Below are 115343 nucleotides of genomic sequence, written 5' to 3' on the forward strand. Positions count from 1 at the left end.
CGTATAACCGGCTTGTGTTATCCCTACCTATACATTCCAACTCGTGACCATGAGCCAGATGATCGCGAAAATGCCGGTGGGTATCCAGCTACTGCTTGCTGGACGATGGAGTAGTTTGGTCAGCCCTTGTATGACAGCCCAAAGAATGATGCCTCCAGCGATAACCAATAGTGTTCTCATGCTTGCCTCCAATCACTCCGGGTACGGACCATTCGGATAAAAACGTCGCCTCCGGTAAATACTACCGGAGGCGATCAGGGCCAGGCTTATTATCGGGTAGTGTAGCCGCCATTGGCGAAGAGGGTTTGACCGTTTATCCACCAGCCTTCTGTTGCCAGGAATTTCACAATGGGAACGATATCCTCAATCATCGTGAGTTGGTTACCCATAGCCTGTGACTTGTGGTAAGCCACGCGCTCCGGGGTTTCCTGGCCATAGAAGAACGGTGTGTCCATCGGGCCGGGGCCAACATTGTTGACCGATATCCCCCGCCCGGAAAGCTCTTTTGCTGCGGCGCGCGTGAAGTGTTCAACGGGCGCTTTGCCACCGGCGTAGGTTGAGTAGCCATCAGTGAATGCGGCCAACAACGACGTCAAGATGGTGATGAGCTTGCCGTTGTCGTTGAGGTGCAGGCCAGCTTCTTTGATAAAGAAATACGCAGACTTGGCATTAATGGCCATCATCTGGTCGAACTCTGCTTCCGTCGTTTCAATGATGGGTTTGCGCAGCACTTTCCCAACGGTGTTAACCGCTACGTCAATGCCACCGAAGTGGTCCTTCGCCTGTTGGAAAAGCGCCGCTACATTGGCGGCTTTGGTGAGGTCGCTCTGGATCGCAATTGCGTTGCGGCCCAAAGCTTTGATGGCATCTACTGTTGCGTCTGCATCTTTTTCAGTGGCATCGCTGTTGTAGTGCACGACGATGTCCATTCCACTTGCAGCGAACTCCCGGCTGACAAGGCCGCCGAGGTTCTTGGCGCCGCCAGCAACAAGAGCCACTTTCCCATTAAGATCGATCTTTGCCATGGTTTCTCTCCTGCGGTTAGTGAGAGGGCTCGGTCCTGTTTGGAATGCCGATTACCCTGGATTCAGACTATGCAATTGATCGAAAAGCAGGAAGGGTGTTAATTTGCATTAATTAATTGCATCGAGCGCAATAAGTATGGGTGGTGTCGAGCACGTATTTGTTCGGGTGGTGGAATCAGGCAGTTTCAAAAAGGCTGCAGAATCCCTGAACCTTGAGCCTTCCTCTGTCAGCCGGCAGATTGCTGCCCTGGAAGATCGCCTTCAGGTCAGGTTGCTGCGTCGCTCCACGCAACGGACCACAACGACGGAGCTTGGGCAGCGCTATTATGAGCGCCTGCGCGTGATCATTGACGATCAACTAGCACTGGAAGAGGAAATCAGAAGCGGCGTGTCTCTTCTCACCGGTAAATTGCGTATCACTGCGCCGGTGGATTTTGGTACCAGATTTGTGGTTCCCGTCGCTTGCCGACTGCAGGAGCTGGCGCCGGATTTGTCGGTAGAAATGTCACTGGGCAGCCCCTTTGAGAGCCTGCTTGAGAGCGATCTTGATGTGGCAGTGCGAATCGGCGACCTGCCCGATTCCAGCCTGATCGCAAAACATCTGGGCCACAATAAACGAGTGCTGGTGGCAAGCCCTGAGTATCTGGATAAACACGGCACGCCCACATCCCTGGAACAACTGGAGCAGCACAATTTCATTCTGTACTCGTCCAGTCAGGCAAGAAGTGATATTGAATTTGCCGATGGCAGTCGCTATTCGCATTTGAAGATAAAAAGCAACATGACAGTCAACAGTGTCGCTGCAATCCGCAGACTGGTGCTGGAGGGCAATGGCATACACCTTGGCCCCTTGTGGGTATTCGCGGAAGATATTGAAAGCGGCAGGCTGGTTCGTTTGATGCCAGACAGACCTCTGCGAAGTTTTCCGGTGCATGCAGTTTATCCAGCACGCTCCTATCTGCCGGTTAAGGTGAGGGAGTTTATAAGACTGTTGTCTGAAGAACTGAATTCCGCCGTTTATAACAGCCGCTTTGTATTTTTGGAGAACTAACCCGGATTTCTCATAGGTCCCCGGCAAGTCTCGCAGACTGTGCAGGTTACCGCCATTACCGCTCATTTGCGGCCGAGATTGACTAATAACCGATCAATTTCTGTTGTCCGGACACACGACCCCCTTTCCCCCATTGCATCGGGCCGGGGGAGCCCGGGCTTCTATCCCGGAACCAGTTGACGTACCAGGTCAGAGAGTTCGTCTTTGTAAGGATAGGCATCGCTCATCAACACCCGTATGCGCCGAGTGTTGCGAATGATGACCGCGCCCACCTTGATCAGTTTCAGCCGCAGGTTACTGGCGCTCATTCTCTCGAAGGGCGTCTTCTTCAAGTGGGCCCGTAATCGCTCGAACAACGTGTAGGCAAAGCCCGATAGGAGCAACCGCCACTGATTGGTCCACCACCGCGTGCTGGAGGTGCGATCTGCGAACAGACACAACTGCTGATCCTTGATCCGGTTTTCCATATCGCCACGGGCGCAGTACTGCTCGTAGTAGAGCTTGAGGCCGTCGTCATAGCGGGAACTGATCACGAAGCGAGGGTTCGAGCCAAACTCACCTTCTTCCAGGCGAGCCACCACCCAGCGAGGGTATTTCCAGGTGTGGGCCTGGTACTGGAACCGGTAGGTGGCAGAGACTTTTTCTCCCAACTCCCCGTGAGCCCTGCGAACCAGCATCGAGGGCACGTCCACCTCCTTGAGCAGCCGGCTGTTTTTGCTGATGCCCACAAGGTAATCCACGTTATTCCGGTCGCACCAGCTCAGCAATCGGGGGCGATAGAAGCCGCTGTCACCCCGGAACACGATGCGGGTATCCGGCCAGTACTGCCGGATGAACTTCACCAGCAGGGCCAGAATGGCCCAGCTGTGGCGGCTGTCGCTTCGATTGCTGGTGCGCAGGTAGCTCACCAACAGGTGACGGCCGCAGAACACGTACAGCGGGAAGTAACAATGGTGATCGTAGTAGGCGTTAAAGAACTTGCCGGGCTGGTCGCCATGCACTGGAATGTCAGTGCCATCAAAATCCAGCACAATTTCCTTGGGTGGAGTCTCGTGCTGTTCAATGAAGTGATGCCACAGCAGTTCGTGGGCGTTGATCACCGCCTGCCGGTCCACGCGCTGTTCCATCCGGCACAAGGTCGATTTGCCCGCCAGAATGGCATCTTCACCGGTTGCGGTCTGAAGTGCCTGATCAGCGCGTAGCGCCTCGTGATCGTTGAGGTCTTCGTACCCGGCAGCCACGCCAAAGACCCGCTGCCGGACCATGGTTTGAAGCTTGTGGCGAACCAGCACGGGATTACGGGCATCGTCCAGCACCGTAGCCAGGCGCTGAGTGAGCTGGTGTTGTTTGTCGACTTCGCGAAGCAGGAGCAATCCGGCATCGGAGGTGATGTGGCCACCGGAGAAATCGGCTTCAATTTGGCGGCGAGAGAGTGGCGAGAAGGTCAGTTTTTCAGGTACCATTTCGGATAGCGGCTGTTGGTGCTTAGTGAACGGTGTAAGGTCCTGAAATTATACCGCTTTCAGCCGCTTTCTTTTATCCCCTCGTGAGAAATCCGGGCTAAGTGAATATCGGCATTTATATCTACCCTGACGCTGAAGTTCTGGATTTTTCCGGACCATTCGAGGTTTTCTCAACAGCGTCGCGCCTGTGTGAGGCGGAAGCGCCGTTTTCTGTGTATTTGATTGCTGAGAACAGCGAAGCTGTGCCGGCCCGCGGTGGCTACAGAGTCCTCCCAGATTATTCAATCAAAGATCACCCGCCGCTGGATGTCCTGATTATTTCTGGCGGTGTTCATACCTCAGAAATGAAAAATAAGACGGTGGCCAACTGGATTGAGCGCCAAGCTGAGTCTGTCGAGCTTATGGCTACCGTTTGTACCGGCGTCTTTCTATTGGCCAATGCCGTTCAGTCCTTGTCATGCAAGGTGACGACGCACTGGGAAGACATTCCGGAGCTCAGAAGATTGTTCGGTCAACTCGATGTGCTTGAGGGTGTCCGGTGGGTTGATGAGGGAGGAATCGTAAGTTCTGGTGGTATATCCGCTGGTATTGATATGAGCCTGCATCTGGTGAGTAGATTGCACAGTGATGAATTGGCGGAGAAGACAGCGCGTCAAATGGAGTTCACATGGACGAAAAACGTATAACGCAAACCATAGTCTCAGCAATGTGTGCCTGGTGGTAATGCGGTTAGTGCCTGAGATCGCCCCTTCTAACCCTCCCAAATAATGACCGCTTCCGATGTTATGCGGCTCTCTTTTAGCCAAAAGTTTACCTTTACGTAAAGTGAAGGCTGTGCTACACCTGATTGAAGTTTGTACAACCAACAACGACAACAAACGGAGTGTACGATGAGCCTTCCGCAATACAATGACGTGTATAACCAGTTTGATGCGGCCGCACTGGAAGCGGAGATCCTGGACGGACGCCTGGAGAGTGGCCTGAACGTATGCCACGAAATTTGTGACCGATGGGCCGTTGACCCACAAAAGGTTGCGCTCTACTACGAAAAAATCGGCGGTGGCGACGGCACCCTGACCTTCGCTGAGCTCAAAGCCGCGTCTGCACGTTTCGCCAACTACCTGAAGTCTCATGGAGTCACCAAGGGTGACCGGGTAGCCGGACTTTTGCCCAGGGGGCCGGAGCTGTTGATTGTGATTGCCGGAACCCTGCGCCTGGGCGCCGTGTACCAGCCGCTGTTTACCGCCTTCGGTTCCGGCGCTATCGAGTATCGTCTGGAGAAGGCGAGCACCCGGCTGGTGGTGACCGATCCAGATAACTACCCCAAGCTGGAAGAAGTCAAAAATTGCCCGCCGGTACTGTGCCTGAACGCGGCGGCCACCGGTGCGGATGTGCGCGATTTCGATGCGGTGTTGGCGGAGCAGTCAGACCAGTGCGAGCCGGTAATGATCACCGGCAACGATCCGTTCCTGCAGATGTTTACCTCTGGTACCGTTGGCAAAGCCAAAGGTGTAGCCGTGCCCGCCAAAGCGTTGCTGGCGTTCTACGTTTACATGAAATACGCCATCGACCTGCGCGATGATGACGTATTCTGGAACGTGGCTGATCCCGGTTGGGCCTATGGCCTCTATTACGCAGTCACCGGCCCGCTGCTGATGGGCCACGCCACCCATTTCAATCCCAACCCGTTCACCCCGGAATCCACCTACGAGATGATCCGCAAGTACCGGATCACCAACCTGGCAGCGGCGCCGACTGCCTATCGTCTGCTCAAGGCGAACGATCAGGTTCTGCCGGAAGGGGAGAATCTTGGCCTGAGGGTGTGCAGCAGCGCCGGCGAGCCCCTGAATCCGGAGGTGGTGAACTGGATTGATCGTCGTCACTTCTGCCCGGTGAAGGATCATTATGGCCAGACCGAAACCGGCATGACCTGTTGCAACTTCCACGGCCTGGACCACCCGATTCGCCAGGGCTCCATGGGTTTCTCATCGCCAGGCCACAGAGTAGTGGCGTTGAACGAAAAAAATGAAGAGGTGGGAGAGGGCGAAATCGGCCAGTTGGCAGTGGATCTCAAGGCGTCGCCGCTGTTCCATTTTGATGGCTACACCTGGGGCGAGAAAGACCCGTTCGTGAACGGCTACTACCTGACCGGAGATATGGTGATCTGCCATGGTGATGGCAGTTTCTCCTTCAGCGGCCGTGACGACGACATTATCACCACAGCAGGTTACCGCGTGGGGCCAGCGGATGTGGAAAGCACGCTGCTGGAGCACGCGGCGGTGGCCGAATCCGGTGTGGTGGCCAAGCCGGACGAAAAGCGTGGCTCGATCATCAAGGCTTATGTGGTGATCAAATCCGGTAAGGAGCCGGCTGACGACGCTGTGCTCAAAGAAGAGCTTCAGGAACTGGTTCGCCACCGCTTGTCGACCCATGCTTACCCGCGGGAAATCGAGTTTGTGGACGAGTTGCCGAAAACACCCAGCGGCAAGATCCAACGCTTTGTGTTGCGCAACCGGGCCAAAGAGGAAGTCGCCGTATGAAGATTACCTTTGAGGAGCTGCGTTATTTCCTTGAAGAGCAGTTTCCGCAGGGGGCCTCATACGGCACCCTGCAGGAGCTCGGAGATGGCTGGGCAGAAATGAAGCTGGAGGTAGACGAAGAACACCTGCGCCCCGGGGGAACCGTGTCTGGTCCCGCCATGATGGGGCTGGCCGATGTGGCCATGTATGCCGCGTTGCTCAGCAAGATTGGCCTGGTGCCTTTGGCCGTTACCACCAACCTGAATATCAATTTCCTCAGGAAGCCGGCGGCGCATGCGCCTATCTGGGCCAGGGCGACCATTCTCAAGGTGGGGCGAACCATCGGTGTGGGCGAAGTGTTTGTGTATTCCGAGGGCTCGGAAGAGCCCGTTGCGCACTCCACCATGACCTATTCCATACCGCCGGAAAAATAACCAAGTTTATTCTTGACGTTTACGTATACGTCAATCTAATCTGTGGGTTGATTGTTAAATACAACAATAACAAAAGGTGAAGTGGCTCATGAGTGAACAGTTCGTTCTCGAGACCCGTAACCTGGTCAAGGAATTCAAAGGGTTTGTAGCGGTTGATAACGTCAACCTGCAGGTCCGTCAGGGTGATATCCATGCACTGATCGGGCCCAATGGCGCGGGCAAGACCACGGTCTTTAACCTGCTGACCAAATTCCTGAGCCCGACCAGAGGCCAGATCCTCTACCACGGTGAAGACATCACCTCCCTGAAGTCTGCGGCCATTGCCCGTAAGGGTATCGTCCGCTCGTTCCAGATCTCAGCGGTGTTTCCCCATATGACGGCGCTGGAGAATATCCGCATTGCGCTGCAAACCGCAGAGGGCACGTCTTTCAGCTTCTGGAAATCCGGTGCCTCCCTGAACCGGCTGAACCAGCGCTGCATGGAATTGCTGGATTCCGTCGGCCTTATCGAGTTTGCCAACACCACCACCGTAGAACTGGCCTATGGCCGCAAGCGTGCGCTGGAACTGGCCACCACCCTGGCGATGGAGCCCAAGCTGCTGTTGCTGGACGAACCAACCCAGGGCATGGGATCGGAAGACGTAGACCGGGTAGTAGAGTTGGTTCGCAAGGCCGCCGCTGGCCGCACCGTCTTGATGGTGGAGCACAACCTGAGTGTGGTCAGCAAATTGTGCGACCGCATTACGGTGCTGGCTCAGGGTGCTGTGCTGACGGAAGGCGATTATCAAGCTGTCTCTGCAGACCCGAGAGTCCGTGAAGTGTACATGGGCAGCGATGGCAGCGGAGAACGCGGTGGCAAGAGTCCCGCCGAGCAGGCGGAGGCAGCACAATGAGACAGAATCCCCAGAAAGACTACGAACAGTTGCGTGTGTCTGGCCTGCACGCCTTTTACGGCGAATCTCACATTCTCCATGGCGTTGACCTGGTGGTTAAGCGTGGCGAGCTGGTCACCCTGCTTGGCCGCAACGGCGCCGGCCGCAGCACCACCCTTAAGGCCATTATGAATATGGTGGGCCGCCGGACTGGTTCCATCATGATCAACGGCGAAGAAACCATGCAGTGCGCGCCGCACCATATTGCGAGGTTGGGAGTGGGGTATTGCCCCGAACACCGGGGCATTTTTTCCTCTCTCAACGTCCAGGAAAACCTCACCTTGCCGCCGGTGGTGCGCAGTGGCGGTATGAGCCTGGAAGACATCTACAACATGTTCCCAAACTTGTATGAACGTCGGTTCAGCCAGGGCACCAAGCTGTCCGGTGGCGAGCAGCAGATGCTGGCGATGGCCCGCATCCTGCGCACCGGCGCCAACATGCTCCTGCTGGATGAGATCACGGAAGGGCTTGCGCCCGTGATCGTAGAGAAGTTGGGCGAGGTGCTGATGGCGCTCAAAGAGAAAGGCCTGACCATCATACTGGTTGAACAGAATTTCCACTTTGCAGCCCCGCTGGCTGACCGGCATTACGTGGTTGAGCATGGGCAGATTGTGGAAGAAATCCACGCCGATGAACTGAGTGCCAAACAATCGGTGCTGGACGGCTATTTGGGGGTCTGAACTCCGGATAGAGCGAAAGTAATAAAACCAACAACACTAACCAACGCAAGACAGTAGCGGAGATACAACAATGACAATGACCAAAAAGCTTCTGACCTCAGCCGTTGCATCAGCTCTGATGGTAAGTGGCGCACAGGCCGCCATTTCTGACAACACGGTCAAGATTGGCTATCTGGCCGACATGTCTGGCACCTATCGTGACCTGGCAGGCCCGAACGGCCTTAAGGCTCTTGAAATGGCGGTCAAGGATTTTGGTGGCACTGTGAACGGTGCCAAGATCGAAGTCGTCAGTGCCGATGACCGTAACAATCCGGACGCTTCTTCCAGCACCGTTCGCCGCTGGGTGGAAAACGACAAGGTGGATATGGTCGCGGGCATGGTGGCTTCGTCTGTCACCATCGCGGTCAGCAAGATCCTTGAGGAGAATGACCGGCTGGGTATTGTCTCCGGCTCTGCCGCTTCCAGCATCACCAACGAACATTGTACCGCTAACCACATCCACTATGTGTATGACACCTATCCGCTGGCCAACGGCACCGCCAGTGCGGTGGTTAAAGAGGGCGGCAAGAGCTGGTACCTGATGACCGCAGACTACGCCTTCGGCCACGCCCTGGAAGCAGACGTTACCCGCGTGGTGGAGGCCAACGGGGGTGAGATCGTCGGCTCTGTGCGCCATCCGTTCCCGACCCAGGATTTCTCCTCCTTCGTGCTGCAGGCCCAGGCTTCAGGTGTCGATGTCGTTGGCCTGGCCAACGCCGGTTCCGACACCACCAACGCCATCACCACCGCCAGTGAATTCGGTGTTACCCAGGCGGGCCAAACCCTGGCAGCCTTGCTGCTGTTCCTGACCGACGTGCACGCGCTGGGTGTCGACACAGCCCAGGGTATCCAGCTCACCACCGGCTGGTACTGGGACATGAACGATGCCACCCGGGAGTGGTCAGACCGCTTCATGAAAGAAACCGGTGTGCGCCCCACCATGGTGCATGCGGGTATCTATTCCAGCACCCTGCATTACCTGAATGCCGTGGCCGCGGCAGGGTCGGACGATGCCCAAACCGTTCGCAAGCAGATGATGGACACACCCATCAACGACATGTTCGCCACCAACGGTCGTATCCGTGCCGACGGCCGGATGGTGCACGACATGTATCTGGCCGAGGTGAAAACACCGGCGGAATCCAACAACGAATGGGATCTGTACAAGATCCTGCGGACCATTCCGGCCGACGAAGCCTACCGCCCACTCTCTGAGAGCAAGTGCAAACTGGTGACTAACTGAGGCTGAGCAAAGCTGAGGCACGCCCTGCAAAGGGCAGGGCGTGCCCGGCGTGTCACTGAGCCGACAAGCTCAATACCAATGTACGTGTTGCTTGTGGAGTTAAACCCATGACCATGATTTTCGGCGTCCCTCTTGCTGTGCTCTCCGGTCAGCTTTTGATCGGGTTCATCAATGGCGCCTTCTATGCCCTGTTAAGCCTGGGCCTTGCCATCATCTTCGGCTTGCTGAAGATCATCAACTTCGCCCACGGTGCCATGTATATGCTGGGTGCCCTGTTGACGGTGGTTATGTTCAACACCCTGGGCGTCAACTATTGGGTCGCCCTGTTTATGGCACCGCTATTGGTCGGCGTGTTCGGGGTGCTGATTGAATACTTCCTGCTCCGGCGAATTGCCGGGCAAGATCACATTTACAGCCTGCTGCTCACCTTCGGGGTGGCGCTGATTATTCAGGGCGTGCTCACCAATATCTACGGTGTGTCTGGCCTGCGCTATGCCATGCCCGATATGTTCAAGGGCGGCATTAAACTGGACTTTATGTTCCTGCCTTATTACCGGGCCTGGGTGATTGTGGTGGCGCTGCTAGTGTGTTTCGGCACCTGGTTCATGATTGAAAAAACCAAACTTGGGGCCTACTTGCGCGCCGGCACGGAGGATTCCCAACTCATGCAGGGCTTTGGCATCAACGTGCCCTTGCTGGTCAGCCTCACTTACGGCTTTGGTGTGGCGCTGGCGGCTTTTGCCGGTGTGCTTGCCGCACCCATCTACTCAGTCACGCCTGGCATGGGCGCCAATACGCTGATCGTGGTGTTTGCTGTCGTAGTGATTGGCGGTATGGGCTCCATTGGCGGGGCGATTATCACCGGCATTCTGATGGGCGTGATTGAAGGCCTCACCAAAACCTTCTATCCACCCGCATCGTCTGCAGTCATTTTCCTGGTCATGGTGGTGGTGTTGATGTTCCGACCCTCCGGCCTGTTCGGTAAGGAAGCATAATCATGAGCCAATCCTTTAATCCCGCCGACGTGCGAAAGGCGATCATCGACCAGCAAAAGGCCCAGGATCGCCGGAAAATGCTCCTCAACGGCGTACTGCTGCTCTTGCTGCTGGCGGCGCCATTCGCGATGTATCCGGTCTTCCTGATGAAGATCCTGTGCTTCGCACTCTTTGCGGTGGCCTTTAACCTGCTGTTCGGTTTTACCGGGCTGTTGTCCTTTGGCCATGCCGCGTTTCTCGCCACCGGCGGCTATACCACCGGTTACCTGCTCAGCAACTACTCAGGCCTGACCACAGAAATGGGTATCATTGCAGGCACCCTGGTCGCAACGGCCCTGGGCCTGGCGTTCGCCTTGTTGTCCATTCGCCGGCAAGGCATCTACTTTGCCATGGTCACCCTGGCCCTGGCTCAATTGGTCTACTTCTTCTTCGTTCAGTCGGAATTCACCGGCGGCGAAGACGGCATGCACGGCATTCCCCGGGGCCACCTGTTCGGGCTGATTGACCTGTCGGAAAACCTGAACATGTACTACTTCGTGCTGGCCGTGTTCATCGGTTGCTACCTGCTGGTCCAGCGCATTGTCAGCAGCCCCTATGGACAGGTGCTCAAGGCCATCAAGCAGAACGAACCCCGCGCGGTGTCACTCGGCTACAACGTGGACCGCTACAAAGTACTGGCGTTCGTGATCTCAGCGGCGCTGGCAGGTCTGGCTGGTTCCATGAAATCGGTGGTATTCCAGCTGGCGTCACTCAACGACGCCCATTGGCATATGTCCGGCGAGGTCATCCTGATGACACTGGTCGGCGGCATGGGCACCTTGCTTGGCCCGGTGGTCGGCGCCACCTTTGTGGTCAACATCGAATACCAGTTGTCCCAGGGGCCACTGCGGGATTGGGTAGACCCGATTCTCGGTGGCATCTTCGTGCTCACCGTACTGGCGTTCCGCAGCGGCATCGTCGGCGAAATCCAGAAATTCCTGCGCAAAAACCTGGGGTGAGTGCGATTGGACCGGCTGTTGGCAACGAGGTGTGCCAACAGCCGGTATGGGTTTAGAGCCAGGTCAGGCCGATGCTGATGATGGCGCCGGTAATGAACAGCAGCATCAGACAATAGCCCATGATGTCTTTGGCTTTTAGCCCGGCAATCGCCAGCACGGGCAGGGCCCAGAAAGGTTGCAGCAGGTTGGTCCAGGCGTCACCCCAGGCTACCGCCATGGCAACCCTTGGGATATCGGCACCCAGTTCCTGGGCAGCTGGCAGCATAACCGGCGCCTGCACCGCCCATTGCCCACCCCCAGACGGCACAAAGATGTTCACCAGGCCCGCGCTGATAAAGCTCCAGAAAGGCAGGCTTTGCGCGCTGGCGATGGAAACGAAGCCCGAGGAAATGCTGGCGGCAAGGCCGGATGCAGTCATAACCCCCATGATGCCTGCATAGAAGGGGAACTGAATCACGATGCCGGAACCACCTTTAACCGCCTCGTTCAGGCTGGCCAGCAGGCGTTTGGGAGTCTGGTGCAGAATGATTGCCAGGAACAGGAACATGAAGTTGACGATGTTCAGGTTCAGGCCGCCACCGTTAATAAAATACTGGAAGATGAACGCGATGCCGCTGAAGCCAATCATCCACGCCAGAATCCTGCTGTTTTCCAGGTGGTCCGCCGGGCGATTGATCACAACGGCGGTGTCTGGCTCGTCGTCCAGCACTTTCGGGTCTGCGTACACGCTGTTTCGTTCCTCGGGCAACATGAGCCGGTTAACGAGCGGCACCACGATAAACAGGGCCACCACGATGGCCAGGTTGAAAAACGCGAAAATGGTTTCGCTGGTGCCGATAACGCCGATCACGTTCTCCGTGAAGTGGCCATCGGTGGCAATCACCAGCGGAATGGACCCCGCCAGCCCGCCGTGCCACACGATAAACCCGGAGTAGGCGCTGGCGATCAACAGCGGATAGTGCACACGAACCTGCCGAGCCAAGGCTTTGGCAAACAGCGCTCCCACCACCAGGCCGAACCCCCAGTTGATCCAGCTGGCAATCAGGGCCACGAAGGTAACCAGCACAATCGCCTGTCCAGGCGTTCTTGCCAGGCCCGCAATCCGGTTGAGTATGCCGCGCACCAGTGGTGTGCTGGCCAGCATAAACCCGGTGACCAGCACCAGCAGCATCTGCATGGAGAACGTCAGCAGGTTCCAGAAGCCATTACCCCACATCTCGATCACCGCCAACGGGCCATGGCCTTCAAAGACCATAGCGGCGATGAACGACAGTAGCGTGAGGATAATAACGAACAGGTAGGGGTCTGGCAGGTACTTCTCCACCAGACTGACAAAGGGTTTGGATGCTCTGTCTAACATGGTGTTCTCCTTTATTATTTTTGGGTCATCATAAGCTTAGCAATCAAACGGAAAAACGCATGCTGCAGGGATCATTCTTTTGTCGGATGTGCTCCTCACGCGCGCCAGATGAGTCGCTCAAATAGCACTGACATGTTGATGTACTAATTTGGTAGATTCAGGTACTGAATCCTCTCTACTCTGAAAACGGAGTCTATTCATGCAGCCCAAAGACATCGTGGCGCAGTTCATTTCAGACATTCAGGCCCAGCGTTTTGATGAGGCAAAGGCCTTGCTGATTGAGGAGGGGTTTGAATATGTGGGGCCGAACATGCGTTTCCTCCGGCCCGACGACATGCTGGCGTACCAGTTCGGCATGGCGGCCATCCAGAAAGACCTGATTATTCGCCAGCTCAGCGCTGACGGCGAGCACGTATACGCCATCCTGGACTACCAGACCCACTTCAAACCGATCGGAGACGTGCGGCTTGCGGTCTGGTTTCGTGTCCGGAATGACAAAATACACACGGTTGAGACGTTCTATAACGCCGCCGTGGTTGAAAACATGCTTGGGGGCAACCTGCCGTCCGCCAGTTGAAGGGCTGAGAATAGGCGGGCTTTGTGTGTTTGCCCTTTGGCGGCTAAGTGGCTATCCGTTGCGCCCATTCCCGATTATGCTAGTGAAATAGACTTTCACATGTGAAGTAAATAGCTGCGCCTATGCCTGTCGATCTTGAAACCCTGTATCCCAAGCTGGTGAACCTGTTGCTGGATCCGGTATTTGTTGTGGATGAATCCGGGAATATTGTGTTTGTCAGCGACGCCTGTGAAGCGCTGCTGGGGTACACCGCCTCTGAAATGATCGGCACGCTGATTTTCGATTACCTTCATCCTGATGACCGTGAGCGCACCCGCGCAGAAGCCAAGCGCGTTATGCAGGGCCAGGCCCATACAAACTTTGAAAACCGATACCTTCATAAGGAGGGCCATGCGGTTCACATATTATGGTCCGCGCGCTGGTCAGAAGACGACCGGTTGCGAATAGGCCTGGCCCGTAATGTGACGTCTCTGCGGCGCGCCAATCAAACCCGGGATGCGCTCTACCGAATATCGGAAGCCACACACGCTGCCGATAGCCTGCGTGGGATCTGCGACGGTGTGCGGCAGGTGATTACAGAGCTGTTTCCGCACAACGATCTACACCTGGTTTTGTATGATCCGGTGAAGGCGGTGTTGACCGCTCCGGACTGGTCAGCTGATCGCGCAACCGACTGGATTGAAGGTTCGATGCAACCCGGCACCGCCCTGGCGGAGGTGATCGGCTCCGGGCGGGCCTTGCTGACCTCTCGGGACCCCTCCCAACCGGGGCTTGGGGCGAAAACGGCGAATGGATTGAAATCGCCGGGCCCCTCGAACTGGTTGGGTGTGCCCCTAATCTTAAACGATTCGGTATTAGGCGCGCTGGTGATTGAGAGCCCATCAGAGCACACCCATTACCGCGATGCGGACCAGGAGCTGCTTCAGTTCGTTGCCACCCAGGTTGCGACCGTTGTCGAGCGTAAGCGCGCGGAAGATCACTTGCGTTTTCTTGCACACCACGACCCACTGACGGGTTTGACTAACCGATCACTGTTTTACGATCGGCTGGAAACCGCCCTCAAATCAGCCAGCCGGCATAACAGCCATGTGGCGCTGTTGTATCTGGACCTGAATGATTTCAAACAGATCAACGACAACCTGGGCCACGAGGCAGGCGACCAGTTGCTGATCGAAACCGCCCGCCGGCTGGAACAGTGCACCCGCGAAACAGACACCGTTGCGCGCATGGGCGGTGACGAGTTCACCGTGTTGTTGACCGACATCGGCGATCTTGCCGCAGCGGAGGCTGCCGTTGGCAAAATCCGCGAGGTAATGGCTGCGCCCATGGTGCTGGAAGGCCAGAGGGTGCTGATTTCCTTCAGCGTGGGTGTTGCCTTGTACCCGGAAGACGGCCACACAGCGCGCAATCTGCTTGGCCGCGCCGATTCGAAAATGTACGAGCAAAAACGGAGTCTCTGAACGGGCTTCTTCACTGCAAAGCCTGCTCAGCTGCCGACCTGTCTCCGGATGTGATCAATCACCAACCCGTGCTCATGCTGCGGGCTGAACATCACAATGTCGGTGTCTTGCTCGGCGCGCACACTATGCCCGGGTGGCCAGTAGAACAGATCCCCGTTACGGGAGGTTTCTTCACTGCCATCCAAATACAGTGCCGTGATTTCCCCTTTCACCACATAACCCCAGTGGGGGCATTGGCAGCGGTTGCCCTCAAGCCCGTGTAGCAACTCGGTGATGTCGGTGCCAGCACCAAAGGAGAAGTATTCGGCCCCCATGGTGTTGTAACCGGATACATCGCCAAAATCGGTTTGTTGTCGTGCTTTTGCCCCCGGAACATCAATTCGAACAGGTATATCCTCTTTTGCGATACGCATAGAAATCACCTCCGTGGTGCTTCTTTCTGGCTGCTCCTACCTCATACATACATCCCGGCAGCTATTTATAAAGGTAGCAGAAAGAACCGAGGCGGGATTAATGCTTGCCCGTCAGAAAACAAACGAATCCATTGAAAGCACCCCGTGCTCAATCCCGCCTTCTATAACGGTGCCCCGGGCACCGGAACCAGCAGCCCCAAGGGCCACCAGCAGTAGCAGGAAATGCTCAACGGTGGGGTGTGCGCGGCGAGCGTGGGGAGCCAGGGTCAGGGCGTTTACCAGCCGCTCGTGATCGCCTGCAATCACCGCTTCCCGAATCCAGTGGCTGAAGTCCCGGGCGTATTCGCTTGCCTGTTCGTCGCGCCAGCGGACCTCATACAGGTTGTGGGTCAGGCTACCGGAGCCGACGATCAGAACACCTTCCTTTTCCAATGGAGCGAGCGTCTGGCCCAGGCGCCAGGCAGAGTGGCTGTCGAGCCAATCCGGCAGGGATACCTGAAATACCGGCACGGACGCATCCGGGTAAAGGTGCCGCAACGGCACCCAGGCCCCGTGGTCGAGGCCGCGTTGGGCGTCGGCGACCGGTTTCCAGCCCGCTTCCTCAAGCAGAGAAAGTGCCATTCTGGCAAAATCCGGGTGGCCGGGAGCCGGGTATTCGAGCTCATAAAGCGCGGGTTCAAAACCGTTGAAGTCGTGGATGGTTGCCGGCGTTTCGGCAAGGCCTACCCGCACCTCGGGTGTCATCCAGTGGGGCGACACCACCAGCACAGCTGCCGGCCGCGGAAGTTGCTGCCCCAGCCGGGTGAGGGCCGGGCCTGCCAGGCCCGGCTCCAGCGCAAAGGTGGGGGCGCCGTGGGATACGAACAGACTGGTCATGGCGCGTTGCTCCTTTGGGTTGAGTTCGGTGTACTGTTTAGCGAGCGGCCACAAGCCGGTCAACCGATGCGCGCCCGGCTCCGCTGAACATCAGCGAAACAGACGCCGCCAGCAAGGCCAGTCCGAATTCGTAGCCATTGTTGCTCATAAACAGGCCGTTCTGGATGTGCACGCTGAAAATGGCAATCACCATGGCGAAGGCCAGAGCCGCGCTGGCAGGGCGAACCAGCAGGCCGATGATCAGCGCCAGACCGCCGAAGAACTCGGTACCGCCGGCCAACAGGGCCATCAGGTAGCCCGGGCTTAAACCAATAGAATCCATCCATTGCCCGGTACCTTCAAGGCCGTAGCCTCCGAACCAGCCGAACAGCTTCTGCGCACCGTGGGCGGCGAAGATAATACCTACCGGAATACGCAGGGCGAGGGCGCCCCAGCCAGCGTTGGTATCGAGCAATTTGTTGATGAGTGCGTTGTTCATAATCGTGTTTCCTTCTGTGTGGTTGAGTATGGGGCTACTTTACGGGGATCTATTTTCGGGATAAATATGCGTTTAATAGATTGACTGTTTCAAAAAGTGGAACAATAAGATGGATCGATTACTGGAAATGCAGACCTTCTGCGCCGTTGTGGAAGCCGGCAGTTTTGTCGCCGCCTCCGAGACCATGGGTATGTCCAAGGCTGCGGTGTCGAGGTACATCAACGAGCTGGAATCGCGCCTTACCGTGCGGCTGCTACACCGCACCACCCGGCGGTTGTCCCTGACAGCGGAAGGGGAGGTGTTTTACGTTCGTTGCCGGGAACTGCTGGCGGGGGTGGAAGAGGCCGAAGCAGAATTGACCTCGCGCACCAGCGTGGCCAAAGGGGTGCTGCGCATCAACGCACCGGTGAGTTTCGGCATTCGACACCTGGCCCCGCTGTGGGGCGAGTTCCACGCCCGGTTTCCGGATTTGGAACTGAACATCGAGCTGTCTGATCGCATCGTGGATATCGTTGAAGAAGGCTTTGACCTGGCTATTCGGATTGCCAGCCTGCGAACCTCCACCCTGGTGAGCCGTCGCCTCACCAATACCCGGCTGATGGTGTGCGCCTCTCCCGAATACATCCGGGCGCACGGTGCACCCGAAACGCCGGAAGACCTGATGCACCACAAGGTCATTGCCTACAGCAACCTAGCCAGCGGTAACGAATGGCAGTTTCAGGGGCCGGAGGGGCTGGTTAGCACGCGGGTGCGCCCGTGGATGCACGCCAACAACGGTGACACCTGTTGTGCCGCCGCCGTGGCCCACCAGGGAGTGGTGTACCAGCCGAGCTTCCTGTTGCGTGATGATCTGGACTCGGGCAGGCTGGTGGAGTTGCTGCCGGAATACTGCTCTACCGAGCTGGGAGTGTATGCGGTTTATCCCACCCGCAAGTTCGTTACGCCCAAGGTGAGGGCACTGGTGGATTTCCTGGTGGCAACGTTGCCAGACGCTGTGTAGTGCCGCCGTAAATTTACAGTAGCCTGCCGGAGGTGACATGAAGTTTCCTTCAAGTACCTCGTTTGCCCTCCTGGGTGCCGCCCTGATTGCCATCAGCTTCGGGCTGGCTCGTTTTGCCTTCGGCTTGTTCGTGCCGCCGATCCGGGCAGAGCTGGAACTCTCGCCAGACATGATCGGCATCATCGGCGCGCTTCCCCTCATCAGTTTTATCCTGGCTACCCTGGTCGCGCCGCTGGCGGCTGATCGCTTGGGTGCCCGCAACACGGCGGTGCTGTCTGGTGGCTTTGGTGCGGTGGGCCTGGTGTTGATCAGCCAGGCGGCGGGCGTTTTGTCGCTGGGTGTGGGCGTAGTCGCTTGTGGTATCTGCACTGGCCTGATGATGCCGGCACTGACCGCCGCCATGCAGGCGCTGGTAAAACGCTCTCTGCATGGGCGCGTGAGCTCGGTGATGAACGCCGGTACCAGCGTGGGTGTGGTGGTTGCCGCGTCGGCCATTCTGTTACTGGCCGGGGCCTGGCGTTATGCCTATTTCTCTTTCGCGGTTTTGGCGGTTATCGGGGTGTTGGCAACCTGGTATTTAATCCCCTCGGTTTCGCGAGTCATGCCGGCGAACGCAGCGCCGCCGCCTGCCATCACTACCCTGCAGTGGGTACGCCTGCTGCGGCTCTCATTGTTCGCCTTCGTGATGGGCTTTGTGTCTGCCGCGTACTGGATTTTTGCACCGGACCTGGCGGTTACCGTGGGTGCCTTGCCATCGGGTTCCACCGGCTGGTTGTGGCTGGGGGTAGGCCTGGCCGGGCTAGGCGGTGCTGTGGTTGCAGACCTTGCCGATCGCAACAACCCACCCATCACCCAGGCGCTGATGCTGATGATGCTGTCTGCCAGCCTGGCCCTACTGGCCGCCAGCCCCGGCAATATAGTGATTGCGGTGTTTTCCGCCCTGATATTTGGCCTGGCCTACATGAGCCTGACCGGCCTGTACCTGATGACCGGCATCCGCCTGCTACCCGGCCGGTTGTCTGTGGGGCCGGTGCTGCCCTTTATATCGGTATCCCTTGGCCAGGCCATCGGCTCGCCCATCGTGGGTATGTTGGTGAACGAATTCAGTTATGCGGATGCGTTTGCCATGTTTGCCGCCATCGGCATACTGGCGGCACTGCTGTCGCCGCTTTACCCGCGTTCCCTTGAACAGGGCGCAGAAGAGCAGGGCGAGGACGAAACCGGCTTGCAGGCGGCTTATGATTATCAGTTGCAGACTGAGGAGGGGGAGCCGTATCGGGCCGTCAAAATCGAGGCTCCGAGTGAGGGCGACTAACCATGATCCTGAAGTCGACTAAGGTAAAACGTCTGCGCCATGTTGTTATCTCGGTTTCAGTGAACCACTACAATGGCCTTGTGACTGGAGTGACCAGCTTGATAAAGACATCTTTATAAGGCGAATCTAGCAGAGTGCGCACCTATTGGCATCCCGGCATGGGTTTCTGCGCCATCTGTGAAGCGGAGAAAGCGTAGAGGCTTTCTTGAAATCGAGTGCTGCTGATACACTTTCACCACATATGGAGCGCATGCAACTCTGAAGAGGGTAGGCATAGGGGGCAGAGTTGCCCATCAAGGAGAGTTCGGGATAGTTTCCCGGGCATCAAGGAAGAAGCAAGGAGCAAAGCCATGAGCGGCAAGAAAGTTGTGCTGTTGGGGGATCTAGGTACCGACCATGAGGGTTTCCCGCCCACCCCGGTAATCAATGGTTCCCCGAATGTATTCATCGACGGCAAGCCCGTCGCTCGGGTAGGCGATCAGCTTGCCCCGCACTCCAAACCCAAGCATTCCCCTCATCCGCGTACTATCGCTTCCGGTTCAAGCACGGTTTTCATTAACGGGTTACCCGTTGCCACAACCGGTGGTGCGATTTCCTGTGGTGGCGTCACCATTGGCAGCAGTAGCGTGGTGGTAGGCGATACCCATGCGCCATTGCCATTCTCTGGTGTTTCGGGGGCAAATTCTCACTCTGCGCCTTTGAGCTCAGAATCCAGTACAGCAGAAACACACACAAACGGCATGCAGGCCTCTTCCGGGGCGCAGCTGCGCAGTAGCACCTCCAGCCACGCAGGTGGAAGAGGTGGCTCAGCCGCAACCCCTTCTCAGGCCTACAAGGATATTGATGAGTCTGGCAAAACCCTTCGCCTGGGGGTGTTTTTTGATGGCACTGGCAACCATCGGGGCAATGACCAGATCCTGGCGAACCGCGATGTGACGAATGTGGCGAAGTTGTATAACTTATACCGTGACGATGGCGTTGGTAGTGGCCATCGGGCGATTTATATTAAAGGCCCTGGGACTATCGACGGCAAGCACACTCCGGATGGCTTTGAGGCCTCGGAGGACCTCATGGGCCTGGGTTTGGGCATTGGGCCCGAAGGGGGCCATGACAGGATAGAGATTGCGATTACAAGGATGCGAGATGAAATCCATGCTGGGGATTACAACGAAGTGGTCTTCGATGTATTCGGCTTCAGCCGTGGCGCGGCCCTGGCCCGGCATTTTGTCAATCTGATCAATGAACAACCGGAAACGGTCCTGCTGCCCCAGTTTAAGGGTGCCTCTTTGTTCTCCCCAATGGTTGGCGTTACACCCGTACCCGCTTTCCCGTCTGGTGTGAAGGTGCGGCTCAATTTTGTTGGCCTGTTTGACACTGTGGGTAGTTTTTACCTACCTGGAGACAACGCCAACCTGGACTTTAACCTGAACCTTTCACCCGGCAGTGCAGACCAAGTGGTGCACCTTACGGCCCATCATGAGATCCGCAAGAATTTCCCGTTGAGTAGCATTATGGATGCCAACGGTAATGGGCCATCACACTTTACAGAAATTGCAGTACCGGGTGCCCATTCCGATGTGGGTGGCGGTTATGAAAACCCGGACAAAGGCTTCGAGAATATTGAGAAGATCGTTCTGGGCATCCACTCGGGTCTTGCGGACGGCGGCCATACTCAGCGCACAGCGATTCCACAGCTTGAGGCGAAGTACGCGCGCCCAGGCCGGACTGTGGTGGCGGTGCCACAGCCAAACGGCGATATCCACGTGCAGGAGCGTAGGCGTACCCGTAAGGAATTGGCTATCTATAACCTGCATCGGATGTACGAATTCGCGTTGCAGAGCGACGTGCCACTCAGGCAGATGAATACCAACAATAAGGACTTTCAAATCCCCCAAGACTTGCGGGCCGCGCTGAGCAGTTGGCATACAAGTGAGGGATCACTTTCTGCGTTAAGAGATTACCTGGGTGGATATATCCACACTTCTGACAGCATCTACCGGCTTGGTTTGGAGCCGGAACCCTCCGGTAATCGAAGTGTGTTTTTCAACCGGCCAACTAAAGCCATAACCCCGCTCAGGAAAGGAGTTGCTCATGCGCAATAACATCACGGCAAGGGTAGCCTTTTCATTTCTATTGCTGGTCTTGGTAACAGCTTGCTCCTCGGAACCTCGCGAGTACGACTTTGCCGTGTCTGTGGCGGGAGGGCCTGAAGGGTGGCCTGTTTGGGTAAAGCAAGTTGAGTTCGATGGAGTGTGGACTGTTGGCGCTGGCTCCTTGGGTGGAGGCTTTGACCAAAGGCCTCCTGGAGGGAAGGTGTCAATTATCTACCCCAAAAAGGCGCCTCGTTCCGTATATGCGCAATGGTTTTCCTACCGGACTCAGACGTTCTATGAAGTTACCTTCTCGCTACCCGAGGATCTTGATGACAAGTTGCGTAAGTGGTATCGGGACTACCCGCTTGATGACTACAACCATACTCTGATTGTTGGGTTTTCGGGTAAGGGGGAAGCGCTTGCTTGGTGGAAAGCTTTCTGCTCTACCTGCAACTATGATCGCAGCCACGATTTCCACACGCCGCTGGTCGAAAACGTCCAAGCCGAAGTGGCCGAAGGGGACCCAAGCGGCTACCGATTGCAAACTCAGGAGTTGATTGATGAGGGAAGTATGCCGTCGCCGTGGTAGTCGTTTCATCGGCAACAGTCCCTGACCCACCGATGGAACGACCGGTCAGGGTGTGGTTTAGAGCCACGTAAGAGAGTCCGTTTCTGCCGTGAGTGCCCGACAGCTCGGCGAGGCTGAAGAAGCAGGCGCTCTCGCTCATGATCTTAGTGTAGCCGCTGCCGCGGTCAAGAAAACACTATTGCCTATCGTTTCCGAGAAGGCTCATGTGTGTTAGCAGATTCTGCCTGAAGGCGCTCCACCAGCCACACTTTGATGATTGATTGGCGGGTAACGCCAATGCGCGCAGCCTCACGATCCAAAGACTCGACAACCCAAGCCGGGAAATCGACGTTGATTCGCTTTTGTTCCTGATTAACGCGGCGAGCAGAGGACAGGTCCAGATCATCAATAATATCTTCCTGACCTTCCTCAAATTTTTTGTCGAAGTCTTTAGCTTTCATAGAGCTCAACCTCCTTCTTGCGGGAACGCCTGACTGAAATCAGACGAATACGAGCATCCCTGTATGTGACGACAGCCGACCAGTGCTTTTCACCAATCTTGCCGATTAGCAAAAACCGCTGCTCATCCTCTGATTTTGCGCGGATCTCCAGCAGGTATGGATCTTTCCACAGCCTCTGTGCAGCAACGAAATCAATACCGTGCTTATCCAGATTGGCCTGGCTTTTTGCTTCGTCGAATTCAAATTCACCCATGAGTACAAATTATTCCTTTTTTACTCAGACAGCAAGATCTGGAAAGTAGCTGTAGATCTGAGCCCGCAGCATGCGCGGCCTTGGAATGAAGGCGAAGCCGCATAGGAAAAGACGTCGTCGCACCTGCGATGGTTATACCGATTCATAGTCACTCGGATGATTAAGCTCACGCTTTTTCCCCTTGAACGCCTCATAGAGCGCCCGATGGCGACGGAGCCCGTATTCGTCTGAACGGGTTTCATAGGCAGCCACCCATTCGATTAGATTATCCAGGTTTTCATCCTGCTCTTCCTTCGAGCTGAATTTCTCTGGCTCCCAGGGGCGTGAGCGACAATGAGCGATACAAACCTCAACCCCGGGATTCAGAAAAATGAGCTCGTCACACTCGCACAGAATCGGCTCGATGATGTCTGCGTAACAGCCTTCAATTATCCAGCACTTATTATCGGCAATAAAATGCCTTACATCCTTGATGCTATCTTGGATCGGGCGTCGCTGCGCCCCATTGTGAAATGCCACTTCATCAAGAGAAAGGCGAGGGGCTGGGTGTTTGGCAATTAATCTCTTCGCGAGAGTGCTTTTACCAGAGCCAGCATTTCCAAGAAGTATCGTTCTCACGGCGCTGTTCCTTCCTGGGTAACGCGTCGGTTTGGAGCCGCGGAGCGGCGGAAAATCGGTTGGACTTCCCCCACTGGTTATGAGTTGTTTCGATTTCTAGCGGCAATGCTTTTACATTCTGCATGAATTTCGACCAAGTTAGGCGGAACCTTGTACGAAATTGCAACCTTTTTGTCGAATGTAGGCAGAGGGTTATAAATAGGTCCTATCAAATGGTCAAATTCAAGACTAAGCAATAATAATGCTCTGTACGCTTTGTGAACCGACGCCTCGAATTCTCGTGATCGTTTCTCTAAATGTAGTGGTTCAATGATTCCGGACACCAACGTAGGTGGTAATATCACCACCATAAACGAGGTGTCTGATGACCAGAAAGCGACGTTCTTTTTCTCCTGAATTCAAACAGGAAGCAGCCAGCTTGGTGCTGGATCAAGGTTACACGATTCCGCAGGCCAGTGTGTCCCTGGGAGTCGGTGAAAGCGCTATTCGGCGCTGGGTTAACCAACTGGCCGAGGAGCGTGACGGTGTCACCCCGAAGGGCAAGGCCTTAACCCCGGAACAGCGCCGGATTCAGGAACTGGAAGCCCGCTGCAATCGACTTGAGCGGGAGAAGGAGATACTAAAAAAGGCTACAGCTCTCTTGATGTCGGACGAGATGAATCGTACGCGCTGATAGACCAGTTGGGGGAGCAGGAGTCAATTGAACTGGTCTGTGAAGCGTTTGAAATCAGCCGTTCCAGCTATTACGAGTACCGCCAACGGCGGAACCGTGTGGATGTAGAACGCCTGGCCCTGAAGGCTCAGGTAAACCGCCTGTTTACCAAGAGCCGTAGCTCTGCTGGCAGCCGGACAATCAAAGGCTTGCTCAGCGAGCAAGGTGTTGTCGTCGGTCGCTTCAAGATTCGACGTCTTATGAGCGAACTGGGCCTGATCTGTAAGCAGCCAGGCCCTCACGCCTACAAGCACGCCACAGTTGAACGACCGGATATCCCGAATCACCTGGATCGTGAGTTTGCAGTAGAGCAGCCCGACCAGGTCTGGTGTGGTGACATTACCTACATCTGGAGCGGCCAGCGATGGAGCTATCTGGCTGTGGTACTGGATCTTTACGCCCGGCGAGTTGTTGGCTGGGCAATGTCATCCAGTCCGGATGCGGACCTGGTTGTAAAAGCTCTGGATCACGCCTGGGAACAGCGTGGTCAGCCAGAGAAAGTCATGTTCCACTCGGATCAGGGAAGTCAGTATGCCAGCCGTAAGTTCCGTCAGAGGCTCTGGCGCTATTGAATGACCCAAAGCATGAGCCGGCGTGGCAACTGCTGGGACAATGCCCCGATGGAGAGACTGTTCCGAAGTCTGAAATCTGAGTGGGTACCGGCCCTGGGGTATCGGAATCTGCCTGAGGCCCAAAAAGATGTAGGTGGCTATCTGATGGACTACTACAACCGGCAACGGCCTCATACGTTCAACGGTGGCATTTCTCCCGTTGCGGCTGAGGAAAACCTTAAAATACTGTCCGGGATTAGTTGACCACTACACTTGCAATAACGCTACGCAAAACGAAGCGCGCTACATGATCACGAATTCCCCAGAGCGCAGTCTGCCTACACGACAGAAAAACCCGGCACTAGGAGTCTGCGCGGCAGAAGCCCGTTTCTGGCATAATAAACCGAAAATTTTTCGGCAACAGGACGTCTGATGGGAACCACTTTCCGCCCGTACTCGCCCGACCAGGAATTGCTCCTTCCCCCAAGCCTGAACGAGTGGCTGCCTGATGGCCACCTGGCCTATTTTGTCAGTGATGTTGTCGAGGAGCTGGATTTGAGTGCGTTTTACGCCCGCTACGAAGGCAACGGTCGGCGTAACTCGCCGTTCGATCCGCGGATGATGCTGAAGGTTCTTATTTACGCCTACGCCACCGGCGTATTCTCCTCACGCAAGATTGCCCGGAAGTTGGAGGAAGACGTCGCCTTTCGGGTTCTGGCTGCGGGTAATTTTCCCAAGCACCGCACGATCTGTGATTTCCGCAAACACCATCTGGTCGCCTTCAAGGCCATCTTCATTCAAGTCGTACGGATTGCCCGGGAGGCGGAGCTGATCACGCTGGGAACACTGGCGATTGATGGCACAAAGATTCGGGCTAATGCCAGTAAGCACAAGGCCATGAGCTATGGCCGCATGGGCGAGGAAGAAGATCGTTTATCGAAAGAGATCGATGGGCTATGTCGTCAGGCCCGTCGAACGGATGAGTCGGAAGATCGGCAGTTCGGCCCGGACCAGCGGGGTGATGAGCTACCTGAGGAGTTGCAGTACCGACAGGCGCGACTGGACAAGATCCGCGCTGCCAAGGAGAAGTTGGAAGCGGATCAGAAAGCGCGGGATGCCGCCAAAGGCCGGCACCCGGACGATGACCGCCGCCCACCCCGCGGTGGCCGGAACTTCAAGCGAGATTACGGGGTGCCGGACGACAAAGATCAAAGCAACTTTACCGACCCGCAAAGCCGGATTATGAAAACGGCGGATGGGTTCCAGCAATGCTACAACGGCCAGTTGGCCGTGGACGGTGAATTCCAACTGATTGTCGCTAATCATCTGGGCAGCAATGCCAGTGATCAGGGGCGCCTGATACCGCTACTGGATGACGTGAAAGACATCCTGAAAACCTATCCGAAACAATGCCTGGCCGATGCCGGTTACCGTAAAGAAGACGACTTACAGTCCCTGGAGGACAAAAGGATCGACGGTTATGTTTCGCTGCGTCGGGAAGGGAAAAAGAGCGCAGAGATAGACGCGAGCGGTTATCCAGCCACGTCACGGATGGCCGAGAAGCTGGCCACCGCGACGGGGCGTTCGGTTTACGCCCGGCGCAAGCATCTGGTTGAGGCGGTTAATGGCTGGATCAAGCATATTCTGGGCTTCCGGCAGTTCAGCCTGAGGGGGCTTAATGCCGTGCAAGGCGAATGGGATCTGGTCTGCCTGTCGCTTAACCTCAGGCGGATGAGTTCGCTGATGAGGCTGACATAGGCGATCTGAGGCGGCGTGCTGGGCCGTGCTGAGTGGTCGGGCTACGGTTGTGAGCTTGCCTATAACCGTCTTGATTGCCTGAATAGAAAATCGTGACTCTATCCGGTTGGATACTGCGCCTATACTCTCGGGCACAACCGTGATTCGGCGCGGCGGAGGCACTTGCTCAAAACACTTCTGCCGCGCAGACTCCTAGGCCGGGTTTTGAGGGGTGCGAATGGAGTTACGGAGGGCTACTTCTTCAACCCCATCTCCTCAATCGAAATCTCCCGCATCTTGAACTTCTGAATCTTCCCGGTCACGGTCATCGGGAAGGCATCCACAAACTTGTAGTTCTTGGGGATTTTGAAGTGGGCGATTTTGCCTTTGCAGAAGGCCTGCAAGTCCTCACCGGTCACCGGGTTTGTGTCTGGGCGCAGTTTTACCCAGGCAATCAGTTCTTCGCCGTATTTTTCATCGGGTATGCCGGTTACCTGCACGTCTTCGATGGCGGGGTGGGTGTAGAGGAATTCTTCGATTTCTTTCGGGTAGATGTTCTCGCCGCCGCGAATCACCATATCTTTGATGCGGCCGACGATCTGGATGTAGCCGTCTTCGTCCATGGTGGCCAGGTCGCCGGTGTGCATCCAGCCGCCGTCGTCTATGGCTTCACGGGTTTTCTCTTCGTTGTTCCAGTACTTCAGCATCACGCTGTAGCCACGGGTGCAGAGTTCGCCAATTTCGCCACGGGGCACCACGTTGCCGGTGCCGGGGTCGACAATCTTGGTTTCCAGGTGGGGCTGTGTTCGGCCAACGGTGGTGACCTGTTTCTCGAACGGGTCTTCGGAGCTGGTCTGGGTGGAGACCGGGCTGGTTTCGGTCATGCCATAGGCAATCTGCACTTCTTTCATGTTCATCTTGCCGTTGACCTTTTTCATCACTTCCGCCGGGCAGATGGAGCCGGCCATGATGCCGGTGCGCAGGCTAGAGAGGTCGTAGCTGTCAAACTCCGGGTCGGCCAGTTCGGCAATGAACATGGTGGGTACGCCGTACAGGGCGGTGGCTTTTTCCTGGTGCACGGCCTGCAGCACGGTTTTGGGGTCGAAGCCTTCGCCCGGGTAGATCATGGCGGTGCCGTGGGTAATGCAGCCCAGGTTGCCCATCACCATGCCGAAGCAGTGGTACAGGGGCACCGGGATAACCAGGCGGTCGTGCTCGGTCAGGCGCTGGCTTTCACCCACAAAGTAGCCGTTGTTGAGGATGTTGTGGTGGGTGAGGGTGGCGCCTTTGGGGTTGCCGGTGGTGCCGGAGGTGAACTGGATGTTGATGGGGTCATCAAACTGCAGTTCGCTCTGGCGTTGGCTGAGATCGGCTTCGGAAACGTCACCGGCAAAACCGATGAACTCTTTCCAGGTCCACATGCCGTCGTGCTTGTCTGAGTGCATGTTGATCACGGCGCGTAGGTCTGGCAGGTGATCGGCTTTGAGTTTGCCGGGGGCGCTGCGTTTCAGCTCTGGGGCCAGCTCGTAGAGCATTTCCCGGTAGTTGGAGGCTTTGAAGCTGTCTGCGGTCACCAGGGTGGTGATGCCGGCCAGATTGAGGGCGTATTGCAGTTCGTGCACGCCGTAGGCCGGGTTGATGTTCACCAGGATGGCGCCCACTTTGGCGGTGGCGAACTGGGTAACGGTCCACTCGTAACGGTTGGGGGACCAGATGCCGACCCGGTCGCCGCGTTTGACGCCGATGGCCATAAAGGCCCGGGCGGCTTCGTTGACCTTTTCAACGAACTCTTTGTAAGTCCAGCGGATGTCCTGGTGCAGACACACCAGGGCGTCGTTGTTGGGGAATTTTTCGGCGGTTTGGTCGAGCATGTCGCCGATGGTCATGCCCAGTAGCGGCTTGTCGGCGGTGCTGCTGGTGTAGCTTGGGAGAGTCTTGCTCATGTCTCTGCCTCCATTTGTTTTTGTAATTGAGGGCTGGCAAGTCAATGCACTTGCTAGCGACTCTGGCGGTGGTATTCCGGGTTGGGTTGCATGTCGCTGGCGATGGCCACGCGGTTACTCATGTTGTAAAAGCCGATCAGGTTGCTCAAGTCCCAGATGCCCCGGTCGCTCAGGCCGGCGCCTCGCAGGGCTTGGGTGTGTTCTTCGGTCACCAGGGCGGGTGTGCGGGTGAGCAGGGAGGCGAAATCGAGCATGGCCCGCTGGCGTTGGTCGAGTTTGGCGCTGCGGTAGTTCATCACCATGTGTTCGCCCAGGACCGGGTCGTCGCTCAGTACCCGCACGGCGGCGCCGTGGGCGACCAGGCAGTAGAAGCATTTGTTCTCTGAGGAGACCACAACGGCGACCATTTCCCGCTCGAGTTTGTTGAGTTCGCTTTCGCCGAGCATGAGTGCGTTGTAGAGGCGGGTGAAGCCTTCTAGCTGTTTTAGGTTGTGGCTGTAGGCGGTGAGTACGTTGGGGATCATGCCGAGTTTTTCCTGGCAGATCTGGAAGTACTTTTGGGTGTCTTCGGGCATGTCGCTGATCTCCGGGATGGGGAGATCCAGGGCCACTACGTTTTTGTTGCTCATTTTTGGGCTCCTAGCCTGCTTGATTCTGTGTGGTGGAGGGCGGGTACTCCTTCCCGGGACACGCTGTGAATACGTCCTTGTACGCTTGACTGCAGCATCCATGCTGCAGACAGTCCCGGGAAGGAGTACCCGCCCTCCACTTCAATCATTGGCAGTTTCCGCCTAATGCATGGCCGACTTTTGAGCCGTTGTGGCGGTTCAGTTGGCTGCTGATCCAGTCGCCGGTGGCGACCAGTTTGTTCAGATCCACGCCGGTGTTGATGCCTAGGCCGTTAAGCAGGTATAGCACGTCTTCTGTGGCGACGTTGCCGGAGGCGCCTTTGGCGTAGGGGCAGCCGCCGAGGCCGGCGACGGAGGCGTCGATGATCGAGACGCCTTCTTCCAGAACGGCGTAGAGGTTAGCCAGGGCCTGGCCGTAGGTGTCGTGGAAGTGCGCGGCCAGTTTGTCCATGGGTACGTGGGCGGCGACGGCTTCGAGCATGCGTTTGGCTTTTAGCGGGGTGCCCACGCCGATGGTGTCGCCCAGGGAGATTTCGTGGCAGCCCATGTCGTACAGGGCTTTGGCCACGGTGGCGACTTGTGCCGGGGCGATGTCGCCTTCGTAGGGGCAGCCCATCACGGTGGACACGTAGCCGCGCACGGGGATGTCGTGTTTTCGGGCTTCTTCCAGCACCGGGGCGAAGCGTTCCAGGCTTTCGGCGATGGTGCAGTTGATGTTCTTTTTAGTGAAGCTTTCGGAGGCGGCGCCGAATACGGCAACTTCATCTGCTTTCGCGGCCAGGGCACCCTCGAGGCCTTTCAGGTTCGGGGTGAGGGCGGAGTAGCGTACGCCGGGTTTGCGGGTGATGCCGGCCATCACGTCGGCGGCGTCGGCCATTTGTGGCACCCATTTGGGCGACACAAAGCTGGCGGCTTCGATGTGGCTCAGGCCGCAGTCGGCCAGTCGGTCGATCAGGCCGGTTTTGATGGCGGTGGCGATCACCGCGCCGGGCTCGTTCTGCAGGCCGTCCCGGGGGCTCATCTCAACCAGGCGCACCTGTTTTGGAAAGGCCATCAGCCGGCCTCCTCTTCGGTGACTTCGATGGCGATCAGTTCGGCACCTTCAGACACCTGGTCGCCTTCGGCGAAGAAGATCTCGGTGACTACGCCGTCGGCGGGGGCTTTGATGGCGTGTTCCATTTTCATGGCTTCCATGATCACCAGGCTCTGGCCCGCTTTAACCTTGTCGCCGACTTTCGCTTGCACCGCCACAATGGCGCCGTTCATGGGTGCGGCCAGGCTGCCTTCGCCGGCCATTTCTTCAAAGCCGTAGCTCTCTTTGTAGAGGGTGCAGTTGAAGGTGTCGCCTTCGTAGAAGAGCACCAGCTGGTCGTTGTGCAGGTTGCCGTGAACGCTGATGCGATGGCCGTTAATCACCGCCTGCAGGTAGTCGTCATCCAGGCGCATGGTGAGGTTGTACACGCTGCCGCCCACGTACACCTGGTAGCGGTCGTCCCGCTCCAGAATTTTCAGGTCGTGTATGTCGTCGCCTACCTGTAACTGCAGCGGCTGGGCGTATTCGGAGTTCATGCGCCAGCTGTTCTGGCGGGCGAAGGGCGACCAGGGGTCTGTGCTGATCACTTCCCGGGATTTGCGTTGTTCCAGCACAAATCCGGCGGCTAGCACCAGGGCCTTGTGGGTGTCCAGCCTGGATTTCGGGAACAGCAGTTCCCGGTGGTCGTCTATGAAACCGGTGGTCAGGTCCGCTTCCCGGAACGGCTGGGCGTCGGCCAGGGCGTGCAGGAAGCGGATATTGGTTTTCACGCCGGCAATGCGGTAATGCTCCAGGGCCTGGACCATGCGGTTGATGGCCTGGTCCCGGGTTTCATCCCACACGATGAGTTTGGCGATCATCGGGTCGTAGTGGATGCTGATGTCGTCGCCCTCGGTGACGCCGGTATCCACCCGCACGTGGGCGCTTTCATCCGGGGTGCTCAGGTAGCGCAGGTTGCCGGTGGCGGGCAGGAAGTCCTGGTCCGGGTCTTCGGCGTAGATGCGCGCTTCCAGGGCGTGGCCCCGGGTTTTGACCTGGGATTGCTCCAACGGCAGGGGCTCGCCCCAGGCCACTTTCAGCTGCCATTCCACCAGATCCTGGCCGGTGACCATTTCGGTGACCGGGTGTTCCACCTGCAGGCGGGTGTTCATTTCCATGAAGAAGAAGGAGCCGTCTACGTCGTAGAGGAATTCCACGGTGCCGGCGCCCACGTAGTTGATGGCCTGGGCGGCTTTAACGGCGGCTTCGCCCATGGCTTTGCGGGTTTCCTCACTCAGGCCCGGCGCCGGGGCTTCTTCCAGCACTTTCTGGTGGCGGCGCTGCACCGAGCAGTCTCGTTCCGCCAGGTACACGCCTTTTCCGCTCTGGTCGCAGAACACCTGGATTTCCACGTGCCGTGGCTGGGTCAGGTAGCGTTCGATGAGCATGTCCGGGTTGCCGAAGGCGTTCTTCGATTCCCGTTTGGCGGCGGCCAGGGCGTCGTCGAAGTCTTCCATGCGTTCCACCACCCGCATGCCTTTGCCGCCGCCACCGGCGACGGCTTTCAGCAGCAGCGGGAAGCCGCATTTCTCGGCCTCCTGGCGCAGAGTGTCCGGAGACTGGTCGTCGCCGTGGTAGCCGGGCACCAGGGGCACGCCGGCTTTTTCCATAATGGCCTTGGCGGCGGATTTTGAGCCCATGGCAGCGATGGCCGAGGAGGGCGGGCCGATGAACACGATGTTGTTGGCTTCGCAGGCTTCGGCGAACTGGGTGTTCTCAGACAGGAAGCCGTAACCGGGATGGATGGCCTGGGCGCCGCTTTCTTTGGCAATTTCGATGATCTTGTCGGCTTTCAGGTAGCTCTCGGAGCTGGGGGCCGGGCCAATGTGGAAGGCTTCGTCTGCCATGGCCACATGCCGGGCGTCTGCGTCGGCATCGGAATACACGGCAACGCAGCGGATGCCCATGCGATGGGCGGTATGTATGATCCGGCAGGCGATTTCGCCGCGGTTGGCGATGAGTATCTTACTGAACATTATTATTCCTCCGGAACCCAGTTGGCCTTGCGTTTGTTCAGGAACGCGTTGAGCCCTTCCTGACCTTCTTCACCCACCCGGATGTCCGCGATGCGTTGTGCCGTGTCGTCGATCACGTCCTGGCTGATCACCTTGTGGCTGACGGCGAATACCAGATCTTTGGCGGCTTTCATGGCTTCTGGCCCGTTGAGGGCAAGCTGCAAAAGCAGTTCGTCGCAGCGGCGTTCCATGGCGTTTTCGTCTTCACACACTTCATGCACCAGGCCGAAGTGCTCGGCTTGCCGGGCGGTGAAGACTTCGGCGCTGATAAAGTAGCGCCGGGCCTGGCGCTCGCCGATGGCGCGTACCACGTAGGGGCTGATCACGGCGGGAATCAGGCCGAGTTTGACTTCGCTCAGGCAGAAGCTGGCCTTGTCGGTAGCCAGTACGATGTCGCAGCAGGCGGCCAGGCCAACGGCGCCTCCGAAGGCGGCACCCTGTACCAAAGCAATCACCGGCTTGGACAGGTGGTTCAGCACGTTCATCAGCCGCGCCAGTTGCCGCGAGTCGTCCAGGTTTTCCTGGCGGCTGTTGTCGGCCATGCGGCGCATCCAGCCGAGATCGGCACCGGCGGAGAAGTGCTTGCCTTCGGAGCGCAGGATCACGATGTGGGTGTTGTTGTCTGCGTCTACCTGTTCCAGCGCCTTGATCAGTTGCTGGATGATCACATCATCAAAGGCGTTGCGTTTGTCCGGGCGGTTGAGGACCACTTCGGTGACACCCTTGGTGCGGTGATTGAGGCGAACCGCTGGTTCCTGATCGGTCATGGCGATGTCCTCCATCACATCCGGAACACGCCGAAGCGTGTTGGCTTGGCGGGTCGGTTTAGGGCGGCAGACAGGCTCAGGGCAACCACTTCGCGGGTCTGGGCCGGGTCGATCACGCCGTCGTCCCACAGGCGGGCGCTGGCGTAGTAAGGGTGGCCCTGTTCTTCGTACTTGTCGATCACCGGTTTCTTGAACTCGGCTTCTTCCTCGGCGCTCCACTGCTGGCCTTTGCGTTCCATGCCTTCACGTTTAACCGTGGCAAGCACGCCGGCGGCCTGTTCGCCGCCCATCACGGAGATTCGGGCGTTCGGCCACATCCACAAGAAGTCCGGGCTGTAGGCGCGGCCGCACATGCCGTAGTTGCCCGCGCCAAAAGAGCCGCCGATCAGCACGGTGATTTTCGGTACGTTGGCACAGGCCACGGCCATGACCATTTTGGCGCCGTGTTTGGCGATGCCTTCGGCTTCGTATTTCTGGCCCACCATAAAGCCGGTGATGTTCTGCAGGAACAGCAGCGGGATGTTGCGCTGGCAGCACAGCTCGATGAAGTGCGCGCCTTTTTGCGCGGACTCGCTGAACAGGATGCCGTTGTTGGCGATGATGCCGACCGGGTAGCCGTGGATGTGGGCAAAGCCGGTGACCAGGGTCTGGCCGTAATAGCGTTTGAATTCGTCAAATTCGGAGCCGTCGACGATGCGGGCGATGACGTCGCGCACGTCGAACTGTTTGCGCAAGTCGGTGCCGACGATGCCGTAGATTTCGTCGGCGCTGTACAGCGGCGCTTTCGGTTTGCGGATCTCCACGTCCACCGGTTTGCGGCGGTTGAGGTTGGAGATGCAGCGCCGGGCGATGTCGAGGGCGTGGGCGTCGTTTTCGGCGTAATGGTCGGCCACGCCGGAGACTTTGCAGTGCACATCGGCGCCGCCCAGGTCTTCGGCGCTGACCACTTCACCGGTGGCGGCTTTCACCAGCGGCGGGCCGGCCAGGAAGATGGTGCCCTGATCGCGCACGATGATGGATTCGTCCGCCATGGCGGGCACGTAGGCGCCGCCGGCGGTGCACAGGCCCATGACGACGGCGATCTGGGGGATGTCGTCGGCAGACATTCTGGCCTGGTTGTAGAAGATGCGGCCAAAGTGGTCGCGGTCCGGGAAGACTTCATCCTGCCGGGGCAGGTTGGCGCCGCCTGAGTCGACCAGGTAGATGCACGGCAGGCGGTTCTCCAGGGCGATTTCCTGGGCGCGCAGGTGTTTTTTGACCGTGAGTGGGTAGTAGCTGCCGCCTTTGACGGTGGCGTCGTTGGCGATGATCATGCATTCGGTGCCAGACACGCGGCCAACGCCGGCGATGACGCCTGCTGCGGGGACTTCTTCGTCGTAGACGTTGTAGGCGGCGAACTGGCCGATTTCGAGGAACGGGGAGCCGTCATCGAGGAGGCGGTTGATGCGCTCTCTGGGCAGCAGTTTGCCGCGGGCGATGTGGCGTTCCTGGTAGCTTGGGCCGCCGCCTTGCTGGATGGTGGCGACTTTTTCTTTCAGGTCTGCGACGGCTTTGGCCATGGCGTTCTGGTTGGCCAGGAATTCGTCGGACCTTGGGTTTATTTTGCTTTGGAGTATCGTCATTTGTTCTCGTCCCATTATTTGGGGGCGCGGTGTTGGCAGGATGCCCTTCCGGAAACCGCTACGAGCACATCCATGTGCGCTTCTCTCAGGCCATCCTTGGCCTTCGAAATTTCCGGAAGGACATCCCGCCAACCCCTCGGCATGCTTTGGGTGCGGGATTCTCGGAAAGGACACCCCGCCAAACCCTCGTCCAACCTCTTCAGTGGATTCGTCGGGGGCGCTTACTTGTTCAGGAACAGCTCCCGCCCGATCAGCATCCGCCGAATCTCAGACGTGCCCGCGCCGATTTCATACAGTTTGGCGTCTCGCAGCAGGCGGCCTGTGGGGTATTCGTTGATGTAGCCGTTGCCACCGAGCAGCTGGATGGCGTCCAGGGCGATTTTGGTGGCCATTTCGGCGGAGTAGAGGATGGCGCCGGCGGCGTCTTTGCGGGTGGTTTCGCCGCGGTCGGCGGACATGGCGACCATGTAGACGTAGGATTTGGCGGTGTTCATCCAGGTGTACATGTCGGCGACTTTGCCCTGTACCAGTTCGAATTCGCCGATGGCCTGGCCGAATTGTTTGCGTTCGCGGATGTAGGGTACGACCACGTCCATGGCGGCTTGCATGATGCCCAGCGGGCCGCCGGAGAGGACGAGGCGTTCGTAGTCGAGGCCGCTCATGAGAACGCGGGCACCGTTGCCTTCGCCGCCGAGGACGTTTTCTTTGGGTACTTTGCAGTCTTCGAACACCAGTTCGCAGGTGTTGGAGCCGCGCATGCCGAGTTTGTCGAGTTTCTGGTGGCGGCTGAAGCCGGGGTAGTCGCGTTCTACGATGAAGGCGGTGACGCCTTTGGAGCCGGCTTTGACGTCGGTTTTGGCGTAGATCACGTAGGTGTGGGCGTCCGGGCCGTTGGTGATCCACATTTTGTTGCCGTTGAGGACGTAGTGGTCGCCTTCGTCACGGGCACTGAGTTTCATGGAGATGACGTCGGAGCCGGCGTTGGGCTCAGACATGGCGAGGGCGCCGATGTGTTCGCCGCTGATGAGTTTGGGCAGGTACTTCTGTTTCTGTTCTTCGGTGCCGTTGCGGTGAATCTGGTTTACACACAGGTTGGAGTGGGCGCCGTAAGACAAGCCAACGGAGGCGGAGGCGCGGCTGATTTCTTCCATGGCGATGACGTGCGCCAGGTAGCCCATGTCTGAGCCGCCGTATTGTTCGCCCACGGTGATACCCAGCAGGCCCATGTCGCCCATTTTTCGCCACAGGTCCATGGGGAACTCGTTGTTGCGGTCGATCTCTTCAGCGCGCGGTGCGATTTCAGCGGCGGCGAAGCCGTTGATCTGTTCGCGCAGCATGTCGAGGGTTTCGCCGAGACCGAAATTGAGTTCTGAGTATTGTGATTTCATCGTTGGCTACCTTGTTGTTCTTGAATTGGGTCTGTGTGCTTCGTCACGCTCAGGTGACGGTTTGTTTGGATGCTTTTTGCCCTGCGTCCTGTTGTTTCTTTTTCTTCTGCAGCTCTTCAAGTGCTTCGCGGCATCGGGTTTCGGCGGTTTCAATTTCCATCTCCGCCTGGGCGATGTCGTTTTTCTGTTGTTCGAGCTGGGCGCGCCTGTCGGCGAGGATTTCCAGCATCTTCAAAAGCTGTTTTTCGTTACCGGTGAGGGTTTCGTCCCACAGGTCGAACAGTTCCCTGGTTTCTGCCAGGGAGAAGCCCATGCGCTTGCCCCGGAGAATGAGCTTTAACCGAACCCGGTCTTTGGTGCTGAAGATCCGGGTTTGGCCCCTTCGGGTGGGCTTGAGCAGGCCCTGATCCTCGTAGAATCGGATGCTTCGGGTTGTCACGTCGAACTCCTGGGAGAGCTCGCTGATGCTGAAGGTTCTTTTTTCGTTCATCACGATTTCCTTTTTAGACCAAGGTTAGATAAAGTTTACGTAAACGTAAAGTAGTTTTCGGGTCCGATTTTCAACAAATACAATCCTGAGAATAGGAGTGCATGATGGAATTCAAGAATGTGGCGGCCATCGCCCCTGGCCTGTTCATGACTCCGATGATGGCCGGTATGCCGGAAGAAGTGCAGAACAGCCTGGCGGCGACACTGCCGTTCCCCAAGTGAATTGACGCAAACCACCCGTCACAAGCGGGTTCAGGCAACAGGATTCGCCACAAGCGAACCAACAATAACAGGTGAATGATATGACCAACCACGTCGATCAAGAAGAATTGGCCATGTTTCGGGAGTCGGTGATCAAGGCTCTGGAAGCCGAGGTGAAACCGCACTACGAGGCCTGGGAGAAAAGCGGCATTGTGCCACGGGAGCTATGGAACACCCTGGGCAACGCCAGTTTACTGTGTGTCGACGTGCCGGAAGACTTCGGCGGCATTGGTGCGCCTTTCCAGTTTTCTGTGGTGGTGGGCGAAGAAATGGCCCGCATGGGCTTCGGGGCGTTGTCCACCAATGTGATGGTGCATTCCGACATCGTGGCGCCTTACCTCAGCCACATCGGCAACGAGGCCCAGCGCCAGCAATGGTTGCCAAAAATGGTCTCCGGCGAAGCCGTCGGCGCCATCGCCATGACCGAACCCGGCGCCGGCAGCGACCTGCAGGCCATGCGCACCAGTGCGGTAAAGGATGGTGACGATTACATCCTCAACGGCTCCAAAACTTTCATCACCAACGGCCAGCACGCCGACATGGTAATCGTCGCCGCCAAAACCGACCCGAAAGCCGGCGCCCGGGGCATCAGTTTGTTCCTGGTGGACACCTCATTGCCGGGCTTCAGTAAAGGCCGCAACCTGGACAAAATCGGCCAGCACTCGGGTGATACCTCCGAACTGTTCTTCTCTGACATGCGCATTCCCTCATCGGCTTTGCTAGGCGAGGAAGGGCAGGGCTTCATGTACCTGATGCGGGAACTACCCCGCGAACGCCTGGTGATCGGCGCCTTGGGCGTTGCCGCCGCCCGAGGCTCTCTGGACCTGACCATTGCCTACGCCCAGGAGCGGGAACTGTTCGGCCAGAAACTCAGCCAGCTGCAAAACACCCGCTTCGAAATCGCCCGTATGGAGACGGACTACCGCATCAACAAGGCGTTTGTTGACCAGTGCATCCGCGAATACGAAGACGGCAAACTGGATGCGCCCACGGCGTCCATGGCCAAGTACAGCGCCACGGAGATGCAGTGCCGCGTGGCCGATGGTTGTTTGCAGTTATTTGGGGGCTACGGTTATACCACCGAATATCCGATTTCCCGGAACTTTATCGATGCTCGGGTGCAGAGGATTTACGGCGGTACTTCAGAGGTGATGAAGGAGATTATTGCCCGTTCGGTACTTGGGCGCTGAGGGGGCTGGCTTGGGCCCCCAGCCTTCCGGTTTGCGGGCGGGCTTGCGGGGTGGCTGTTGGATTTTTTTTGGAAAAACAACTCGCTTCGCTCAGACATCTTTTTCCGGCAAAAAATCCAACAACCACCCCGCGCCGACGGGCATTGGCGGGTAGTCGCTTGATAAAAACCGTTGTAGGTTTTGCGCTTAGAAAGGGAAAGGATAGATTCAGTGCAACACTCACACTTACCCCAGGGTACTTTCTTTGTTTTTACCCTTGGCATTCCTGTACTGCACGTCGGTAGGGGGGTATGGGGTATTTTTCTGGCAGGGAAAAAGATGTCTGAGCGAAGCGAGTTGTTTTTCCCAGAAGAAAAATACCCCATACCCCGCGTACCCGCCCGCACACCCGAAAGGCTAGGAGCCCAAACAAGACCGATTAACAAAACCAGAAAACCAATCAGATTCCGTTGAAGGAGAACAAAGCCATGAACAACGATATCGTAATAGCAGGCTCCGCCAGAACCCCGATGGGGGGCATGATGGGCTCTTTGAGCTCTGTGCGTTCACCGGAACTGGGTGCCGTTTCCATCAAGGCGGCCATTGATCGTGCCGGGCTGCAGCCGGCCGATATACAGGAAATCATCATGGGCTGCGTGCTACCCGCCGGCCTCGGCCAGGCACCTGCGCGGCAGGCATCCCGCGCTGCCGGTATTCCGGATAGCAGTGGCTGCACCACCATCAACAAAATGTGCGGCTCCGGCATGCAAGCCGTCATCATGGCCCACGACCAGATCAAAGCCGGCACCAACAACATCATGATCGCCGGAGGTATGGAGAACATGAGCCAGGCACCGTATCTGTTACCGAAAGCCCGCGTCGGCATGCGCATGGGCCACGGCCAGGTGATGGACAGCATGTTCCTGGATGGCCTGGAAGACGCCTACGAAGGCGGGCTGATGGGCGTATTTGCCCAGCGCACCGCTGATAAATACAACATCACCCGCCAGGCCATGGACGAGTTCGCCATCGGTTCCCTGCAAAAGGCCCTGGCGGCCATCGAAAACGGCTGGTTCCGGGATGAAATCGTTCCGGTTACCGTCTCTGGCCGGGGTGGTGACACGGAAGTAGACACCGACGAACAACCGGGCAACGCCAAACCCGAAAAAATCCCCCAGTTGAAACCCGCCTTCGCCAAAGACGGCTCGGTAACCGCCGCCAACTCCAGCTCCATCAGCGATGGGGCCTCCGCGCTGGTGTTGGCATCTGCCGCCGAAGCCGATGCCCATGGCCTGATTCCCCAAGCCAGAATCGTGGCCCACGCCACCCATGCCCGCTTGCCGGCAGAGTTCACGCTGGCCCCGATTGGCTCCATTGAGAAAGTGGTCAAAAAAGCCGGTTGGACGCTGGATGATGTCGACCTGTTCGAGATCAACGAAGCCTTCGCAGTGGTCACCCTGGCCGCCATCAATGAGCTGAAATTACCTGCAGAAAAGGTCAACGTGCACGGCGGCGCCTGCGCCCTGGGCCACCCCATCGGCTCCTCTGGCTCCCGTATCATCATTACCCTGATCAACGCCCTCAAACAACGTGGCCTGAAGCGTGGTGTGGCATCGCTGTGCATTGGTGGTGGTGAAGCAACTGCGGTGGCCATCGAGGTGGTCTGAGTTCCGTTCTGAGCCTTCTGGTTTTGGTGTGGGGTTTGGTTTGGGCTCCTGGCCTTCTGGTTGTGGGGGCGGGTACGCGGGGTGTGGGGTATTTTTCTTCTGGGAAAAACAACTCGCTTCGCTCAGACATCTTTTTCCCTGCCAGAAAAATACCCCACACCCCCCTACCGACGTGCAGCACAGGAATACCAAGGAAAAAACAACGAAAGCACCCTGAAATAAGCGCGACCATCGTACTGAATCGATCTTTTGCAATTTTAAGTGCCAAATATATTGGCTCTGTTATCAAGCGAATACCCGCCAATGCCCGTCGGCGCGGGGTGGTTGTTGGGTTTTTTGCCGGAAAAAGATGTCTGAGCGAAGCGAGTTGTTTTTCCAAAAAAAATCCAACAGCCACCCCGCAAGCCTGCCCGCACATCCGGAAGGCTGGGCGCCCAAGCCCAAGCCCAAGCCCAAGCCCAAGCCCAAGCCCGATGACCAGGAACCAAGAACGCGTTGACCCCAGTCATGAACCGTAACGGCTGATTTGTTAGGCTTCCGTGCAAATAAGCCATATCACGGGGAGCCAGGTACCGTTGAACAAGCGCCACGAGTTTATCGAGGAATCCCGAAAACAATGGAGTTCCGAGCCCGCATTTGTGTTCTCCATGGCCGCTGCAGCCGTCGGCCTCGGGAACCTCTGGCGGTTTCCCTACATGGTTGGGGAGAACGGTGGCGGGGCTTTCGTGGTGGCCTACTTGCTGGCGCTTGTGGTTGTCGTTCTGCCGATCATGATTCTGGAGGTCGCAGCTGGTCGGCTGTCTGAGGGCAGTACCGTTCAGACCTTCCGGCAGGTGAACCGGTTTGGGGCCATCTACGGCTGGTTTGTGGTGCTGATCACCATGGCCATCACCAGCTATTACCTGGTGATTACCGGCTGGACGCTGGGCTATGCGGTGGATGCTGCCACGGACGACCTTCGCGTGTTCAGTGAATACAGTGCCGGTTACAACTCGCTATGGTACTTCCTGATCGTAACGGTACTGGCTGCCATCATCCTGGCTCGGGATGTGAAGGCTATCGAGGTCTTCTCGAAAATGCTGATGCCCGTGCTGCTGTTGGTGATGATAGGGCTGATGCTGTTTGCCTCGACGACGCCGGGTTGGGAGCAAACCAAGTCCTTCTTTTTTGACGTGGACTGGACCCGGCTTGCAGACGGTCGTCTGTGGGCGTTTGCCTTCGGGCAAGCCTTTTATACTCTCGCCATTGGGCAGGGATATCTGGTCACCTATGGCAGTTTTATTCCCCGCAAAACCCACGTGCCCCGAGCTTGCCTGGTCGTTGCCGGTACCGAGACCAGTGTTGCCTTGCTGGCGGGATGGATGATTTTCCCGTTTGTGTTCAGTCTGGGCATGGAGCCTACCGAAGGCAGTCAGCTGGCGTTTGTGACCATGCCGCAAGTGTTCGAAGACATGCGTGGTGGTTACTGGGTTGGCGTGCTCTTCTTCGCGCTGTTCTTCATGGCCGCATTCAGTTCCAGCCTGGCGGGTCTGAAGGTGATGATTGCCGCGGTGGCGGAGGAGTTCCGGCTGAGTAACGTGGCCGCAGTGAGTATCGTAACGGTTGTCATGCTAGTGCTTGGTACCGCCTCAGCACTCAGTTTCACGCCCCTTGAATGGACCATTGCCGGTGAGCCGGTGCTGGACGTTATTGATCGTGTGGCTGGTGGGAACGTGATTATCTTCTCCGGAGTATTCGGTGCCGCATTGTTCTGCTGGTTCATCCCGCCCCAACGCATCCGCACTGTTCTTGGAACAGAAAGCCGTTGGTGGGAGTGGCGTATGTACCTGGTCGGGCGGTTTCTGCCGGTGCTGGTGTTGCTCTGGATTGTAGTCACCTACGCGCTCAGCCAGCTTGGCTTTGGTTCCTAGCATTCTGGGTTTTCGGCTGGGGGTCTGGCTTGGGCTCCTAGTCTTCTGGGTGTGCGGGCGGGTACGCGGGGTATGGGGTATTTTTCTTCTGGGAAAAACAACTCGCTGCGCTCAGACATTTTTTTCCCTGCCAGAAAAATACCCCATACCCCCCTACCGACGTGCAGTACAGGAATGCCGAGGGTAAAAGCAAAGAAAGTACCCTGAAGTAAGTGTGAGTGTTGCACTGAATCTATCCTTTCCCTCTCTAATCGCAAAACCTACAAGTGTTTTTGTCAAGCTACTACCCGCCAATGCCCGTCGGCGCGGGGTGGTTGTTGGATTTTTTGCCGGAAAAAGATGTCTGAGCGAAGCGAGTTGTTTTTCCAAAAAAAATCCAACAGCCACCCCGCAAGCCCGCCCGCACAGCTAGAAGGCTAGGAGCCCAAGCCAAACCCCGCCCCCCAACCAGAAGGCCAGGAGCCCAAGCCCGAACCCAGAAACCCAAGCCAACACTCAAGAAGCCCGAAACTGCCGGGCATCAAGCTTAAGTTTGCCCAGACGGGAATTAAGGGTCGTTGGCTTGATGCCAAGAAGTGCCGCCGCGCCGTCGTCTCCGAAAATGCGCCCGCCCGTCATTTTCAGCGCCTTGATCAGGTTCTGTTTCTCCAGCTCCTTCAAGTCTACCTCGGTCAACAACTCACTATCGTAATGGCGCGATGGCGTTGAGTTTGCTGCGGTATGCGCGGGAGTCTCGGCACCGGGAAGGTCCAGATCCAGGCGGCCATCGGCGGTAATCACCTGGCGTTCGATGACGTTTTCCAGTTCCCGAACGTTGCCCGGCCAATTGTAGGCCTTGAGGGTACTCACATCTCGTTCTGTCAGAACCAGCGGTGGCCGGTTGAACTTCTGGCAGGCCCGGTTCAGGAATTCCTGGGCCAGCATGGGAATATCTTCAAGCCGCCTGCGCAGGGGGATGGATTCGATAGGGAAGACGTTGAGGCGAAAATACAGGTCTTCCCGGAAGGTCTTCTCCTGCACCTCCGATTTTAGATCCCGGTTGGTGGCGGCAATCACTCTTACATCGACGGCGCGAGTCTTGTTCTCACCCACGCGTTCGAACTGCTGATCCTGAAGCACCCGCAACAGCTTGCCCTGCAATTCCAAAGGGATTTCACCCACTTCATCCAGAAACAGGGTGCCGCCGTCGGCCAGTTCGAATCGGCCGATTCTGTCGTTCACGGCGCCGGTGAAGGCGCCTTTGATGTGGCCGAAGAACTCGCTCTCAAACAGGTCTTTTGGAATTGCGGCGCAGTTTACCCGGATCAGCGGGCGGTCGCGTCGGGTGCTGGCCTGGTGAATGGCGCGGGCAATCAACTCTTTGCCGGTGCCGGATTCGCCAGTGATCAGAACGTTGGCGTCTGTCGGGGCTACCATGCCGATGCGCCGCACGATGGCCTTGATGGCGTCGCTCTGGCCGAGGATTTCGTGGAAGTGGAACTCCGCACTGAGTTCTTCCTGCAGGTAGGCGTTTTCCATTTCCAGCCGGCGTTTCAGGCTTTCGACTTCTTCCAGTGCTGACTGCAGTTCCTTCTGGGCTTGCAACCTTGCGGAGATGTCCCGGAAAACCACCACCGCACCCACCGGGTGGCCGTTGTCCATGATCGGGGTGCTGGTGTATTCCACCGGAAACCCGGTGCCGTCTTTGCGCCAGAACCAGTCGTCGCCAACGCGCTTGATGCTGCCATCCCGGAAAGCGCCGTAAATGGGGCATTCTTTCAGTGGGAACAGGCTGCCGTCTTCGTGGGAGTGATGCACAACCCGGTGTATTACCCGCCCCATAAGTTCATCCATTCGCCAGCCCAGCATGCGCTCGGCGGCAGGGTTGGCGAAGGTGGTGCGGCCTTCGGCGTCTACCCCGTAAATGCCTTCGCCCACGGCGTGGAGAATCAGCTGGTTCTCCCGCTCCATATCCTTGAACAGTTCTTCCACTCGCCGCCACTCCAGCAAACCGCCCCGGTGGTAGTGATTGGCTTCGTGGCGTTCGCGCAGGGTTCTCAGTTGTCGCCGGTCACGCAGCAGCAGTAACAGGGTTTGCGCTTCGGCTTCTCCCACGCAGGAAGAAGAAATTTCCAGTTCAACCGTGTGGCCGTCCCGGTGTTTCAGGTGGAAGTCACGGCTCCAGCTGTGGCTGCGAAAGAGGGTTTCTTCGGTGAAATTGATCAGCTGGGGCCGCTGGTCAGCAAACAGCTGGGTACATGCCATGCTGGCAATGGATTGTCTGTCGGTGCCCGCCATTCGCGCCATGGCGCTGTTGGCAGCGAGGATCAGGTCCTGGCCCGCATCCACCAGAAGGGCAGCCTCTGGTAGGTGGTTGATCCATTGGTGTGTTTCGATGCGTTCGGGCTGGTTCATGCCGGGCTTCCGCTTGAGTGACGGTAAAACCCAAACAAAGCCTATGCCAACTACGAAAAATCGAAGCGCTCGCTACGAGAAATCGTGGTTTACGAAATATCGTAGTTCGCCGGGTTAGCATTCGTTTGTATTAAACCCCATAAAAACAATGAGGTAGAGGTTTTCATAAAGTTGGCACGAACCCCGCAATAGTCATCTCAGAACGTGCTGTTTGCCAAGGCCAAATTCTGGCCGGGCAGAACCAGAGTCTTAGTTGCACCGCAAGAGTGCAAAAAAACTATCTGAGAGTAGGGAGAGTGCACCATGACAACCAAAAGCCTTGGAAACCCGTTTGACGGCGACCAGTCACTTATCCACGCGAAAACCTGTGGTTGCCCGGAATGTAAGCCTGGTGACAGCCTGCCGTCTGTATCGCTGAACCTTCGACAGACAGGGGGCGAGCAAGCCACAGGCTCTGCGGCCGGGATGGATTCCGAAGCCATGATGGACCGTGCCATCGAAAGCGCTGTGGTGCGCTCCGTGTTCGGCCATAACGATCACAGCCGCCGCAGCTTTATGAAGATGATGGGGGCAGGGACCGCAGCCGCTTTGCTGGGCTCCGTGTTCCCCATGGACAAAGCCAAGGCGGCGGTGAAGGAGTCGCTCGGCAAGCTGGAGAAAACCAAGCTGAACGTTGGCTTTGTGCCGATCACCTGTGCCACGCCCATCATTATGGCCGCTCCGATGGGGTTTTATGAGCGCTATGGCCTGGATGTTACCGTCACCAAAACGGCCGGTTGGGCCGTGGCTCGGGACAAGTCTCTGGCGGGTGAATACGACGCCTCACACATGCTCACTCCCATGCCCCTGGCCATGACCATGGGCGCCGGTTCCACGCCGGAGCCGTTCATCATGCCGGCGGTGGAGAACATCAATGGCCAGGCCATCGTGCTGCACGTGGATCACATGGACAAGCGTGACCCAAAGCAATGGAAGGGCTTCAAGTTTGGTGTGCCGTTTGAATACTCCATGCACAACTTCCTGTTGCGCTATTACCTGGCTGAAAACGGCATTGATCCGGATAAAGACGTTCAGATCCGGGTGGTTCCGCCACCTGAGATGGTCGCCAACCTGCGCGCCGGCAACCTGGATGGCTACTTGTCACCAGACCCGTTCAACCAGCGTGCCGTCTGGGAAAAAGTCGGCTTCATTCACATGCTCACCAAAGATATCTGGGAAGGGCACCCATGCTGCGCCTTCGCCTGCAGCCAGAAGTTTGCCAGCCAGAATCCGAATACCTACGGCGCTCTGCTGCGCGCCATCATCGACGCCACCCAGTACTCCAATGAGCCTGAAAATCGCAAAGAGATCGCCGAGGCCATTGCCCCGCGGAACTACCTGAACCAGCCGGTACCGGTGATCCAGCAAGTGCTGACAGGCCGCTACGCCGATGGCCTGGGCGAGGTGCAGAACGTGCCCGACCGCATCGATTTCGACCCGTTCCCGTGGCATTCCATGGGCGTGTGGATTCTGACCCAGATGAAACGCTGGGGATACATTGAGGGCGATGTGGATTACAAGGGCATCGCTGAGCAGGTCTACCTGGCGGGTGAAACCGGCAAGCTAATGCGCGAGATGGGGTACAGCGCACCCACCGAAACCTACAAAACCCACACCATCATGGGCAAAACCTTTGATCCGGAAACTCCGGAAGAGTATGCCCGTAGCTTCGCCATCGGGAGGATTTGATCATGGCCTCGTTGAATGTGAGGGCAGCACTGCTGTCGGTGTCTTTCCTGATCCTGGCACTTGGCATGTGGGAAATGGCCACCCAGCCGCCCGCGGCGACGGAGGCTACGTCAGAGTATGAATTGCTGATGGGCGTCTCGGGGTCAGAATCTCGTGTGCCGCCGCCATCAGCAGTCATCAAAGTGGCCTGGGCGGAGCTGTCTAACCCGTTTTACGACGCCGGCGCCAACGATAAAGGCATCGGCATTCAGTTGGCCTACTCGGTTTACCGGGTGCTGACGGGGTATCTGGCGGCCATGGCGATTGCCCTGCCATTGGGCTTTCTGATTGGCATGTCGCCGCTGATGTACAAAGCGCTCAACCCTTACATTCAGGTGCTTCGGCCCATCTCGCCCCTGGCCTGGATGCCGCTGGCCCTGTTCATCATCCAGGATTCGGATGCGTCGGCCATCTTCGTGATCTTCATCTGCTCCATCTGGCCCATGCTGCTGAACACCGCCTTCGGCGTGGCCAACGTGCGGTCGGACTGGGTCAACGTGGCCCGCACCCACGAGCTCAATCCGTTCAAGACCGCGATTACGGTGATTCTGCCGGCGGCAGCACCAACCATCCTGACCGGCATGCGCATCTCCATCGGTATCGCCTGGCTGGTGATTGTGGCGGCGGAAATGCTCGTGGGCGGAACCGGCATTGGCTACTACGTGTGGAACGAGTGGAACAACCTGGACCTCGCCAGTGTGATCTTCTCCATCCTGATGATCGGCGTGGTGGGCATGCTGCTGGACCTGGCCCTGGGCAAGGCTCAGAAGCTGGTTGAATACAAAGAATGATCGGGCAGGGCGCCGGTTGTCTGGCGCCCGCCAGAACCCTCCGACTGGAGAATTGATATGAGTAAGTCATTCCTGGAAGTAGATGGATTGTCGAAGGTATACCCAGACGGCCAGGGCGGTGAGTTGACAGTCTTCGAAGACATCCGCGTCGCCCTGCAGAAAGGCGAGTTTGTGTGCATCATCGGCCATTCCGGCTGCGGCAAATCCACCATCCTGAACGTGTTGGCCGGCCTGGACGAGGCCAGTACTGGCAACGTGGTGATGAACGGAAAAGAAGTGAAAGGCCCGGGCCTGGAGCGCGGCGTGGTGTTTCAGAACTACAGCCTGTTGCCCTGGAAAACCGCCCTGAACAACATCATCTTTGGGGTAAAGGCTCGCTGGCCCAGCTGGTCCAAAGAGAAGGTGCGAGAGCACAGCGAGCGATACCTGAAAATGGTCGGTCTGGACCACGCCATGGACCGCAAGCCCTCCCAGCTGTCTGGCGGTATGCGCCAGCGGGTGAGCATCGCCCGCGCCTTCGCCACCCAGCCAGAGCTGCTGTTGCTGGATGAACCCTTCGGCGCTTTGGATGCCCTCACCCGTGGGGTGATTCAGGACGAGCTGGTAAAAATCTGGGAAGAAACCCGCCAGACCGTGTTCATGATCACCCACGATGTGGACGAGGCCATTCTGCTGTCTGACCGCATCTTCCTGATGTCCAACGGCCCCAATGCCCGCATTGCCGAAAGCGTGAAGGTAAACCTGCCACACCCGCGCTCCCGGGCCACCATTTTCCAGAACCCTGCCCATCAAAAGATCCGGCATTACCTGGTGGATTTTCTGGTGAATCGAAGTGGTTCAGCGCTGCCGGAGCAGGATGGCAGCCCGAGAGTAGTAGACCCCAGCACCGATGAGCTGACGTCCGAGCCGGTGCCGGCCGAATCCGAGACCAAGACCGAAACCACCGCGCGAGCGGTGAATGCTTGATGTTGATTGTCCACAAGAGGAAATGACCATGATGAACAAAGAACTGATGACTGCAAAAATCCTGGAAGCCAAAGTTGCCAAGGGCATGACCTGGGAAGCGATTGCTGAATCCATTGGCATGTCCCCGGTGTTCACCACCTCAGCCTGCCTGGGCATGAACAGCTTTACCGAAGACAAGGCGTTTGCCCTGTGCGAAACCCTGGGCCTGGACAAGCCGGTGGCTGAGGCATTGCAGGTTTGCCCGAAGAAAGCCTGGGAAGGCGGTGTGCCCCAGGACCCGCTGATCTACCGTTTGTACGAGATCGTGGGTGTGTATGGCGACACCATGAAGGAGCTGATCCATGAGAAGTTTGGTGATGGCATTATGAGTGCGATTGATTTCACCATGGATATCGAGAAGGAGGAGAATCCCAAGGGTGACCGGGTGGTGGTTACACTTAACGGGAAGTTCCTGCCTTACAAAGCCTGGTAATTATTGGAGTTTGTCCGCCCCCCTAGCCTTCCCGTTGTGCGGGCGGGCTTGCGGGGTGGCTGTTGGATTTTTTTTGGAAAAACAACTCGCTTCGCTCAGACATCTTTTTCCGGCAAAAAATCCAACAGCCACCCCGCGCCGACGGGCATTGGCGGGTATTCGCTTGATAACAGCGCCAATACATTTGGTGCTTAAAATTGCAAACGATCGATTCGGTGCAACGGTCACGCGCACTTCGGGATACTTTCGTTGCTTTTTGCCCTCGGTATCCCTGTGCTGCCCGTCGGTAGGGGGGTATGGGGTATTTTTCTGGCAGGGAAAAAGATGTCTGAGCGAAGCGAGTTGTTTTTCCCAGAAGAAAAATACCCCATACCCCGCGTACCCGCCCGCCAACCAGCCGGTTAGGAGCCCAAGCCAGACCCAGCCCGCAAACCGGGAAGGCCAGGAGCCCCAGTCGGGCTACGGCAGGTCAGTAACGGCCCCCGTAGATGCAGAACTGACCACCCGGGCATACTTGGCGAGAACACCCCGAGTGAATCTTGGCTCGGGTGGCGTCCAGGCTTTGCGGCGTTTCTCCATTTCCTCTTCAGAGATCTCCAGGATGATAGAGTTGTTGACTGCATCAATGGTGATGGTGTCGCCATCTTCTACCAGGGCAATCGGCCCACCAACGGCCGCCTCCGGGGTGATGTGACCAACCACGAAGCCGTGGCTGCCGCCGGAGAACCGGCCGTCGGTGATCAGGGCAACATCGCTGCCCAGGCCCTTGCCCATGATGGCGGAAGTTGGGCTGAGCATTTCCCGCATGCCGGGGCCGCCTTTGGGGCCTTCGTAGCGGATCACTAGCACATCGCCGGCCACCACGGTACCGTCGAGGATGCGTTCCTGCGCTTCTTCTTCTGAATGGAATACCCGTGCCCTGCCGGAGAAGTGGGTGCCTTCCTTGCCGGTGATTTTGGCCACGGAGCCTTCCGGCGCCAGGTTGCCAAACAGAATGCGCAAGTGACTGTCTGCTTTGATGGGGTTTTCAAAGGCCCGGATGATTTGCTGGTTTTCCGGGTAGGGGGTAACTGTCGCGAGGTTTTCAGCCAGGGTTTTTCCGGTCACCGTCATGCAGTCGCCGTGCAGCAGGCCCCTCTCCAGCAGCATCTTCATCAACGGCTGGATACCGCCGATGGCCACCAGCTCCGACATCATGTAATGGCCAGACGGCCGCAAATCGGCCAGTACCGGCACCTGTTTACCAATGCGCACGAAGTCATCCAGCGACAACTCCACACCAACCGTACTGGCCATGCCCAGCAGGTGCAGTACCGCGTTGGTGGAACCGCCCAGGGCAATGACCACGGTAATCGCGTTCTCGAAAGCCTCACGAGTCATGATGTCGGACGGCTTGATGTCTGCTTCCAGCAGCTTCAGCACCGCCGCTCCAGCGGCTTCGCAGTCAGCCAGTTTGGTGTCAGACACCGCATTCTGCGCCGAACTGCCCGGCAGGCTCATGCCCATGGCCTCAATGGCCGAGGCCATGGTATTGGCCGTGTACATACCCCCACAGGAACCCGGCCCCGGAATGGCGGTTTCCTCGATCTGCTTCACCTCAATCAGGTCCATATTGCCGCGGGCATGGGCACCCACCGCTTCGAAAACCGAAATGATATCGGTGTGATTCTCACCGGGCATGATGGTACCGCCGTAAACAAACACCGACGGCCGGTTCAGCCGCGCCAACCCCATCATGCAACCCGGCATGTTCTTGTCACAGCCACCAATCGCCACCAGCCCGTCAAAACCCTCACAACCGGCCACGGTTTCAATGGAATCCGCAATCACCTCCCGCGACACCAGCGAATACTTCATCCCCTCCGTGCCGTTGGCAATGCCGTCTGAAATCGTGATGGTGTTAAAAATCAGACTTTTGCCCCCCGCTGCGTCTGCCCCCTTGGCCGCTTCCCGGGCCAGACCGTCAATGTGCATATTGCAGGGCGTCAGATTACTCCAGGTAGAGGCAATACCCACCTGCGGCTTCCGAAAGTCCTCATCCTGAAACCCCACCGCACGCAACATCGCGCGACTGGCAGACTTGTTAATACCATCCACCACCGGTGCGGAATAACGACGTCGTTTATCCGTGGTCATAAAAGTGCCTCCCATCAAAAGAAAAGTCATCCAACCAGCAAAACCCACAAATCTCCAAAGCGCAACCGCTGTCAAAAAAGCGCCGCAGGCAAAAAGCAGCCTATACCAGAGCAGCTCGTAGGTAGGGGGACAACACATTCCCAGGAAGTTTCCCCGTGAACCCGCCAATGCCCGTCGGCGCGGGGTGGCTGTTGGATTTTTTGCCGGAAAAAGATGTCTGAGCGAAGCGAGTTGTTTTTCCAAAAAAAATCCAACAGCCACCCCGCAAGCCCGCCCCCACAACCGGAAGTCTGGGAGCCCAAGCAGACCCTTAGGCAGAAACAGAGCGAGCCGAAGCCGCCTGTTCCAGAAGGACCACATCCACAACCGTATGCAGCTTCTCCAGCTGAGAGCGTAACATGGCAATAGGCCGACTGCCGGAAAGGGTCAGGGCGATATCCAGGTAGTCATCGGCAGACTCCATAGACATACGCGAAATCTGGAACCCCCGAACCCGCACCACCTGGCAAAGCCGCTCCAGCGCCGCCGCCTCCGGGTTCATCCGACAGTTCAACGTATAACTCGGTAACGCTGTTTGTGCTTGCGCGCTCATGCTACGTGCTCCTTACTGGTGGTAGTGCGACGGTTTTCGTCAATCATGTCTCGGTTACTGGCGCCGGGTTTCACGATCGGCCAGACATTCTCCTCCCGGCTGATGGCCACGTGCAGCAACATCGGGCCGTCGTAAGCCAGGATCGTCTCAATACCCCGACGAATCTGATCGGTGCGCTCAATGTGCAGGGCCGGGATATCAAACGCCCGGGCCATGGCGACAAAGTCCGGGTTGTCGTCCAGGTTGATGTGGCTCTCCCGGTTGTTGTAGAACAGCTCCTGCTGCTGGCGTACCATGCCCAGGCATTGGTTATCCAGAATGATCAGCTTGAGCGGCAGGTTATAGCGGCGAATGGTAGCCAGCTCCTGGGCGTTCATCATGAACGAGCCGTCGCCGGTGACATTGATGACCGTGCCTCGACGATTGGCAAACTGGGCGCCGATGGCCGCCGGCAGGCCGAAGCCCATGGTGCCCAGGCCGCCACTGGTTAAGTGGTGGCGTGGGTGATCGAATTCGTAATGCTGGGCCACCCACATCTGGTGCTGGCCAACGTCACAGGCGATGACCGTATCATCCGGCGTAATCCGTGAAAGCTGACGGATAAACGCGGGGCCGGTGATCGGCGCCAGGGCTTCCTCGTTGTCCGCAGCCTGGAAGCCACCGGTGGTGTGCCAGGTTCTGCATTGCTTCTGCCAGTGGGCAATGGCCAGTGGCCTCTCCGTCAAGGCCTCGGTGAACGCAGGCAATATCCGGTTCAGGTCACCCCGCAGGGCCAGGTCTGCCGGGCGCAGCTTGTTGATCTCGGCGGCGTCGGCGTCGATGTGAATCATCCGGGCGTTGGGCGCGAAGCCGTCCAGTTTGCCGGTGGCACGGTCGTCCAGGCGGGCGCCGATAACCAGCAGCAGGTCGCATTCATCAACCGCTTTATTGGCCGCCCGGGACCCGTGCATGCCCAACATGCCGAGGCTGTGAGGATTGTTCTTGCCCGGGTTGCCAATCCCCTTAAGGGTCACAACACCCGGCAGGGCTGAGGTGTCGGCAAAGGCGCGGAAGCTTTCCTCCGCGCGGGCCAGAGATACGCCGCCGCCACTGTAGAGCAGGGGGCGTTTGGCTGAGTAAAGCATGGCCAGCGCTTCGGAAATCTCCGGGCAAAGCGGGTCTGGCTGAACGCAGGTTGTAGCAGCCGGCGCCTCGATCTCTGTCAACTGAATGTCTTTGGGAATATCAATCCACACCGGCCCTGGCCGACCGCTCTGGGCCAGGGTAATGGCTTCTTCCACAATGGCGGGCAGGGCCTCGGCGTCGTCCACCAGGTAACTGTGTTTCACGATGCCCAGGGTCATACCCAGAATGTCCGTTTCCTGGAAGGCATCGGTGCCAATCAATCCGGATGGAACCTGCCCGGTGATTACCAGCATGGGAATGGAATCCATATAGGCATTGGCAACGCCGGTGATCAGGTTGGTGGCGCCGGGGCCAGAGGTGGCAATGCAAACGCCGATCTCGCCACTGGCCCGAGCATATCCATCGGCAGCCAGGGCGCACGCCTGTTCGTGGCGGCACAGCACGTGCTCCACACCCACATCGTCCACCAGGGCATCGTATAGCGGCATGATGCAGCCACCCGGATAGCCGAATACGGTATGGATGTTGTGGCGGTGGAACGCTTCAAGAATGTGCTGTGCGCCGTTCATGCTCGTTTTTCCCTTTTTTCTTTGCCGCAAAAAAAGAAACCCCCGGGACCTTTCGGTGCCGGGGGTTTCTGGTGTCTTTGTCAGGTTGTCGCTATCTCACCCGCTTGTCCACGCAAAAGCCCCCGGACGGTACCACGACCACCAGGACTAGCTTCACGATGACAACCATTGCGTTGAGATTCATAAAATCGACAGTCTGCTCTGAATTGATTCAAACAATGTGTGTAGAATCTAACCCACGTTTAAATCCGGTTGCAACCGTTTATTGCCGGAAATGTGGTCTCGCCCGCCGAGCGTGGGTTGTCAGGGCCACCAATAAGAACGATTCCGTGGCGAGTGTTACATGACGAAAGCAAAATTGGGCTCTCTCGGGCTGTCACTTCTGATACTTGTGCTGCTGGTTGTCTGGATGGCGACTGGCGATGTAAAGGTGGCCAGTAAAGAGGCACCGGATGAGCCACAGGTGCAGGATGCAGATAGGATTCGGGTTGAAATTGAGACCCTTGAAGCAACCCGTTACCAACCAACCCTGAAACTGCAGGGCCAGCTTGAGCCCTGGCGTTCGGTGATGGTGGGTGCGCGGGTAGCCGGCACGGTTGAGCGAATGCAGGTAGAGCTGGGGCAGAACGTTCGTGCCGGGCAGGAGTTGTTGCAGCTCTCTGTTGATGGCCGGGACGCCGTGGTAGAGCGCTGGCGCGCCAGCATTCAAAAGCTGGAGGCTGACCTTGCCGCCGCGCGCCGGTTGAGAGCCAGCAACCTGGCAGCGGAGACCGATATTCTCAGACTACAGAGTGACCTGGCGGCAGCCCGGGCGGAGCTGGTAGCGGCGGAACTCGCGGTCAGGCACATTCGGCCCGAGGCCCCGTTTGACGGCGTGGTTAACCGCAAAGATGTGGAGCAGGGCGATCTTGTGCAGGTGGGTACGCCGATGCTGGAACTGGTGCAGATTGACCGGCTCAAAGCCACCGGCAGAATTCCACAGCAAACCGTGAAGGATGTTCAGCCGGGGCAGGCAGTGGAGGTTAATCTTCTGGATGGCACACGGCTGGCCGGTGTCGTCAGCTTTGTTGCCAGCGCGGCAAGCCCCGAAACCCGCAGTTTTGCCGTTGAAATTGTTGTGGAGAATCCCGAACAAAAACGCGCGGCTGGGGGCACGGCCAACCTGAATATCCGGTTGCCCGAGCAGGATGCGATTTTTATCTCACCGGCGTATCTGAGCCTGGACGATGACGGCCGGCCCGGCGTGAAATATGTGGATGACAGCAACGCTGTGGTTTTCCGGAACGTCCAGCTGTTGAGCGTATCCACCAACGGTGCCTGGGTGTCTGGCCTGCCGGAGCAGATTCGCCTGATTACCCGTGGTGGCGGTTTTGTGGCCGAGGGTGAACAGGTTGAGCCTGTTGATCGCTCGGATCGGCGGGGTTGACGGCCATGCGAGCGCTGATTTCGGCGGCCATGGACCGCAGCCGCACCACCATGTTGCTGTTCCTGTTTCTGTTATTGGGCGGTATGGCAGCCTATCAGGCGATTCCCAAGGAATCCAACCCTGACGTCACCATACCCATGATCTATGTATCCATGACCCTGGAGGGCATCAGCCCCGAAGACGCCGAACGACTGTTGGTGCGCCCCATGGAACAGGAACTGCGATCCCTGGAAGGCATCAAGGAGATGCGGGGCAACGCCTCGGAAGGTCACGCCTCGGTGATGCTGGAGTTTGATGCAGGCTTCAATCCCGACAAAGCGTTGCAGGATGTCCGGGAAAAGGTGGATACAGCCCGCACCAAGTTGCCCCAGGAAGCCGACGAGCCCCGGGTAAATGAGATCAACGTCTCCCTGTTTCCCGTACTGTCGATCGGTTTGTCTGGCCCACTTTCTGAGCGTGAGCTCATCACGATTGCCCGTCGCCTGCAGGATGCCATTGAAGCGATTCCCGAAGTGTTGGAAGTCGACATTGGTGGTGACCGCGAGGACCTTCTGGAAATCGTGGTGGATGCCCAGGTGCTGGAAAGCTACGGCATTGACTTCGACCAGATGGCCTCTCTGGTCACGCGCAATAATCAGCTGGTTGCCGCCGGCTCACTGGACACCGGTAATGGCCGTATGGCCCTGAAAGTGCCGGGGGTAATCGAGACCATCGAGGATGTGATGTCGATGCCGGTGAAGGTAGACGGCGATTCGGTGGTTACCTTTGGCGATGTGGCTATGCTGCAGCGTACCTTTAAAGACCCTACCGGTTTTGCCCGCATCAATGGCGAGCCGGCACTGGTGTTGGAAGTGTCCAAACGCTCAGGCGCCAACATTATTGAAACCATCGAGAAAATCCGCGCGCTGATCGACGACGCCAGACCACGGCTGCCAGACGCTCTGGACATTCGCTACATCATGGATCAGTCCGATGAAGTTCGGGATATTCTGTCTGACCTCCTGAATAACGTGATGACCGCCATCGTGCTGGTGATCATTGTGGTCATTGCCACCATGGGGCCCCGCTCCGCGTTCCTGGTGGGCCTGACCATTCCGGGCGCCTTCCTGAGTGGTATCCTGGTGATCTGGAGTATGGGGCTTACCCTCAATATCGTGGTGCTGTTCAGCCTGATTCTGGTAGCGGGCATGCTGGTGGATGGCGCCATTGTGGTGTCTGAGCTGGCGGACCGGAACCTCAGCGATGGTCAGCCGGTGAAAACCGCCTGGGTAGAAGCCGCCTCGCGAATGGCCTGGCCGGTTATAGCCTCAACCGCCACCACGCTTGCGGTTTTCGTACCCCTGTTGTTCTGGCCTGGAGTTGTGGGCGAGTTCATGAAGTTCCTGCCGATGACCGTGCTGATTTGTCTGATCGCCTCGCTGGCCATGGCTCTGGTGTTCCTGCCAGTGATGGGCGGTGTCACTGGCGGCCGGCGTGTGCACCAGGACGCCACGGAAGGGCGGTTCATGATCATTTACCGCAATACCCTGGGCACCTTGCTGCGCCGCCCGGGGTTGACCCTGTTGGGTGCGTTGGGAGTGATTATCCTGATTTACGCCGCCTATGGCCGTTTCAACCACGGCGTGGAATTTTTCCCGAGTGTGGAACCGGATTCTGCCCAGGTGCAGGTGCGTGCCCGGGGTGATCTGTCTGTGTGGGAGCGAGACGCCATTGTGCGCCAGGTGGAGCAGCGCCTGCAGAATATGCCGGAAGTAAAAGCTCTTTATGCGCGTTCCATGCTGTCAACCAGCACCCAACTGGCGCCCGATGTCATCGGGGTGTTGCAGTTCCAGTTCAACGACTGGTTTACCCGCCGCACCGCCACCGACATTCTGGAGGATTTTCGAGAACGAACCAGGGACATCCCCGGCATCGAGCTGGAATTTCGCAAGCAGGAAGGTGGCCCGGCAGAGGGCAAGCCCATCGAGCTTCAGGTCAGCAGTATGAACAGTGACGAGCTGAATGAGTATGTGGATGAGATTCAGCGGCAGATGCGAGCATTGGGTGGCTTCGCCGATATCGAGGATGACCGCAGCCTGCCGGGCATCGAGTGGCGCCTGCAGGTAGACCGGGAAGCGGCGGCCCGCTTTGGTACCGACGTGTTGAGTATAGGCAGTGCCGTGCGCCTGGTCACCAACGGTCTGGTGCTGGCTACCTACCGGCCGGAAGATGTTCGGGATGAAGTCGATATAGCCGTGCGGGTACCAAACAACTGGCGGGAGCTGGACCACCTGCAACGCCAGACCATCCACACCCCGCGCGGCCAGGTGCCACTATCGGAATTTGTCAGCCTCGAACCGGGGGATAAAACCGGCTCCATTGTGCGGGTAGACGGCCAACGCACCATCACCATCAAATCCGACGTTGCTCCGGGCCGGCGCATGGATGAGGTTTTGCGCAGCCTGCAGGCCGAAATGCCAGAGCCACCCGAGGGGGTAAGCGTTCGCTTCGCCGGTGAGAATGAAGACCAGCAACAGGCGGCCACCTTCCTGACCACAGCGTTTCTGGTGGCGGTGGGCCTGATGCTGCTGATACTGGTCACTCAGTTTAACTCTCTCTACCAGACTTTCCTGATCTTGTCGGCGATTGTGCTGTCGACCGCCGGCGTGCTGCTGGGCCTGCTGGTCAACGGCCAGTCCTTCGGGGTGGTGATGGTGGGTATGGGAATCATTGCCCTGGCAGGCATTGTAGTGAACAACAACATCATCCTGATTGATACCTTCAACCAGATGAAGAAGGAGGGCAAGGCCGCCTACGAGGCCGCCCTGGAAACCGGTTGCCTGCGTTTACGGCCGGTGCTGCTGACGGCCATTACCACCATTCTGGGCCTGATGCCCATGGTGCTGGGCGTCAACGTCAACCTGCTGGAGCCATCGCTCGGGCTGGGCGCCCCGTCAACGCAATGGTGGACTCAGTTGTCCAGCGCGATTGCCGGCGGCCTTGCCTTTGCCACCCTGCTGACATTGCTCCTGACGCCAGCGTTGCTGGTATTGGGTGAGAAAGCCGGCCAGCGGGTTAGGGCGTTGTTCGGTCGGGAGTCCTGATGACATTCGCCGACAACCCTCTTGTCGAACTTTATCGCGATCAGTGGCTGCTGGCGGTCCACAAACCGGCGGGGCTTCTGGTTCATAGAAGCCCCATCGACAAACACGAAACCGAGTTTGCCCTGCAATACGCCCGTGCGCTGAATGGCGGCGAGCATGTGTACCCGGTGCATCGCCTGGACCGGCCCACCTCGGGTGTTTTGCTGTTTGCCAGAGATCCGGAGACTGCCCGGTTGGTTGGGCAGGCCATGATGGCGGGCGAGGTGGAGAAAACGTATCTGGCGATGGTGAGGGGGTGGGCGCCCGAGATCGGTGTGATTGACCACCCGCTGAAAGATGAGCCGGAAGACCGGCGTTTACGTGGAGCCGAACAGCCTGTGCGCGAAGCGCTCACTCACTTCCGAAGGCTCGCAACCACTGAGATTCCCGTGGCCATTGAACGCTATCCCACCAGCCGGTACAGCCTGGTGGAGCTGTATCCGAAAACCGGCCGAAAGCATCAGTTACGCCGGCATATGAAACACATCAACCATCCCATCATCGGTGACGCCAACCATGGTCGGGGGCGCCATAACCGGTATTTTGCTGAACGGTTTGGCGAGGGTCGGTTGATGCTGGCGGCTACCCGGCTGTCTTTGTCGCACCCGATCTCCGGCGAGGAGCTGATTTTGGTATGTGCGCCGGAAGAGAGCTTTTCCCGGGTGCTTGAGGTGTTTTCTGAGGTGCCGTTTAACAATTGGCCAAAAGTGTTTGATTAATAACCAAAGTGTATCTTTTCTTGTCATTTTGCGTCGATTAGTAGTGGGGGCAGGCGCCACACCAGGGCTTGGTGCATACTCGTCAATGTGCATATAAAAATATAAAACGCTTTCGACCGAGGCCCGCTGTGCCGAAACTCTACCCGCTGTTCTTTCTAGCACTCAGTCTTTTGCTGCCATCGTCAGTGCTGGCAGAGCCGGCAATCTGGGATAAGCATTCGAAGCGTCTGGAGCTGGCCCCGCATGTGGATTACTGGCTGGAGAGCGGGCCAGTCTCTTTTGCTGAGGTGTCCCAGTTACCCGGGGAGGCCTGGACCGGTGGCAGCAATGAAAGCCCAAACTTCGGCTATGGCAATGACGTCTACTGGTTTCGTTTCCGCGTGACCAATGTGACCGGAGTGGAAGCCGTCAACTTCATGGAAATCGGTTACCCGGTATTGGACCACATTGAGGTCTATCTCCCTGACGCCCAGGAACCCCTGCTGCTGGGCGACAAACGGCCCTTCTACGACCGCCCAATTCACCACCGTAATTTCGTTGTGCCTTTGCTGTTGCCAGCCAATGAAACAGTTACGGTATACCTCCGGGTGGAAACCACCAGTTCCATGCAGGTGCCGCTGACACTCTGGGAGCGGGATGCGTTTTATGCGGCAGACCAGGGCCGCAGTATGCTGGAAGGTATCTACTACGGCATTGTCCTGGTGATGATCCTGTACAACCTGTTCGTGTTCATGGCCGTCGGTGAGCGCAGTTTTCTCTATTACGTTGGCTATATCACCACCATGCCCCTGTTTTTGGCCAGCCTTCACGGGGTTGGTTTTCAATACCTGTGGCCCGAGGGCACCTGGTGGAACGACCAGTCCATCATTGTGTTCCTGAACCTGGTTGTCGTGTTTGGTGGCGCCTTCAGTATCCGCTTTATCAGCGTTACCCGTAAGAATCATCCGTGGCTGAACCGCTGGACCATGGCGATGGTTATGGCGGCTGGCCTTGCAGCTGGCGCAGGTTTGTTTGTTCCTTATAAACACATGATTCTGCCAACCATTCTGATAGCGGCCATGGGCTGTTCGACCATGCTGCTGTTGAGCGTCGTGCGCTGGGTAAAGAGAGACCCGGCAGCCAGGTATTACACCATCGCCTGGGTGTTCATGCTCTCCGGCGGGATCGTACTGGCGCTGAACAAATTTACATTCCTGCCGCGCAATCTTTTAACGGAAAACGCTACACAGGTGGGCTCGGCGCTTGGTGTGATCTTGCTCTCGCTGGCTCTCGCGGATCGCTTGAATCGGGAGAAAAAACGGGCCTTCGCCGCCCAGCAGAAACTCCTGCGGGAAGAGCGCAAGGCGAGACTGGCCCAGGAAAAGTCCCTGAGGGTTCAGCAGGAGGCCAATGCCATGCTGGAACAGCGTGTACAGGAACGGACCCGGGATCTGGAAAACCTGAACGAACAATTGCTGGAACTGAATGCCACGGACCCCCTGACGGGCCTGAAAAACCGGGGGCATTTCGACAAGGCGTTCCAGTCGTCCGTGGTTCATGCTTACCGGTTTGAGGAGGTCGTGTCACTGCTGGTGCTGGATATCGATCATTTCAAGAAGTTCAACGATACCTACGGCCATCTGGTCGGAGATGATTGTCTGAAAATGGTGGCCCAGTGCATCAAACGCCACGTAACACGACCCCAGGATCTCGCTGCCCGTTATGGTGGGGAAGAGTTCGTGGTATTGCTGCCGGATACCCCCGGCGAGGGCGCGGTGCGGGTGGCCGAGCGGATTCGTCAGGAAATCGAGAAGACCGCCTTCCGGGTATCCGATGAAATGCTGCACTTGACCGTCAGTGTTGGGGTGTGCAGTGTGTCACCGTCCCGTGCCGATGCCACCAAGGAAATCTTTTCCTGCGCCGACGAGGCGCTTTATGAGGCCAAGGGGCAGGGCAGAAATCGCGTGGTGGCCAACCGGCATCAAAGTCAGGCCGTCAGCGCGGGATCGTCCGCGTAGTGCTGATTGCCCAAGTGTGAGATGAGGGGCAACCGATGATCTGCCTCAAGCGCGTAAGCCAGTTCCAGCAATGTGCGTTCATCACCATGGCGGGCCATGAACTGAACGGACACGGGCAGGCCCGCGTCGGTGAGTGCCATGGGTACTGAGATCGCCGGCGCCCCGGTGGTGTTGGCCAGCGGGGTGAAACAGACGTATCGGGCCAGCCTCTCAAACAGCTGGTCAAACGGTACTGTCGGGCTCAGGTGCCCTAGCGGCGGCGTCGTCTGGCCGAGTACCGGGGTCAGCACAGCGTCGTAGTGGGCCATATGCCGTGCATACTGCTGCTGGGAGCGCTTGAGTCGCCAGAGCGCGGCGGGCAATTTCCAGAGTTTCTTCCGGAACATTTTCTCCAGCCCGTTGGTCAGTCCGTCGACTTGCCGCTTATCGAACTGAGGGTGCATCAGCTTATGCCCCTGCAGTTTCACACCGAAGGCCAGCAATCCCCAATACAGCGCAAAGTCGTCCGGGAACGAGGCTGGAATGGGAACATCCATCGGCTCGATGATATGCCCGAGTTTCTCGAGATAGCGCGCGGTGGCTTCCACGGTGTTGCGGGTTTTCGGGTCTGTCTTGTGGCCTGTCACTGAGTCCAGAACCACTCCGATCCTCAGCTGCTTTCCTGACGGACCCTGCACATGGCCCACCCGAGGCAGGGCCGGGTTGCGTAAATACTCGTCCGCGGCTGCAATGAAGCCTGCGGAATCCCGTACAGAGCGGGTGACTACTCCGTCACTGACAATATTGATGGGCAGGGTTTTGGCGGCCTCGTTATCCACCACGCGGCCCCGGGTGGGTTTTAGCCCTATCAGCCCACAGCAGGCTGCCGGGATTCGGATCGACCCGCCACCATCGTTAGCATGGGCCACAGGCACAACGCCGGCGGCCACCAGGGCCGCAGCGCCGCCTGAGGAGGCGCCGGAGGAATAGCGCAGATTCCAGGGGTTACGGGTGGCGGCGCCAAGGGCTGGTTCGGTGGTCGCATTGAAGCCGAACTCCGGCAGCGTGCTCTTGCCCAGACACAGGTAGCCCTGTGCCAGCATCTGCTCAGCGAACGGGCTGGTCTTGCTGGCGGTATTGCTGGGCACGGCCGCCGAGCCATGGCGTGTTGGCAGGCCCTGAACGTCGGTGTTGTCTTTGATGAACGTGGGTACACCGGCAAACGGTGCCTCAGGCTTTGTGAGGCTGCGAGCAAGCGAGAGGCTTCGGTCGTAATCCGTGGCCGCCAGTCCGTTAATCACTGGCTGTGCCATTTCGGCCCGTTCAATGGCGGCTTTCGTGACGTCCAGCGCTGACACTTCACCTGCACGAATGCGGGCCGCCAGTGCGGTTGCGTCATCTTCGCCCATGGCATCATCACGAAAACAATGGAATGGACCTTGGTGTTCGGACTGCATGGTGTACTCCAGACTGATCAGATCGTCTAACGATAACTCACCTGAAAACGTGATGGCATGTCATTTTGGGTATCGCGTCACATGTTCCGTTAAAACCAGCGAACGGGTGATTGATTCTGATCACTTTCAATAACCGGAATCAGACAGTAAGCTGATAGCCAACCTGTTGAACCAGAATGCATAAATGGATCTGATTGAACCCGCTGTCCGAACGTTTCTCGGCATCTTTTTTCTGATGATTGGCCTGCAGTTCTCCGCCAGAACACTGGGCTTATACGCCCGTATGGGGTTCAGTCACATTCATTACGGTGCCCGGGGTAAAGCCACCTGGTGGCATCGCCATATCTTCAATGTCTTTCGGGCAGCGATTCTTCTGGTGTTTCTGGCGGTTATGACCGGGCAGTTGGGTTTTTTTCTGGCATTGCCCAGTGCGTTTTCGCTGGTTTGCCTGGTGGCGGGTGTGCTGGTGATTACCCGCCAGGCAAAAGAGGAAGAAAAAGCCCTGGCTCAGCGCTTTGGCCAGGACTATGAGGTTTACCGGGCAAGGGTGCCCCGCTGGTTCTGACGTCTGTCGTCAGGATGCCTGTTTTCGGGCGTCTTTGATCACATCGTAGGCGTGGCTGATTTCACGAGTGCGCTCTTCCGCCATCTCCCGCATGCTCTCGGGCATGCCGCGCCCGGCCAGTTTATCCGGGTGGTTCTCACTCATCAGCTTGCGGTAAGCGCGTTTGATCTCTGCATCGGAGGCAGAGGCGGATACCCCCAGTACCTTGTAGGCGTCCTCAATCTGCTGCCCCGAGGAGTAGTTCGGGCTGCCGCCGGCATGCCCGGCATGGGCGCCGCGCAGCATGGCTTCCAGTTGGTCTACCTGGCTTTCTGGCAGGCCAAGGCCCCGGGCAATACGCACCAGCATCTCGTGCTCGGCCGGGTGCACCTGGCCATCCGCGGCCACCGCCGACACCTGAACCTGCAGGAACATCTGCAGAAATGCGGGCTGGCGGCCGGAGTTCTGCAAAAAGCGGTTGAGCTCCGCGTCCAGGTCGAAATCCGGTTGCTTGCCACGGTTGAAGGCGTCCCGGGCGATGGCTTTTTGCTCTTCGTTCAAACGAAACCGTTCAAACATCGCCTCCGCCAGTTGAATCTCGTCCCGGGTCACCACGCCGTCGGCCTTGCACAGGGCGCCCATGACGGCAAACACAGATTCAACGAAGTTGTTTTGCAGGCTCTGAATCTTGCCTATCAGCCGGCTCTTCATCCGCTGGAACAGGAATGCACCAATGGCAGCCCCCACCAGGAATCCCGGAAACCGGCCAAAGGCATAACCGATCAGGCCACCGAAAATCATTGCGAACAGCATTCAGATATCCTTAGCGAGTAAATCAGTCCGTAGAATATACGTGTTTTTGGTCAGGGCTTCATGAACAGGCTTTCATCCACCGGATCAATCTGTTCCGGCCGCAGGTGCTGTTGCGCGTAGGTCAGCCAGATACGGGACTGCAAAAACAGGTTAAAGGTGTCCTTGTCCAGGTGCCCCTTGTCCACCATAATCGCCATCAGCCCCAAGGATTCGGAGAGGGTTTTACCGCGTTTGTAGGGGCGGTCTACCGCGGTGAGGGCTTCGAATACATCAGCGATTGCCATGATTTTTTCCGGAATGCTCATGTTTTCACCCGTCAGCCTGCAGGGGTAGCCATGACCGTCCATTCGCTCGTGGTGGGTGCCGGCGAGCCTCGGCACATTGGCCAGTCGATCTGGCAGCGGCAGGGCATCCAGCATGCAAATGGTCTGCACGATATGCTCGTTGATTTTGAATCGCTCTTCGTCGGTGAGGGTGCCATAACGCACCGTAAGGTTGTGCAGTTCACCCCGATTGTAGGCGTGCTCGGGCAAGGTCATATCGAACCCCCAGCGGTTACGGGGGTCGTCTTTGCGCACCGGGGGAAGTTTGTCGCCCCAGCTGCGCAAGTGGCCGGGTTTGTCAGCCAGCAAGGTTTCCATAACGGGTAGCTCGGGTGTTGGCTGGTGTTCCAGAGCTTGCTGTTCGTCGCCGGACAAGCCCAGGCGATCGTTAAAGTTCCGTAGCCAGGTGCGGCTGCCTATCTCGTGAATGCGCGCGACATCGTCATCCGACATGGATTCGCTGCCTTGATTGACCCGCGCAAGAAACGCGAATTCCTCCTGCAGGGTTTCTTGCAACTGATCCCGTTGTTGCCGCGCCTCGTCAGAATCTTTCCCTTCCAGGCACGCCTTCAGGTACTGGATGTCGGCATCCCGGTGTAACACCTCAAAACGGGTTCGGATTTCATGTATCCGGTTGTGAATGGTCTCAAGCTTGACCGCCTTATCAACCACATATTCCGGGCTGGTTATCTTTCCGCAGTCGTGGAGCCAGGCGGCCAGGCGGAATTCATAACGTTCGTCTTCGGACATCCTGAAGCGTGCAAACGGGCCGTCACTGGCGCTCTCAGCCTGTTCAGCCAGCATCTGTGCCAATTTGGGCACCCGCTCGCAGTGGCCCCCGGTGTAGGGGGATTTGGAGTCGATGGCGTTGGCCACCAGTTGAATGATGCCGTCCAGCAGGGCCTGCTGGCTTTCGATCAGCTCACGGGTTTCGATGGCAACGGCGGCAGAACCGGCAATCTCGTCAACAAACTGGATCAGGTCATCGCTCAGTTCTGTTTTGTCTCCGTGCTCGATCTCGATAATCAACACGCCAATCAGTTTGCGGCGGCGGTTGCGGAGAATGGCAAACACTGAGTGGCCCGGAATGTGGCTGCGCAGAACACGGATCAGTTCGTTGTCATCGGCGGCAGGGGGGATAGAGCTGAGTGCACTGGGTATTTCAAGGCCGCCATTCACGGTCAGTTCGAGTTTGTGATCGTGAATGTTGAACAGATAGATCGCGCCGAGTTTCTGGCCCACGATGCTGACGATCTGCTCGAGAATATCCTGCAGCAGCTGGTTCAGGTCCTGGCCGCGGTTCAGTACGGTGGAAATGTTCTGGAAGCTCCGGATGGTATGGGCCATGTCGTCCAGCGCAATGCTCAACTGCGACGCCTCACGGATGTGAGACTCGGAACGAACCTTTGTATCGAAACGGAAGCGTGACAGCTGGCTGACTCTGTCTGTCAGCTGCTCCAGCGGCTTGCCCACCTGGCGCCCCATAAACCAGCCGATGACCAGCAACAGCAGGGCGATGGCGCCGGCAATGAGGGTTTGCCTGGCCAGTGCGGCCCAGACTTCTGCAAGCAGTTCATCAGAGGGAATGGCAATCACAATCGACAGTGACTCATCCGGCAGTGCATCCAGAGCCACGGCAACGCCATACCAGTCACGCCCCTCTGCGGAAAAACCGCCGACGCCCCGTTCCGTTTGCTGCAGCCGGGCCGTTTGGATAACGGCACCGGCCTCTTGCTCAAACTCTGAACTGGCCAATAACTGCCCTTGATCATTGATGATGGCGATCTGGCTGCCGGGCGTCTGGCGCAGTTGGGCGAGCTGGGCGCCAAGATCGTTCACCGTAACGTCAATGCCAAGGACCGTGGAAGGCTGTGCACTGGCCCGCTGAGACAGTGTCAGTCCGGTTTCCTGAGTGGTAAAGAAGACGTATGGCGCGGATAGCTGCAGTTCGCTGACGCTCTGGGCTGCCTGATACCATGGCCGTTGGCGGGGATCGTAGTCATAACTTTCCAGCACCCGATGCTCAATCAGGTTTAGCCCCGTATCGTAGAAACGCCATACCCCAACCCGTTGCTCACCTTCCCGTTCGAGGCTTTGCAACAGGAAGTGGCTGCCAGTGGGAGCATCCGGAAACTGCACGGACCCTGAATTGCTCAAGGTGCGGAAGAGAAAGAAATCGCCGTCGCCGAAGCCGGCGTAAATAGCACTGACGATGGTGCTGCTGGACAGGATGTCGGCCAGTACCGACAGGCGCTCAAGGCGCTGGTCCAGTGTGGTTGCCGCCGTTAACGGGTCATGTCGGAGCACCGCAAGGGCGGTGGACGGAGGCTGGGTAATGGCGTTGATTCGGTCATCCACGCTGGTGGCCAGTTGCCGTGCTGTGGCCTCGGCAGCCGTCAACTTGGCCTGTTCCATGCCCCGAAAACTCTGGCCCACCAGCACGACAGTGAGAATGAGCATGCCGAGGGTGATGGCGGAAGCAATCAGGAAAGCGAGCGAAACCTGGGCGGTCTGGCGGTTCAACAGCATGGGCGAGCCTTAATTGGAAAACAGGTATCCTGAGTGTAGACGCTGACCGCCGAGGTGTTTCGAATGTTGATGAAAATGATCAGCTTATGACAACAGATCTGTTTGATCTCAGTGATGGTGAGCCATGGCAGGAACCGGTGGGTGAGGGCGTTGTGGTATTGCGCCGGTTTGCCCGGAATACGGCCCCGGATCTGATGCAAGCCATCGGAGAGGTGGCCAGCAAAGCGCCCTTTCGGCACATGGTAACGCCGGGTGGCCATAGCATGTCGGCCGCCATGACCTGCGCCGGCGAACTGGGCTGGGTGACCGACCGGTCGGGTTACCGGTACCAGTCCACCGATCCGGAATCCGGTCTGCCCTGGTCTGAGATCCCCGAGTCTTTTAAAGAGCTGGCGCGGAACGCCGCCGAGGCGGCGGGATATCGGGGATTTGTGCCCGATGCCTGCCTGATCAACCGTTATCAGCGCGGTGCCCGCATGGGGTTGCACCAGGACAAAGACGAGCAGGATTTCTCCTGGCCCATTGTCTCCGTTTCCCTCGGTTTGCCAATAACCTTCCAGTTTGGCGGCCCAAGACGCTCAGACAAACCTGTGAAAATCCCGTTGGAGCACGGCGATGTGGTGGTTTGGGGAGGGCCCGCCCGGTTGTTCTATCACGGCGTGCTGACACTCAAAGCGGGCCACCACCCTTTGACGGGCTCTTGCCGTTACAATCTGACCTTTCGTCGGGCCGGCTGAATGTCACTGCAGCCAGGCGATCAACAGCCCGGCGGCAAGGGATAACACCATGGGGCCTGCCACCAGTAAACCGGTTTGCCGGTTGCCTATCGTCCACGCCATGCCGGATTTCACCAGATTGTTTACTGCGGCCGCGATGACAATGCCGAGCACCGCCGTATTCATTCCCAGACCATCATTAGACATACGTGTCAGGGAGAGAGTGATGGCATCGACATCGGCCACACCGGATGTAGCGGCCAAGGCATAGATGCCGGCGTCACCGAAGCTGTTTTTGAGAAACTCACCCAACACCAGGATGGCGGTTAGCAGCAGGCCGAACACCAGGGCTGAAGAAAGGTCCAGCGGGTTCTGGCTCAGGCTTGGCTGGCTGACCTGGAACTGGCGTGAGTGTCGCGTCCAGATCAACAGGGCCGGGCCATAAAGCAGCATGGTCATCACCGCGACGGGCCATATCAGGCTGGGCAGAAGCGCAGTATTGATGATCAGGCAATACACCAGAATACGCGGGAACATGGTGCCACATGCAATGAGGATGCCGGCGGCGAACTGAGGGTTGAAGTCCGGGTTCTTTGAGGCCTGTCGGGAGAAGTGCAGGGTCAGGGCAGTCGAGGAGCTCAGGCCGGCGAACAGACTGGTAAACAGAATACCCTTGCGGGCCCCTGCCACCCGGATCGCGAAGTAGCCCACGAAGGAAATTGAGGCAATCAGCACCACCATCCACCAGATTTCCCGGGGGTTGAGGACGCCGCCGGGGCCCATGGCGGCGCTTGGCAGAAGTGGCAACATCACCACGGAGATCAGCAGCAGCTTGAGTGCGGCATCCAGCTCGTGGGCCTGAAGTTTGTGAATCCAGCCGTGAATTTCTTCCTTGTTATCCAGAAGAATAGCGGTAACAACAGCAGAGGCTGTGGCAATCACAGGGTCTACGGCGACGGCAACAGCACCGAAACAGAAAGTCAGCAGCATGCCAACCATGCCGGTGATGCTGAAGTTACGAATATGCTCAAGACGCTGGCTGTAGGCCACGAGACCAATCGCGGCAACGCTCACCAGCATCACGGGAAAAGCCCAGGTGGTGATTTCAAGGGCCAGCACGGCAGAAATGCCACCAAGCAGTCCGACCAGGGCAAAGGTTCGAATGCCAGCGATCCGTTCCCCGGGTTTCTGTTCCCGGGCATCCCAACCTCTTTCCAGGCCAATGATGGCCCCCAAGAGCAGGGCAATGGCCAGGTTGATGGTGGTTTGGTTGGATGAAATAAACAGCGCTGCTACGTCGTCCACAGGTCGTTATCCTAAAGGGGTAAAAAGTATTCGCTTTGTATTCTAGGTAATTAGACGATTGCCGTGAATCTATGTTGGCATGCTGAAAGACAGCTACCTTACTTTCCTTGCCCGCTTCTGTTAAGCTTCGTCGCCCCGATTTGACAGTAATCTGACTTTCATCAAAGCGAAGCATTCCATAACCGTGACGATCCTTCCGCCATAGCGTTCATGCTCCCTTAACTGGCCTCGCCCAGACTTCTTTTTCAGGTTTCCTGACACCCGCCCGTGCCCGTGTGTATGGCAGTCGTTTATTTTTCATTGTTCAGTTGGATATCCCCAATCATGGTGCAATCACTCAAGCAGAACTGGTTTTCCAATATTCGAGGCGACCTGCTCGCCGGTATCGTTGTTGCCCTGGCGCTGATTCCGGAAGCGATTGCTTTCTCCATCATCGCGGGTGTGGACCCGAAAGTGGGTTTGTATGCCTCTTTCTGTATCGCCGTGATTATTGCCTTTGTGGGTGGCCGGCCGGGCATGATCTCGGCAGCAACCGGCGCCATGGCCCTGCTGATGGTGACCCTGGTCAAGGAGCATGGCCTTGAGTACCTGCTGGCGGCAACCCTGTTGACAGGTGTGATCCAGATTGCCGCAGGCTACCTGAGACTGGGTGGATTGATGCGCTTTGTGTCGCGGTCTGTGGTCACGGGGTTTGTGAACGCCCTGGCTATCCTGATCTTTATGGCCCAGTTGCCGGAACTGACCAATGTGACCTGGCATGTGTATGCCATGACCGCCGCTGGCCTTGGCATTATCTACCTGTTCCCGCTGATACCCACCGTGGGCAAGCTGATTCCATCGCCTCTGGTGTGTATTGTTGGCCTGACCCTTGTGGCCATGGTGATGGGCCTGGATATCCGCACGGTTGGAGATATGGGCGAACTGCCGGATACCCTGCCCATCTTCCTGTGGCCCGACGTGCCGTTGACCCTTGAAACTCTGATGATCATCTTGCCTTACTCCATTGCCCTGGCGGTGGTTGGCCTGCTGGAGTCGTTGATGACCGCCACCATCGTGGATGATCTGACCGACACCACCAGTGACCGTGACCGCGAGTGCAAGGGCCAGGGCATTGCCAACATTGGCTCCGGTTTGCTGGGCGGCATGGCGGGCTGTGCAATGATCGGTCAGTCCATCATCAACGTGAAATCCGGTGGCCGCACCCGTTTGTCTACCCTAACCGCCGGTGTCTTCCTGCTGATTCTGGTGCTGGTCCTCGACCAGTGGCTGGTACAGATTCCCATGGCCGCGCTGGTGGCGGTGATGATCATGGTTTCTATTGGTACCTTCAGCTGGGATTCCATTCGCAATCTCAGGGAGCACCCGTTGTCGACCAACATCGTGATGCTGGTGACGGTCATTGTGGTGGTGGCTACCCACAACCTGGCCTTTGGTGTGCTGGCGGGCGTGCTGCTGGCGGCGCTGTTCTTTGCCAACAAGATTGGCCACTACATGCTGGTGACATCCGAGCTGGATGAAAACAGTGGCACGCGGTACTACACCGTTACAGGCCAGGTGTTCTTCAGTTCATCCGAAAAGTTCCTGGAATCCTTTGACTTCAAAGAAGCAGTCGATAATGTAGTGATAGACCTCAGTCGGGCGCACTTCTGGGACATCACCGCCGTAGCTGCGCTGGACAAGGCGGTGATCAAGTTCCGCCGCGAGGGCTCCGATGTCGAGGTGATTGGCTTGAATCAGGCCAGCGCCACCATCGTTGACCGCTTTGGCGTGCACGATAAACCGGAGGCGGTTGACCGTCTGATGGGGCACTGATCATGACCGACAGCAAAGAAAAGGACGACATTCGTAGCCACAATAACAACCAGACGGACAACCAAGGCGAGGCAGATATGTTACGAGTAGTGGCCTGTATCGATGGCTCCCGGGCAGCACCTGCAGTGTGTGATTACGCAGCCTGGGCTAGCCGGCATATGGAAACGTCTCTGATGTTGTTGCACGTTCTGGACGAAGAACGTTACCCGGCGGAGCCGGACCTGGCCGGGAACATTGGCCTTGGCAGCCGCGAACAGTTGCTGGACGAACTGGCACAACTGGATCGCAAGCGGGCCAAACTGGCGCTGGAACACGGCCATCATATGCTGGATGAAGCCGAAACCAGGGTGAAAGCCGCCGGTGCGGCGGAGGCCGTCAAGCGCCAGCGCCACGGTAACCTGACCGAGTCTCTGGTGGCCCTCGAGAAAGAGACCCGCCTGTTTGTGATGGGGCTGCACGGTGAAAGCAGTTCTGACCGTGATATCCACATTGGTAGCCAGCTGGAAACGGTTATCCGCAGCGTTCACCGGTCTATCCTGCTGGTGCCGGATGACTATAGTGAGCCGAAAAGTGCCATGCTGGCGTTCGACGGCAGCCCCACCGCTTTCCGGGGTGTGGAACTGATTGCCCAGAGCCCGGTACTCAAAGGCATGCCCCTGCACCTGGTGATGGTTGGCCCGGATACCGCCGACCGCTGGAAGCAGCTCAAGAAGGCAGAGCAGATGTTGTCCGGGTTGGGCGTTGATATCACCCTGGCCATTCGCGCCGGGGATGTAGAACCTGCATTGCACGCGTACCAGGAGGAGCATGACATCGACATTCTGGTGATGGGCGCTTACGGCCATTCCAGAATTCGCCAGTTCCTGGTGGGCAGTACCACCACAACCATGCTGAAAACCGCTAAAAAACCATTGGTTATCATTCGCTGACAAGGAATCCCCCGGCCATGCTGACCCGGCAAGTAGTCCCGTTGATCGCCAGGCTGAGCCTGTTATTGTTTGCGGGGCTGCTTGCCGGCTGCGCAAGGGGATTGCCGCCGGTCGACCATGGCCCGGTTTTGGCGGTATCCTCGGTGGCAGACTCCTTCACAACGGATCAGCGCCGGATGCACCTTGATCCCGAATCCCGACTCTCTGCGTTTGGGCTGCTCGACACGGGCCGCGATGCCTTTGTGGTTCGCAGCGCCCTGATTGAAACCGCCAGTCAGCGCATTGATGCCCAATATTACATCTGGAACGATGATGCCAGTGGCCGGTACCTGGCTGGCCGCCTGGTAGCCGCTGCAGACCGGGGCGTGCAGGTTCGCCTGTTGCTGGATGATATCAATGTGGCTGGCAAGGAATCCCTGTTTGCCATGATGGAGGCTCACCCGGCCATCAGCATCCGGATCTTCAATCCGTCTCCTTCCCGCAAGGGCGTTGGCCGGTGGCTGTCGTTCATCACCGACTTCGACCGCATCAACCGGCGCATGCACAACAAGACCTTTGTGGTGGATGGCAATGTCGGTATCACCGGCGGCCGCAACATTGGAGACGAGTACTTTGACGAGCACCAGGAACTGAATTTCCGGGATCGCGACGTCATGGTGCTCGGGCCGCTGGCTGGCGCCATGACCGATAACTTTGAGGCCTACTGGCAAAGCCCGTGGTCCTACCCGCTGGGGCAATTGTATGAGCTGCCGGAATCGGAGCGTTCGGGTGACCGCTTATCCGGACTCAGCCGTGCCACCACTGAGCCGCTGCCTTTTACTGCGCCCGTACCCCAGGGCAGGAACCAGGCGGAATCCCTGCTGGCAGGGTGGTTCGCTGACATGGTGAAGGCGGAGGCCGAGCTGGTGTTCGATCCGCCACCGGAAGACCTGGAAGCGCCGGCGGACAAACCGCGAAACACCGCAAAGGCCCTGTTTGATCTGATCGAATCGGCCCGGAAGGAAATCCTGATTGAGTCCGCCTATCTGATTCTGGCAGACGAGCAGCTGAACGGGCTGGACAATCTGGGCAACCACGGTCTGAAGGTGGCGGCGATCACCAATTCGCTGGCCACCAACGATCTGGTCACCAATCATTCCGGCTACGCCCGTTGGCGGCGTGAGATGCTGGAGCAGGGCTTTGACCTGTACGAGTTACGCCCTGATGCGCCAGCCTGTAAACGTTGGGTGGCCAATGAACAAGCCTGCGATAAAGGTGTGATCAGCCTGCATTCCAAAGCCGTGGTGTTTGACCGGGAAACATTGTTTATTGGCTCGTTCAACGTGAACCTGCGTTCTATCTACCTCAACGGCGAGACGGTGCTGGTGATTCGCAGTCCGCAACTGGCGCGCGCGGTAGCCGAAGATATTGAGCGCGCCATGGCGCCGGAGAACAGCTGGCGGGTGAGCCTGAACGAGCAGGGTAGTCTGGTGTGGCAATCCCGGGATGGTGAGGTTTATCAGGAACCTGAGAGCGGATTCTGGCGCCGGGCGGCGTCCCGGATGTTGTCATGGCTGTCGATCGAGAAGTATCTCTGAGGCCTGTCAGTGCAGCGACGATAAAGTTTGCACACTTACGTGAGCTGGAGGTTTCAACCGCACAATCGGTTATATGGGGAGATTACCCCAACAGAGTAATAAGTGAGCCTCAGGCAAGGTGAGCGCTGAATGGCAGTTGAATTGTCACCTTCGGTATGATTTTGTTGAGGAGTGGTGTAAAGAACGGTCGATTGTAATCCACGACTGTGCGGTTATAATCGGTCAGGCTCAGGATGAGTCAGTTACAAACCACTATTCTTCAGGGACCGGAGTCATGCCCCAGGCAAGCGGATTGCAGTTCACCGCCCGTGTAGGCGAATTCCCCTCAGATCACTTCGTTGTCGTCAGATTCGTGTTGACCGAAAGCCTTTCCCGGCTGTTTCAGGGTCGAGTTCATCTGGCCAGTACTGACCCGGACGTGCAGGCGGCGGATATCCTGGAACAACCGGTGGACCTGGTGGTGTGGCAAGACGGCCAGCCTTTACGGCGCTTCACCGGCGTGGTGAACGAATTCGTCCGCGGCAACACCGGTCACCGCCGCACAGCCTATGAAGTGGTCATCCAGCCCCCGGCCTGGCGCCTGGGCCTGATGCACAACAGCCGCATCTTCCAGACCCAGAGTACCGACGCCATCGTGCGCACCCTGCTAGAAGAGCGGGGCATTATTGATACGGTCTTTGACTTCAAGCGCCCCCCTGAGGAACGGGAATACTGCGTCCAGCACCGGGAAAGCGACCTGCAGTTCATTGAACGACTGGCCGCCGAAGAAGGCTGGCATTATCGCTACCAACACGGCAGCGTGGATGGCGAAGAACAACCCGCCCTGATCATCGCCGACCACCACGGCGACGCCCCGAAACTGGAGCCAGTCCCCTGCAACACCCAGGCCGGCGGCAGCAGCAAACAAGCCTGCGTGTTCAGCTTCGCCTACGAAGAACGCATCAAAGCCGCCTCCGTGGCCATGAAGGACTACACCTTCAAGAACCCCGCCTACGCCCTGATGCACGAACACAGCGCGGGCGGTGTGAACCACCGAGAAGACTACCAACACTACGACTACCCCGGTCGCTACAAGGCCGACGCCAGTGGCCAGCCCTTCACCCAGGCCAGACTGGACGCCCTGAGAAACGACGCCTCCCTGGCCCAGGGCGAAAGCAACCGCCCGGACTTCATCCCCGGCGCCAAAGTGGAGCTGCAGGACCACGACAGCCAGAGCCTGAACCGGGAATGGCTGCTGACCGCCATCACCCACACCGGCAAACAGCCCCAGGCGATGGAAGAAGAAGGTGGCAGCGAACCCACCAGCTACCACAACGACTTCACCGCCATCCCGGCCGATAAAACCTGGCGGCCCCTGTGTGAACACAAACCCATGATGGACGGCCCCCAGATGGCCATCGTCACCGGCCCCGAGGGTGAAGAGATCCACTGCGACCAGTACGGCCGGGTGAAAGTCCGGTTCCCCTGGGACCGCTATTCAAAGAACGATGAACACTCCAGCGCCTGGTTACGCGTTGCCCAGGGCTGGGCCGGCGGCCAATACGGCTTTATGGCCCTGCCCAGAATCGGCAATGAAGTAATCGTTTCCTTCTTGGACGGCGACCCGGACCAGCCCATCATCACTGGAAGGACTTACCACGCCACCAACACACCGCCCTACGCGCTGCCGGAACACAAAACAAAAACCACTCTGAAAACCAAAACCCACAAGGGCGAAGGCAGCAACGAACTCAGATTTGAAGACGAAGCGGACCAGGAACAGATCTACCTCCACGCCCAGAAAGACCTGGACCTGCTGACGGAAAACAACCGCACCGAAGTCATCAAGAACGACAGCCACCTGACGGTGGAGAACAACCGCTTCAGCCACACCAAAGGCAACAGCCACCACACTGTGGACGGCGAGAAGCGCGAACAAACCGGCAAAGACCACAGCTTCAACGTAACCGGCACCCTGCACCTCAAAGCCGGCACCGCCTGGCTCAGTGATTCCGGCACCGAGCTGCATATCAAAGCCGGCCAGAAAACCGTCATCGAAGCAGGAGCCGAAATCACCCTCAAAGCCGGTGGCAGCTTCGTAAAGATCGACCCCAGCGGCGTGGCCTTGGGTGGCGCGAGTATCAAGATGAACGCCGGTGGCGCTGGCGGCAAAGGCAGTGGGCAGAAGGTGCAGGTGCCGGAGAGACCAGGGTTGGTGGATGCCGGAGGCGCGTATACCGAGCCTGCTGCGCTGGCCACGGTCGGCCAGAGAACCAATGCGCAACCGGATGCCCAGATGCGTGCGCTGCAGGAAGGCAAAGCCCTGACCTCCATTTGCCAATCAGAAGAGAACACATCGGGAGATGGGTCCGATGCTTGATGTTTTCGAGGGACCTTCAAAAGCTAACAATCAGCTTCAGGACATGCATTTCAATTATGTCCTGATTGATGGCAGCAAACGCGCAGAGGCGGAACGCTGGCTGTACGAGCTTGTTGACACTCCGGACTATCGTAATCTGTTTGATGGCACCGAGTGGGCATCGATTCGCGATGTTGCACCGTTGCTGGTGAGCACCGACCGGGGCCACCCGTTGTTGGAAAAACTGTCTCTGGAGGGCAAAACGCTCGAGTGGGGCTACGCGATCGCCAGTGATGAATCGTTGGACGCGGTAGCTGATCATCTATGCCGGTTTATCAAGGTACGCCACCCTTTGGGCTATAGCGTCATGTTGCGGTTCGCCGATCCCACGGTTGCAAGGGTCCTGCTGGCTTCTTCCGGTGATGGCGGTGTGCCCGAATACTGGTCTCCGTTTACTGCGGTAAAACTCCCAGATGCTTTATGGGATGGTTGGCATCTTGAGGTGCGTCCGGACTCGTTGCCAGAGGTTGGCGTTGGATGGAACGCGGAGGGTAGCGCTTCATTTCGGCTGGGTGAACACACCCTCAGAGGTTTAACGGACACTGATCGGCGTACAACGTTGGTCAAATTGATGCAGCACCTTGAGACCTATTTCCCGAGTAGAGCCGCGCCAAATGTAAGGCAGGCTGTGATAAAGGATCTTCGGACCATCATGGAACAGGCATTGGCCAACGGCTATGAATCGCTTCAGGCCTTGCTCCATTGGTGTACCGTGTACGGCTATCAGGGAGAGCTGTCACTGTGGGAAGCAGCGGCCTCTGGCATTTATGACCTTTTTCATCGGTGGCCAGGAACGGCCGCAGAAGCGCAGGCTAGAGAAGCGGCGATGATCGCCATGTCCTCAGCTGGAACCCAAGTGCAAGGAGAGCCTATCCATGGGTAAGCAACTTACTAACCCCATAACCGCCGCCGATCGCGCAAGCCTGGCAAGCGCCACGGCGCAAGGCGCCTGCCCGTTGACCCGGTCGGATATTCAGTTGATCCCGGTACGATACGCCTATGCCGATGAGGCGGCGGAACACCCTTCATTGGAGCCCCGGTTCAACCTCGAATTTCAGCCAATTGGCATCCGTCAGGTACGGGATGGTTACCTGTACCTGTTCCATTCGGATGCCCCGGACATTCTGCATGAGTACGAAGTCAAAGACGGCGGCGCGGTCACCAAGCGTTTATGGCAAGGTAACGAGGGCGCTCAGGATCAGCGTACTGGGACCCCGGATACTCCGGCCATCGTGGTTCCGCGCAGGGGGCATGTCGATGTCTTTTTCTCCGCCACACAGCTGACCGCGAAAAAGTGCAGCATGCTTATTAGCTGGGAAGATTACCGCAAACGGGTGATGCAGCGAGTGAGCTTGTCTGGCTATTGCCCAATCAACGGAAAGCCCCAGTTGTTGAGCAAGGCAAGTCTGGAATTGTTATTGACCCACCCGGACACGCAAACCGTGCCCATGGATGGGAAAGCCCATTTACCCTCGTGGTACTGGGCCCAGAATACACGGGATTCCGGCTCTGAACCGTTCGCCCATCGATTACCGGCTTATGATCTGGACCATACGTATATCGTGGTTGATGATTTTATGGGCCACATCGACGACCTGCTGGATGCCTGGGCGATTGTGGATGCCAACCATAACGCATGGTTGGAGGCAGAGGACGCGAAATACTATCCGGCGCGCTTCATCAGCGATCTGATTCGATTGGATGACGAGCGAGTAGCCGAGCTGGCCCGCGCGTTTTCGGCGCAGGTTGAAAATGAAGATACCAGGGCATTGTTTGAAAAGGTTGCTCAGGGGAGTCGCGACCAACACGTCCGGTTGAAAGAGCTGATCGACGACTTCCCTGAATATCAGCAAAGCGCCCGAAAGGTTACTGGCCCCAGCACCTATAGCTATATGCCGTCCGACCATGAACGGGTCACCAAAATGCGTGACGCTGCTAAAGCGTTGGCAACAGAATTGGGCATGTCACAGCGTGACGTATTCAGTATCGTCGAATCCATGGCGGACTATCAGGCCGACCTTGTAGAAGGTTCTGCTCTCAGTGGTCAACAAGGTATCGCGGATTTGGTGAAGCTGGAAGACATGAACGCCTATCTGGAACAGGCTCAGCAACACCTGATGCAGTTCGCCGAGGAAAAACGACGGATCGTCACGGATATCCAGTCGTTACTAGCTACCTTTTACCTTCATGGTCATCTGCACGACCGGGAAAGCGATGCCGACTATATGGCGCTGCTGAAGATGGACAACGGTCTGATTGCGGTGCTTACGGAGTGGGCACAGTCATCGGGTGATTTTTCCTTCCTGAAGCGATTTTACTTTGAGGAGGTCGGGCACCAGCATTTGATCTCCCTGGATCTGAAACCCGAGATCATCCCCGGCACATTAAAAGACGTAGTCGACGGCCTGAAAGCCATAATGGATGCCAAGCAAGCTCCTGCGGCATACAAAGAGTGGGTTCGGCTGGTTGAGCAGAGCCCCCATTTGCAATTTCCGTCGCTTTCAGAGGGCGCTGCCGCACAACTCAGCCACCATCTGGCCCAGCTCAACATTACCGGGCGATTGGCGGTATTCGAGTTGGTACAGGCGGTGGATGCAGCCGATCTGCATGGCCGACTGAAGCAAGTGTTCGAACGGATGGATCCAGGGCTTCGAGCCCACATCTTCGAGAACCAAAGGCTGTACCAGGTTGACCTGGAGATTGCAGATGCCGACAGCCTTGCCAGGCATGAATCTCTCGTGAAGGAAATCGAACGGCTGGCCAAGTTGCGTGAGGAGGTTTTGGAGCAGGAAAACCGCCTTGAGCAGCGGCATAGCAAGGCCAGCACCCGAGACCGTCGCCGATATAAACGAGAGTACGACGAACAGATCCAAGCCATTCGTGCTCAAAAGCAAGAGCTGACCCATCAGCTTCGGGAACGGGGGTTCAGATTATTGGATACATCCCCGTTAGAGGGCGAAAATCATAGCGGAGAGCTCTTGATTGCTGGGTTGACCCGGACTGCCTACGGCCGTGCTGTGCAATCCGAAGTCGATGAACTGAAACGTCTGAGAGAGCGGGGCGGGCTTACCCGCATGATGGATTATGGCCGGGGTATGATCCACGGACATGACACTCTGGATCTGCCGAAACGCATTGGTGGCCTTGGGCTTGTATCGTTCATGGGATTGGTTGGGGCTGTTGGAACATGGGATGCAATCAAAAAATTGATAAATGACGATCCGGATGGCAACTGGGCAGACGCGTTTTCCGGAGCCACGGGCACAATCGGCGCGGCCGCCAGTGTTTTGACCATCATCGGCAGTGCGCGTCTGAATTATTACTATAAGGCCATTTCCCAGGCGGATGAGGTCCTGGCTCGGTTGGCACGGGTGAATGTTTGGGGCGGTACTATTGCAGCGTGGGCTGGGTTCTTATCTGCGGGTGCCGACTGGTTTAAGCAACTGGCTGTGGTGGTTAAATCTAGAAGTGGTAACGGGACCCGGGCGGGTGCTGGTGTCACTTTAATTGGTGATAGCATGCTGGTTTATGGAAGTTGGAAAATGGCCAAAACGGGGTCTATTGGCCTGTTTCATCGGTTGGTGGACGCTCGAGAAATTGCTTGGAAGCCGGCAAATGGCAAATTGCTTAGCTGGAAAGCGGTCAATAAGAATATGCTGGGCTTGGCGGGAGGCCTGTTCCGGGGCCTGAATGCCTGGCTCTGGGTAGGCACGATTATGGTCTGTATTGGCAATTGGATACAGAATTATTTCAAGCGCACAGAGGTGCAGCGCTGGTGTGAACAGAGCATCTGGGGTAATGACGCCAGAGGTTGGAACGCTGACCAACAACGCCACGAACTGGCCAAAGCCATCTACAAGCCCACTCTGTTGGTGAGGGCAGAACAGGCCGCATTGGATGGACGAACAAGCTATTGTACCTTTCGCCTTGAGCTCCCCGGACTGAGCTCACTGCGATCAGATAACGTGGAATGGGCGGTACTGAGGCAGGAGGGAACTGTTTGGAACCCTGACCAGGTCTATTGGAATCAGGCGATTACGGTTAAAAGTATGGGGGAGGCCGGAGTTGCTTTGGAATTGCACTTGACCGATGTGGAGCTAGAGACGGCTAAAGGTTTTTATCTCGCTTTCCGCTATAAGGCGGCCAATTCTTCCAACTGGCTGCCGGAATCGGAGAAGGCATATCACTACAAGCTCATTTTTCATGAACAGGGCAATCTGCCAAGGGTTGGAGCCAACGAGACCAAAGAGTGGAAACCGGTAATACCGCTTGATGATCCCGACCATCGGTTGAATACCTTGATCACTAACTATCACGCTCTGCTAAGCGAACCTAAGAAGTCTTGACTATGCCTGAATACTACAAGAACCAGTCATCCACCGAATCGTCATCTGAGTCAAACTGGGAAGCAGGTGCACGCAGCACAACCAAGGACGGTCGGTTACTGACGCTCAGTCCTGAGCCGGTGATGACAGGGGAACGGGCGGTAGACGTCAACACTTGGATTAGGCGAAAAACCGAGAGCTGGCTGGATTTGCAGATAGGGAACCTGTTGTTTGGCGCCGAATTTGCTTTGATGTTTCTAAGCTTGGGTCTGCTATCTATCGGTTTCTTGGGGTTTGGGTTTATGTTCATAGTTGGCCCGAACCAGTTTGGCCAATGGGCTTGGGAGGCGCCATTGTTCATGCTTGTTGGAAACCTCCTAGTTTCTTTACCTTGGGGGCTTTATTTTTATTTCCTAGGTAACAAGGTGGTGAAAGGAACCCCGCCGGTAAGGTTTAACCGGCAACGTCGAGAAGTAGCGATGCCTCGCTGGACGGAAGGGAAGGAATTCAAACTGCCTTTCTGGAATGATAGTGCTGCTGGTATCGCGTACATAGCTTATATTGGCACTATTGCTGCTGTAATTGTCCCTTTTACGCTGGAAGGTGAGTCGGCGGAGTATGTCCAACGGTTGGTAACTATATTCGCCGCGGCATTGGCGGTCGAAACTTTTGTTTTGGGAGCCTACTTTTATATCGCCCTTCGCCTAAAGAAAAAACACGACCCCAAACTCGTCTACGAAATCTATCCCTGGGAAAAAATGGTCGCCTACATCGAAACCCGCCAGGACATCGGTCCCGGACTGATGGCTACCCACACGGTGCTCACCCTGGCGATTCCGAAGCCGGACGACCCGGAATCGGCCTTGGCTGCTGCCAGCATTAACGTAGGCCATGAAACGGCCGGCCTGGCTCAATGGGAGTGTATTCGCCAGTTTATGGAAAACGGCCCCGAGGCCTGCCCGGATCCGAAAGAGGATGAAACCCTGGCCCATTACAAAGCCAAATGCCGCCAGGCCCGCAAAGAAATGTCCTTGTTACCCTGGCTAGGCAAGAAAGTGGGCGACTGGTTCTTCCAGCGATACCTGGCTCATATCATCACCGAACGCCGTATTAAGACCCTGGCCCTCAAGAGCCTGCCAGAGGAACTGAAAGCTTGGTCCGCGCCTTTGCCCAAGGAACAATGGGCCAAACCATCTGCGGCACTGCAGAGCCTGAATCAACGGCTTGCCCGTGCTTACGAGCGTGGCCTGAAGTTCACCCAGATGGGATCAGTGTCTGAATGGCAAGCGGGTCGTGAGGAGAAGCAACAACAAAAGCGAGGGAGAGGTCGTTTCCGAGCCTGAGCATCTTCTTGTCCCAAGGGCTACCGCAGTCTGTGGGAACCAATCGTTATCAAGCGGCGGCAGCGTGCGCTATTATCGCTGCCACTGAAACGCCCTCATCTTTACCCGCCCTTTCATCACCTCAATGGGGCAATGACGCCAAGGGTTGGGATACGGATCAGCAGCGCCACGAACTGACCAAGGTCATTTACCAACCCACTCTGTCAGTGAAGGCAGAACAAGCCGCGTTGGATGGGCGCACGAGTTATTGCGCGTTCCGCCTGGAATTGCCCGGACTGAGTTCGCTGGAAGCGGATAACATGGAATGGGCAATCTTGCGGCAGGAAAGGACGGCATGGGAGCCTGACCACGACTACTGGAAGCAGGCCATTACTACCAAGAGTATGGGCTCGGCGGGCGTTGCCCTGGAGCTGTCCCTGACCGGAGCCGACCTGGATACGGCCGATGGGTTCTATTTGGCTTTCCGCTATAAGGCTTCAAACTCCCCCAACTGGTTGCCAGAGACAGACAAGGCGTACCATTGCAAGCTGACCTTGCACGAGCAGGGTAATTTGCCGATGGTCGGCGCTAACGAAACGAAAGAGTGGCAGCCGATAACACCTCTGGATGCGCCGGACACGCGATTGACCCCATTGATCATCAACTACCATGCCCTGGTAAACCATCCCATTAAGTCCTGACTATGACCAAAGCTAACGAAAGCCCATCACCAACTCAAACATCGCCTGAGCCCGACTGGGAAGCCGGTGTGCGCCGCACGACCCAAGAGGGACGACTGCTGGCCCTTGGTCCTGCACCTGTGGCCACCGGCGAGAGGGCGGCGGACGTCAACGCTTGGATTCGACGAAAAACCGAGGGCTGGCTGGATTTGCAGAACGGCAACTTGTTGTTCGGCGCTGAGTTTTCCCTAATGTTCTTGAGCTTGAGCTTGTTATCGATTGGTTTCTTGGGGTTTGGTCTTATGTTCGCGGTGGGACCGGACCATTTAGGCAACTGGGATTGGGAGTCACCGCTTATCATGCTTGTTGGAAACCTCCTCATTTCTTTGCCTTGGGGGCTCTATATGCATTTCCTGGGCAACAAAGCAGTGAAAGAAACCCCTCCGGTGAGACTGAACCGGCAGCGCCGGGAAGTGGCCATGCCGCGCTGGACGGAAGGCAAGGAATATAAACTGCCATTTTGGAATGAAAGCGCAGAAGGATGGGCTTATGTGACGGTTGTATTCACCATTGTCGCTGTTTTCGCACCATTTATGTTGGAGGACGCAACAGAAGAGTATCGCAACACGATAGTAATGTGGGCCTTGGTTGTACTTGCAATAGAGCTTTCAGTCATCGGCACCTACCTTTTCATCGCCCTCCGCCTAAAGAAAAAACACGACCCCAAACTCGTCTACGAAATCTATCCCTGGGAAAAACTGGTCGCCTACATCGAAACCCGCCAGGACATTGGCCCCAGTTTGATGGCCACACACACGGTGCTCACCCTGGCGATTCCGAAGCCGGACGACCCGGAATCGGCCTTGGCCGCTGCCAGCATTAACGTCGGCCATGAAACGTCCGGCCTGGCCCAATGGGAGTGTATTCGCCAGTTTATGGAAAACGGCCCCGAGGCCTGCCCGGATCCGAAGGAGGACGAGACTCTGGCTCACTACAAAGCCAAATGCCGCCAGGCCCGTAAAGAAATGTCCTTGTTACCCTGGCTGGTCAAGAAAGTGGGCGACTGGTTCTTTCAGCGTTACCTGGCCCACATCATCACCGAACGCCGCATCAAGACCTTGGCCCTGAAAAACTTGCCAGAAGAATTGAAAGCCTGGTCCGCGCCTTTGCCCAAGGAACAATGGGCCAAATCATCGGAGGCACTGCAGAACCTGAACCAGCAACTCACCCGTGCTTACGAGCGGGGCTTGAAGTTTACCCAGATGGGGCCAGTGTCTGAATGGCAAGCGGGGCGAGAAAAGAAGTCGCCACAAAAGCGGGGGAGGGGCCGTTTCCGCGCCTGAGGATCATAGAGATATGGGGCTATGTGCACAATGAAATAGGGCTAACGATTACGAAATCGCGTTTCATCCAGCCTATCCTTTAGCAATTAGATGGTAAAGTGTTTGCCACCTGTCAGGCCACGTTGCCCGCCGCCACACCGGAGGCCCACGCCCACTGGAAATTATGCCCGCCCAGGTGTCCAGTAACGTCCACCACTTCCCCGATAAAGTACAGGTTCGGGTGATCCAGGGCCGCCATGGTTTTGGAGGATAGCTGGCGAGTATCCACTCCGCCCAGGGTTACTTCGGCGGTTCTGTAGCCCTCGGTACCTGCCGGCTTGATGGTCCAGTTGCCAAGCGTGCAGGCAACCTGTTCCAGTTCCTGGTTGCGATACCCCTGCAGGGGGCCGCTCCATCCGTGCAGCTCGTTGAATGCCTGGGCGAATCGTTTTGGCAGGTGCTGGTTCAGATAGTGCGCGATGGTGGATTGCGGCTTGCTGTTGCGCAGGGCCAGCAGGTCTTCGTGAATGTTCTCAGCCGGCAGCAGGTTGATGTGTACCGCATCGCCTGGCTGCCAGTAACTGGACACTTGCAGCATCGCCGGGCCACTGAGGCCGCGATGGGTTACCAGCATGGGTTCCCGGAAGTGTTGCTGGTGGCAATGGGCGTCCACCGGGCAGCTAACGCCAGACAACGGCGCCAGTTGTTGCTTCAGTTCCGGGTGCAGGGTGAAGGGCACCAGCCCCGCGCGGGTGGGCAGCACGCCCAAGCCAAACTGTTTGGCAATCTCGTAACCGAACCCGGTGGCACCCATGGTGGGAATCGACAGCCCACCGCAGGCTACGATCAGGGATTCGCAACCGAGTGTGCCACCACGGGTCTTCAGGGAGAAGCCCGAGCCTGCTTGCCGAATGTCGGACACCGACGTGTTCATGCGAATCTCGGCGCCGGCCCATTCGCACTCGGTCAGCAGCACGTTGAGAATGTCCTTTGCGCTGTCTTTGCAGAACAGTTGGCCCGGCGCTTTCTCTTCATACTCCACCCCGTGGCGGTCCACCAGTTCCACAAAATCCTGCGGCGTATAGCGTTTCAGTGCGGAGATGCAGTAGTGCGGGTTGTCGGAGAGAAAGTTCGCAGGCGTGCTGTTCAGGTTGGTAAAATTGCAGCGGCCGCCGCCAGACATCAGGATCTTTTTGCCTGGTTTGTTGGCGTGGTCCAGCACCAGTACTTTGCGGCCGCGATATCCGGCGGTGGCCGCGCACATCAGCCCGGCAGCGCCTGCGCCGATGATGATGACATCGTACCGGGATGTTGAACCTTCCATAGAACTGCCCACCACTCGTTGAAAATGGCGGGCAGTATATCAGCCTCAGGGCAGGTAAACGGCCCCTTCCATATAAAACGCCGCCTGGCCGGCGATGGCTACCCGGTCACCTCTGAGCTCGCACCGCAGAACGCCACCGCGTGCAGAGAGTTGGCGGGCTTCCAGGGTTTGTTTGCCGAGCTGTTCAGCCCAGTAGGGCACCAGCACGCTGTGGATGGAACCGGTTACCGGATCCTCGTCGATACCCGCTCCGGGGGCGAAGTAACGGCTGACGAAATCGCACTGGGTTCCCAGCGCGGTAACGATCAGCCCCTGATTGCCCAGTTCTGCCAGCAACGCCAGGTTCGGGGCAGCCTCGGTCACTGCAGCTTCCGAGTCCAGAACCACCATGTAGTTGGTGTCATTTGGCACGTAGAACGCCTGCTCGGGGGCGTTTGGCAGCGCTTTCCGGATTAACTCCGGGGTTGGTCGGGATTCAAACGGCAGGTTGGGGAAGTCCAGTTCGAGCCAGTCATCGGAACGGCGGGTAACCGCCAGGGGGCCGCTTTTCGACTGGAAACGAACCCTGTCATGCTGCCCGCCAAGACGATTGAACACCACCCAGGCCGACGCCAGAGTGGCATGCCCGCACAGTGGCACCTCGACCGTCGGGGTGAACCAGCGGATATGAAAATCTGCATGATCCTGCTCCGGGAGTGGCACCAGGAAAGCGGTCTCGGACAAATTGTTCTCCAGCGCAATGGCCTGCATCTGTTGTTCCGAAAGCCAGCTGTCCAAGGGCATCACCGCTGCAGGGTTTCCCCGGAACAGTTCATTGGTAAAAGCATCCACCTGGTAGATATCGGTCTTCATGGGTTGTCCTTGTGGGTTGTTAGTAAAAGGCGTCTGGCTGGTGAGCCTGAGATTCCCTGTAGCTCCTGTTCACTGTAACAGTGAATCTCGGGCAGCGGCGCGGCGCCCCGAAGAACCCAGTGACGGTTGCCAACGGGTATCACACGGATGCCTTCACGGGCCAGGGACTGCAGGGCTGTCATCAGTGCGCCGGCGGCCGGCGTGCCCCCTGTGGCGTAGAGGCCCAGCACATCCTTTCGGGTGGTGCGGTGAACGGCGCGCGGTGAACGCGAGTCGGGTTTTGGATGGGTTGCCGTTGCCATGATGAAACTCCTTTTCTGATTCAGGAACCATTATTGGTTTCATCGGATTTCCATAACAGATTCAGCTACAGTGTTATTGAATCGGTACAGATGCAGAAAAATGGAAACTGTACTGCCGAAAAAGCCGGGAAACTGTACTGCTCTCAGCGGCGTCGGTTCTGGTGGAATAGAGCCTATAAAACACGGCACGGCGGAGAACACGATGGGCATGCTCTACAACCAGGTGGCGGACCAGCTCCAGGCGCTGATCCTTGATGGTGTATACCGGGAAGGGGAGCGTGTGCCCGGTGTGCGGGTACTGAGCCGGCAGTTCGGTGTCAGTATTTCAACCGTGCTTCAGGCCCACCAGACTCTGGAAGCCCTTGGTTACCTGCAGGCCCGGGAACGCAGCGGGTATTTCGTGCGCCGGCCGGCCCGAGACTTGCCGGAACCAAGAATGACGGAACAGCGCAGTCGTCCGGTACCGGTGTCTGCCCGGGAAATGACCCTGGACCTGTGTGCCGACGAACAAAAGCGCATGGTGCCTCTGGCCACAGCCATTCCGCACCCGGACTACCTGCCGGTCCGGCAGATTCAGCAGAGCACGTTATGGGCGGCGAGGCGAGGCCTGGAAACCCTCGACTATGCGTTTCCCGGTAAGGAATCGTTCCGGCGCCAGATTGCGCAGCGAATGGCCACCATCGGAGTGCCCATTGCGCCAGATGAGGTGCTGGCCACCAACGGAGCCCAGGAGGCCATCATTCTGGCCCTGCGGGCGGTGACCCAGCCCGGGGATATCGTCGCCGTGGAGTCACCATCGTTCCCGGGCATCCTTCAGGCGCTGGAAGTGGTGGGCCTGCGGGTGATTGAAATCCCCACCCATCCGTCAGACGGCATCAGTCTTGAAGGCCTGCAGCTTGCCCTGGAGCAGTGGCCCTTGAAAGCCTGCGTGGTGGTGCCAAACCACAGTAATCCCATGGGTGCCCGGATGAGCGACGAGCGTAAACAACAGCTGGTTTCCATGCTGGCGGCTGCCGCGGTGCCATTGATTGAAGACGATATCTACGGCGACCTTTTCCATACCGGCGAGCGCCCGCGCCCGGCCAAGGCCTTTGATCAGGCCGATAATGTGATTTACTGCAGCTCCTTCTCCAAAACCATCTCGCCCGGCCTTCGGCTTGGGTGGATGATCCCTGGCCGACATATGGCCGCCGCCCGGCAGCACAAGTATTTCGTGAATCTGGCGACATCGACCATCCCGCAACTGGCGGTGGCCCATTTCCTGGAACAGGGTGGTTATGACCGTTACTTGCGCTCGGCCCGGCAGCACTACAAGGAGTCCACAGACCGGCTTCGTTCGGCCATTGCCAGAACCTTTCCGGAGGGCACCGCGGTGAGCCGGCCCCAGGGCGGGTTTGTGCTCTGGGTTCAGCTGCCGGAGGGGGTGTCGGGTACCGAGGTGTATCACCGGGCGCGGGGAGAGAATATAAACGTCGCCCCGGGGCGGATGTTCACCACCGCCAACAAGTTCGACAACTGCCTGCGGCTGAACGGCGGCAATCCCTGGACCGGCCGGATTGAAGCTGCGGTCGACCGCTTGGGCGCCATCGCCCGGGAGGTGCAGTCCGGGGTCAGCCCGGACCGGTTCTGAGATTTGCCGGGTCGAGCAGTCCGGCAGCAATGGCAATGCCGGTGACATCCGGCAGCCGCTCTGCGCCCAGGCGCTTCATTACCCGAGCCCGATACAGGTCGATGGTTTTAACGCTGACATCCAGCTGTTCGGCGATTTCCTTACTGGTGTAGCCCTGGGCCAGTGGCAGAAAGACATCCCGTTCCCGGCGGGTGAGAGTGCTGATCAGCGCTTCGGTATCCGCATCGGATCGAGTGGGTGGCTCGGGTTCGGCGGGTGCCTGCAGTGCCTGTTGCACGCTGTCCAGCAGCAACTGCTCGTTGAAGGGCTTCTCGATGAAGTCGAAGGCGCCGGATTTGAAGGCGCGCACCACGATGGGCACATCGGCATGGCCGGAGACAAAAATAATCGGAATCTCAAGCCCCCGTTTTTGCAGTTCTTCCTGAACATTCAGCCCGCCAAGGCCGGGCATCCGGATATCCAGAATCACGCAACCGGGGCGTTGGCCTTCCACCGCATCCAGAAACTGCCGGCCATCACTGTAGGCTTTTACCTCAAGCCCGACCGATTCCAACAGCCACTGGGTGGACTCCAGCATACCGGCATCGTCATCAACAACGTAAACGGTGTTGGCGTTTGACTGGGTGGTACCAGACATCGGGGGCTTACTCCTGGGTTGGTTTGTGGGTGCATCGGGTGTTGCCGGGAGGGAACCGGCAGATCAGCGAAAGACCGCCGGTGTCTGTGCGGGTAGCATCCAGAAAACCGCCAAATCCCTCAATGATGGAACGGCTCATGGACAACCCCAGTCCCAGCCCCTTGGCCTTGCTGGTATAGAACGGCTGGAACATCTGGCGGATGCCTTCGTCGTCCAGCCCCGGGCCTTCATCGGTGACCTGAATCAGGGTTTCCTGTTGGTCGTTAACGCAGGTGCTGACCACAATCCGGGAGGGACCTGCACTGTCTTTGTCTGCCCCGGCTTCCACATTGGCCTCAATGCCGTTATGGATCAGGTTGATCAACACCTGTTCAAGCAACACGGGGTCTGCGGTGATGCTGGGGGAGTCTGCGGCCAGGTTCTCATAGATCCGGACGCCGTTCTTCTCTGCCTCCCACTGGCACAGGCGTGCAACCTCGGTAATCACCGAATTCAGTGATACCGGGCCCATCCGCTTCTGGCCTTTACGCAGGAACGCCCGCAGACGTTTGATCACCTCCGAGGCGCGGTTGGCGTGGTGCACGATCTTTTGCAAGCCGTCGTCTACCTTCGCCAGCTTCTCGGGATGTTGGTCTGCTTCCTTTAGAAAGCGCTGGCTGGCGGACGCGAAATTCACGATCGATGCCAGTGGCTGATTCATCTCATGGGCAATGCTGGAAGCCAGTTCACCCAGGGTAGCCAGGCGGGCAGTGTGGGCCAGTTCATCTGCCAGCAGCCGGTTCCGCTCCTCGGATTCCACCCGCGCGGTGATGTCACGGGACACGCTGATCACCTCCACCACGGCGCCGGTATAGGTTTCCCGGATGGCGCGGCTGGCAATCTCGAACCAACGGCGGCTGCCGTTTCGGTGAATGATCTCCAGCGTCATGGTGGCGTAGCCGTCTTCCCCCAGCCGATGGCGGGTCAGGGCCAGTTGCTCAGCCACGTTTTCCCCCTGAAACACCTCTTCCAAGGCCTTGCCCCGGAGCTCTTCCGGCCAGTAACCCAACAGGCGCCAGGACGCTGGTGTGGCATCAATGAAGCGCCCGTCCGGGGCATGCCGCGAGATCAGGTCTGTGGTGTTCTCGGTGATCAGCCGGTACAGGCGGTTGGAGCGAACGGCTTCTTCCAGGGTGAGGATATCGTTGGTGGCATCCCGGCCCCGAACCAATACTTCCCCGCTGTCTGGATCGGGAATAAAGCTCCACAGAAAAATATGGTCGGCAAACCGGGATTCCACGTTTTCAATGGCACGTACCTGTTCCAGGGCTGATTTAACAAGCGCTGCCGCGTTCACCGGTAAAAGGTGCTCCGGATGGCCCAGTTCTGCGCGTTGGACGAGGGAATCGGCCGCTTGATTACTGGCCAGGATCTCTAATGTGCGACCGACCACGAGAGTGGGTTGTGGGTCATTGGGGACCAGTTGGCTGAAAACGCGGGCTTTTTTAGGGTTGCTCATAAGGTTGTAGTAGTAATCCTATAATACCATAGTAGAATTTCTAGTATTTATTCTATCTTCTACCATTCCGGGCAATCTGGAGTATAGCTGCTTTGGCTATTCTTCTGAATATGCCATAAGAACAACATCTGAGTTAGAGGACCACGCCAATGACTTCGATCTTCGACCAGGGCCTTGCGCCCCGGGATGCCAACTACGCCGTTCAGTCCCCCATTGATTTTATCGAGCGCACCGCCAGTGTGTACCCGGATTATCCGGCCATCATCCATGGTGCCATCCGTCGTAACTGGGCCGAAACCTATGACCGTTGCCTGCGCCTGGCCTCTGCCCTGAAAGGCCGGGGTATCGGCCGGGGCGATACCGCGGCGGTGATGCTGCCTAACATTCCGGCCATGGTGGAATGCCACTTTGGTGTGCCCATGATCGGCGCAGTACTGAACACCCTGAACGTGCGCCTGGATGCCGAGGCCATTGCCTTCATGCTGGAGCATGGTGAGGCGAAAGTTGTCATTGCCGACCGCGAATTCGGCCAGGTAGTTAAGGATGCGATTCGTCACCTTGAGCACAAGCCCCTGGTAATTGATGTGGACGATCCTGAGTACGGTGAGGGCGTTCAGGTCAGTGATCTCGACTACGAAGCCTTCCTGCAGGAGGGTGACCCAGAGTTTCAGTGGAGTTTCCCGGCCGATGAGTGGGATGCCATTTCCTTGAACTACACCTCCGGCACCACGGGTAACCCCAAAGGCGTGGTCTACCACCACCGTGGCGCCTACATCAATGCTTTGGGTAATCAGACCGTCTGGTCCATGGGCATGCATCCGGTGTACCTGTGGACCCTGCCGATGTTCCACTGCAATGGCTGGTGTTTCCCCTGGACCATTACCGCCATGGCCGGCACCCACGTGTGCCTGCGCCGGGTAGACCCTGAGAAGATCCTGCAGCTGATCCGTGACCACCAGGTTACCCACATGTGTGGCGCCCCGATTGTTCTGAACGCGCTCCTGAATGCCTCGCCAGAAGCCAAGGCGGGTATTGATCACGAAGTGAAATCCATGACCGCCGGCGCGGCGCCCCCCGCCCAGGTGATCGGCTCTATTGAGGAAATGGGCATCAAGGTGACTCACGTTTACGGCCTGACTGAGGTGTATGGTCCGGTCACCGTCTGTGCCTGGAAGTCGGAATGGGATGAACTGCCGTTACGTGAGCGGGCCCAGATCAAGGCGCGCCAAGGCGTTCGTTATCACACCCTGGGCGGTACCATGGTGGCTGACCCCAACACCATGCAGCCGGTCCCGAAAGACGGCAAGACCATTGGCGAGATCTTCCTGCGCGGTAATACCGTGATGAAAGGTTACCTGAAGAACCCCAGTGCCACGGAAGAAGCCTTCCGGGGTGGTTGGTTCCACACCGGTGACCTGGCCGTGTGGCACGAAGACGGCTACATGGAAATCAAGGACCGCCTCAAGGACATCATCATCTCCGGTGGTGAGAACATCTCCACCATCGAGGTGGAAGACACCCTTTACCGCCACCCGGCGGTGATGGAAGCGGCGGTGGTTGCCCGGCCGGATGAGAAATGGGGTGAAACGCCCTGTGCCTTCATCACCCTAAAGCCAGAGGCAGGGGATGTGTCTGAAGAAGACATCATCAATTTCTGCCGCGAGCACCTGGCCCGGTTCAAGGTGCCCAAAACCGTGGTCTTCTCGGAGCTGCCGAAAACATCCACCGGCAAGATCCAGAAGTTCGTGCTGCGGGACCAGGCCAAAGATCTGAACTAATCCCCCTGAACGGCGGCATCTTTCGGTGCCGCCACACCTCGTCACAAAAACAACATTGACTGGCACCCGTCACCGGTGTGCCCGGAGGTAATGCAATGCAAATGTTCCACAGAAAAAACGGTGAAGAACAGCCGTTCTGGCCCGCGGGCCCTTTCAAAATCCGTCTGCCGTTCGTCCACTATCGTTGGGAGTTCGCGGAGATGGTCCAGGCCCTGATCATGTTTGTGGTCAGTCTGGCGATGATTCCCCTGCTTGAAACCTATCTCGGCGTACCCTACGAGGTGGCCCTGGCTTATGTCGTGATCTGCGGTATCGGTTTTATGCTGCCGGCGCTGCTGGGCGTGCCACTGGTTCCCGGCTGGATAACCCCGGGTATTCCTGTGGTGCTGCTGTTCCTCTCGGACTACGAGCCTGGCCCCGAGGCCATTCAGGCGCTGTTCGCCTTGCAGTTCCTGGTGTTCCTGATCTTCCTGATTCTGGGTGTTACCCGCCTGGGTAGTAAACTGGTCGAGTGGATTCCGCGCTCCATGAAAGGCGGTATCATTATCGGTGCGGGTATTGCGGCCCTGATGGGCGAAATCGAAGCTGGCGGCCGTCTGGCCAACACGCCAATCTCCCTGATTGTCGGCGGCCTGGTGTGTCTCTACCTGATGTTCTCGGTGTCCTTCAAGGGCTTCGTCGACAAGAGCAATATTGCCCGCAAGATTGCCAACTACGGCATGGTACCGGGCATGGTAGTGGCGATCCTGGTTGGTTTTGCCACTGGCGAATACGCAGTACCGGATGTGCAGTGGGGCATCACCAAGCCGGCCTTTGACCAGCTGTGGAACTACCTGCCGTTTACCGTAGGCTTCCCGGATCTGAATATCTTCCTGTATGCGATTCCAACCGCAGTCATCGCTTACGTGATCGCCTTCGGCGATATCGTGGTGGGTCAGTCTCTGATGAATCGTGTCGACCACCTGCGCAAAGACGAAGACATCGACAACAGCATTGATCGCGTTCACCTGGTAACCGCTATCCGTAACGGTGGCCACGCGTTCTTCGCACCATACCCCGGCCTTGCCGGTCCAATCTGGACAGCGGTCACCGCCACCATGGCCGAACGCTACAAGTATGGCCGCAATGCGATGGACTCCATCTACAGCGGTGGTGGGACGTTCTGGATCACAGGCTTTATCGCCCTGTTTGTGCTGCCGCTGGTGAGCTTCTTCCAGCCGGTACTGCCGATTGCCCTGTCGCTGACGCTGCTGCTGACCGGTTACATCTGTTTGATGGTGGGCCTGGAGCAACTGGAGAACAACACCGAGCGAGGCATTGCCGGCACCATGGGTGTGGTCCTTGCGGTGTATGGTGCAGGCTGGGGCCTGGCCACAGGCGCCATTCTCTACTATTTGATTGAGCGTACGCACCTGCTGAAGTTTACTTCCGACCCGGAAGCCCCGGGCGCCGAGAAGAGCGAGTAACACTGAACCCGGTGCCGTTATGAAGATGGCGGCACCAACCCACTGTGTGTCCTTGGGAGGCTTGATGCCTCCCTTTTTTTGTTTCCAGGTTGCTCTACTGCAGTGATTCGCGAAGGTCAGTCGCTGCCCGTATCAGCAGGGCTTCCTCGGCACTGAGAGGCTGCCTGTCGCCGATTTTTCTGAGGAGTGTCAGAGCGGGCTTCTTGCCGTCGCCGCCATTCATTTTCAAGCGGGCTCTGGCGTATTCGTAATAGACACCGGGATATTCCGGCGACAGTTGCTGCGCCTGTTCGAACAGCTTTTCTACTGAGGACGCCTTTGCGCCGTATGTCAGCCGCGCGATGAAGCCGCCGGCTTTTTCTATGATGCCGGCCTGAACGCCGGCAAGCAGGATGATGGCGTATATGTTGTCGGGGTTTTCCTTGAGCAGCGCGTCCAGCGTGTCTTGTATTTCAGAGGTGTAGCCGGTTGCCATCGCCTCGGTGGCAGAAAGATCTTCGAGAATCCGCGCCTTGCCATAGGCATTGCCAAACCGGATCATCGGGTGATCCGGCGCCATGGGCATGATTTCGCGAGTGAGGTGAATGACCTCCTCCAGAAGCGCACGCGTTACATCCTGATCGGTTTCAATCAGTGTGGCATGTAGAGCCTGGGCATATAGGCCGGGGAAATAACCGGCCGGTCCCAGGGCCAGTCCGAGGTTCCGCGCTTCTTCAAAACGGCCGTTGAACAGCAGGCTCCAGGCCCTGCGCAGCTCGGCGGCGTAAGATTCATAATGCGCGTCCAGGTCACCTTCGGAGAGATACGCAAGTTCGGGGTGTTCAGTGGCGATGGATTGCAGGTGATTCTGAGTGTACGCGGACATTTCCGGCCAGCGCAGAGCGTCTTCTTTCAGGCTCTGTGCCGTTGGCAAGGGGCCTCGAAATCCACCGGTCAGCGCCTGCCAGTGTTCACCCAGATTGTCTTCCGAGTAACTGAACGACGCCATGGTGGCGGGATAACCGCTCCAGTTCTGAGCGGACATTGCGGGGGCACTGATCAACAGGCCGACTACCACTATAAAAATGCGATTGAGCATGGTGATGGCTCCTCCTTTACCGAATAAGAGCATGGCACCCCCCGGGCATTCATTGGCTTTGATTTTTTGAACAGTGAAAGAGAAGTCAATACTCGACGTAGTTGAAAGCCAGGTGATGACAGTTTGTCATTTTGTGACAGTATGTTGATATTTGATCAGAAACCTATTTCCGCCGGCCTGAATCGAGAGTTACACTCGATCGACTGGTGAATAACTATCCAACGTCGAGTGTTCTAAGAACAAACAACAAGCCGACAACAGGAGGTCGCAATGAGCATCAGTTCCACACCGGACGGCGTCGCCGTCAAACCCAGGCATCTGCGTTTTGATGTAAGGGATGAGTTGAAAACCCTTTGGCACGGCAACGATGCCTTCCGCACCGCATTCTTCAATGCCTTGTCGCTGCAGTTTCCCGACGGAGAGCAGCAATTCATTAACGCCGTTCGCCTGTACCGGGACCAGATTACCGACCCTAAGCTCAAGGAAGAGATCAAAGGCTTTATCGGCCAGGAAGCCCTGCACAGCCGAGAGCACAAAGATTACAACGAAGCCCTGAAAGCCCGTGGCTATGATATCGATGCCCTCGACGCGCGCTTCCGCAAGCACATGGACTGGGTAGGGCGGTTGCCGCCCAGCCGCCAACTGGCGGGCACCTGTGGTGCAGAGCACTACACCGCCGTGCTGGCCAACGCCATTCTCAGTCACCCCGAGTGGATGGAGGGCGCTACGCCGACAATGCAGAGGTTATGGCGCTGGCATGCCATCGAGGAAACCGAGCACAAGTCGGTGGCGTTCGACGTATACCGGGCCTGCGTTGGCAATGAGCGGTTGCGCCGGATTGTCTTTCTGTTTGTCACCTGGAATTTCTTCAAGTACACCTTCATCAACACCTGCAGCCTGCTGAAGACGGATGGCAAGCTCTGGAGTCTGAAAACCTGGTTAGGCGGGCTGAATTTTCTCTGGGGGAAGCCCGGCGTTCTGCGCAAGTGCCTGCCGGAATTCCTGGCCTACTTCCGGAAAGGTTTCCACCCATGGCAGCAAGACAACCGGCGGCTCCTGGAACATAACCTGAAAGAACTGGAGGTTTGACAGCCTGAGGTGGTGCTGAAATTTTCACCAATCTGTGCAAGACTGTAGCGCGACAAAAATAATGACAATAAAGGGCATGCCCATGTGAGGTGTTGCCCGCACCCGGAGACACGCAGCATGCGAGTAGGCCTGATTGTAGATTCCGCCTGTGACCTGCCCTATGACTTTGCCCGCAAGCACGACCTGTTCGTTCTGCCGGTAACCGCTATTATCGACGGCCAGACCTATACCGATAAACATTGCCCGGTTCGTACCCAGGAGTTTTATCAAAGCGGCTTGCTGGACAAGGGTCATGAGGCCGAAACCGAAGCCTACACCGCTGAACAGATCCATGACCTGTTCATGGAAAAGATCGTGACCGAGTTCGATGTGGCCATCTGCGAAACCGTCACCAGGAGCCGCAGCCTGATTTTCCAGAATGCCACTGAAGCCATGAACTCCGTTATGGCTCACTACGAGGAGGCCCGTAAAGCCGCTGGCCGGGACGGCAAGTTCTCCATGCGGGTGATCGACAGTAAACAGATCTTCGCCGGGCAGGGTTTGCTGGCAGCCCATACACTCAAACTGATAGAGCAAAAGCTTTCCAAGAATGCCCTTCGGCATGAGGTCGAGACGTTTACCGACAAGATCTACACCTGTGTGATTCCCCGGGACCTGCATTACATTCGCGAGCGTGCCCGGCGCCGTGGTGACAAAAGCGTCTCTGCGTTTGCCGCCTTCCTGGGCAGGGCCTTGAACATTGTCCCGGTGATTTTTGGCCAGGGCGCTGAGGGCAAACCCGTGGTCAAAACCCGCAACTTTGATATGGCAGTCGAAAAAGTGATGAATTACGCGGTCGCCCGGGTAGAAGCCGGTTTATTGACGCCATACGTCAGCTTGTCCTGCGGCCTGACCTGGACGGAGATCGAAGATCTGCCAGGCCTGAACCGCTTGCGCGATGCCTGTGAAAGCAATGGGGTAGAGCTGTTGCTGTCACAAATGGGTATTACCAGTGCCATATACGTGGGCCCGGGCAGTATCTGTCTTGCCCTGGCCGCCGAGCCCCACACCTTCAACGATTTCCAGTAGCCTCCAGGCCTGTCGGCCCAGACTGGCCCTGCATTGCCCCAACCGGGGTAATTCCGGCGAACCCGCGCCAGGCCACTTCGTGTTAGCCTCGTCGGCAACGTTCAGGACCCTAGCCAAAAGGATGCCCGGTTTATGTCAAAGACAAGCCCAAGCCTTGCCGATACTTTGTTGGAAGCACACGTCAAACACGAGATGTCTGCTCTCAAAGGGGCAAAACTGAAAAAGTTCATCGATAACGAGGTAGACGAGCTGCTCGATCACGCGGGCAGTGTCACCCTGAACCGACTGGTAAGTGCGGACCAGGTGATGGGCGTGATCCAGCGTATTGTGGTGGATATGGAGCTGGACGCCGGTATTCCGGAGCTGGCCGCGGAAATGGCGACCGAGGTCATGAATGCCTCGGTCCAGTCTGACACCACCCTGGGCGATATCCTGTCTCGTGAACAGGCCAGCGGGTTCATCGAAGAAGCCCTGGAGCTACGTCACCAACGGGAGCGCATTATTGCCGAAATCATGGCGCACCCGGTCTACCAGGAGCTGGTGTCCAACCTGGTCTACCACGGTCTGGTCAATTACCTCTATGAAGACAACCTGATTACCCGGTCTGTGCCTGGTGTTGGCTCCATGATGAAGTTCGGCAAGAAAATGGCCAATAGGGCGGTGCCCGGGCTGGACGAAACGTTTGAGCGGCGCATCAAGGCCTGGTTGGCAGACAGTTTGCCGGGGCTGATTTTCCGCAGTGAGCAATTCCTGCACAAGGCGCTGTCTGATGATGAGCTGAGAGATACCGTGATGGCTGCCTGGGTATCCCTGGAAGGTCGAACCATTGCTGAGCTCAAAGAAGGGCTGGGTGATGTGGAGTTGCAGGAGTTTGTGGTGATGGGGTACGAGTTTTGGCTGAATTTCCGGAAAACCGGCTACTTTGAAGGCTGCGCCAGGGCGGTGGTGGAGCATCTTTTTGCCAAGTATGGCGATCGCCCGGTCATGGACCTGTTGCAGGATGTCGGGGTGACGCGAGAGGTTATCGTGACTGAAGTTGAATCCCTGGCGCTGCCCATTGTGGAGGTGTTGGCCGAGGAGGGCTACCTCGAGGCACTGGTACGCCGGCGTTTGGGAGCATTCTATCGATCTGCAGCAGCCAAGAAATTGCTGGCTTAGTCTGTGATGGCGGATTCATTGCCCTGAGCCCCGGTATTGCCAGGCTCAAACAAAAAGGCCGGACGATGTTTGTCGTCCGGCCTTTTTGCTGCAGCGGTAACGCCTGAGGTTATCAGCGCTCCAGGTACTGCAATTTGTTGGGTTTGCCGTCCCACTCTTCCGCGTCTGGCAGCGGGTCTTTCTTCTCGGTGATGTTCGGCCACTTGCCCGCCAGTTCGGCGTTGATCTCAACGAACGCTTCCTGACCAGCCGGCAGTTCGTCTTCCGAGAAAATGGCTTCGGCCGGGCACTCGGGCTCGCACAGGGCGCAGTCTATGCACTCGTCCGGGTCAATCACCAGAAAGTTGGGGCCTTCGTAGAAGCAGTCCACCGGGCAGACTTCCACGCAGTCGGTGTATTTGCACTTGATGCAGTTATCAGTAACGATAAACGCCATAGTCAGATCCCTGGTTCGTAAAGTAATCGGTCTCATCAGGAGCCCTGATGTTCCGGCCCCATCTATAATTTTGTGCGCGATATTGTAGGGAGCACCCCCCGCAGCCGCAAGCGTTGGGCTGCTATAACCTTATTACACAGATCAAGTTTGGCCCAGTTTCCTGTTATTTTGCCAGCAAAGCTTTCAGCTCATAGAGCTGATTGAGGGCATCCCGTGGTGAAAGTCCATCAATGTCCAGTTTTTGCAAGGCGTTCTCTACAACGCTCGGCTCCGCGCTGGCAAACATATCGCCCTGAAACACCGATTCCACGGCAGCCGGTTGTTTAGCCGTTTTGGGGGCTGGTGATGGCGCTGCAGCGGTACCGCCTGTAGCTCCCTTGGACGGGCCGGCGCTGCCTTCCAGATGCGCGAGCTGCGCCTTGGCATTGCGAATCACATCCTGGGGCACGCCCGCCAGTTTGGCCACTTGAAGGCCATAACTCTGGCTGGCCGGGCCGTCGTGTACATTGTGCAGGAAAACGATGGAGTCGTCGTGCTCGGTGGCCGTCAGGTGAACATTCACCGCATGTTCCAGGTCATCCGCCAGTTGGGTCAGTTCGAAGTAGTGGGTGGCGAACAGGGTGTAGCAGCGAATGTCCCTGGCCAGGTGCTCAGCCGTGGCCCAGGCCAGCGACAGGCCGTCAAAGGTACTGGTACCGCGGCCCACCTCATCCATCAGCACCAGGCTGTGCTCGGTGGCATTGTGCAGGATATTGGCGGTTTCGGTCATTTCCACCATAAACGTGGAGCGGCCGCCGGCAATGTCATCGGAAGAGCCCATGCGGGTGAATATCCGGTCTACCGGCCCCAGTACCGCCCGGTTAGCAGGTACAAAGCTGCCGGTGTATGCGAGCAGGGCTATCAACGCGGCCTGGCGCATGTAGGTGGACTTACCACCCATGTTCGGGCCGGTGATCACCAGCATGCGCCGCCTGGCGTCCATCAGCAGGTTGTTCGGCACGAAGGGCTCGTCCAGCAGTTGCTCTACCACCGGGTGGCGGCCCTCTTCCACATCAAAACCCGGCTGCTCGGTGAACTCCGGGGCGGTGAAACGCAGGCTGGTGGCCCGCTCGGCAAAGTTGCTGAGCACATCCAGTTCCGCCAGGGCCTGGGCGGCGTCCTGCAGCGGTGCCAACTGCTCGGCGACGGTTTCCAGTACGTCGTCATACAGGCCTTTTTCCCGGGCCAGGGCCCGGCTCTTGGCGCTCAGGGCCTTGTCTTCAAACTCTTTCAGTTCCGGCGTGATGAACCGCTCGGCGTTTTTCAGGGTCTGGCGGCGGATGTAGTCCACCGGCGCCTGGTCTGACTGGGCCCGGCTGATTTCGATGTAGTAACCGTGCACCCGGTTATAGCCCACTTTCAGGGTGGAAATGCCGGTGCGTTCGCGCTCGCGGGTTTCCACATCCAGCAGATACTGGCCAGCGTTCTCGCTGATGTTGCGTAGCTCGTCCAACTCTTCATCAAAGCCTTCGCGAATTACACCGCCATCCCGGATCACCACGGGCGGGTTCTCGATAATGGCCCGCTCGAGCAGGTCAGCCAGCTCCGGGTATTCGCCAATAACCGTGGCCAGCTTCACCAGGTGATGTGAGTTAACGGGCTTCAGGGCCTCCTGCAGCCCCGGTAAGGTCTGGAACGCATCCCGCAGGCGTGCGAGGTCCCGGGGACGGGCGGAGCGCAGCGCGACTCGGGCCAGAATCCGCTCGATATCACCCACCTGCTTGAGCAGATCGTGGACTGGCTCGTAATGGAAGCCGTCGAGCAAAGCCGACACCGCCTGCTGGCGCTGGCGCACAACCTCCACATTCCTGAGCGGCCGGTTCAGCCAGCGGCGCAGCTCACGGGCGCCCATGGCCGTGGCCGTGCGGTCCATTACCCAGGCCAGGGTGTACTGCTGGCCACCCATCAGGTTGGTGTCTATTTCCAGGTTGCGGCGGCTGGCGGCATCCAGGATCACCGCATCTTCCCGACGCTCGCGGGTCAGTTTGCGGATGTGGGGCAGGGCGGTACGCTGGGTTTCGCGGGCGTACTGCAGCAGGCAGCCGGCGGCACAGATAGCCAGGTGCAGGTCTTCACAGCCAAAACCGGTCAGGTCTTTGACCTGTAGCTGTTGGGTAATCACCCGCCGGGCGGAGTCCATCTCGAACAGCCAGGGACCCTGGCGACGAACCCCGGTAAAACCTTCCAGCAACTCGCCGTAGGGGAAGTCTTCACTGATCAGAACTTCTGCCGGCCGCAGGCGCTGAAGTTCCCCCTGCAGGGCTTCCAGGCTCTCCAGCTCTGCCACCGAAAACCGGCCGCTGGAGATGTCCAGCGAAGCGAACCCGAACTGTTCCTTATAGCTGAAAATCGACACCAGCAAGTTATCCCGCCGGTCTTCCAGAAACGCCTCATCGCTCAGGGTGCCCGGTGTAACCACGCGCACCACCTGACGATCAACCGGCCCTTTACTGGTGGCCGGGTCGCCAATCTGCTCTGCAATGGCGATGGATTGACCTGCGCGCACCATGCGGGCAATGTAGCCCTCAGCCGCGTGGAAAGGCACGCCCGCCATCGGGATGGGGTTGCCCCCGGACTGGCCGCGGGCAGTCAGCGTAATATCCAGAAGTTCCGCTGCTTTCTTGGCGTCGTCGTAAAACAGCTCATAGAAATCACCCATGCGATAAAACACCAGCTCGTTCGGGTGTTCCCGCTTGATCTTCAGGTACTGCTGCATCATCGGGGTGTGCTTGGAAAGATCGGTCTGGGCTACTGACATGGGTTTGTCCGGTTGATCGTACTTTTGGGTGAAAGCGGGGATTGTAAGAAAATAATGCCCGTGATGAAACGAAGGGTTTGGCAACAGACACAGGGAGATTGTTATGCAGGCCTCTGACCAACAACTGGAGAGTGCTGGAAACACGCTGGGTGAGTGGCTCGCCGAGCACGGTAAAACCATCGCCACCGCAGAAAGCTGTACCGGCGGCTGGGTGGCCAAAGTGCTGACTGACCGGGCGGGGTCGTCTGCGTACCTGATGGCCGGACTGGTGACCTACAGCAACGAGGCGAAACAGGCCATTCTGGGGGTTGAAGAATCGGTACTCGCCGAACATGGCGCGGTGAGCGAGCCAGTGGTTCGCCAGATGGTCGCCGGTGCCATCCGCGCTGCGGATGTGGACATAGCCGTGGCCATCAGCGGCATTGCCGGCCCGGGTGGCGGCAGTGATGAAAAGCCCGTAGGCACCGTATGGTTTGCCTGGGGCACCGGCCCGGACCGCATCGAAACCAGCATGCAGTGCTTTGACGGCGACCGGGATCAGGTGCGACGCAAGTCGGTTTTGTATGTTCTGCAAGGGGTTACGGAGTTTCTGAAAACACTGTGACGTTTTTCACCCGGGCAGGGGTTGGTCTCAGCGAAGGCTTATGTTTTAATACTGTTCAAATATACAGGAAAACACTGGATGCCTCCGGTGTCATCGCTTTGAATTTCGCTGCTGTTGGCCCAATCGCGGCTCAGCGGCCCCGGAAAATGAGGGTCAGGTACCAATGGAAGACAATCGCAAGAAAGCACTCAGCGCAGCACTCGGCCAGATTGAGCGCCAGTTCGGCAAAGGTGCCGTGATGAAAATGGGCGACCAGCCCCGTGAAGCCATTCCTGCGGTATCCACCGGTTCCCTCGGGCTGGACGTCGCCCTGGGTATTGGCGGTCTGCCTTACGGCCGGATCGTTGAAATCTACGGCCCGGAAAGCTCCGGTAAAACCACACTGACCCTTCAGGTGATTGCGGAAGCCCAAAAGGCCGGAAAAACCTGCGCCTTCATTGACGCCGAGCACGCGCTCGACCCCATTTACGCGGAAAAGCTGGGCGTAAACGTAGACGACCTGCTGGTGTCCCAGCCAGACACCGGCGAACAGGCCCTGGAAATCGCCGACATGCTGGTGCGCTCCAACGCCATTGACGTGATCATCGTCGACTCCGTTGCCGCACTGACACCGAAAGCCGAAATCGAAGGCGAGATGGGCGACAGCCACGTAGGCCTCCAGGCCCGCCTGATGTCCCAGGCCCTGCGTAAACTGACCGGTAACGTCAAACACGCCAACTGCCTGATGGTCTTCATCAACCAGATCCGTATGAAAATCGGCGTCATGTTCGGCAGCCCGGAAACCACCACCGGCGGTAACGCCCTGAAATTCTACTCCTCCGTACGCCTGGACATCCGCCGCATCGGTGCTGTCAAAGAGGGCGACGAAGTGGTCGGTAACGAAACCCGCGTAAAAGTCGTCAAGAACAAGGTATCTCCGCCCTTCAAACAGGCCGAGTTCCAGATCATGTACGGCAAGGGCATCTACCACATGGCCGAAGTGCTGGACATGGGCGTTAAAGAAGGCTTCGTCGACAAATCCGGCGCCTGGTACGCCTACAACGGCGACAAAATCGGCCAGGGCAAAGCCAACGCCTGCAAGTTCCTGGAAGAGAACATCGACATCGCCAACGAAATCGAAGCCAAGGTTCGCGACAAGCTGATGCCCAAGCCGGTGAAGAAAGAGGCGGCAGAAGCGCCCGCGGAAGCGAACGGTGAATTGCTCTAAGTAGGAACCTGGGAGGCGTTACATGAAGCGACTGTTGATCGTAGCCCATGCACCGTCTCCCAATACCCTGAGGTTACGGGAGGCCATTGAAAAAGGCGCCCGTAACCCGGAAATCGAGTCGGTGGAGGTGGTGGTTAAAGCGCCGCTGGAAGCCGGCCCCGAAGACATCCTCGCCTGCGATGCCATCATCCTCGGCACCACCGAAAATCTCGGCTACATGTCCGGCGCCCTCAAAGACTTCTTTGACCGAAGCTACTACCCCTGCCTCGAGAAAACCCAGGGCCTGCCCTTTGCCTACTACATCCGCGCCGGCCACGACGGCACCGGCACCCGCCGCGCCATCGACAGCATCACCACCGGATTACGCTGGAAACGCATACAGGAGCCATTGCTGTGCAGGGGAGATTACAGGGATGAATTCGAGCAACAGTGCGAGGAACTGGGCATGTACGTGGCGGCCAGCCTGGATGCTGGCCTGATCTGATTAACTGGCGAACCGGTTGTAAAAGCCCTCAATCCGGGAAAGCGCATTGTCGATCGCTCTTGAGTAGCCTTTCTTGTCTAGACAATAGCTAAACTGCAGACTCACACGGAAGCCCGTCTGAAACGGCTGGCACGACACCACTCGGGCATCAATGCGCGACTCGCTGATGTATTTACCCTCAATATCCAGGAACAAATGGGCCCCGGAGTCTACCGGCCGAGGGCACAGCACCGCCATACCGTAACGATTGAGATCCAGGCAGGTTACCGCCACTGGCTGCTTCCCGCGACCAAAGAACGCCCTCTCACGGAGTTGCACCCTGAGACACGACGCCGAAAAACGATCCTTGATGCGGCGATCTGCGGAATAATTCGTCATTGCTTTGACCATCACCCGTATTGTACTTGTTGTATCCGGAATCCGTCCGGGCATGGAAGTGTAGTAATCGACGGCCTGCCTGAAAAATGACCAAGGGGGAATTTGTGACCCGGTTGGCATATTGTCACGAATCCGGCATCTTCCGATAAATGCGGCGCGGATAGGCGACAGCTTGAAGCTCAAACACTACAATGCGAGCGACAGTTACTACTCAAAACCGAACTCAACGGGAAGCGAACTTGAAGTCATTGCCCTTGCATCAGCTCTACAAAGCCTGCGTTCTTAAAGATCTGCCATTCAAAACCACCCGGCAACTGGAGCCGCTGGCTGAGATTGTTGGCCAGAACCGCGCTCAGGAAGCGGTTCGTTTTGCGCTCGCCATGCCCCACGGTGGTTATAACGTGTATGCGGTAGGTCGCAATGGCTTGGGTAAGCGCACCATGATGCTCCGGTACCTTGAACACCACATCGATACCGAACAGCAGAGCCACGACTGGTGTTACGTGGCCAACTTCGATGAGCCGCGTAACCCGCGGTTGCTGCAACTGCCGGCAGGGATGGGCACCCAGCTCAAACAGGACATGGACAAGCTGATGTCGAGGTTGGTGAAGGTGATTCCCCAAACGTTTGACAGTGACAGTTTCCTGGAGCGCTCCGAGCACCTCAAGAACGAGTACGGCAAAAAGCAGGAAGATGAGCTCGAGAAAGTGGCCAAGCAGGCCCGGCGCAAGAAAGTCAGCCTCACGGTAACCACACCGGGTGGCTATCGGCTGGTTGCCATGAATGGTGATGAGCCCCACACCGTGGAGAGCTTCCAGGCGCTGACCGATGAGCAGCGCGACAAGTTTGAAGACACCATCAACGCCCTTGAAAAGAAACTCCGCCAGGCCCTTCGCAAACTGGCCGATTGGGAGCAGGAGTACGCCGAGAAGCAACAGGCATTGAACCAGGAAACCCTCGAAGGCATCTCGGGCCACCAGATTGATGAGTTGGTCAAGCGCTACAATGACCAGCCAGACGTGGTTGCCTATCTTGAGGCCGTTCGCAAAGACCTGGTCGACAACCTGGATATCTTCCTTGAGGACGACGAAGAGCAGGCGGCGATCGCCTACGCCTCACTGGACAAGAAAACGCCCCGGCGCTACGTGATCAATGTACTGGTGCACCAGAAAACCAATGAGGTGCCGGTGGTGGTGGAAGACAATCCCACCTACCACAATCTGTTCGGGTACGTGGAGAACGTTACATTCAAAGGTACCGTGTTCACCGACTTCTCCCTGATTCGCCCGGGCAGCCTGCACAAGGCCAACGGCGGTTACCTGCTGATGGATGCCATCAAGGTGCTGGAGCAGCCTTTCGTCTGGGATGGTTTGAAGCGCGCCCTGCGCTCCCGCACCCTGCAGATCAATTCCCTGGAGCGGGAGCTGACGCTTTCAGGGACCATTTCCATTGAGCCGGAAGCGGTACCTCTGGATGTTAAAATTGTGCTGTTTGGTGATCGCGAAACCTGGATGCTGCTGCAGGAATACGATTCCGAGTTTGCTGAGCTGTTCCGGGTGACCGCCGATTTCGAAAACGAGATGTACCGTACTGAGGAAAGCCAGCTTCTGTATGCCAAGTTCATTGCGAGTCTGGTGGTGGAGAAGAAGCTGCTGCACTGCACCAATAAAGCGGTGGCCCGTATAATCGAGCACAGCGCGCGCATGGCCGAACATCAGAACAGGCTCTCGCTGCATGCAGCGGACATCGCCAACCTTTTAAGGGAATCCGATTTCTGGGCCCGACAGGCGGGTGCCAAACTGATCTCTGAAGTGCACGTTGAGCGCGCGCTGGAGAGTGCCCGTTACCGTAGCAGCCGTATCCGGGATCATTTTTACGATTCGGTTCGGGACGGCTCCACCCTGGTGACCACAACCGGCACCTGCGTCGGTCAGGTGAATGCCTTGTCGGTGCTGTCGACCGGCGGTTTCGAGTTTGGTCTTTCCAACCGGGTAACGGCGACCTGCTACTATGGTGATGGCGGTGTCATGGACATCGAGCGGGACGTGAAGCTGGGTGGCAATATCCATTCCAAGGGCGTGATGATTCTCAGCTCCTGGCTGGCCTCCCATTTTGCGGTGAACGACCCGATGCACCTGTCGGCCAGTCTGACCTTCGAGCAGAACTACGGCGAAGTGGACGGTGACAGCGCCTCCCTGGCCGAGCTGTGCGCGTTGATCTCTGCACTGTCTGGTATTCCGGTGCGGCAGGATCTTGCGATTACCGGCTCGGTGAACCAGTTTGGCGAGGTGCAGCCGATCGGCGGCGTCAACGAAAAGGTCGAAGGCTTTTACGCCACCTGTGAGCTGAAAGGCGGCCTGACCGGCTCCCAGGGAGTGATTATTCCGGTCACCAACGTGCAGAACCTGATGCTGGACAGCGAAGTGGTCAAGGCATCCAAAGCGGGCAAATTTGCCGTATACCCGGTTGCCCGTGTGGAGGAGGCCATTACACTGTTGCTTGGCAAACCGGCGGGCAAGGCCGATGACAAAGGCAGGTACCCCAAGCAAAGCGTTTTTGGCATTATCCAGCAACGGCTCGAGAAAATGCGGGAACATGAACGGCAGGAACATGCCAGGGACGATCACAAAGATCCGTCCATCCACTGACCGGCTCCATAATAAAACGGACAGGAGAAAACAGATCCATGACTGATATCCAGCAGACTGTGTATGTGGTAGAGGACGACGAGGCCGTCCGCGATTCACTGGAATTGTTGCTGAAATCCGATGGCAAGCCGGTGAAAACCTATGAAAGCGCCGGCTCTTTTCTGGCAGATTATTCCGACCAGATGGCCGGCTGCATTGTGCTGGATATCCGTATGCCGGGTATGGACGGCATGGAACTGCAGAAAAAACTCAACGACAAGCATTCAATCCTGCCGATTATCTTCGTGACGGGGCATGGCGACGTTCCCATGGCCGTCGATGCCATGAAGGAAGGTGCCGTCGACTTTATCCAGAAGCCCTATCGTGAAGAGGCGTTGCTGGAGAAGATCGAGGCGGCGCTGGAGCAGGATCGTGAGCAGCGGAAATCCCTGGATGAGCGCCAGGAGATTGTTCGCCGTATCAAGAGCCTGACCCCCCGCGAGCGTGAAATCATGGATCGGATGATTGCGGGCCAGGCCAATAAGGTGATCGCCATCGAGCTTGAGATCAGCCAGCGCACCGTTGAGATTCACCGGTCCCGTGTGATGCACAAGATGGGCACCCATTCATTGGCACATCTGGTGCGTATGGTTCTGTCCGTAAAGGAACTTATCGACTAGGTCTGTCGGTGTCGTCATCATACAACGACGTTTTTAACCGGCCATGTTTCTATGACTGAAGTTGTCAGTGAGAACTCCGAGGTGACGGTTCTGCTGGTTGATGACAATCCGCAGAACCTGAAAGTCCTGTACGAGACCCTGAAAGACAAAGGTTACCGGCTTCTGATCGCCAACGAAGGCGAGAAAGCGCTGGACCTTGCCCACCGCCATCATCCGGAAGTGATTCTGCTGGATATCATGATGCCGGAAATGGACGGCTATGAGGTGTGTGAGCGCCTGAAAGCCGATCCGGAAACATCAGATTGCGCCGTTGTATTCCTGTCAGCCCTGGACGACCTGCAGGCCAAGGTGAAAGGCTTCAGCCTGGGTGGTGCCGACTACATCTCCAAGCCGTTCCAGTCTCTGGAAGTGATTGCAAGGGTTAAAACCCACGCCCAGGTGATTCGCCTCGAGCGGGAACTCCAGGCCCGGAACCGCGAGCTGCAGAGCGATCAGGCGCGGATTCTGAACTCCATCAGCGAGGGCATCTACGGCCTGGACGAGAATGGCATCATCGAATTTGCCAATCCCGCAGCCGCCATGATTATGGGGTGCCCGGCGGAAGACCTGATCGGTAAGAGTTTTTTCGAACTGCACTTTTCGACAGCAGCGGAGTGCCAGGACAGCCTGCCGGTGATGGCCACCTGCCGGCAAGGTGTGGCGGAAAACCAGCGTGATATCCGGCTGTTGCGACCTGATGGCAGTGGCTTCCCCGCGGAGTATCGTTCCACCCCCAAACTGGATGACGGCGAGTTGCATGGCGCGGTGGTTGTGTTTAGGGACATTACCGTGGAACTGGACAACGAACTGGCCCTGGAGGAAGCGAGGGCCCTGGTTCAGGAACAGCGGGATCAACTGGCCCACACATCACGCCTGACCACCATGGGTGAGATGGCCGCAGGGTTTGCCCACGAGGTCAACCAACCGCTGACCGCTATCACCAATTATGCCCGGGTGTCCAAGCGCATGATGGCCAAGGAGCAACCAGACCTTGTGTTGCTTCAGGAAACCCTCGACAAGATCGAAGCACAGTCGCACCGCGCCAGCGAGATCATTCGCCGCATCCGCCGATTCATGAAGAAGCCCGCCACCGGTAAAGAAGTGCTGTCTGTTCCGGTGCTGCTTGAGGATACCCGGCAGTTTGCGGAAGTGGATATGAGGAACAACGAGGGCGGTATTGATGTCCGCGTTGAAGATAACCTGCCAGACGTACTGGCGGACCCGATTCAGGTGCAGCAGGTTGCCCTTAACCTGATCCGTAATGCCCTTGAAGCCACTCGCAGTGCTGATTCATCCACGCCTGTGGAAGTCAGTGCCCGCCGGTGCGGTGACCAATGTGTGCGCATTCAGGTGCTCGATCACGGGGTGGGTGTGCCGGAGGATGCCGAGGAAAAGCTGTTTCATCCCTTCTACACCACCAAGGATGAAGGCATGGGCATTGGCCTGGCCACCTGCCGGTCCCTGATTCAGGCCCAGGGTGGCGACATTGGCTATGAGCGTCCGGAAGAGGGTGGCGCCTGTTTTTACTTTACGCTGCCTGTTGCCAATGCTGAGGGGCAGCCCTGCGCCGCAGATTGAGCATCGATCTGGCGGTGTGCGGCCAGATCGATGTGTTTATCCCGCCGTTATAACCATTCAATACGACCACTCAGGTGTGGCGCATCGCCTTTGCTGTTCAGGAGCTGGTAATCCCAGGCGTCGCTGGCGGTCTGCCAGTTCAGTTGGGCGGTGCCGGGCAGAAACAGGGGTTTCTTGAACTGACAGCTCACCCGCACAGGGCCGGATTGCCAGTCAGCCTGCTGTTCCAGCAATGACAGCGCCCGGGCTTTACTCCACATGCCATGGGCGATGGCCCGTGGGAAGCCAAAGGCTTTGGCACTCAATGCGTGCATGTGAATCGGGTTGCGGTCCCCGGATACCTGGCCGTACCGTCGCCCGAGGTTCTCCGGTGCGGTGATGGACTCGCTGAACGGATAGGTTTCGAGTTTGGGCGGTTGCGCTTTCGGCTTGCCACTTTCAGCAGTTGCCATCCGGAACAGGTTGGTGCTTACCTCCTCCCAGATCAGCCGGCCCGCAGAGCGCGCCTCGGTGATCAGGTCGAACTCGATGCCGCGCTCCGTGCTCTGCTGATTGCCCAACGTAACCCGGATATCCAGGTTTTCGCCGGTCTGGATGGGTCGGTGTTGGGTGATGGTGTTGCGCAGATGCACCAGGCCCAGTAAAGGCAGCGGAAATCGTTTGTCGGTCAGCAATTTCAGGTGCAGAGGGAAAGCAAGGATGTGCGGCCAGGTCATGGGCAGGCTGGAGCCAGGCTTGAATCCGCACACGTTAAGATAGCGGGACAACATCGGCGTGTCGGTCGCCACGCCCAGCAGCTCAGCCAGCAATTCCGGGATCTCAGTGTTGGCGCCGGGCTTGTGTGATTTTGGCAGCAGTGCTCTGCCGAACATGGGCAGCAGCGAGGGTGGGGTGCTGCGATAAATCAGTGGTTCTGTCATGGTATTCATCTCCCTTGTTGGCCTGCTCGGCCGGGTAGTTTCCCGTGCATCAGTAACGTAATTACCGATTTTCTCTACATTCTGGTACAACTGTCTGCCTGTGGCCTGATATGCTCTAATGTAAGACGAAAGTCGTGGCGGCCTCGCAGTCTGGCAAACCCCTCCAGATCGGGCATTGACCCGCCGTGCCATGAGCACTGTCCGGTGGGTCAAAGTAGTAACCATATAAATAAAATAGCGGGATACTATGCAGGAACTACGTGATGCGGGCGTGATGTTGCGCCTGATTTATGAGGCGATGAAGAAAAAGGGTATCGATACCGATGCCATATTCAGCCGCCTCGGCGTTGACGAGAACTACGTCTACACAGACCAGCTTCGCACTCCCCACAGCGCCCAGCTTTACTTCTGGCAGGTGGTGGAGGATGTCTCCGGCGACCCGGACATAGGCCTGCACCTGGGGCCGCTGTTGCCCGCCTACAAGGGCCAGGTTCTCGAATACCTGTTTCTCAGCAGCCCAACCTTCGGAGAGGGACTGCGCCGGGCTCAGAACTATCAGCGCTTGCTGAGCGATGCCGCCAATACCGATTTCTTCATTGAAGGCGAAGAAGCCTGCATGGTGCTGGACGCCGCCTCCGATGAGATTCGCAAGCTCAAGCACTTCAATGAATGTTTCGTACAGGGGCTGATTACCTTCTTCAAGTCCATCACCGATGGCAACTTCTACCCATCACGAATCGAGTTTGAGCACGGGCGCGAGCAGGGGGCCGAGCACGTGCGCGAGGTTCTGGGTTGTAACGTGGTTTTTGGCGCAGAAGAAAACCGGTTGTATTTCCCCGCTGCGATGCTGTCCCACGCCTCTCCCCACGCCGAACCGGAACTGTTAGCGCTGCACGAGCGCTTTGCCAGTGAACAGGTGGCGCGGCTAGAGAAAAAAGACATTGTCGGTCAGGTGGAGCGCATCATCGCCGAGCTGCTGGACAGCGGCGAGGTGACCCTGGATGCCGTTGCAGAACGGCTGGGTATCAAACCAAGAACCTTGCGCACCCGGCTCACCGAGGCGGAAACCAGCTTCAACCAGGTGCTGGCGGATTTCCGGTATCGGCTGGCGCGGCAGCTCCTTGCGACCACCGATGAGTCAATTGATGAAATTGTGTATCTCACCGGTTTTTCCGAACCCAGTACGTTCTACCGGGCGTTCAAGCGTTGGTCTGGCATGACCCCCATCGAATACCGGAAGACGGCCCAGGGCAAAGATGCCATGGTTGACGCCATGTAACCGGGGGTTGGAAAAATCTGGAAAAAAGTTCAGTAAAAGCGTTGACATAAACGGGGGGCTCTTTATAATGCGCCCTCGTTGTCACCGAGCAGTCAGCAAACGGGCTGTTAGGCAGCAAACGCGGAGCGGTAGTTCAGTTGGTTAGAATACCGGCCTGTCACGCCGGGGGTCGCGGGTTCGAGTCCCGTCCGCTCCGCCATTTTTATCCCCCCTTGCTTTACCTTAGATATTCCCCTTGATGTGTTTCCGGTATTCTCCAGGGCTTATGCCATACCAGCGCCGATAAGCCTTATGAAAGGCTGGTGGGTTAGCGAACCCCAAGAGCCAGGCGATTTCCGAAAGCGAACTGTTGGTCTCCTGCAAATAGTCTTGTGCGAGTTGTCGTCGAGTGTTGTCCAGCAACTCCCGAAAGCCGGTTCCTTCACTGGCAAGCTGTCGTTGCAGTGTCCAGGGCGTTGTTCCCAGTCGGTTGGCCAGGGTTTCAATGGTGGGTGTTTCTCCCCGCAATAACGGCGTCATCAGGTACCGGGCCCTGTCAGCCACACTCCAGCCTTTGCGAATCTGCTGCAGCTCCTGTTCACACCAGGCGGTCAGTTTTTCGTGCATACCTTGGTGCGCCTGACTCGGAGCCTGAAGCCAAACGCTCTCTTTCAGACGAATCGAGTTTTCCTTCGCGCCGAATTCCACGGGGCAACGAAACCAGCTCTCGAATACCTCGTCCAGCCCGATCGAGGGATACTCAATACGCACCCGTTCAAGTACGTCATAGCGGCCGGTCATGTGTCTGATCAGTTGGGTCCAGGCGGCAAGGATGGAGTCCACGACAAAGTAGTTGTACTGGTTGTATGGACTGATCGAATAGAAGCAGGCCTTACGATGTTCAGCCGCCAGGCTTGGCTCGCCTCTGGAGTTCCGGCTGCTTAGCAGCGCATACCGTATCAGTGTGGCAAGGGACTGGTGTACGGTGTTGGCGGTTTCTGCGGCCAGGCCGGCAATGCCAGCGTCGATGGGGCGGGTCAGGGCGCCCATACGCAGGCCCAGGGCGGGGTTGCCCGTTGTGGCGATGGCAGCCTGGCCCAGGCGCATGAACCTGGGAATGCTGATGCGTCCTTCCGGCGCGGCCAGCTCAGGGTCGTTCAGATGGAACTGGGATTTTAGCCTTTCGGCATCACCTCCCTCGGCCTCAGTGGCGCGCAGCAGCACGGAAGCATAGAGCAGGCTGATGTCGCCCAGCGAATTCTGGTTGGGTCTGGGTTTATTGGTCATGATCGTATTATCGGTGTTATCCAGAGATAATAAAATGTTCTTTTTGGATATTGTTGCGCTGGCGGGAGCTGGGTAGTGTAGGGGCCATAACAACGGGCGCGATGGTTGCCCCGATCCTACAATCGATGAGGAGATTACCAATGGCTGCATCACCGGGCGTGAGCAAGTACCCCCACCTGCTTGAACCACTGGACCTTGGCTTTACCACTCTGCGTAACCGCACACTGATGGGTTCCATGCATACCGGCCTGGAGGAAGTGAAAAACGGATTCGAGCGTCTGGCTGCGTTTTACGCCGAGCGTGCCCTTGGTGGCGTTGGCCTGATTGTAACCGGTGGCATTGGCCCGAACACCGAAGGTGCGGTGTTTCAGCACGCAGCCAAGATGAGTACAGAAGAGGAGTCCGACAAGCACAAGGTGATTACCCAGGCGGTGCATGAGGCCGACGGCAAAATCTGCATGCAGATCCTGCATGCGGGCCGTTACGCGTATTCCCCTGAGCTGGTTGCACCTTCAGCTATCCAGGCGCCGATCAACCCGTTCAAGCCCAAAGAACTGGACGAAGCCGGTATCCAGAAGCAGATCGACGACTACGTGAACTGTGCCGCCCTGGCGCAGCGCGCCGGATACGACGGCGTGGAGATCATGGGTTCCGAGGGTTATTTCATTAACCAGTTCATCGTCAAACACACCAACCACCGCACCGATCAGTGGGGTGGCAGTTACGAGAACCGCATTCGTCTGCCCATTGAAATTGTTCGCCGGGTTCGTGAGCGCGTGGGCGAGAACTTTATCATCATCTATCGCCTGTCCATGCTTGACCTGATCGAAGACGGCAGTACCTGGGAAGAAGTGGTGCATCTGGCCAAGGAAATCGAGAAGGCTGGCGCCAGCATTATCAACACCGGTATCGGCTGGCATGAGGCCCGTGTGCCGACCATCGCTACCTCTGTGCCCCGTGGCGCCTTCACCAAGGTAACGGCCCGCCTCAAGGGTGAAGTCAGTATTCCGCTGGTAACCACCAACCGGATCAATATGCCGGACGTTGCCGAGAAGGTTCTGGCAGAAGGTGATGCGGATATGGTGTCCATGGCCCGCCCATTCCTGGCAGACGCTGACCTGGTGCGCAAAGCTCTGGAAGATCGTGCCGAGGAGATTAATACCTGTATCGGCTGTAACCAGGCCTGTCTTGATCACACGTTTAGCGGCAAGCTGACGTCCTGTCTGGTCAATCCCCGTGCCTGCCACGAAACCGAACTGGCGTACGTGAAGACGGCTACGCCGAAGTCGGTTGCGGTGGTTGGTGCTGGCCCCGCAGGCCTGGCGTTTGCCTCGGTTGCCGCCGAGCGTGGGCATAAAGTCACTATCTTTGACGCCGGCAGCGAGGTGGGCGGCCAATTCAATGTGGCCAAACGCATTCCGGGCAAGGAGGAGTTTTACGAAACCCTGCGCTACTTCCGGGTGATGCTCGACAAGCACGGCGTTGACGTGCGCCTGAACACTCGCGTTACGGCAGAGGATCTTAAGGCCGGTGGCTTTGATGAGGTGGTCCTGGCCACTGGCGTGGAGCCACGCACACCGGAGATCGAAGGCATTGATCACCCGAAGGTGATTGGCTACCTGGATGCGCTGTTGGAGCGCAAGCCGGTTGGCCAGAAGGTAGCTGTCATCGGTGCGGGAGGTATCGGCTTCGATGTGTCTGAATTCATCGTCCACAAGGGTGAATCGCCTTCGTTGAACACCGAGCACTTCATGAAGGAGTGGGGCGTGGATCTGACGGTTGAACATCGTGGCGGTATTCAGGGTGTTCAGCCTCAGGTGCCTGAGCCTGCGCGGGAGGTCTACCTGCTGCAGCGCAAGGCCTCGAAAGTTGGCAAGAACCTGGGCAAGACCACCGGCTGGATTCATCGTACCTCTCTCAAGCACCGCAACGTGCAGATGGTGCCCGGCGTCAGCTATCGCAAGATTGATGACGAAGGCCTGCATATCACCATCACACCGAAAGGTGCCGAGCAGGGCGAGGATAAAGTGTTGCCGGTGGATACCATCATCGTGTGTGCTGGTCAGGAGCCGCTGCGTGAGCTTCAGGCAGGCCTGGAAGCAGCCGGTTTGCCGGTGCACCTGATTGGTGGTGCGGATGTGGCCGCCGAGCTGGACGCAAAGCGGGCCATTGATCAGGGTAGCCGCCTGGCAGCGGAGATCTGATCACAAAACGTTGCAGTTTTTCTCTGTGTTTCGGTTAAGGTCTGGCTAGACTATGGAGTTGAAGAGCGGGAGGGGGATGGAACTCTCTTCCCGCATCGGGCGTCTATAACAAGAGTTTTCCGAAGTATGGAGAAAGTGAATGGTTAATGCCGGGCAGGCAGCCGAGGGTTACGCGGCGGTTTTCTTTATGGAGGGCAGTCAGGTTGCCCGGCAGATGCGGTTGTCTGAATTCGGCGCGTTTCTGGATGGTTATGTTGGCCTGTCTGATCTTGTCGAGACAGATGTTCGGGCGGTGCTGGTAAACCTTTCACCGGAGTTGACGGTTCGGTCGCTGGTTTTCTTCCGTATCTGGTTTGATGACGAGGGGCGGGCCGACAGCCACTGGAACGTGCCTATCGAGGCGTTGGCAGAGAAAGGCGCCAAGGGGCCGGATATGGGCGGCGGTGCTATCCGGCTGGTTTGCCGGAGCCAGTGCCCTGATCCGGCATTTGCCCAGGAGCTCTGGGACCCGGACATGACGCCGGGCAGTAACCACTTCCAGTTGATCCGCAAAGCGGTTGAAGCCAACGCTTTGCGTTTCCAGAAAGTGGAACCGGAAGAAGAGAATATTCCGGTTCTCACCACGGCGAGTGTGGATCAGCCAGTCGAGGATAACCGCGACCGGGCCCGCGTTGCCCAGATCCTCCGTGAACAGCGGCTCAGGATCAAAACCCTCCAAAGTGTGCACCGGGATTCCCTGGCAGACCTCCAGCGTGAGCATCGCCTCGAAATGCAGGCTTTGCGCAGCGAAATGTCAGATCTGGAGCAGCGATACGAACGCACCCGGATCAGCAATGAACAGCTCAAACAGCGCCTGGCTCGGCGCAACGAACAATATCTCTCCATGCAGGAAAAAATGGCGGAGGGCGATGCCCGCCAGCGTAAGGACGTAAATGCTGACGCCGAGACCGTTCTGCTGCATGAACAGCTGGAGCGCAAGCAAAGGGAGCTGGAGCTTCGGGATGACAAAATTGTTGCCCTTGAGCAGGAAAACCACGAGCTTCGCCACCAGGTTCCACCCGAGGATTCGCTGCTGGAACAATTGCAGAGCCAATCCGTATTCCTGGTTGCCTATCATCCCGGCGTGGGTCATATCACACTGCCTTACGACGATATCGATACCTATTTTGGTAATCCGGTGGCCTATGCCGCCGAGCGTTGCGGTATGAACGAGCCGGCCTACAAAGACTGGCTGGCACACTACGAGCACCCGGTTTGTCGCCACGTGGATAGTGACGGAAATGCCTGCGGTGAGCCGATCATGCGTGTGACCCAGCCGGCGGAATTCCAGCCAGGGGTAGATGATCATTGCGAGCAGCACCGGTCCTGACGCGGATCTTTTTTCAGTATCTGCCTGAGATTCGTTAAACTGTGGCTCTGTTCGTTACAGAACAGGAGGGGCCATGCCTTTCCTGTCTCATTCAGACACCACGGGATACTTCATGGATCAGTTCAGGAATATCGGCATTGTCGGGCGCATGGGCAGCGTCAAGGTGGTTGAGTCTCTGCGGCAGCTCAAGCAGTATCTGACGGCCAACAACTACCACGTCATCATCGAGGAAGACACCTCCACCATGATTCCGGGCCATGGCCTGCAGGTCGCCAGCAAAAAACTGCTGGGCGAAATCTGCGACCTGGTTATCGTCGTGGGCGGGGACGGTAGTTTGCTGGGTGCCGCCCGTGAACTGGCCAAATCCAAGATCCCGATTCTGGGGGTCAACCGCGGCCGCCTGGGCTTCCTGACGGATATTTCTCCATCTGACCTCGAAGAGCGCCTGGCCCGGGTGCTTGAGGGTGAATATATCGAGGAATCGCGGTTCCTGTTGGATGGACATGTGGAACGCAATGGCCAGCCCCTGGGCTACGGTTCTGCCCTGAACGATGTGGTGCTGCACCCCGGTAAGTCTACCCGGATGATCGGTTTTGACCTGTACATTGATGGCCACTTTGTTTACAGCCAGCGTTCCGATGGTTTGATTGTTGCGACGCCCACTGGCTCAACCGCCTATTCCCTGTCAGCAGGTGGTCCCATCATGCACCCGAAACTGGATGCTGTGGTGCTGGTGCCCATGTTCCCGCATACCCTGAGCAGTCGCCCGATCGTGGTCGATGGCAAGAGTGAAATCAAACTGGTGATTGGTGAAACCAACGAAACCTACCCGCAAGTCAGCTTTGATGGCCAGATGAACATTGCCTGTGCGCCCGGGGATATCATCCGAATTACCAAAAAGCCGTTCAAGATCCGTCTGATCCACCCGACCGATCACAATTTCTATGCCACCTGCCGTGACAAGCTGGGTTGGGCAAGCGAAATAGCAGCGAGTTGATTATGGCGGGACAGACTTCAACCGCGAGCCGCGGTTACGACATTATTGGTGACATTCACGGTTGCGCCCACACCCTGGAGCGTTTGCTCCAGCAAATGGGGTATCGTAAACAGAACGGCATTTACCAGCATCCCCGGCGCCAGGCCATTTTTATTGGCGACATCATCGATCGGGGCCCAAGAATCCGTGAGGCCTTGCATCTGGTTCGGGACATGGTGGAGCACGGTGCCGCCCGCATCGTTATGGGCAACCATGAATACAATGCCCTTGGCTACTGCACCCGGGCTCGGCCGGGCAGTGGCAAGCAATTCCTGCGCGAGCACAACCCTCGCCATGACCGCCTGATCAAGGAAACCCTCGAGCAGTTCGATGCGTATCCCCATGAGTGGAACGATTTTCTGGAGTGGTTTTACACCATTCCGCTGTTTATCGAAGAGGAGCACTTCCGGGTGGTGCATGCCTGCTGGGATCAGGATCTGATCGACAAGTTCCGGCAGATTCAGGGCGGTGCCTGCATTGATGAAGACTTTCTTCATGCCTCGGCCGCCATTGAATCTTTCGCCGGCCAGGTGATGGACACCTTGTTGCGTGGCACTGACTTGCGCCTGCCGCCCGGGGTCAAGATTACCGGGCGGGATGGCTATGTTCGGGAATTCTTCCGCACCAAGTTCTGGGCCGACAACCCAAAAACATACGCCGATGTAGTTTTCCAGCCAGACCCATTACCACCGGAAGTGGCGTCCATGACCTTGCGGGAGGATGAGCGCAAACAGCTGATTACTTACCCGCTGAATGCGCCGCCGGTCTTCGTCGGGCATTACTGGATGGATGGTGAGCCGGCGCCCTTGAAGCCGAATGTGGCCTGTATCGATTACAGCGCCGTAAAATACGGCAAGCTGGTGGCCTATCGGCTGGATGATGAAAAGGCACTTTCCCGCGACAAGTTTGTCTGGGTAGAGGTGGATCGCCCCGAGCAGCCGGATTATCCCACCAGTGAAGACAGCGTGGCGCGCTAAGTATCAGCGAGGTTAGTTTGGACCAACATACATCATCTCCGATTACCCCCAGCGGGCGCTGGCAGCCGGCTCCCCGGCATGCACCGTTTGTTGTGAGCATGATCGGCATCGCCGTTGCCATGGTGTGGCTGACTTCCATGGGGCAGAACCCCTTGGCCGCGGCCATGATGATCGTCGATCCGAGGCACTATTCCTGGGACGTGTTCAGTTCCCTGGGCGGGAGGCTGGATGCGCTTTCTGCGACAGTGGCAAGCGGGCAGTTGTGGCGCCTGATTTCACCGGATTTCCTGCATTTCAGCTGGACCCACATCATTTTCAATTCGGTCATGCTCTGGTTTCTGGGCAGCCAGATTGAATGGATTGATGGTCGCGCTCGCCTGGTGGCGCTGTTTCTGGTAACCAGTCTGGCCGCCAATCTGTTGCAGTATCTGGTGTCTGGCCCCCTGTTCGGAGGCTTGTCGGGTGTCGTTTATGGCATCCTTGGTTACTGTTGGCTGAGCCAGCAACGCCGGCCCAGGTTCCAGTTTCCACCGGCGTTGGTCACCTTTGCCCTGGTGTGGATGGTGATCGGCTTTACGCCTATCCCGGAAATGATTGGTCTGGGCCGGATGGCTAACGAGGCTCACCTGGGAGGCTTTGTGGGTGGTCTGGCGGTGGCAGCGGTGATGCCCGCCCGGGGGCGGTTTCGGTGAA

The 115343-nt window shown here is 57.6% G+C and carries 92 protein-coding genes, 1 tRNA gene and 2 pseudogenes; 59 read left to right on the forward strand and 36 right to left on the reverse strand.

What is annotated here, in order from left to right; all coding sequences use genetic code 11:
- Positions 1 to 269: 269 nt before the first annotated feature.
- Positions 270 to 1025: an SDR family oxidoreductase gene (locus ASQ50_RS17355; RefSeq protein WP_058091651.1), complete on the reverse strand. Its 756-nt coding sequence runs from the start codon at positions 1023 to 1025 to the stop codon at positions 270 to 272.
- 136 nt (positions 1026 to 1161) lie between these two features.
- Between ASQ50_RS17355 and ASQ50_RS17360 the strand changes: the two genes are divergently transcribed.
- Positions 1162 to 2076 carry a LysR family transcriptional regulator gene (locus ASQ50_RS17360; protein ID WP_058091650.1) on the forward strand — a complete coding sequence of 305 codons (915 nt, stop codon included), beginning with the start codon at positions 1162 to 1164 and terminating at the stop codon, positions 2074 to 2076.
- A 161-nt stretch (positions 2077 to 2237) separates the two neighbouring features.
- Here the strand turns inward: ASQ50_RS17360 and ASQ50_RS17365 are convergent, their stop codons facing one another.
- Complete coding sequence (locus ASQ50_RS17365) at positions 2238 to 3539, reverse strand: IS1380 family transposase (RefSeq protein WP_068351333.1); 1302 nt, start codon at positions 3537 to 3539, stop codon at positions 2238 to 2240.
- A 101-nt stretch (positions 3540 to 3640) separates the two neighbouring features.
- Between ASQ50_RS17365 and ASQ50_RS17370 the strand changes: the two genes are divergently transcribed.
- The 8 genes from ASQ50_RS17370 to ASQ50_RS17405 all read left to right on the forward strand — a co-directional run bounded on the left by ASQ50_RS17370 (position 3641) and on the right by ASQ50_RS17405 (position 11378).
- Positions 3641 to 4225: a DJ-1/PfpI family protein gene (locus tag ASQ50_RS17370; protein ID WP_058092362.1), complete on the forward strand. Its 585-nt coding sequence runs from the start codon at positions 3641 to 3643 to the stop codon at positions 4223 to 4225.
- A 204-nt stretch (positions 4226 to 4429) separates the two neighbouring features.
- Complete coding sequence (locus tag ASQ50_RS17375; protein ID WP_058092361.1) at positions 4430 to 6079, forward strand: AMP-binding protein; 1650 nt, start codon at positions 4430 to 4432, stop codon at positions 6077 to 6079.
- Entirely contained in the window at positions 6076 to 6492 is a 417-nt protein-coding gene (locus tag ASQ50_RS17380) for a PaaI family thioesterase (protein ID WP_058092360.1), read from the forward strand. The genes ASQ50_RS17375 and ASQ50_RS17380 overlap by 4 nt, the downstream gene beginning before the upstream one ends.
- A gap of 88 nt (positions 6493 to 6580) precedes the next feature.
- A complete protein-coding gene (locus ASQ50_RS17385; protein WP_058092359.1) occupies positions 6581 to 7384 on the forward strand; it encodes an ABC transporter ATP-binding protein in 804 nt (267 codons plus the stop codon).
- Positions 7381 to 8103, forward strand: a complete 723-nt coding sequence (locus ASQ50_RS17390) for an ABC transporter ATP-binding protein (RefSeq protein WP_058092358.1) — start codon at positions 7381 to 7383, stop codon at positions 8101 to 8103. Before ASQ50_RS17385 ends, ASQ50_RS17390 begins: the two co-directional genes overlap by 4 nt.
- A 70-nt stretch (positions 8104 to 8173) precedes the next feature.
- Positions 8174 to 9385, forward strand: a complete 1212-nt coding sequence (locus tag ASQ50_RS17395; protein ID WP_058092357.1) for an ABC transporter substrate-binding protein — start codon at positions 8174 to 8176, stop codon at positions 9383 to 9385.
- A gap of 107 nt (positions 9386 to 9492) precedes the next feature.
- Positions 9493 to 10380: a branched-chain amino acid ABC transporter permease gene (locus ASQ50_RS17400; RefSeq protein WP_058092356.1), complete on the forward strand. Its 888-nt coding sequence runs from the start codon at positions 9493 to 9495 to the stop codon at positions 10378 to 10380.
- 2 nt (positions 10381 to 10382) lie between these two features.
- Positions 10383 to 11378, forward strand: coding sequence for a branched-chain amino acid ABC transporter permease (locus tag ASQ50_RS17405; RefSeq protein WP_058092355.1), 996 nt, complete (start codon positions 10383 to 10385; stop codon positions 11376 to 11378).
- Between the two features lie 52 nt (positions 11379 to 11430).
- Here ASQ50_RS17405 and ASQ50_RS17410 read toward each other — a convergent pair whose 3' ends face one another.
- Complete coding sequence (locus ASQ50_RS17410; protein WP_058092354.1) at positions 11431 to 12738, reverse strand: short-chain fatty acid transporter; 1308 nt, start codon at positions 12736 to 12738, stop codon at positions 11431 to 11433.
- Positions 12739 to 12937: 199 nt separating this feature from the next.
- Between ASQ50_RS17410 and ASQ50_RS17415 the strand changes: the two genes are divergently transcribed.
- Together ASQ50_RS17415 and ASQ50_RS17420 are read left to right on the forward strand one after the other, a co-directional pair.
- On the forward strand, positions 12938 to 13315 hold the full coding sequence (locus ASQ50_RS17415) for a nuclear transport factor 2 family protein (protein ID WP_058092353.1): 378 nt from the start codon (positions 12938 to 12940) through the stop codon (positions 13313 to 13315).
- Positions 13316 to 13437: 122 nt separating this feature from the next.
- Entirely contained in the window at positions 13438 to 14775 is a 1338-nt protein-coding gene (locus ASQ50_RS17420) for a GGDEF domain-containing protein (protein ID WP_058092352.1), read from the forward strand.
- Between the two features lie 26 nt (positions 14776 to 14801).
- On the opposite strand, the gene ASQ50_RS17425 is transcribed toward ASQ50_RS17420, so the two are convergent.
- From ASQ50_RS17425 to ASQ50_RS17435, 3 genes are all read right to left on the reverse strand, one after another.
- Positions 14802 to 15188 carry a hypothetical protein gene (locus tag ASQ50_RS17425; protein WP_058092351.1) on the reverse strand — a complete coding sequence of 129 codons (387 nt, stop codon included), beginning with the start codon at positions 15186 to 15188 and terminating at the stop codon, positions 14802 to 14804.
- 111 nt (positions 15189 to 15299) lie between these two features.
- Positions 15300 to 16064, reverse strand: coding sequence for a dioxygenase (locus ASQ50_RS17430; protein WP_058092350.1), 765 nt, complete (start codon positions 16062 to 16064; stop codon positions 15300 to 15302).
- 37 nt (positions 16065 to 16101) lie between these two features.
- Positions 16102 to 16542: a DoxX family protein gene (locus ASQ50_RS17435; protein WP_058092349.1), complete on the reverse strand. Its 441-nt coding sequence runs from the start codon at positions 16540 to 16542 to the stop codon at positions 16102 to 16104.
- Positions 16543 to 16651: 109 nt separating this feature from the next.
- Here ASQ50_RS17435 and ASQ50_RS17440 point away from each other — a divergent pair, with 109 nt between their 5' ends.
- The 4 genes from ASQ50_RS17440 to ASQ50_RS17455 all read left to right on the forward strand — a co-directional run bounded on the left by ASQ50_RS17440 (position 16652) and on the right by ASQ50_RS17455 (position 21539).
- Complete coding sequence (locus ASQ50_RS17440; protein ID WP_058092348.1) at positions 16652 to 17542, forward strand: LysR family transcriptional regulator; 891 nt, start codon at positions 16652 to 16654, stop codon at positions 17540 to 17542.
- A 37-nt stretch (positions 17543 to 17579) separates the two neighbouring features.
- Complete coding sequence (locus tag ASQ50_RS17445; RefSeq protein ID WP_058092347.1) at positions 17580 to 18857, forward strand: MFS transporter; 1278 nt, start codon at positions 17580 to 17582, stop codon at positions 18855 to 18857.
- A gap of 350 nt (positions 18858 to 19207) precedes the next feature.
- Positions 19208 to 20959: a type VI secretion system PAAR protein gene (locus tag ASQ50_RS20685; RefSeq protein WP_156510033.1), complete on the forward strand. Its 1752-nt coding sequence runs from the start codon at positions 19208 to 19210 to the stop codon at positions 20957 to 20959.
- Positions 20949 to 21539: a DUF2931 family protein gene (locus ASQ50_RS17455; RefSeq protein ID WP_058092346.1), complete on the forward strand. Its 591-nt coding sequence runs from the start codon at positions 20949 to 20951 to the stop codon at positions 21537 to 21539. The genes ASQ50_RS20685 and ASQ50_RS17455 overlap by 11 nt, the downstream gene beginning before the upstream one ends.
- Positions 21540 to 21721: 182 nt before the next feature.
- Here ASQ50_RS17455 and brnA read toward each other — a convergent pair whose 3' ends face one another.
- From brnA to ASQ50_RS17470, 3 genes are all read right to left on the reverse strand, one after another.
- Positions 21722 to 21979: a type II toxin-antitoxin system BrnA family antitoxin gene (gene brnA, locus ASQ50_RS17460; RefSeq protein WP_058092345.1), complete on the reverse strand. Its 258-nt coding sequence runs from the start codon at positions 21977 to 21979 to the stop codon at positions 21722 to 21724.
- Complete coding sequence (locus ASQ50_RS17465; RefSeq protein ID WP_058092344.1) at positions 21969 to 22232, reverse strand: BrnT family toxin; 264 nt, start codon at positions 22230 to 22232, stop codon at positions 21969 to 21971. The genes brnA and ASQ50_RS17465 overlap by 11 nt, the downstream gene beginning before the upstream one ends.
- Positions 22233 to 22364: 132 nt before the next feature.
- Complete coding sequence (locus tag ASQ50_RS17470) at positions 22365 to 22850, reverse strand: AAA family ATPase (RefSeq protein WP_058092343.1); 486 nt, start codon at positions 22848 to 22850, stop codon at positions 22365 to 22367.
- A gap of 364 nt (positions 22851 to 23214) precedes the next feature.
- Here ASQ50_RS17470 and ASQ50_RS17480 point away from each other — a divergent pair.
- Both ASQ50_RS17480 and ASQ50_RS17485 read left to right on the forward strand, forming a co-directional pair.
- Positions 23215 to 24377: pseudogene (locus ASQ50_RS17480) on the forward strand (IS3 family transposase).
- Between the two features lie 168 nt (positions 24378 to 24545).
- Positions 24546 to 25871 carry an IS1182 family transposase gene (locus ASQ50_RS17485; RefSeq protein ID WP_068351393.1) on the forward strand — a complete coding sequence of 442 codons (1326 nt, stop codon included), beginning with the start codon at positions 24546 to 24548 and terminating at the stop codon, positions 25869 to 25871.
- Between the two features lie 233 nt (positions 25872 to 26104).
- Here the strand turns inward: ASQ50_RS17485 and ASQ50_RS17490 are convergent, their stop codons facing one another.
- From ASQ50_RS17490 to ASQ50_RS17525, 8 genes are all read right to left on the reverse strand, one after another.
- Positions 26105 to 27793 (reverse strand): AMP-binding protein, encoded by a 1689-nt coding sequence (locus ASQ50_RS17490; RefSeq protein ID WP_076657251.1) that lies wholly within the window; start codon positions 27791 to 27793, stop codon positions 26105 to 26107.
- 53 nt (positions 27794 to 27846) lie between these two features.
- Positions 27847 to 28422, reverse strand: coding sequence for a peroxidase-related enzyme (locus tag ASQ50_RS17495; RefSeq protein WP_058093062.1), 576 nt, complete (start codon positions 28420 to 28422; stop codon positions 27847 to 27849).
- 145 nt (positions 28423 to 28567) lie between these two features.
- Entirely contained in the window at positions 28568 to 29476 is a 909-nt protein-coding gene (locus ASQ50_RS17500) for a hydroxymethylglutaryl-CoA lyase (protein ID WP_058093063.1), read from the reverse strand.
- Positions 29476 to 31470, reverse strand: coding sequence for an acetyl/propionyl/methylcrotonyl-CoA carboxylase subunit alpha (locus tag ASQ50_RS17505; RefSeq protein WP_058093064.1), 1995 nt, complete (start codon positions 31468 to 31470; stop codon positions 29476 to 29478). Before ASQ50_RS17505 ends, ASQ50_RS17500 begins: the two co-directional genes overlap by 1 nt.
- Positions 31471 to 31472: 2 nt before the next feature.
- Entirely contained in the window at positions 31473 to 32276 is an 804-nt protein-coding gene (locus ASQ50_RS17510) for an enoyl-CoA hydratase-related protein (protein WP_058093148.1), read from the reverse strand.
- Between the two features lie 14 nt (positions 32277 to 32290).
- Positions 32291 to 33898: a carboxyl transferase domain-containing protein gene (locus ASQ50_RS17515; protein ID WP_058093065.1), complete on the reverse strand. Its 1608-nt coding sequence runs from the start codon at positions 33896 to 33898 to the stop codon at positions 32291 to 32293.
- A gap of 221 nt (positions 33899 to 34119) precedes the next feature.
- Positions 34120 to 35286 (reverse strand): isovaleryl-CoA dehydrogenase, encoded by a 1167-nt coding sequence (locus tag ASQ50_RS17520; protein WP_058093066.1) that lies wholly within the window; start codon positions 35284 to 35286, stop codon positions 34120 to 34122.
- Between the two features lie 49 nt (positions 35287 to 35335).
- Positions 35336 to 35776 carry a MerR family transcriptional regulator gene (locus ASQ50_RS17525; RefSeq protein ID WP_058093067.1) on the reverse strand — a complete coding sequence of 147 codons (441 nt, stop codon included), beginning with the start codon at positions 35774 to 35776 and terminating at the stop codon, positions 35336 to 35338.
- Positions 35777 to 35895: 119 nt separating this feature from the next.
- Between ASQ50_RS17525 and ASQ50_RS21105 the strand changes: the two are divergent.
- The 4 genes and pseudogenes from ASQ50_RS21105 to ASQ50_RS17540 form a co-directional block, all read left to right on the forward strand.
- Positions 35896 to 35994 (forward strand): annotated as a pseudogene (locus ASQ50_RS21105) (3-hydroxyacyl-CoA dehydrogenase); the annotation flags it as partial.
- An 83-nt stretch (positions 35995 to 36077) separates the two neighbouring features.
- The gene (locus tag ASQ50_RS17530; protein ID WP_058093068.1) at positions 36078 to 37226 is read left to right on the forward strand and encodes an acyl-CoA dehydrogenase family protein; all 1149 of its coding nucleotides are present in this window, start codon (positions 36078 to 36080) and stop codon (positions 37224 to 37226) included.
- Between the two features lie 467 nt (positions 37227 to 37693).
- Entirely contained in the window at positions 37694 to 38872 is a 1179-nt protein-coding gene (locus ASQ50_RS17535) for an acetyl-CoA C-acyltransferase (protein ID WP_058093069.1), read from the forward strand.
- Positions 38873 to 39447: 575 nt separating this feature from the next.
- Positions 39448 to 40782: a sodium-dependent transporter gene (locus ASQ50_RS17540; RefSeq protein WP_058093070.1), complete on the forward strand. Its 1335-nt coding sequence runs from the start codon at positions 39448 to 39450 to the stop codon at positions 40780 to 40782.
- Between the two features lie 495 nt (positions 40783 to 41277).
- Here ASQ50_RS17540 and ASQ50_RS17545 read toward each other — a convergent pair whose 3' ends face one another.
- The gene (locus tag ASQ50_RS17545) at positions 41278 to 43176 is read right to left on the reverse strand and encodes a sigma 54-interacting transcriptional regulator (RefSeq protein WP_058093071.1); all 1899 of its coding nucleotides are present in this window, start codon (positions 43174 to 43176) and stop codon (positions 41278 to 41280) included.
- A gap of 303 nt (positions 43177 to 43479) precedes the next feature.
- Between ASQ50_RS17545 and ASQ50_RS17550 the strand changes: the two genes are divergently transcribed.
- The 4 genes from ASQ50_RS17550 to cynS are packed head-to-tail and all read left to right on the forward strand — an operon-like array spanning position 43480 to position 47172.
- Positions 43480 to 44904: an ABC transporter substrate-binding protein gene (locus ASQ50_RS17550; protein WP_058093072.1), complete on the forward strand. Its 1425-nt coding sequence runs from the start codon at positions 43480 to 43482 to the stop codon at positions 44902 to 44904.
- Between the two features lie 2 nt (positions 44905 to 44906).
- Positions 44907 to 45734 (forward strand): nitrate ABC transporter permease, encoded by an 828-nt coding sequence (gene ntrB / locus ASQ50_RS17555; protein WP_058093073.1) that lies wholly within the window; start codon positions 44907 to 44909, stop codon positions 45732 to 45734.
- Between the two features lie 57 nt (positions 45735 to 45791).
- Positions 45792 to 46700 carry an ABC transporter ATP-binding protein gene (locus ASQ50_RS17560; protein WP_058093074.1) on the forward strand — a complete coding sequence of 303 codons (909 nt, stop codon included), beginning with the start codon at positions 45792 to 45794 and terminating at the stop codon, positions 46698 to 46700.
- Positions 46701 to 46728: 28 nt separating this feature from the next.
- A complete protein-coding gene (cynS, locus tag ASQ50_RS17565) occupies positions 46729 to 47172 on the forward strand; it encodes a cyanase (RefSeq protein WP_058093075.1) in 444 nt (147 codons plus the stop codon).
- 459 nt (positions 47173 to 47631) lie between these two features.
- On the opposite strand, the gene ilvD is transcribed toward cynS, so the two are convergent.
- From ilvD to ilvG, 3 genes are all read right to left on the reverse strand, one after another.
- Positions 47632 to 49308 carry a dihydroxy-acid dehydratase gene (ilvD, locus tag ASQ50_RS17570; protein WP_058093076.1) on the reverse strand — a complete coding sequence of 559 codons (1677 nt, stop codon included), beginning with the start codon at positions 49306 to 49308 and terminating at the stop codon, positions 47632 to 47634.
- Between the two features lie 310 nt (positions 49309 to 49618).
- Positions 49619 to 49900 (reverse strand): ACT domain-containing protein, encoded by a 282-nt coding sequence (locus ASQ50_RS17575; RefSeq protein WP_058093077.1) that lies wholly within the window; start codon positions 49898 to 49900, stop codon positions 49619 to 49621.
- Entirely contained in the window at positions 49897 to 51594 is a 1698-nt protein-coding gene (gene ilvG, locus ASQ50_RS17580) for an acetolactate synthase 2 catalytic subunit (RefSeq protein ID WP_058093078.1), read from the reverse strand. The genes ASQ50_RS17575 and ilvG overlap by 4 nt, the downstream gene beginning before the upstream one ends.
- A gap of 343 nt (positions 51595 to 51937) precedes the next feature.
- On the opposite strand from ilvG, the gene ASQ50_RS17585 reads away from it, so the two are divergent.
- From ASQ50_RS17585 to ASQ50_RS17600, 4 genes are all read left to right on the forward strand, one after another.
- A complete protein-coding gene (locus tag ASQ50_RS17585; protein WP_058093079.1) occupies positions 51938 to 53020 on the forward strand; it encodes an efflux RND transporter periplasmic adaptor subunit in 1083 nt (360 codons plus the stop codon).
- A 5-nt stretch (positions 53021 to 53025) separates the two neighbouring features.
- Entirely contained in the window at positions 53026 to 56103 is a 3078-nt protein-coding gene (locus tag ASQ50_RS17590) for an efflux RND transporter permease subunit (protein WP_058093149.1), read from the forward strand.
- A complete protein-coding gene (locus ASQ50_RS17595; RefSeq protein WP_058093080.1) occupies positions 56103 to 56861 on the forward strand; it encodes a pseudouridine synthase in 759 nt (252 codons plus the stop codon). Before ASQ50_RS17590 ends, ASQ50_RS17595 begins: the two co-directional genes overlap by 1 nt.
- Positions 56862 to 56989: 128 nt before the next feature.
- Positions 56990 to 58858, forward strand: a complete 1869-nt coding sequence (locus ASQ50_RS17600; RefSeq protein WP_058093081.1) for a diguanylate cyclase — start codon at positions 56990 to 56992, stop codon at positions 58856 to 58858.
- Here the strand turns inward: ASQ50_RS17600 and ASQ50_RS17605 are convergent.
- Complete coding sequence (locus ASQ50_RS17605) at positions 58828 to 60294, reverse strand: amidase (RefSeq protein ID WP_058093082.1); 1467 nt, start codon at positions 60292 to 60294, stop codon at positions 58828 to 58830. The genes ASQ50_RS17600 and ASQ50_RS17605 overlap by 31 nt on opposite strands.
- Positions 60295 to 60478: 184 nt before the next feature.
- Between ASQ50_RS17605 and ASQ50_RS17610 the strand changes: the two genes are divergently transcribed.
- Positions 60479 to 60859 carry a methyltransferase family protein gene (locus ASQ50_RS17610; RefSeq protein WP_058093083.1) on the forward strand — a complete coding sequence of 127 codons (381 nt, stop codon included), beginning with the start codon at positions 60479 to 60481 and terminating at the stop codon, positions 60857 to 60859.
- A 9-nt stretch (positions 60860 to 60868) separates the two neighbouring features.
- On the opposite strand, the gene djlA is transcribed toward ASQ50_RS17610, so the two are convergent.
- Both djlA and ASQ50_RS17620 read right to left on the reverse strand, forming a co-directional pair.
- Positions 60869 to 61651 carry a co-chaperone DjlA gene (djlA, locus tag ASQ50_RS17615; RefSeq protein ID WP_058093084.1) on the reverse strand — a complete coding sequence of 261 codons (783 nt, stop codon included), beginning with the start codon at positions 61649 to 61651 and terminating at the stop codon, positions 60869 to 60871.
- Positions 61652 to 61701: 50 nt separating this feature from the next.
- Complete coding sequence (locus tag ASQ50_RS17620) at positions 61702 to 64503, reverse strand: HD domain-containing phosphohydrolase (RefSeq protein ID WP_058093085.1); 2802 nt, start codon at positions 64501 to 64503, stop codon at positions 61702 to 61704.
- A gap of 86 nt (positions 64504 to 64589) precedes the next feature.
- On the opposite strand from ASQ50_RS17620, the gene alkB reads away from it, so the two are divergent.
- Entirely contained in the window at positions 64590 to 65240 is a 651-nt protein-coding gene (alkB, locus tag ASQ50_RS17625) for a DNA oxidative demethylase AlkB (protein WP_058093086.1), read from the forward strand.
- Between the two features lie 3 nt (positions 65241 to 65243).
- On the opposite strand, the gene ASQ50_RS17630 is transcribed toward alkB, so the two are convergent.
- Positions 65244 to 66524: an MgtC/SapB family protein gene (locus ASQ50_RS17630; RefSeq protein ID WP_058093087.1), complete on the reverse strand. Its 1281-nt coding sequence runs from the start codon at positions 66522 to 66524 to the stop codon at positions 65244 to 65246.
- Positions 66525 to 66848: 324 nt separating this feature from the next.
- On the opposite strand from ASQ50_RS17630, the gene ASQ50_RS17635 reads away from it, so the two are divergent.
- The 9 genes from ASQ50_RS17635 to ASQ50_RS17675 all read left to right on the forward strand — a co-directional run bounded on the left by ASQ50_RS17635 (position 66849) and on the right by ASQ50_RS17675 (position 80910).
- The gene (locus ASQ50_RS17635) at positions 66849 to 68336 is read left to right on the forward strand and encodes a SulP family inorganic anion transporter (RefSeq protein ID WP_058093088.1); all 1488 of its coding nucleotides are present in this window, start codon (positions 66849 to 66851) and stop codon (positions 68334 to 68336) included.
- 2 nt (positions 68337 to 68338) lie between these two features.
- Positions 68339 to 69265 carry a universal stress protein gene (locus ASQ50_RS17640; RefSeq protein WP_058093089.1) on the forward strand — a complete coding sequence of 309 codons (927 nt, stop codon included), beginning with the start codon at positions 68339 to 68341 and terminating at the stop codon, positions 69263 to 69265.
- 17 nt (positions 69266 to 69282) lie between these two features.
- Positions 69283 to 70842, forward strand: coding sequence for a phospholipase D family protein (locus tag ASQ50_RS17645; RefSeq protein ID WP_068351582.1), 1560 nt, complete (start codon positions 69283 to 69285; stop codon positions 70840 to 70842).
- 274 nt (positions 70843 to 71116) lie between these two features.
- Positions 71117 to 73201 carry a type VI secretion system Vgr family protein gene (locus ASQ50_RS17650; RefSeq protein ID WP_058093090.1) on the forward strand — a complete coding sequence of 695 codons (2085 nt, stop codon included), beginning with the start codon at positions 71117 to 71119 and terminating at the stop codon, positions 73199 to 73201.
- Complete coding sequence (locus tag ASQ50_RS17655) at positions 73194 to 74123, forward strand: DUF4123 domain-containing protein (protein ID WP_058093091.1); 930 nt, start codon at positions 73194 to 73196, stop codon at positions 74121 to 74123. The genes ASQ50_RS17650 and ASQ50_RS17655 overlap by 8 nt, the downstream gene beginning before the upstream one ends.
- Positions 74116 to 77586 (forward strand): toxin VasX, encoded by a 3471-nt coding sequence (locus ASQ50_RS17660; RefSeq protein WP_058093092.1) that lies wholly within the window; start codon positions 74116 to 74118, stop codon positions 77584 to 77586. The genes ASQ50_RS17655 and ASQ50_RS17660 overlap by 8 nt, the downstream gene beginning before the upstream one ends.
- Positions 77587 to 77588: 2 nt before the next feature.
- Positions 77589 to 78908, forward strand: coding sequence for a hypothetical protein (locus ASQ50_RS17665; protein WP_058093093.1), 1320 nt, complete (start codon positions 77589 to 77591; stop codon positions 78906 to 78908).
- Positions 78909 to 78940: 32 nt separating this feature from the next.
- Positions 78941 to 79588: a hypothetical protein gene (locus tag ASQ50_RS17670; RefSeq protein WP_156510035.1), complete on the forward strand. Its 648-nt coding sequence runs from the start codon at positions 78941 to 78943 to the stop codon at positions 79586 to 79588.
- Between the two features lie 2 nt (positions 79589 to 79590).
- Positions 79591 to 80910, forward strand: coding sequence for a hypothetical protein (locus tag ASQ50_RS17675; RefSeq protein WP_058093095.1), 1320 nt, complete (start codon positions 79591 to 79593; stop codon positions 80908 to 80910).
- Positions 80911 to 81022: 112 nt separating this feature from the next.
- On the opposite strand, the gene ASQ50_RS17680 is transcribed toward ASQ50_RS17675, so the two are convergent.
- From ASQ50_RS17680 to ASQ50_RS17690, 3 genes are read right to left on the reverse strand one after another with little or no spacing between them, the layout of a single operon-like run.
- The gene (locus ASQ50_RS17680) at positions 81023 to 82213 is read right to left on the reverse strand and encodes an NAD(P)/FAD-dependent oxidoreductase (RefSeq protein WP_058093096.1); all 1191 of its coding nucleotides are present in this window, start codon (positions 82211 to 82213) and stop codon (positions 81023 to 81025) included.
- A 45-nt stretch (positions 82214 to 82258) separates the two neighbouring features.
- On the reverse strand, positions 82259 to 83065 hold the full coding sequence (locus tag ASQ50_RS17685; RefSeq protein ID WP_058093097.1) for a PhzF family phenazine biosynthesis protein: 807 nt from the start codon (positions 83063 to 83065) through the stop codon (positions 82259 to 82261).
- Positions 83062 to 83367, reverse strand: a complete 306-nt coding sequence (locus ASQ50_RS17690) for a hypothetical protein (protein WP_058093098.1) — start codon at positions 83365 to 83367, stop codon at positions 83062 to 83064. The genes ASQ50_RS17685 and ASQ50_RS17690 overlap by 4 nt, the downstream gene beginning before the upstream one ends.
- Before the next feature lie 202 nt (positions 83368 to 83569).
- On the opposite strand from ASQ50_RS17690, the gene ASQ50_RS17695 reads away from it, so the two are divergent.
- Entirely contained in the window at positions 83570 to 84997 is a 1428-nt protein-coding gene (locus ASQ50_RS17695; RefSeq protein ID WP_058093099.1) for a PLP-dependent aminotransferase family protein, read from the forward strand.
- On the opposite strand, the gene ASQ50_RS17700 is transcribed toward ASQ50_RS17695, so the two are convergent.
- Together ASQ50_RS17700 and ASQ50_RS17705 are read right to left on the reverse strand one after the other, a co-directional pair.
- Positions 84978 to 85634: a response regulator transcription factor gene (locus ASQ50_RS17700; protein WP_058093100.1), complete on the reverse strand. Its 657-nt coding sequence runs from the start codon at positions 85632 to 85634 to the stop codon at positions 84978 to 84980. The genes ASQ50_RS17695 and ASQ50_RS17700 overlap by 20 nt on opposite strands.
- A gap of 7 nt (positions 85635 to 85641) precedes the next feature.
- Positions 85642 to 87132 (reverse strand): PAS domain S-box protein, encoded by a 1491-nt coding sequence (locus tag ASQ50_RS17705; protein ID WP_058093101.1) that lies wholly within the window; start codon positions 87130 to 87132, stop codon positions 85642 to 85644.
- Between the two features lie 149 nt (positions 87133 to 87281).
- Here ASQ50_RS17705 and ASQ50_RS17710 point away from each other — a divergent pair, with 149 nt between their 5' ends.
- Together ASQ50_RS17710 and ASQ50_RS17715 are read left to right on the forward strand one after the other, a co-directional pair.
- Complete coding sequence (locus ASQ50_RS17710; RefSeq protein WP_058093102.1) at positions 87282 to 88910, forward strand: acyl-CoA synthetase; 1629 nt, start codon at positions 87282 to 87284, stop codon at positions 88908 to 88910.
- Between the two features lie 95 nt (positions 88911 to 89005).
- Positions 89006 to 90376, forward strand: a complete 1371-nt coding sequence (locus tag ASQ50_RS17715; RefSeq protein WP_058093103.1) for a solute carrier family 23 protein — start codon at positions 89006 to 89008, stop codon at positions 90374 to 90376.
- Between the two features lie 94 nt (positions 90377 to 90470).
- Here the strand turns inward: ASQ50_RS17715 and ASQ50_RS17720 are convergent, their stop codons facing one another.
- On the reverse strand, positions 90471 to 91454 hold the full coding sequence (locus ASQ50_RS17720) for a hypothetical protein (protein WP_058093104.1): 984 nt from the start codon (positions 91452 to 91454) through the stop codon (positions 90471 to 90473).
- 270 nt (positions 91455 to 91724) lie between these two features.
- Between ASQ50_RS17720 and ASQ50_RS17725 the strand changes: the two genes are divergently transcribed.
- From ASQ50_RS17725 to ASQ50_RS17735, 3 genes are all read left to right on the forward strand, one after another.
- A complete protein-coding gene (locus tag ASQ50_RS17725; RefSeq protein ID WP_058093105.1) occupies positions 91725 to 92543 on the forward strand; it encodes a metal-dependent hydrolase in 819 nt (272 codons plus the stop codon).
- A gap of 117 nt (positions 92544 to 92660) precedes the next feature.
- On the forward strand, positions 92661 to 93611 hold the full coding sequence (locus ASQ50_RS17730; RefSeq protein WP_058093106.1) for a DegV family protein: 951 nt from the start codon (positions 92661 to 92663) through the stop codon (positions 93609 to 93611).
- Positions 93612 to 93743: 132 nt separating this feature from the next.
- Positions 93744 to 94769, forward strand: coding sequence for a hypothetical protein (locus ASQ50_RS17735; protein WP_058093107.1), 1026 nt, complete (start codon positions 93744 to 93746; stop codon positions 94767 to 94769).
- A 112-nt stretch (positions 94770 to 94881) separates the two neighbouring features.
- Here the strand turns inward: ASQ50_RS17735 and fdxA are convergent, their stop codons facing one another.
- Together fdxA and mutS are read right to left on the reverse strand one after the other, a co-directional pair.
- Complete coding sequence (gene fdxA / locus ASQ50_RS17740; RefSeq protein WP_058093108.1) at positions 94882 to 95205, reverse strand: ferredoxin FdxA; 324 nt, start codon at positions 95203 to 95205, stop codon at positions 94882 to 94884.
- A 163-nt stretch (positions 95206 to 95368) separates the two neighbouring features.
- On the reverse strand, positions 95369 to 98002 hold the full coding sequence (gene mutS / locus ASQ50_RS17745; protein ID WP_058093109.1) for a DNA mismatch repair protein MutS: 2634 nt from the start codon (positions 98000 to 98002) through the stop codon (positions 95369 to 95371).
- A gap of 103 nt (positions 98003 to 98105) precedes the next feature.
- Here mutS and pncC point away from each other — a divergent pair, with 103 nt between their 5' ends.
- From pncC to ASQ50_RS17760, 3 genes are all read left to right on the forward strand, one after another.
- Entirely contained in the window at positions 98106 to 98606 is a 501-nt protein-coding gene (gene pncC / locus ASQ50_RS17750; protein ID WP_058093110.1) for a nicotinamide-nucleotide amidase, read from the forward strand.
- Positions 98607 to 98769: 163 nt separating this feature from the next.
- On the forward strand, positions 98770 to 99813 hold the full coding sequence (gene recA, locus ASQ50_RS17755) for a recombinase RecA (RefSeq protein ID WP_058093111.1): 1044 nt from the start codon (positions 98770 to 98772) through the stop codon (positions 99811 to 99813).
- 22 nt (positions 99814 to 99835) lie between these two features.
- Positions 99836 to 100297, forward strand: a complete 462-nt coding sequence (locus ASQ50_RS17760) for a flavodoxin family protein (RefSeq protein ID WP_058093112.1) — start codon at positions 99836 to 99838, stop codon at positions 100295 to 100297.
- On the opposite strand, the gene ASQ50_RS17765 is transcribed toward ASQ50_RS17760, so the two are convergent.
- Positions 100298 to 100675 carry a PilZ domain-containing protein gene (locus ASQ50_RS17765; protein WP_058093151.1) on the reverse strand — a complete coding sequence of 126 codons (378 nt, stop codon included), beginning with the start codon at positions 100673 to 100675 and terminating at the stop codon, positions 100298 to 100300.
- Between the two features lie 239 nt (positions 100676 to 100914).
- On the opposite strand from ASQ50_RS17765, the gene ASQ50_RS17770 reads away from it, so the two are divergent.
- Genes ASQ50_RS17770 through ASQ50_RS17780 form a run of 3 tightly spaced genes read left to right on the forward strand, consistent with a single transcriptional unit; the run spans position 100915 to position 105599 of the window.
- Entirely contained in the window at positions 100915 to 103323 is a 2409-nt protein-coding gene (locus ASQ50_RS17770) for a Lon protease family protein (RefSeq protein WP_058093113.1), read from the forward strand.
- 38 nt (positions 103324 to 103361) lie between these two features.
- Positions 103362 to 103982 carry a response regulator FixJ gene (fixJ, locus tag ASQ50_RS17775; RefSeq protein ID WP_058093114.1) on the forward strand — a complete coding sequence of 207 codons (621 nt, stop codon included), beginning with the start codon at positions 103362 to 103364 and terminating at the stop codon, positions 103980 to 103982.
- Positions 103983 to 104033: 51 nt separating this feature from the next.
- The gene (locus ASQ50_RS17780) at positions 104034 to 105599 is read left to right on the forward strand and encodes a response regulator (RefSeq protein WP_058093115.1); all 1566 of its coding nucleotides are present in this window, start codon (positions 104034 to 104036) and stop codon (positions 105597 to 105599) included.
- Between the two features lie 47 nt (positions 105600 to 105646).
- Here ASQ50_RS17780 and ASQ50_RS17785 read toward each other — a convergent pair whose 3' ends face one another.
- Complete coding sequence (locus ASQ50_RS17785) at positions 105647 to 106519, reverse strand: MaoC family dehydratase (protein WP_058093116.1); 873 nt, start codon at positions 106517 to 106519, stop codon at positions 105647 to 105649.
- A gap of 247 nt (positions 106520 to 106766) precedes the next feature.
- Here ASQ50_RS17785 and ASQ50_RS17790 point away from each other — a divergent pair, with 247 nt between their 5' ends.
- A complete protein-coding gene (locus tag ASQ50_RS17790) occupies positions 106767 to 107798 on the forward strand; it encodes an AraC family transcriptional regulator (RefSeq protein WP_058093117.1) in 1032 nt (343 codons plus the stop codon).
- A 122-nt stretch (positions 107799 to 107920) separates the two neighbouring features.
- Positions 107921 to 107997 (forward strand) — tRNA-Asp (locus tag ASQ50_RS17795).
- Positions 107998 to 108020: 23 nt separating this feature from the next.
- Here the strand turns inward: ASQ50_RS17795 and ASQ50_RS17800 are convergent.
- Positions 108021 to 109064 carry an AraC family transcriptional regulator gene (locus ASQ50_RS17800; protein WP_058093118.1) on the reverse strand — a complete coding sequence of 348 codons (1044 nt, stop codon included), beginning with the start codon at positions 109062 to 109064 and terminating at the stop codon, positions 108021 to 108023.
- Positions 109065 to 109204: 140 nt separating this feature from the next.
- Here ASQ50_RS17800 and ASQ50_RS17805 point away from each other — a divergent pair, with 140 nt between their 5' ends.
- The 5 genes from ASQ50_RS17805 to ASQ50_RS17825 all read left to right on the forward strand — a co-directional run bounded on the left by ASQ50_RS17805 (position 109205) and on the right by ASQ50_RS17825 (position 115342).
- Positions 109205 to 111268, forward strand: coding sequence for an NADPH-dependent 2,4-dienoyl-CoA reductase (locus tag ASQ50_RS17805; protein ID WP_058093119.1), 2064 nt, complete (start codon positions 109205 to 109207; stop codon positions 111266 to 111268).
- 139 nt (positions 111269 to 111407) lie between these two features.
- Positions 111408 to 112637, forward strand: a complete 1230-nt coding sequence (locus ASQ50_RS17810; RefSeq protein ID WP_058093120.1) for a hypothetical protein — start codon at positions 111408 to 111410, stop codon at positions 112635 to 112637.
- A 112-nt stretch (positions 112638 to 112749) separates the two neighbouring features.
- The gene (locus ASQ50_RS17815) at positions 112750 to 113634 is read left to right on the forward strand and encodes an NAD(+) kinase (RefSeq protein WP_058093152.1); all 885 of its coding nucleotides are present in this window, start codon (positions 112750 to 112752) and stop codon (positions 113632 to 113634) included.
- Positions 113635 to 113636: 2 nt separating this feature from the next.
- The gene (locus tag ASQ50_RS17820) at positions 113637 to 114650 is read left to right on the forward strand and encodes a metallophosphoesterase (RefSeq protein WP_058093121.1); all 1014 of its coding nucleotides are present in this window, start codon (positions 113637 to 113639) and stop codon (positions 114648 to 114650) included.
- 2 nt (positions 114651 to 114652) lie between these two features.
- The gene (locus ASQ50_RS17825; protein WP_197492793.1) at positions 114653 to 115342 is read left to right on the forward strand and encodes a rhomboid family intramembrane serine protease; all 690 of its coding nucleotides are present in this window, start codon (positions 114653 to 114655) and stop codon (positions 115340 to 115342) included.
- Position 115343 lies beyond the last annotated feature (1 nt).

The organism is Marinobacter sp. LQ44 (genome assembly GCF_001447155.2).
Lineage (GTDB): Bacteria > Pseudomonadota > Gammaproteobacteria > Pseudomonadales > Oleiphilaceae > Marinobacter.

Coding starts and splice junctions, on each gene's coding strand:
- ASQ50_RS17355 (WP_058091651.1), bottom strand. CDS start 1,025: ATGGCAAAGATCGATCTTAATGGGAAAGTGGCTCTTGTTGCTGGCGGC.
- ASQ50_RS17360 (WP_058091650.1), top strand. CDS start 1,162: ATGGGTGGTGTCGAGCACGTATTTGTTCGGGTGGTGGAATCAGGCAGT.
- ASQ50_RS17365 (WP_068351333.1), bottom strand. CDS start 3,539: ATGGTACCTGAAAAACTGACCTTCTCGCCACTCTCTCGCCGCCAAATT.
- ASQ50_RS17375 (WP_058092361.1), top strand. CDS start 4,430: ATGAGCCTTCCGCAATACAATGACGTGTATAACCAGTTTGATGCGGCC.
- ASQ50_RS17380 (WP_058092360.1), top strand. CDS start 6,076: ATGAAGATTACCTTTGAGGAGCTGCGTTATTTCCTTGAAGAGCAGTTT.
- ASQ50_RS17385 (WP_058092359.1), top strand. CDS start 6,581: ATGAGTGAACAGTTCGTTCTCGAGACCCGTAACCTGGTCAAGGAATTC.
- ASQ50_RS17390 (WP_058092358.1), top strand. CDS start 7,381: ATGAGACAGAATCCCCAGAAAGACTACGAACAGTTGCGTGTGTCTGGC.
- ASQ50_RS17395 (WP_058092357.1), top strand. CDS start 8,174: ATGACAATGACCAAAAAGCTTCTGACCTCAGCCGTTGCATCAGCTCTG.
- ASQ50_RS17400 (WP_058092356.1), top strand. CDS start 9,493: ATGACCATGATTTTCGGCGTCCCTCTTGCTGTGCTCTCCGGTCAGCTT.
- ASQ50_RS17405 (WP_058092355.1), top strand. CDS start 10,383: ATGAGCCAATCCTTTAATCCCGCCGACGTGCGAAAGGCGATCATCGAC.
- ASQ50_RS17410 (WP_058092354.1), bottom strand. CDS start 12,738: ATGTTAGACAGAGCATCCAAACCCTTTGTCAGTCTGGTGGAGAAGTAC.
- ASQ50_RS17415 (WP_058092353.1), top strand. CDS start 12,938: ATGCAGCCCAAAGACATCGTGGCGCAGTTCATTTCAGACATTCAGGCC.
- ASQ50_RS17420 (WP_058092352.1), top strand. CDS start 13,438: ATGCCTGTCGATCTTGAAACCCTGTATCCCAAGCTGGTGAACCTGTTG.
- ASQ50_RS17425 (WP_058092351.1), bottom strand. CDS start 15,188: ATGCGTATCGCAAAAGAGGATATACCTGTTCGAATTGATGTTCCGGGG.
- ASQ50_RS17430 (WP_058092350.1), bottom strand. CDS start 16,064: ATGACCAGTCTGTTCGTATCCCACGGCGCCCCCACCTTTGCGCTGGAG.
- ASQ50_RS17435 (WP_058092349.1), bottom strand. CDS start 16,542: ATGAACAACGCACTCATCAACAAATTGCTCGATACCAACGCTGGCTGG.
- ASQ50_RS17440 (WP_058092348.1), top strand. CDS start 16,652: ATGGATCGATTACTGGAAATGCAGACCTTCTGCGCCGTTGTGGAAGCC.
- ASQ50_RS17445 (WP_058092347.1), top strand. CDS start 17,580: ATGAAGTTTCCTTCAAGTACCTCGTTTGCCCTCCTGGGTGCCGCCCTG.
- ASQ50_RS20685 (WP_156510033.1), top strand. CDS start 19,208: ATGAGCGGCAAGAAAGTTGTGCTGTTGGGGGATCTAGGTACCGACCAT.
- ASQ50_RS17455 (WP_058092346.1), top strand. CDS start 20,949: ATGCGCAATAACATCACGGCAAGGGTAGCCTTTTCATTTCTATTGCTG.
- brnA (WP_058092345.1), bottom strand. CDS start 21,979: ATGAAAGCTAAAGACTTCGACAAAAAATTTGAGGAAGGTCAGGAAGAT.
- ASQ50_RS17465 (WP_058092344.1), bottom strand. CDS start 22,232: ATGGGTGAATTTGAATTCGACGAAGCAAAAAGCCAGGCCAATCTGGAT.
- ASQ50_RS17485 (WP_068351393.1), top strand. CDS start 24,546: ATGGGAACCACTTTCCGCCCGTACTCGCCCGACCAGGAATTGCTCCTT.
- ASQ50_RS17490 (WP_076657251.1), bottom strand. CDS start 27,793: ATGAGCAAGACTCTCCCAAGCTACACCAGCAGCACCGCCGACAAGCCG.
- ASQ50_RS17495 (WP_058093062.1), bottom strand. CDS start 28,422: ATGAGCAACAAAAACGTAGTGGCCCTGGATCTCCCCATCCCGGAGATC.
- ASQ50_RS17500 (WP_058093063.1), bottom strand. CDS start 29,476: ATGGCCTTTCCAAAACAGGTGCGCCTGGTTGAGATGAGCCCCCGGGAC.
- ASQ50_RS17505 (WP_058093064.1), bottom strand. CDS start 31,470: ATGTTCAGTAAGATACTCATCGCCAACCGCGGCGAAATCGCCTGCCGG.
- ASQ50_RS17510 (WP_058093148.1), bottom strand. CDS start 32,276: ATGACCGATCAGGAACCAGCGGTTCGCCTCAATCACCGCACCAAGGGT.
- ASQ50_RS17515 (WP_058093065.1), bottom strand. CDS start 33,898: ATGACGATACTCCAAAGCAAAATAAACCCAAGGTCCGACGAATTCCTG.
- ASQ50_RS17520 (WP_058093066.1), bottom strand. CDS start 35,286: ATGAAATCACAATACTCAGAACTCAATTTCGGTCTCGGCGAAACCCTC.
- ASQ50_RS17525 (WP_058093067.1), bottom strand. CDS start 35,776: ATGAACGAAAAAAGAACCTTCAGCATCAGCGAGCTCTCCCAGGAGTTC.
- ASQ50_RS17530 (WP_058093068.1), top strand. CDS start 36,078: ATGACCAACCACGTCGATCAAGAAGAATTGGCCATGTTTCGGGAGTCG.
- ASQ50_RS17535 (WP_058093069.1), top strand. CDS start 37,694: ATGAACAACGATATCGTAATAGCAGGCTCCGCCAGAACCCCGATGGGG.
- ASQ50_RS17545 (WP_058093071.1), bottom strand. CDS start 43,176: ATGAACCAGCCCGAACGCATCGAAACACACCAATGGATCAACCACCTA.
- ASQ50_RS17550 (WP_058093072.1), top strand. CDS start 43,480: ATGACAACCAAAAGCCTTGGAAACCCGTTTGACGGCGACCAGTCACTT.
- ntrB (WP_058093073.1), top strand. CDS start 44,907: ATGGCCTCGTTGAATGTGAGGGCAGCACTGCTGTCGGTGTCTTTCCTG.
- ASQ50_RS17560 (WP_058093074.1), top strand. CDS start 45,792: ATGAGTAAGTCATTCCTGGAAGTAGATGGATTGTCGAAGGTATACCCA.
- cynS (WP_058093075.1), top strand. CDS start 46,729: ATGATGAACAAAGAACTGATGACTGCAAAAATCCTGGAAGCCAAAGTT.
- ilvD (WP_058093076.1), bottom strand. CDS start 49,308: ATGACCACGGATAAACGACGTCGTTATTCCGCACCGGTGGTGGATGGT.
- ASQ50_RS17575 (WP_058093077.1), bottom strand. CDS start 49,900: ATGAGCGCGCAAGCACAAACAGCGTTACCGAGTTATACGTTGAACTGT.
- ilvG (WP_058093078.1), bottom strand. CDS start 51,594: ATGAACGGCGCACAGCACATTCTTGAAGCGTTCCACCGCCACAACATC.
- ASQ50_RS17585 (WP_058093079.1), top strand. CDS start 51,938: ATGACGAAAGCAAAATTGGGCTCTCTCGGGCTGTCACTTCTGATACTT.
- ASQ50_RS17590 (WP_058093149.1), top strand. CDS start 53,026: ATGCGAGCGCTGATTTCGGCGGCCATGGACCGCAGCCGCACCACCATG.
- ASQ50_RS17595 (WP_058093080.1), top strand. CDS start 56,103: ATGACATTCGCCGACAACCCTCTTGTCGAACTTTATCGCGATCAGTGG.
- ASQ50_RS17605 (WP_058093082.1), bottom strand. CDS start 60,294: ATGCAGTCCGAACACCAAGGTCCATTCCATTGTTTTCGTGATGATGCC.
- ASQ50_RS17610 (WP_058093083.1), top strand. CDS start 60,479: ATGGATCTGATTGAACCCGCTGTCCGAACGTTTCTCGGCATCTTTTTT.
- djlA (WP_058093084.1), bottom strand. CDS start 61,651: ATGCTGTTCGCAATGATTTTCGGTGGCCTGATCGGTTATGCCTTTGGC.
- ASQ50_RS17620 (WP_058093085.1), bottom strand. CDS start 64,503: ATGCTGTTGAACCGCCAGACCGCCCAGGTTTCGCTCGCTTTCCTGATT.
- alkB (WP_058093086.1), top strand. CDS start 64,590: ATGACAACAGATCTGTTTGATCTCAGTGATGGTGAGCCATGGCAGGAA.
- ASQ50_RS17635 (WP_058093088.1), top strand. CDS start 66,849: ATGGTGCAATCACTCAAGCAGAACTGGTTTTCCAATATTCGAGGCGAC.
- ASQ50_RS17640 (WP_058093089.1), top strand. CDS start 68,339: ATGACCGACAGCAAAGAAAAGGACGACATTCGTAGCCACAATAACAAC.
- ASQ50_RS17645 (WP_068351582.1), top strand. CDS start 69,283: ATGCTGACCCGGCAAGTAGTCCCGTTGATCGCCAGGCTGAGCCTGTTA.
- ASQ50_RS17650 (WP_058093090.1), top strand. CDS start 71,117: ATGCCCCAGGCAAGCGGATTGCAGTTCACCGCCCGTGTAGGCGAATTC.
- ASQ50_RS17655 (WP_058093091.1), top strand. CDS start 73,194: ATGCTTGATGTTTTCGAGGGACCTTCAAAAGCTAACAATCAGCTTCAG.
- ASQ50_RS17660 (WP_058093092.1), top strand. CDS start 74,116: ATGGGTAAGCAACTTACTAACCCCATAACCGCCGCCGATCGCGCAAGC.
- ASQ50_RS17665 (WP_058093093.1), top strand. CDS start 77,589: ATGCCTGAATACTACAAGAACCAGTCATCCACCGAATCGTCATCTGAG.
- ASQ50_RS17675 (WP_058093095.1), top strand. CDS start 79,591: ATGACCAAAGCTAACGAAAGCCCATCACCAACTCAAACATCGCCTGAG.
- ASQ50_RS17680 (WP_058093096.1), bottom strand. CDS start 82,213: ATGGAAGGTTCAACATCCCGGTACGATGTCATCATCATCGGCGCAGGC.
- ASQ50_RS17685 (WP_058093097.1), bottom strand. CDS start 83,065: ATGAAGACCGATATCTACCAGGTGGATGCTTTTACCAATGAACTGTTC.
- ASQ50_RS17690 (WP_058093098.1), bottom strand. CDS start 83,367: ATGGCAACGGCAACCCATCCAAAACCCGACTCGCGTTCACCGCGCGCC.
- ASQ50_RS17695 (WP_058093099.1), top strand. CDS start 83,570: ATGGGCATGCTCTACAACCAGGTGGCGGACCAGCTCCAGGCGCTGATC.
- ASQ50_RS17700 (WP_058093100.1), bottom strand. CDS start 85,634: ATGTCTGGTACCACCCAGTCAAACGCCAACACCGTTTACGTTGTTGAT.
- ASQ50_RS17705 (WP_058093101.1), bottom strand. CDS start 87,132: ATGAGCAACCCTAAAAAAGCCCGCGTTTTCAGCCAACTGGTCCCCAAT.
- ASQ50_RS17710 (WP_058093102.1), top strand. CDS start 87,282: ATGACTTCGATCTTCGACCAGGGCCTTGCGCCCCGGGATGCCAACTAC.
- ASQ50_RS17715 (WP_058093103.1), top strand. CDS start 89,006: ATGCAAATGTTCCACAGAAAAAACGGTGAAGAACAGCCGTTCTGGCCC.
- ASQ50_RS17720 (WP_058093104.1), bottom strand. CDS start 91,454: ATGCTCAATCGCATTTTTATAGTGGTAGTCGGCCTGTTGATCAGTGCC.
- ASQ50_RS17725 (WP_058093105.1), top strand. CDS start 91,725: ATGAGCATCAGTTCCACACCGGACGGCGTCGCCGTCAAACCCAGGCAT.
- ASQ50_RS17730 (WP_058093106.1), top strand. CDS start 92,661: ATGCGAGTAGGCCTGATTGTAGATTCCGCCTGTGACCTGCCCTATGAC.
- ASQ50_RS17735 (WP_058093107.1), top strand. CDS start 93,744: ATGTCAAAGACAAGCCCAAGCCTTGCCGATACTTTGTTGGAAGCACAC.
- fdxA (WP_058093108.1), bottom strand. CDS start 95,205: ATGGCGTTTATCGTTACTGATAACTGCATCAAGTGCAAATACACCGAC.
- mutS (WP_058093109.1), bottom strand. CDS start 98,002: ATGTCAGTAGCCCAGACCGATCTTTCCAAGCACACCCCGATGATGCAG.
- pncC (WP_058093110.1), top strand. CDS start 98,106: ATGCAGGCCTCTGACCAACAACTGGAGAGTGCTGGAAACACGCTGGGT.
- recA (WP_058093111.1), top strand. CDS start 98,770: ATGGAAGACAATCGCAAGAAAGCACTCAGCGCAGCACTCGGCCAGATT.
- ASQ50_RS17760 (WP_058093112.1), top strand. CDS start 99,836: ATGAAGCGACTGTTGATCGTAGCCCATGCACCGTCTCCCAATACCCTG.
- ASQ50_RS17765 (WP_058093151.1), bottom strand. CDS start 100,675: ATGACGAATTATTCCGCAGATCGCCGCATCAAGGATCGTTTTTCGGCG.
- fixJ (WP_058093114.1), top strand. CDS start 103,362: ATGACTGATATCCAGCAGACTGTGTATGTGGTAGAGGACGACGAGGCC.
- ASQ50_RS17780 (WP_058093115.1), top strand. CDS start 104,034: ATGACTGAAGTTGTCAGTGAGAACTCCGAGGTGACGGTTCTGCTGGTT.
- ASQ50_RS17785 (WP_058093116.1), bottom strand. CDS start 106,519: ATGACAGAACCACTGATTTATCGCAGCACCCCACCCTCGCTGCTGCCC.
- ASQ50_RS17790 (WP_058093117.1), top strand. CDS start 106,767: ATGCAGGAACTACGTGATGCGGGCGTGATGTTGCGCCTGATTTATGAG.
- ASQ50_RS17800 (WP_058093118.1), bottom strand. CDS start 109,064: ATGACCAATAAACCCAGACCCAACCAGAATTCGCTGGGCGACATCAGC.
- ASQ50_RS17805 (WP_058093119.1), top strand. CDS start 109,205: ATGGCTGCATCACCGGGCGTGAGCAAGTACCCCCACCTGCTTGAACCA.
- ASQ50_RS17810 (WP_058093120.1), top strand. CDS start 111,408: ATGGTTAATGCCGGGCAGGCAGCCGAGGGTTACGCGGCGGTTTTCTTT.
- ASQ50_RS17815 (WP_058093152.1), top strand. CDS start 112,750: ATGGATCAGTTCAGGAATATCGGCATTGTCGGGCGCATGGGCAGCGTC.
- ASQ50_RS17820 (WP_058093121.1), top strand. CDS start 113,637: ATGGCGGGACAGACTTCAACCGCGAGCCGCGGTTACGACATTATTGGT.